General features: G+C 67.9%; 78 protein-coding genes and 12 pseudogenes (1 of these 90 running past the window's edge). 53 read left to right on the plus strand and 37 right to left on the minus strand.

The window, feature by feature from the left end; translation table 11 throughout:
• The 3 genes from CCZ36_RS34160 to CCZ36_RS34170 form a co-directional block, all read left to right on the plus strand.
• Positions 1-695 carry the 3' portion of an IS1380 family transposase gene (locus CCZ36_RS34160; RefSeq protein WP_128819330.1) on the plus strand. It extends 682 nt beyond the left edge of the window, so 695 of the gene's 1,377 nt are visible here — the last part of the coding sequence; its start codon lies beyond the left edge, outside the window; its stop codon occupies positions 693-695.
• A gap of 175 nt (positions 696-870) precedes the next feature.
• Complete coding sequence (locus tag CCZ36_RS34165; protein ID WP_128819331.1) at positions 871-1,377, plus strand: RNA polymerase sigma factor; 507 nt, start codon at positions 871-873, stop codon at positions 1,375-1,377.
• A gap of 490 nt (positions 1,378-1,867) precedes the next feature.
• Positions 1,868-2,164, plus strand: a complete 297-nt coding sequence (locus CCZ36_RS34170) for a hypothetical protein (RefSeq protein ID WP_128819332.1) — start codon at positions 1,868-1,870, stop codon at positions 2,162-2,164.
• A gap of 88 nt (positions 2,165-2,252) precedes the next feature.
• On the opposite strand, the gene CCZ36_RS34175 is transcribed toward CCZ36_RS34170, so the two are convergent.
• Together CCZ36_RS34175 and CCZ36_RS34180 are read right to left on the minus strand one after the other, a co-directional pair.
• Positions 2,253-2,759: a hypothetical protein gene (locus tag CCZ36_RS34175; RefSeq protein ID WP_128819333.1), complete on the minus strand. Its 507-nt coding sequence runs from the start codon at positions 2,757-2,759 to the stop codon at positions 2,253-2,255.
• Positions 2,756-3,208 carry a competence protein CoiA family protein gene (locus CCZ36_RS34180; protein WP_128819334.1) on the minus strand — a complete coding sequence of 151 codons (453 nt, stop codon included), beginning with the start codon at positions 3,206-3,208 and terminating at the stop codon, positions 2,756-2,758. Before CCZ36_RS34180 ends, CCZ36_RS34175 begins: the two co-directional genes overlap by 4 nt.
• 1,020 nt (positions 3,209-4,228) lie before the next feature.
• On the opposite strand from CCZ36_RS34180, the gene CCZ36_RS34185 reads away from it, so the two are divergent.
• Positions 4,229-4,453, plus strand: coding sequence for a hypothetical protein (locus CCZ36_RS34185; RefSeq protein ID WP_128819335.1), 225 nt, complete (start codon positions 4,229-4,231; stop codon positions 4,451-4,453).
• A 129-nt stretch (positions 4,454-4,582) separates the two neighbouring features.
• Here the strand turns inward: CCZ36_RS34185 and CCZ36_RS34190 are convergent, their stop codons facing one another.
• From CCZ36_RS34190 to CCZ36_RS34205, 4 genes are all read right to left on the minus strand, one after another.
• Positions 4,583-4,939: a hypothetical protein gene (locus tag CCZ36_RS34190; RefSeq protein WP_237302799.1), complete on the minus strand. Its 357-nt coding sequence runs from the start codon at positions 4,937-4,939 to the stop codon at positions 4,583-4,585.
• A 1,391-nt stretch (positions 4,940-6,330) separates the two neighbouring features.
• On the minus strand, positions 6,331-7,665 hold the full coding sequence (locus tag CCZ36_RS34195; RefSeq protein WP_128819336.1) for a UDP-glucose dehydrogenase family protein: 1,335 nt from the start codon (positions 7,663-7,665) through the stop codon (positions 6,331-6,333).
• A gap of 70 nt (positions 7,666-7,735) precedes the next feature.
• Complete coding sequence (locus tag CCZ36_RS34200; protein ID WP_128819337.1) at positions 7,736-8,170, minus strand: NUDIX domain-containing protein; 435 nt, start codon at positions 8,168-8,170, stop codon at positions 7,736-7,738.
• A 28-nt stretch (positions 8,171-8,198) separates the two neighbouring features.
• A complete protein-coding gene (locus CCZ36_RS34205; RefSeq protein ID WP_128819338.1) occupies positions 8,199-9,965 on the minus strand; it encodes an asparagine synthetase B family protein in 1,767 nt (588 codons plus the stop codon).
• A gap of 311 nt (positions 9,966-10,276) precedes the next feature.
• Here CCZ36_RS34205 and CCZ36_RS34210 point away from each other — a divergent pair, with 311 nt between their 5' ends.
• A complete protein-coding gene (locus CCZ36_RS34210; protein WP_128819339.1) occupies positions 10,277-11,668 on the plus strand; it encodes a sporulation protein in 1,392 nt (463 codons plus the stop codon).
• A gap of 162 nt (positions 11,669-11,830) precedes the next feature.
• Positions 11,831-12,638 (plus strand): IS5 family transposase gene (locus CCZ36_RS34215; RefSeq protein WP_164873592.1). Its coding sequence is split into 2 segments (ribosomal slippage): positions 11,831-12,168 and positions 12,167-12,638, totalling 810 coding nucleotides; the frame shifts between segments, so codons are not numbered across the junction.
• A 5-nt stretch (positions 12,639-12,643) separates the two neighbouring features.
• On the opposite strand, the gene CCZ36_RS34220 is transcribed toward CCZ36_RS34215, so the two are convergent.
• Entirely contained in the window at positions 12,644-13,048 is a 405-nt protein-coding gene (locus CCZ36_RS34220; RefSeq protein WP_128819340.1) for a DUF6896 domain-containing protein, read from the minus strand.
• A 308-nt stretch (positions 13,049-13,356) separates the two neighbouring features.
• On the opposite strand from CCZ36_RS34220, the pseudogene CCZ36_RS37090 reads away from it, so the two are divergent.
• The 3 genes and pseudogenes from CCZ36_RS37090 to CCZ36_RS37100 form a co-directional block, all read left to right on the plus strand.
• Positions 13,357-13,620: pseudogene (locus CCZ36_RS37090) on the plus strand (transposase); the annotation flags it as partial.
• 110 nt (positions 13,621-13,730) lie between these two features.
• Positions 13,731-13,845, plus strand: a pseudogene (locus tag CCZ36_RS37095) (IS5 family transposase); the annotation flags it as partial.
• 15 nt (positions 13,846-13,860) lie between these two features.
• A complete protein-coding gene (locus tag CCZ36_RS37100; protein WP_257791380.1) occupies positions 13,861-14,163 on the plus strand; it encodes a transposase in 303 nt (100 codons plus the stop codon).
• Between the two features lie 545 nt (positions 14,164-14,708).
• On the opposite strand, the gene CCZ36_RS34235 is transcribed toward CCZ36_RS37100, so the two are convergent.
• Entirely contained in the window at positions 14,709-15,785 is a 1,077-nt protein-coding gene (locus CCZ36_RS34235) for an oxygenase MpaB family protein (RefSeq protein ID WP_237302800.1), read from the minus strand.
• Positions 15,786-17,608: 1,823 nt separating this feature from the next.
• On the opposite strand from CCZ36_RS34235, the gene CCZ36_RS34245 reads away from it, so the two are divergent.
• Positions 17,609-19,255 (plus strand): hydroxysqualene dehydroxylase, encoded by a 1,647-nt coding sequence (locus CCZ36_RS34245; RefSeq protein WP_237302801.1) that lies wholly within the window; start codon positions 17,609-17,611, stop codon positions 19,253-19,255.
• On the opposite strand, the gene CCZ36_RS34250 is transcribed toward CCZ36_RS34245, so the two are convergent.
• The gene (locus CCZ36_RS34250; RefSeq protein ID WP_206515790.1) at positions 19,239-20,141 is read right to left on the minus strand and encodes a polyprenyl synthetase family protein; all 903 of its coding nucleotides are present in this window, start codon (positions 20,139-20,141) and stop codon (positions 19,239-19,241) included. The genes CCZ36_RS34245 and CCZ36_RS34250 overlap by 17 nt on opposite strands.
• 330 nt (positions 20,142-20,471) lie before the next feature.
• Between CCZ36_RS34250 and CCZ36_RS34255 the strand changes: the two genes are divergently transcribed.
• Positions 20,472-21,464, plus strand: a complete 993-nt coding sequence (locus CCZ36_RS34255) for a hypothetical protein (protein WP_237302802.1) — start codon at positions 20,472-20,474, stop codon at positions 21,462-21,464.
• Between the two features lie 855 nt (positions 21,465-22,319).
• Positions 22,320-22,973 carry a hypothetical protein gene (locus CCZ36_RS34260; protein WP_164873593.1) on the plus strand — a complete coding sequence of 218 codons (654 nt, stop codon included), beginning with the start codon at positions 22,320-22,322 and terminating at the stop codon, positions 22,971-22,973.
• 161 nt (positions 22,974-23,134) lie between these two features.
• On the opposite strand, the gene CCZ36_RS34265 is transcribed toward CCZ36_RS34260, so the two are convergent.
• Together CCZ36_RS34265 and CCZ36_RS34270 are read right to left on the minus strand one after the other, a co-directional pair.
• Entirely contained in the window at positions 23,135-24,127 is a 993-nt protein-coding gene (locus CCZ36_RS34265; protein ID WP_128819342.1) for a DNA polymerase Y family protein, read from the minus strand.
• Entirely contained in the window at positions 24,124-27,576 is a 3,453-nt protein-coding gene (locus tag CCZ36_RS34270; protein ID WP_128819343.1) for a DNA polymerase III subunit alpha, read from the minus strand. Before CCZ36_RS34270 ends, CCZ36_RS34265 begins: the two co-directional genes overlap by 4 nt.
• A 267-nt stretch (positions 27,577-27,843) precedes the next feature.
• Between CCZ36_RS34270 and CCZ36_RS34275 the strand changes: the two genes are divergently transcribed.
• The 5 genes from CCZ36_RS34275 (at position 27,844) to CCZ36_RS34295 (ending at position 33,904) form a co-directional block, all read left to right on the plus strand.
• Positions 27,844-28,653: a TnsA-like heteromeric transposase endonuclease subunit gene (locus tag CCZ36_RS34275; protein ID WP_237302803.1), complete on the plus strand. Its 810-nt coding sequence runs from the start codon at positions 27,844-27,846 to the stop codon at positions 28,651-28,653.
• A complete protein-coding gene (locus CCZ36_RS34280) occupies positions 28,650-30,734 on the plus strand; it encodes a DDE-type integrase/transposase/recombinase (protein ID WP_128819344.1) in 2,085 nt (694 codons plus the stop codon). The genes CCZ36_RS34275 and CCZ36_RS34280 overlap by 4 nt, the downstream gene beginning before the upstream one ends.
• On the plus strand, positions 30,731-31,900 hold the full coding sequence (locus CCZ36_RS34285; RefSeq protein WP_128819345.1) for a TniB family NTP-binding protein: 1,170 nt from the start codon (positions 30,731-30,733) through the stop codon (positions 31,898-31,900). The genes CCZ36_RS34280 and CCZ36_RS34285 overlap by 4 nt, the downstream gene beginning before the upstream one ends.
• The gene (locus CCZ36_RS34290; protein WP_107409916.1) at positions 31,897-33,381 is read left to right on the plus strand and encodes a TniQ family protein; all 1,485 of its coding nucleotides are present in this window, start codon (positions 31,897-31,899) and stop codon (positions 33,379-33,381) included. Before CCZ36_RS34285 ends, CCZ36_RS34290 begins: the two co-directional genes overlap by 4 nt.
• 70 nt (positions 33,382-33,451) lie before the next feature.
• Positions 33,452-33,904, plus strand: a complete 453-nt coding sequence (locus CCZ36_RS34295; RefSeq protein WP_107414744.1) for a hypothetical protein — start codon at positions 33,452-33,454, stop codon at positions 33,902-33,904.
• Between the two features lie 63 nt (positions 33,905-33,967).
• On the opposite strand, the gene CCZ36_RS34300 is transcribed toward CCZ36_RS34295, so the two are convergent.
• Positions 33,968-34,837 carry a hypothetical protein gene (locus CCZ36_RS34300; RefSeq protein WP_107409914.1) on the minus strand — a complete coding sequence of 290 codons (870 nt, stop codon included), beginning with the start codon at positions 34,835-34,837 and terminating at the stop codon, positions 33,968-33,970.
• A gap of 165 nt (positions 34,838-35,002) precedes the next feature.
• Here CCZ36_RS34300 and CCZ36_RS34305 point away from each other — a divergent pair.
• Positions 35,003-35,882, plus strand: a protein-coding gene (locus tag CCZ36_RS34305; protein WP_128819885.1) for an IS5 family transposase whose coding sequence is annotated in 2 segments (ribosomal slippage) — positions 35,003-35,098 and positions 35,100-35,882 — 879 coding nt in all. Because the reading frame shifts where the segments join, the coding sequence is not laid out codon by codon here.
• 14 nt (positions 35,883-35,896) lie between these two features.
• On the opposite strand, the gene CCZ36_RS34310 is transcribed toward CCZ36_RS34305, so the two are convergent.
• The gene (locus CCZ36_RS34310) at positions 35,897-36,370 is read right to left on the minus strand and encodes a hypothetical protein (protein ID WP_128819346.1); all 474 of its coding nucleotides are present in this window, start codon (positions 36,368-36,370) and stop codon (positions 35,897-35,899) included.
• Positions 36,371-37,602: 1,232 nt separating this feature from the next.
• Here CCZ36_RS34310 and CCZ36_RS34315 point away from each other — a divergent pair.
• The 6 genes from CCZ36_RS34315 to CCZ36_RS36740 all read left to right on the plus strand — a co-directional run bounded on the left by CCZ36_RS34315 (position 37,603) and on the right by CCZ36_RS36740 (position 42,051).
• Positions 37,603-38,061, plus strand: coding sequence for a hypothetical protein (locus CCZ36_RS34315; protein ID WP_128819347.1), 459 nt, complete (start codon positions 37,603-37,605; stop codon positions 38,059-38,061).
• A 392-nt stretch (positions 38,062-38,453) separates the two neighbouring features.
• Entirely contained in the window at positions 38,454-39,659 is a 1,206-nt protein-coding gene (locus CCZ36_RS34320) for an IS110 family transposase (protein WP_128819348.1), read from the plus strand.
• A gap of 78 nt (positions 39,660-39,737) precedes the next feature.
• The gene (locus CCZ36_RS34325) at positions 39,738-40,505 is read left to right on the plus strand and encodes a DUF6193 family natural product biosynthesis protein (protein ID WP_128819349.1); all 768 of its coding nucleotides are present in this window, start codon (positions 39,738-39,740) and stop codon (positions 40,503-40,505) included.
• Between the two features lie 309 nt (positions 40,506-40,814).
• A complete protein-coding gene (locus CCZ36_RS34330) occupies positions 40,815-41,189 on the plus strand; it encodes a DUF6193 family natural product biosynthesis protein (protein WP_128819350.1) in 375 nt (124 codons plus the stop codon).
• Between the two features lie 221 nt (positions 41,190-41,410).
• On the plus strand, positions 41,411-41,770 hold the full coding sequence (locus tag CCZ36_RS34335) for a hypothetical protein (protein ID WP_335755835.1): 360 nt from the start codon (positions 41,411-41,413) through the stop codon (positions 41,768-41,770).
• A complete protein-coding gene (locus CCZ36_RS36740) occupies positions 41,767-42,051 on the plus strand; it encodes a hypothetical protein (protein ID WP_335755836.1) in 285 nt (94 codons plus the stop codon). Before CCZ36_RS34335 ends, CCZ36_RS36740 begins: the two co-directional genes overlap by 4 nt.
• A 9-nt stretch (positions 42,052-42,060) precedes the next feature.
• On the opposite strand, the gene CCZ36_RS35000 is transcribed toward CCZ36_RS36740, so the two are convergent.
• The 7 genes and pseudogenes from CCZ36_RS35000 to CCZ36_RS36745 all read right to left on the minus strand — a co-directional run.
• The gene (locus CCZ36_RS35000) at positions 42,061-42,222 is read right to left on the minus strand and encodes a hypothetical protein (RefSeq protein WP_164873457.1); all 162 of its coding nucleotides are present in this window, start codon (positions 42,220-42,222) and stop codon (positions 42,061-42,063) included.
• A gap of 420 nt (positions 42,223-42,642) precedes the next feature.
• The gene (locus CCZ36_RS34340) at positions 42,643-43,377 is read right to left on the minus strand and encodes a dienelactone hydrolase family protein (protein WP_128819351.1); all 735 of its coding nucleotides are present in this window, start codon (positions 43,375-43,377) and stop codon (positions 42,643-42,645) included.
• Between the two features lie 613 nt (positions 43,378-43,990).
• Positions 43,991-44,677, minus strand: a complete 687-nt coding sequence (locus CCZ36_RS34345) for an FtsX-like permease family protein (RefSeq protein WP_128819352.1) — start codon at positions 44,675-44,677, stop codon at positions 43,991-43,993.
• Positions 44,674-46,506 (minus strand): hypothetical protein, encoded by a 1,833-nt coding sequence (locus tag CCZ36_RS34350; RefSeq protein WP_128819353.1) that lies wholly within the window; start codon positions 46,504-46,506, stop codon positions 44,674-44,676. Before CCZ36_RS34350 ends, CCZ36_RS34345 begins: the two co-directional genes overlap by 4 nt.
• Positions 46,503-47,207 (minus strand): ABC transporter ATP-binding protein, encoded by a 705-nt coding sequence (locus tag CCZ36_RS34355; protein WP_128819354.1) that lies wholly within the window; start codon positions 47,205-47,207, stop codon positions 46,503-46,505. Before CCZ36_RS34355 ends, CCZ36_RS34350 begins: the two co-directional genes overlap by 4 nt.
• A gap of 71 nt (positions 47,208-47,278) precedes the next feature.
• A complete protein-coding gene (locus CCZ36_RS34360) occupies positions 47,279-47,650 on the minus strand; it encodes a peptidase inhibitor family I36 protein (protein WP_128819355.1) in 372 nt (123 codons plus the stop codon).
• Positions 47,651-48,288: 638 nt separating this feature from the next.
• Positions 48,289-48,507: pseudogene (locus tag CCZ36_RS36745) on the minus strand (type II secretion system F family protein); the annotation flags it as partial.
• Positions 48,508-49,043: 536 nt separating this feature from the next.
• On the opposite strand from CCZ36_RS36745, the gene CCZ36_RS34380 reads away from it, so the two are divergent.
• The 3 genes and pseudogenes from CCZ36_RS34380 to CCZ36_RS34390 all read left to right on the plus strand — a co-directional run bounded on the left by CCZ36_RS34380 (position 49,044) and on the right by CCZ36_RS34390 (position 51,957).
• Positions 49,044-49,718: an HNH endonuclease family protein gene (locus tag CCZ36_RS34380; RefSeq protein ID WP_206515791.1), complete on the plus strand. Its 675-nt coding sequence runs from the start codon at positions 49,044-49,046 to the stop codon at positions 49,716-49,718.
• Between the two features lie 376 nt (positions 49,719-50,094).
• Positions 50,095-50,226 (plus strand): hypothetical protein, encoded by a 132-nt coding sequence (locus CCZ36_RS36490; protein WP_257791381.1) that lies wholly within the window; start codon positions 50,095-50,097, stop codon positions 50,224-50,226.
• Between the two features lie 859 nt (positions 50,227-51,085).
• Positions 51,086-51,957 (plus strand): annotated as a pseudogene (locus CCZ36_RS34390) (IS5 family transposase).
• Between the two features lie 22 nt (positions 51,958-51,979).
• Here the strand turns inward: CCZ36_RS34390 and CCZ36_RS36240 are convergent.
• Both CCZ36_RS36240 and CCZ36_RS36245 read right to left on the minus strand, forming a co-directional pair.
• Entirely contained in the window at positions 51,980-52,426 is a 447-nt protein-coding gene (locus tag CCZ36_RS36240; RefSeq protein ID WP_237302805.1) for a helicase associated domain-containing protein, read from the minus strand.
• A gap of 1,116 nt (positions 52,427-53,542) precedes the next feature.
• Positions 53,543-54,571 (minus strand): polymorphic toxin-type HINT domain-containing protein, encoded by a 1,029-nt coding sequence (locus tag CCZ36_RS36245; RefSeq protein WP_237302806.1) that lies wholly within the window; start codon positions 54,569-54,571, stop codon positions 53,543-53,545.
• A 559-nt stretch (positions 54,572-55,130) separates the two neighbouring features.
• On the opposite strand from CCZ36_RS36245, the pseudogene CCZ36_RS34410 reads away from it, so the two are divergent.
• Both CCZ36_RS34410 and CCZ36_RS34415 read left to right on the plus strand, forming a co-directional pair.
• Positions 55,131-55,394: pseudogene (locus tag CCZ36_RS34410) on the plus strand (IS110 family transposase); the annotation flags it as partial.
• Between the two features lie 97 nt (positions 55,395-55,491).
• Positions 55,492-55,896, plus strand: a complete 405-nt coding sequence (locus CCZ36_RS34415; RefSeq protein WP_237302807.1) for a hypothetical protein — start codon at positions 55,492-55,494, stop codon at positions 55,894-55,896.
• 9 nt (positions 55,897-55,905) lie between these two features.
• Here CCZ36_RS34415 and CCZ36_RS34420 read toward each other — a convergent pair.
• A pseudogene (locus CCZ36_RS34420) lies at positions 55,906-56,229 on the minus strand (ATP-binding protein); the annotation flags it as partial.
• A gap of 63 nt (positions 56,230-56,292) precedes the next feature.
• On the opposite strand from CCZ36_RS34420, the gene CCZ36_RS34425 reads away from it, so the two are divergent.
• Positions 56,293-57,497 (plus strand): IS3 family transposase gene (locus tag CCZ36_RS34425; RefSeq protein WP_128819361.1). Its coding sequence is split into 2 segments (ribosomal slippage): positions 56,293-56,584 and positions 56,584-57,497, totalling 1,206 coding nucleotides; the frame shifts between segments, so codons are not numbered across the junction.
• Positions 57,498-58,196: 699 nt separating this feature from the next.
• Entirely contained in the window at positions 58,197-58,397 is a 201-nt protein-coding gene (locus CCZ36_RS34440; RefSeq protein WP_128819363.1) for a hypothetical protein, read from the plus strand.
• A 248-nt stretch (positions 58,398-58,645) separates the two neighbouring features.
• On the opposite strand, the gene CCZ36_RS36250 is transcribed toward CCZ36_RS34440, so the two are convergent.
• Together CCZ36_RS36250 and CCZ36_RS36255 are read right to left on the minus strand one after the other, a co-directional pair.
• The gene (locus tag CCZ36_RS36250) at positions 58,646-59,140 is read right to left on the minus strand and encodes a hypothetical protein (protein ID WP_237302808.1); all 495 of its coding nucleotides are present in this window, start codon (positions 59,138-59,140) and stop codon (positions 58,646-58,648) included.
• A 463-nt stretch (positions 59,141-59,603) separates the two neighbouring features.
• A pseudogene (locus CCZ36_RS36255) lies at positions 59,604-59,789 on the minus strand (hypothetical protein); the annotation flags it as partial.
• A 188-nt stretch (positions 59,790-59,977) separates the two neighbouring features.
• Here CCZ36_RS36255 and CCZ36_RS34455 point away from each other — a divergent pair.
• Positions 59,978-60,448 (plus strand): hypothetical protein, encoded by a 471-nt coding sequence (locus CCZ36_RS34455; RefSeq protein ID WP_128819364.1) that lies wholly within the window; start codon positions 59,978-59,980, stop codon positions 60,446-60,448.
• A gap of 43 nt (positions 60,449-60,491) precedes the next feature.
• Here CCZ36_RS34455 and CCZ36_RS37105 read toward each other — a convergent pair whose 3' ends face one another.
• Positions 60,492-60,764, minus strand: a complete 273-nt coding sequence (locus tag CCZ36_RS37105) for a NucA/NucB deoxyribonuclease domain-containing protein (RefSeq protein ID WP_128819887.1) — start codon at positions 60,762-60,764, stop codon at positions 60,492-60,494.
• A 1,374-nt stretch (positions 60,765-62,138) separates the two neighbouring features.
• Here CCZ36_RS37105 and CCZ36_RS34465 point away from each other — a divergent pair.
• Positions 62,139-62,609: pseudogene (locus CCZ36_RS34465) on the plus strand (ATP-binding protein); the annotation flags it as partial.
• A gap of 35 nt (positions 62,610-62,644) precedes the next feature.
• Here CCZ36_RS34465 and CCZ36_RS34470 read toward each other — a convergent pair.
• The gene (locus CCZ36_RS34470; RefSeq protein WP_128819365.1) at positions 62,645-62,965 is read right to left on the minus strand and encodes a MafI family immunity protein; all 321 of its coding nucleotides are present in this window, start codon (positions 62,963-62,965) and stop codon (positions 62,645-62,647) included.
• A 31-nt stretch (positions 62,966-62,996) separates the two neighbouring features.
• Positions 62,997-64,090 (minus strand): annotated as a pseudogene (locus CCZ36_RS34475) (IS630 family transposase).
• Between the two features lie 460 nt (positions 64,091-64,550).
• Here CCZ36_RS34475 and CCZ36_RS35170 point away from each other — a divergent pair.
• The 6 genes and pseudogenes from CCZ36_RS35170 (at position 64,551) to CCZ36_RS35180 (ending at position 69,549) form a co-directional block, all read left to right on the plus strand.
• On the plus strand, positions 64,551-65,594 hold the full coding sequence (locus CCZ36_RS35170; protein ID WP_206515792.1) for a hypothetical protein: 1,044 nt from the start codon (positions 64,551-64,553) through the stop codon (positions 65,592-65,594).
• Positions 65,594-65,866 (plus strand): hypothetical protein, encoded by a 273-nt coding sequence (locus tag CCZ36_RS34485; RefSeq protein WP_128819366.1) that lies wholly within the window; start codon positions 65,594-65,596, stop codon positions 65,864-65,866. The genes CCZ36_RS35170 and CCZ36_RS34485 overlap by 1 nt, the downstream gene beginning before the upstream one ends.
• Before the next feature lie 136 nt (positions 65,867-66,002).
• Positions 66,003-66,215, plus strand: a pseudogene (locus CCZ36_RS37110) (Tn3 family transposase); the annotation flags it as partial.
• An 8-nt stretch (positions 66,216-66,223) separates the two neighbouring features.
• Positions 66,224-67,456, plus strand: coding sequence for a tyrosine-type recombinase/integrase (locus tag CCZ36_RS34495; protein ID WP_237302810.1), 1,233 nt, complete (start codon positions 66,224-66,226; stop codon positions 67,454-67,456).
• An 89-nt stretch (positions 67,457-67,545) separates the two neighbouring features.
• Positions 67,546-69,138 carry a tyrosine-type recombinase/integrase gene (locus CCZ36_RS34500; RefSeq protein ID WP_206515793.1) on the plus strand — a complete coding sequence of 531 codons (1,593 nt, stop codon included), beginning with the start codon at positions 67,546-67,548 and terminating at the stop codon, positions 69,136-69,138.
• Between the two features lie 24 nt (positions 69,139-69,162).
• Positions 69,163-69,549: a hypothetical protein gene (locus CCZ36_RS35180; protein ID WP_206515794.1), complete on the plus strand. Its 387-nt coding sequence runs from the start codon at positions 69,163-69,165 to the stop codon at positions 69,547-69,549.
• 14 nt (positions 69,550-69,563) lie between these two features.
• Here the strand turns inward: CCZ36_RS35180 and CCZ36_RS34505 are convergent, their stop codons facing one another.
• A complete protein-coding gene (locus tag CCZ36_RS34505) occupies positions 69,564-70,037 on the minus strand; it encodes a hypothetical protein (RefSeq protein WP_128819367.1) in 474 nt (157 codons plus the stop codon).
• A gap of 97 nt (positions 70,038-70,134) precedes the next feature.
• Here CCZ36_RS34505 and CCZ36_RS34510 point away from each other — a divergent pair.
• Positions 70,135-70,869, plus strand: a pseudogene (locus CCZ36_RS34510) (Tn3 family transposase); the annotation flags it as partial.
• Here the strand turns inward: CCZ36_RS34510 and CCZ36_RS37115 are convergent.
• From CCZ36_RS37115 to CCZ36_RS34525, 4 genes are all read right to left on the minus strand, one after another.
• Entirely contained in the window at positions 70,787-71,425 is a 639-nt protein-coding gene (locus CCZ36_RS37115; RefSeq protein ID WP_443069774.1) for a GNAT family N-acetyltransferase, read from the minus strand. The pseudogene CCZ36_RS34510 and the gene CCZ36_RS37115 overlap by 83 nt on opposite strands.
• Positions 71,426-71,447: 22 nt before the next feature.
• Complete coding sequence (locus tag CCZ36_RS34515; protein WP_206515827.1) at positions 71,448-73,154, minus strand: sensor histidine kinase; 1,707 nt, start codon at positions 73,152-73,154, stop codon at positions 71,448-71,450.
• A 133-nt stretch (positions 73,155-73,287) separates the two neighbouring features.
• A complete protein-coding gene (locus CCZ36_RS34520) occupies positions 73,288-74,094 on the minus strand; it encodes an ABC transporter permease (protein WP_069734995.1) in 807 nt (268 codons plus the stop codon).
• A complete protein-coding gene (locus CCZ36_RS34525) occupies positions 74,091-75,056 on the minus strand; it encodes an ABC transporter ATP-binding protein (protein WP_069734994.1) in 966 nt (321 codons plus the stop codon). Before CCZ36_RS34525 ends, CCZ36_RS34520 begins: the two co-directional genes overlap by 4 nt.
• A gap of 308 nt (positions 75,057-75,364) precedes the next feature.
• Between CCZ36_RS34525 and CCZ36_RS34530 the strand changes: the two genes are divergently transcribed.
• Together CCZ36_RS34530 and CCZ36_RS34535 are read left to right on the plus strand one after the other, a co-directional pair.
• Positions 75,365-75,985, plus strand: coding sequence for a response regulator (locus CCZ36_RS34530; protein ID WP_237302873.1), 621 nt, complete (start codon positions 75,365-75,367; stop codon positions 75,983-75,985).
• A 530-nt stretch (positions 75,986-76,515) separates the two neighbouring features.
• Positions 76,516-77,262, plus strand: a complete 747-nt coding sequence (locus CCZ36_RS34535; RefSeq protein ID WP_128819368.1) for an MBL fold metallo-hydrolase — start codon at positions 76,516-76,518, stop codon at positions 77,260-77,262.
• Between the two features lie 273 nt (positions 77,263-77,535).
• Here the strand turns inward: CCZ36_RS34535 and CCZ36_RS36265 are convergent, their stop codons facing one another.
• Together CCZ36_RS36265 and CCZ36_RS34545 are read right to left on the minus strand one after the other, a co-directional pair.
• Positions 77,536-77,967, minus strand: a complete 432-nt coding sequence (locus CCZ36_RS36265; protein ID WP_237302811.1) for a hypothetical protein — start codon at positions 77,965-77,967, stop codon at positions 77,536-77,538.
• Between the two features lie 245 nt (positions 77,968-78,212).
• The gene (locus CCZ36_RS34545) at positions 78,213-79,325 is read right to left on the minus strand and encodes a hypothetical protein (RefSeq protein ID WP_128819369.1); all 1,113 of its coding nucleotides are present in this window, start codon (positions 79,323-79,325) and stop codon (positions 78,213-78,215) included.
• 255 nt (positions 79,326-79,580) lie between these two features.
• Between CCZ36_RS34545 and CCZ36_RS34550 the strand changes: the two genes are divergently transcribed.
• From CCZ36_RS34550 to CCZ36_RS34585, 8 genes and pseudogenes are all read left to right on the plus strand, one after another.
• Positions 79,581-80,807, plus strand: a complete 1,227-nt coding sequence (locus tag CCZ36_RS34550; protein WP_128816818.1) for a hypothetical protein — start codon at positions 79,581-79,583, stop codon at positions 80,805-80,807.
• Positions 80,808-81,455: 648 nt separating this feature from the next.
• Positions 81,456-81,884, plus strand: coding sequence for a hypothetical protein (locus tag CCZ36_RS34560; protein ID WP_128816817.1), 429 nt, complete (start codon positions 81,456-81,458; stop codon positions 81,882-81,884).
• A 168-nt stretch (positions 81,885-82,052) separates the two neighbouring features.
• Positions 82,053-82,535, plus strand: coding sequence for a DUF4231 domain-containing protein (locus CCZ36_RS34565; protein WP_128816816.1), 483 nt, complete (start codon positions 82,053-82,055; stop codon positions 82,533-82,535).
• A gap of 225 nt (positions 82,536-82,760) precedes the next feature.
• Positions 82,761-82,970 (plus strand): annotated as a pseudogene (locus tag CCZ36_RS37120) (NF041680 family putative transposase); the annotation flags it as partial.
• 138 nt (positions 82,971-83,108) lie between these two features.
• Positions 83,109-83,633, plus strand: a complete 525-nt coding sequence (locus CCZ36_RS34575; protein WP_237302540.1) for a hypothetical protein — start codon at positions 83,109-83,111, stop codon at positions 83,631-83,633.
• A 315-nt stretch (positions 83,634-83,948) separates the two neighbouring features.
• Positions 83,949-84,452 (plus strand): lamin tail domain-containing protein, encoded by a 504-nt coding sequence (locus CCZ36_RS34580; protein WP_128816815.1) that lies wholly within the window; start codon positions 83,949-83,951, stop codon positions 84,450-84,452.
• A 530-nt stretch (positions 84,453-84,982) separates the two neighbouring features.
• A complete protein-coding gene (locus tag CCZ36_RS36495) occupies positions 84,983-85,108 on the plus strand; it encodes a hypothetical protein (RefSeq protein WP_256094530.1) in 126 nt (41 codons plus the stop codon).
• Between the two features lie 62 nt (positions 85,109-85,170).
• Positions 85,171-85,731 (plus strand): S1 RNA-binding domain-containing protein, encoded by a 561-nt coding sequence (locus CCZ36_RS34585; protein WP_128816814.1) that lies wholly within the window; start codon positions 85,171-85,173, stop codon positions 85,729-85,731.
• A 39-nt stretch (positions 85,732-85,770) separates the two neighbouring features.
• Here the strand turns inward: CCZ36_RS34585 and CCZ36_RS34590 are convergent, their stop codons facing one another.
• Positions 85,771-86,028 (minus strand): DUF6207 family protein, encoded by a 258-nt coding sequence (locus tag CCZ36_RS34590; protein WP_237302539.1) that lies wholly within the window; start codon positions 86,026-86,028, stop codon positions 85,771-85,773.
• A 107-nt stretch (positions 86,029-86,135) separates the two neighbouring features.
• The gene (locus tag CCZ36_RS34595) at positions 86,136-88,235 is read right to left on the minus strand and encodes a HEAT repeat domain-containing protein (protein WP_237302538.1); all 2,100 of its coding nucleotides are present in this window, start codon (positions 88,233-88,235) and stop codon (positions 86,136-86,138) included.
• Between the two features lie 490 nt (positions 88,236-88,725).
• Between CCZ36_RS34595 and CCZ36_RS34600 the strand changes: the two genes are divergently transcribed.
• From CCZ36_RS34600 to CCZ36_RS34605, 3 genes are all read left to right on the plus strand, one after another.
• Entirely contained in the window at positions 88,726-90,063 is a 1,338-nt protein-coding gene (locus CCZ36_RS34600; protein ID WP_164873595.1) for an ATP-dependent nuclease, read from the plus strand.
• Positions 89,955-90,353, plus strand: coding sequence for a hypothetical protein (locus tag CCZ36_RS37125; protein WP_443069856.1), 399 nt, complete (start codon positions 89,955-89,957; stop codon positions 90,351-90,353). Before CCZ36_RS34600 ends, CCZ36_RS37125 begins: the two co-directional genes overlap by 109 nt.
• A 26-nt stretch (positions 90,354-90,379) precedes the next feature.
• A partial coding sequence (locus tag CCZ36_RS34605) for a hypothetical protein (RefSeq protein WP_164873596.1) occupies positions 90,380-90,743 on the plus strand: 364 nt, incomplete at its 3' end.

A 90,743-nucleotide genomic window follows, 5' to 3' on the forward strand; every position in this document is an offset into this window, starting at 1 on the left:
TCCGCACCGACTCCGCGGGCGGCACCCACGACTTCGTCGCCTGGCTGACCCGGCGGGGACGGTGGCTGTCCTACTCGGTCGGCATGGTGATCACCGAGCAGGTCCACCAGCATGTGCTGAAGGTTCCGGCATCGGCCTGGACGGCGGCCGTCGAGGCGGACGGCGAGATCCGCGACGGCGCCTGGGTCGCTGAACTCACCGGCGACGTTCTGGACGGCTGGCCCAAGGGCATGAGGCTGATCGTCCGCAAGGAACGGCCCCACCCAGGGGCCCAGTTGCGGCTCACGGACGCGGACGGCATGCGGCTGACCTGCTTCGCCACCAACACCTCGGGCCGGCCGATCGCCGAGCTCGAGCTCCGTCACCGGCTGCGGGCGAGGGCCGAGGACCGCATCCGGGCCGCCCGCTCGACCGGCCTGCGCAACCTGCCCCTGCACCGCACCGCCCAGAACCGGATCTGGCTGGAGATCGTGCAGATCGCTCTCGACCTGCTGGCCTGGATGCCGATGCTCGCCCTGACCGGCAAGGCCCGTCTCTGGGAACCCCGCCGCCTGCGGCTCCGCCTGTTCACCACGTCGGGGCAGTTCGTGACCACCGGTCGTCGGCGGATCCTCCGCCTGGCCGGGCACTGGCCCTGGACCAGTCGCATCACCGCAGCCCTCGAACGGCTCGCACTCCTGCCGAACCCGGGATGAGCAGCGGACTCACCCGCCCCTACAAGAGAACCCTCCAGCCGGAGCAGTGGAACCCGGCGTCCATCCGGGACGACACTCGGGCCCTCAACCTGCCCAGCCTCAGCCCACAGCACGAAAACGGTCCACCGACTCCGTCGGCGGACCGTCACGCAAGATCGAGGCTAACGAGAAGTCCTTGCGTCGGATCGCCCGGGCGTACGCGACGGCCGAACACGAGAACCCCGTCTTCGTGGCGGCCACAGCGGGCTTGCTCGCCAAGCTGGAGAACAGCGGCCCCGTCGAGGGCAACGTGCTCACTTACATGCACAAGATCCTCAGGAATGAGGCGGGAGCGCACCGTAAGAAGATCGCGGAGCAGCAACAGCGCGTGTATCCCGTCGGAGACGACGTCCATCTCCTGGACACAGTGGACTCGGTGACCCCCGAGGACCTCGTGGCGCTCAAGGAGATCAAAGAGTCCCTGAAGGAGAAGCTGCCGCTCCTGCGCAAGGAGTTCAGCGCGCAGCAGTACAAGGTCTTCCTGCTCACGGAGGCGGAAGGCATGAACTCCTACGAGATTAGCGAGGTGCTGGGTGGCACGGTATCACCGGGGGCGGTCCGCCAGTCGTTGCTGGCGGCCCGGCAGAAGCTGAAGCGTCCCGCGGTCCGAGCGCGTCTGGGGGTCTCGCCGCTGACGGAGTAGCAGTAACCGTTCCCTCGGGCGCACGGGACGTCTCGACAGCGTTCCGTGCACGCCGAGGGTGGGTTGCTCCACCCGCCTCGGAAGGGAGAAAACGACAGATGAAATTGGAAAAGACCAAGGAACGCCACAGGCCAAGCGTGCTTTTGTGGATCAGCTCGTACGCGATCTTGCTCTGGTCCGTGATCGTGCACTTGGTCGACCGAGTTCTGCTGCTCGTGACGCCGACACCGCGAAGCACGCGGTCGGCTCATCGTTCGGTCATGACTTTGGCCGCGCTTGCCCTTGCATCCCTGTTGCCGTCTCGTGAGGGGGCGCCAGCATCACACAGGAATAACTAATCGCTCTCGTGGGCCGGGGTTCTCCTAACACAGGAGGGCTTCGGCCCACTGGTATTTCTACCGGCACACAGGGTGCGGGACTGGGCTCGGCGGAGCCCAGAGAGAAGGGGTCGTTCGTACAGCGGACGCCCCCGATTGAGGGGCCACAGCCAGTGCAGGTCACGTTCGACTTCAGCACCGTCGTATGGACGATCATGGGAATCCTCGCCGGTGTCGGCGTCTACCACTGGTCACAGCCGACCCTGCCCACCACGCCGACGGCTCAGCCCATAGGCATGACCAAGGGCGAGCGACTGGTCCTTGCGCTCACTGCTGCGGTCGCGGTGATCACCTTCGGCACCTACATCTCGCACGGTGTTGAGAAGGTCGAGGTGGACAAGCCCGTGTCGACGGTCTCGACCACGACGCCGTCGACGGTTTTGATCACGGCCTCGGAGTTGCTGAAGTAGACCGCACTCGATCGGTATCGAGGGCGGCCCCATCCGATGGTGCCCGCCTTCGACCGTTTCCGCCCCCAGTCCGGAATGGATCACGCGGTCACTCGTCGTCGGCGAGCGCCTCGGCTCTGGCCTGCCGGCGGAGTCGCTCGCTTGTAGCTCGGTGCTCCTCGAAGCGCTGGCGTCGTTCCTCCGTGGGAAAGAGCATCGGCAGCCCGAGGTCTAGGAGGAAGCTGGGGCAGGGGAGGACCAGCGGGAGCGGGTCGAAGACGGCCAGCAGGGTTCCGCTGTCATTGACGAGCGGGACGCCACTGGAGTACCGGCTATCTCCCACACTCCAGCCGACAGTCACACGGGTGAGGTACATGTCGGAGGCCTGGGAGATGGCTTGCTGGATCCCGGGCAGCTGGGCGGAGTGCCGGGCCAGGGCCGCCCGGTCCGGGTCGGCGCGCGCCGCACGTTCGGCGAACGCGGCCTCTTCCCGGGCGAACCCCCGCCACTCAGCACGTTCCCGCTCCTCCTGAGCCGCGCGCCGTCGATCTTCCTCATCTGCCAGCTTCTTGGCCTCCGCCAGTACGCACTTGGGATTGGCCCACAGCCTCGTCACGGGCCGAGCCACGTGACGCTGCGGCGTGCGTGGAGCGTGCGAGACGAACCGCCAGGCCAGGACCCTGGCCACGAACTCGGCGAGCGGTATGAACGGCTCGGGGCCCAGTGGTCACCGGTGAACCGAGCTATGGGTTCGACGGCGACCAGGTCCTGGCCCTCCCGGACCAGCCGCATGGAGGGAACGGCACCCAACCAGGGAATCCGGCTGCGGTCACTGAACCAGTAGGCCCGTACTCCGTCAGCCCCCATCCGCTCCGTACGGGCACGATTCTCGGCGGCGGTGATGCTCGCCAACTGCGCCTCCAGGGAGACACGCCGCCTGGTGGCCGTGGAGGCGAGGACGTCCGCCCGCCAACGACCGTCCGGCCCGCTCACCTCCAGCTCGGCCATCCATCCGGCCGTGCGGGCCGCCCGAGCAAGCTCCAGCTTGAGAAGGTGGTGAGCCATCGACTCCTCCGCCAGCGTGCACGTCGGAGCCCCAGGCGCATGAGCGAAGAACCGCAAGCCCAGGGCCGACTCCTTGGCGTGCATGCCGTGGCCACACTCCCGGCACTCCAGAGGGGCTGATGGCCGCACCCGGTGGATCGCACTCCAATCCCAGCCGCAGCCGAGGTCCGGCAAGGAGGCGTCCAGACGACCCCGCTCCTCGTGTACGGCAGTGAAACTCACAGCGCTCCCCAACCTGATGGCGTCGTCCGCCCATCGTCTCGGCCGGGTCTGACACTGCGGTAGGGGGCCGGTGTTGGGCTGGCCGCCGGGAGCCGAGCGCAGCGGCTTCACGATCCCCGACCAGTCCACCGGCGCGCATCAGCCGGGGCCAGGTAGGGGATGTCCGGCGACTCACCAGCTTCACGGGGCCGCCGACCTGCGGTGGGGAGCGGTCTGGGTCGGAGCTGTCGCAACCCTCTGTGCGCGGTCCGTTGTTCAGGACGGTGCAACCCGTTGTGCAGCCCCCTGCGCATCCTCCAACGCGCGCACGCGTGGAGCGGTCCAACAAGTGCAGAAACCCCCGCCGCGCTCCTCACCGGTGCCCGGGGAGGGGGAAGCCGACGAAGCCCCTTTCAGGATCCGCGGTCTGCCCGCCGGCCCCCGCGAAGAGATCGACGATCCCGAACGGTCAGGACGCTCGTGAGTCGCGACTTCATGCTTGTCGCGGCACATAGCAAATATGCATTGGCAAGTGTTTCCCAGTACAGAGCGATTTGCTGGCGTGACCCGGAAATTGATGTGTCGTTCGGTTGGGGCGGGCTCGTGCGTTCTGCGTACGCTCATGGGGCTGCCTCCCGAGCACGACTGCGGGGAGCCCTCGCATGCACCAAAGCTTTGGACGGCTGGTGCAGGCAGAGAGGACTCCCCGGCCGTGGTCGCGGTGGCTTCGTGTCCAGAGCCGAACACAGAATTCACGAGGCGTGAATGCACACCCCGACCAATCCCGACGGTACCTCCTTGCCGCCCCAAAGTTGCAGCTTGATTCACCAACCCGTTGTCCCGCCCCCCGCGCTGCCGCCCGAGGAGCCTCCTGGGCTGCTGTCGATGCGGACCGCTTTCATCCTGTTCGGCGCGCTGGTCGCCGGAGCAGTAGTGGGCGGGCTGACGTACCTCAGTGCGGGGGATCTGGCCGCGGCCGCGCTTGCCGGTCTCGCCGGAGCGGGACTCTGCATCCCCGCCCTGCACGCGCTCATCAAGAAGTGACCTGGACGGAGCCCTGGACGTACGTACGTCGAGGGCTCCGTATCGGTTCGAAGTTGGCCGACGCTTCCTCCGGTGAGACTGAGACCCCCGCGCGCGTGGGACGGTCTCACGAGTTCCATCTGTGTACCTTCAGCGTCCGCGCTTGGGCCCGGAGCGGCTCGGCGCGGGCGGCTGGTACCGGCGGTTCTGCTGCTCGATCCGGGTGGTCTGCACCTGCTGAGCCTGCTGGACTTCGGCCCGTGCCCGGGTCTCGGCGCGGTGGAGCTCCGGGTGCTGCTGTGCGATCCGCTGCCGGAGTGCCTTTTTGGTGCGGGCGTCGTCGGCGACGGCCCGGTACATGGAGGCGGCCTCCCTCGACTTCGACGCCGTGGCGTTGAAGCGGGCGATGCGCTTCTGGTCGCCGGCGTCCTTCTGCTGGGCGCGGGCGGGCACCTTGGTGTGGCGCATCTCGGCGAGCCGGGCCGCGACGGTGTCGACGTCGGGCACCCGGTGCTCGGTGACGCCGAGGATCGAGGCGTAGGGGCCCTCCCGGCGGCCCCCCGTGCCTCGGCGGCCTCCCGGTATCCGGCGGCCCGGTCGGTCTCGGCCTGCTTGGTGAGCTGGGTGTGCTCCTTGCGGGAGGTGCCCGCCATCCGCAGGGCCAGACGGCTCTTGTCGTCGGACAGGGCGAGGTGGCGATGAGCCGGGTTAGCTCCTGGTCGGTGTGGCCGCCGTACGGGCGCTGGGTCCAGGCCCGCGTCCCGGCCAGCTCTCGCTCCTCCCGCATGTCCTCCAGGCGCTGCTTCTGCTCCTTGGTGAGTTGGTACTCGCGCGGCGCGGTGGCTTCTTCCTCCCGCTGCTGGACGTGCCGTGGTGAGCGTGCGCAGGCTGCTGCGGTGCTGACGGCCCGGCTGTTTGTCGGGGACGGCGCGACGACCGCCGGGGCCGGGGCGGGCGGCTCGTGGAACAGGTCGCTCACCATGCTGTCCGGCCGGGACTGCCCGAGGAACCGGGCGTACGCGTCGACGGCGCGCTCCAGACGCTCCTTCTCCGTACGGGCGCACCGAGCCGCGCCCGTATCTTTTCCGACTCGATTACCGCGAGCGGCAGCCAGAGGTGATTCTCCTTCTTGTCCCTCGTCAGCCCGAGGTACGCGGCGAAGGCCCGTACAGCAGGGAGGTGTCGCACGCCATGCCCCGCGAGGCCGCGATGGGTCATCGCGTACCCCAACGACAGAGCCCCGCCCGTGATCTGGTCGGGCGTTAGCCACGCGGACACGTACGCGTCGTCTTGCCCACGCTCGGCGGGTCCGCCAGGTCACCTCGACCCGCCCGTCCTCGGCGATCTCGGAGACGACGGGCAGGTACCCGTTCAGCAGGTCTGGCCCCTGCCCGCGCCTCGACCTGTAGTCGTTGGCTCGGACGCGTACGGCGTCGCCCTCGGCCAGGGCGAGCCGTTCCCCGCCGGGCCGCGCTTAGGTCCGCGCGGCGCCCAGTTCGCCGGCGGCGCGCCGGATCTGCTGTGCCCCGAGGTTCAGGGCGTCGACGTCGGCGTTGCGGGCGCCGAGGACCACCAGCTCGTCCAGAAGGTCGTGGGTAATCGGGCCAGCGATCGCGGCGCAGCTCGTCCCAGACGATGAGGATCTGCGAGTGGGCCTCGTCGGCGCGCTCCGAAGGACCGCCCGCCCCGCGACGTCGCGGTTGCCTACGGCGAGAACCCCGAAACCTTCCCGGTCCGCTGCTGGCTCGCCTGGAAAGAAGCCGCCGGCCTCACCGCGGGCCCTGCCTTCCTGCCCGTCGACCAGAAGGGCAGCCTCGGCACCCGGCGGCTGGGACGACCCGACAGCTGCCGTCTCGCCATCACCCGGGCCGCCGAGCGCGCGGGCCTGGACGCGAAACTCACCGGGCACTCCGCACGCCGCGGCCGAGAGCCCGGAAGGTCCAGCCGGCTTCGCGCCAGGTATCGGCGTTGAGGGTGCCGCGGCCGTCGATGACCTTCGGGCTCGTGGCGCGGGCGGCGAGGCTGTGTGGGTCGATGTGGGAGTACTGCGGCCACTCGGTCAGGTGCAGCAGCAGGTCGGCGTCCTGAACGGCTGCGATGGAGTCGTCGAGGTAGTCGAGCTCGGGGTGGGCCTTGCGGGCGTTGTCCAGGGCCTGGGGGTCGGTGACGGTGACCGTGGCGCCGAGCTCGTGGAGTTTGTGGGCGACGGCGAGGGCGGGTGAGTCGCGGATGTCGTCGGTGTTCGGCTTGAACGCGGCTCCCCAGATGGTGATCCGCTTGCCGGCGAGGTTCCCGTCGCACTGTTCGCGGGCGAGGTCGACCATGCGTTCGCGGCGCCGGTTGTTGATGGCGTCGACCTCGCGAAGGATCGTCAGGGCCTGGTCGGCGCCGAGCTCGCCGGCCCGTGCCATGAAGCCGCGGATGTCCTTGGGGAGGCAGCCGCCGCCGAAGCCGAGGCCGGGCCGCATGCCGCGGCGGCCGATGCGGACGTCGTGGCCGAGGATATCGGCGAGGGTGGTGACGTCGGCGCCGGAGGCTTCACAGACCTCGGCGATCGCGTTGATGAAGGAGATCTTCGTGGCGAGGAAGGCGTTCGCGGACGCTTTGGCGAGCTCGGCAGTGGCCCAGTCGGTGACGATCGTCGGCGTCCCCGACTCGATGATCTTGTCGAAGCACAGCCGGAGTACGGCTTCGGCCCGGGAGTGCTCGGTCTCGAAGCCGAGGACGAGCCGGTCGGGGCGGAGGGTGTCCTCGATGGCGAACGACTCACGCAGGAACTCCGGGTTCCAGGCGACCTCGACCGCGTTCCCGGCAGGGGCGAACTCGTGGAGGATGTCGCGGACTCGGGGTGCGGTGCCGACCGGGACGGTGGACTTCACCGCGACGACGGCCGGGTTCTTCAGTCGGGGTGCGAGCTGGCGGACGGCCGCGAACAGGTGGGAGAGGTCGTAGGCGTTCTCGCCGGGCTGCTGCGGGGTGCCGACCCCGATGAAGTGCAGGTCACCGAAAGCGGCGGCCTCCGCGTAGGAGGCGGTGAACTTCAGCTTGCCGCTGGCGGTGTGCTTGGCGATGAGGTCGTCGAGGTCGCGTTCGTGGAAGGGGGCTTTGCCGGAGTTGAGGACGGCGACCTTGTCCATGTCGGAGTCCATGCCGAGAACTTCGTGGCCGAGTTCGGCCATGCAGGCGGCGTGGGTGGCGCCGAGATAGCCGCAGCCGATCATCGTGAGCTTCATGAGCGGGATTCCTTTGCGAGGTGGGGCCGCTGGCGGCCCCACCTCTGCCCCGCCCGGAAGGGCGGGGTGGTCAGGCGGGCCGGGCGGCCAGGTAGCGGTTGATCCCGTCCCGGATGAACGACGGGATCGCGCGGATTTCGAGGTCCTCGGGGGCGAGGAACTGGAGCTTGACGCCCTCCGCGAGAGACAGGGCGGTCTCGTCGCCGTCCCAGGAGGCGGCGAAGAACGTGATCAGCTGTCCGGAGCCGTGCTCGTCACGGATCTCGAAGAGTTCGGTCAGGTCCTCGACGGCCAGGCCGGCTTCCTCGTCGAGCTCGCGGACGATCGCGGCGGCCGGGTCCTCGCCGGGGTCGCAGCCCCCTCCCAGAACACTCCAGTGATCTGGCCAGGCAATGCCGGGCAGGTCGTCACGGAGGTGGAGGAGGAGTTCGCCGCGGCGGTTGGCGATGATCGCGACCGCTCCGCGGGCGGTGGCCGGGCTGTCGGCGGTGGTGTCCTGGTGCATCCGGACACCGTAGTGACGTAAGGGGCCGTTATGCCGCCGCCCTCACCGACTGGTCGTATAACCAGGCAGCTGACATGAGGGCCTGCGTCCTCGTGCGGTCGAACCGGCCGCCCGGCTTGAGGCCTCCTTCCAGTAGCGGCCGCATCGCGGCCGGGGCCTCGGAGAGGGCGGTGCGGATCTGGGCGTCCGCCCAGCCGGCGAGCTTGCCGTTCAGCCAGGACGGGACCGGGGAGGCGAAACCGAGCTTGTCCCGGCTGCCCCAGACCTCCCGCGGCAACCCGAGAGCCTTCGCGGCATCCCGGAGGATCCGCTTTCCCTCGGCCGGGTGACAGATTTTGTGCCCCTGGGGCAGCCGATAGGACAACTCGATCAAGTCGCGGGCCAGGAACGGCGACCGACGCTCGATCGCGTAGGCCGAGGCGAGCTTGTCGCTGGTCATCACCAGCGGCCGCCAGGCCGTCGCCAGATCCGCGAGGGTGAGGGCTCGGGCCAGATCCCCGTCGGCCTTCTCCATCGCGCCCTCAATGAGGTCGTGGATGCGGCCCTCGGGGTCGGGGCCGCGCAGGACCAGCCGGGTGACCGCCTCGGCAGAATCGAGGTCCTCGCCCGCCGCATGCATGAGCTTCGCAGCCAGCGGCTTGTAGGCGTCCATCCCGGCGGCCAGTACAGCGTCCGGACCGAACAGGACCAGGGCCTGGCGGACGTAGCCCATCAGGAACTCGTCCGGTCCGAGTCCGCCGACGGCAACCTTCAGCCCGAGGCCGGCGATCTTCCGGTAGGCCATGTACTCGGAGAAGGTGGATGCGTTGCCCATCGGGTAGTCCAGCGTGGACATCATGTGCGGCAGCACCTTGGTGAAGTCGATGGGATCCGGCTCGACCACCACCAGTTCAGCGCCGATGTCCCGGGCGATGGTCGCGGCGACCTTCGACTCGTCGAGGCGGTCCTGTCCGGGGTAGCGGACGGTGACGCAGACCGGCGGCCGCATCAGGTAGGCCAGCACCGAGGAGTCCAGCCCACCCGAGAGGAGAAGGGCGAAGTCGCAGGCCGGGACCCGCAGCGGAACCTGCTCGGCCAGGATCACGGAGTACTTCGCCAGGGCCTCGCGGTAGGTGCCGGTGAACGGCTGCCGGTCCTCAAGCCGCCAGTAGACATGCTGGTCAAGCGAGCCGGTGGTGATATCGAAGGTCAGCAGGGTGGCGGGAGCCAGCAGCTGGATGCCCTGGAAGGGGGTTTCGACCCCGACCGGCGTCTCGATCGCGAGGACCTCGGGCCGCAGGACCAAGGGCGCGGGCCCGTAGCCGGTCAGAGTGGTGACCTCGCTCGCGAACGCGAGCCGGCCGCCGTCCAGCCGCCAGTAGAGCGGCTTCTCGCCCAGCCGGTCCCGGGCGAGGAACAGCTTCCCTGGTCGCGGGTCATAGACGGCGAGGGCGAACATGCCATCCAGCCCGTCCAGGCAGGACGGGCCGATCTTCGCCCAGGCCCGCAGCAGGAAGTGGGAGTCACTCTCGCGGTCGCCGAGCGGGATGCCCCAGGCAGCGGCTTGCTGGCGGTAGTTATAGATCTCGCCGTTGAAGGCCAGCAGGATCCCGCTCTCACGGTCGAGGTAGGGGCCGGGCATGGCCTGCGGGTCGACGATCAGCAGCGTGTTCATGGCCACCACCGCCCACCCGTCCATCGCGGCGGCGTGCATGGTGCCGTCCGGGCCTCGGTGCGATTGCGAGGCGCCCATCGCGCCGACCGTGTGCTCGTGGCGGACGGCGTCGGCTCCGACCAGTCCTGAGATTCCGCACATCTGGTTCACCCCCGGGTGGTGCCTACGGCGGCCGCCGCCGGAAGGAGATCTGTTCCGGTTCCGGCGGCGGCCTGGACTCACATCACAGCCGCCCGGCAAAGGCAGGGGGAGGGCTCGCAGGGGGGCTCACAACTCGCAAGGACGGTTCGCGGCCGGTGGAGGAGGAATATCGTTACTGACCCAACATGCGGACCGCGTACGACTCTTCGTCCCCAGTTGAGTACGGATCTCTCGTGCCCCCAAGTGCAGACATACGTACTCAACTGCGTGTTCGAGCCGTGCGTGGTCCGGTCACCGGCAGAGGGAGAGTCGTGGCATCGACCACCCGCCGGACCCGTCCGCCCAACGCGGACCTGGCCCGGCTCATCGAAGCCAGCGGCGCGAGCCACAAGTCCCTGGCTCTGCGCGTCAACCAGCTCGCCCACGCCGCCGGGATAGAGACCGACTATTCACACACGTCCGTGGCGAACTGGTGCAAGCGGGGGATGACGCCGAAATGGCCGGTCCCCAAGCTGTTGTCGCAGGCCATCAGCGAGAGACTGGGGCGGCCCGTCAGCCTCGGCGAGATCGGTATGGGTGAGGCGGAGACAATCGACGCATCGGTGGGGTTGGATTTCCCGCGAGACCCCGCCGACGCCGTCCGCGTCGCCACTTCGTTCTGGAGCTCCGTGAACCGCCGCGACTTCCTGGCCGGATCCGGCTTCGCCGCGTCCGCCTTCACCACCCCCGTCACCCGCTGGCTCGTCACTCCCGCCGACGAGACCGCCGACCACGCCGGCGGGAAGCAGGTCGGGCGGGCCGACCTCGCCGAACTGCGTGACGCGGCCGACGACGCGAGGCGGTGGGACTCCAAATACGGCGGCGGAAACTGGAAGGCCAACTCCGTCACCGACTGCCTCGACCACCGAGCGGGCCCCTTGCTGCAGGGATCGTTCTCCGACGACATCGGCCGCGAACTCTTCAGCGTGACCGCCGAACTGTCCCGGCTCGCCGGTTGGACGGCGTTCGACGTCGGTGAGCACGATGCAGCCCAACGGCACTTCATCCAGGCCCTCCGCCTCGCCCGCGCAGGCGGCGATGTACAGCTCGGCTGCTATGTCCTGACCACCATGGCCATGCAGTCGCTGATGCGCGGATTCGCGTCCGAGGCCGTCGATATGGCCCAGGGCGCCTTCAACCGAGCCAAGGGCCAGGCCGTCCCGAGGGTGCTGGCGTTCACCAAGCTGATCGAGGCCCGCGCTCACGCCCGTGAGAACGACCCCACGGCCGCCTCACGGGCCCTGAAAGCCTCCGAGGACCTCCTGGGCCAGGCGAAGGACGACAGCGGCGACGAGCCCGCATGGATCGACTTCTATCACCACGCCCGCCTCTCCGCGGACGCCGCCGAGATCTTCCGCGACCTGAAGAACCCCAAGGCCGCCCTGACCTGGAACCAACAGGCCACCGCCATGCCGACCGGGGTATTCACGCGCTCCGTCGGCATGCGGCTTGCCATCGTCGGAACCGCCCACCTCCAGGCCAGAGACCTGGATCACGGCCTCGAGCTCGGCAACCGCAGCGTCGACATCCTCGCCCGCGTCCAATCGAGCCGGGCCAAGGACTACGTCCGCGAGTTCAACACCGCTCTCGCCCCCTGGCGGCGCGAGCCCGCCGTCCGCGAGTTCGTCCAGCGGTCCCGAAAGGAACTCGGCGTCGCCGCCTGAGTGCGAACCGCCCGCGGCCTGCCCGAACAGGTGGTGAACCAGCCGACCGCGCGCGACTACCCCTGCGCTACGGCTTCGCCAGCTGCGAGCTTACTGATCGTTTCAGAATGAGTTGAGCCGTGGGTCTTGCGCTCGACGATCTTGGTCGGCAGGGTGTCCGGCGTGCGTGCTGATCTTGTTCCGGATGACCTGTGGGAGCGGGTGGCCCCGCTGCTGCCGCCCGCCCCCGAACGGCGCCATCGCCACCCGGGGCGGCTGCGTGTTCCCGATCGAGTAGCGCTCGCCGGCGTCATCTACGTACTGCGGACCGGTGTCGCGTGGCGTGACGTCCCTGCGGAGGCAGTGGGCTGTTCAGGTGTGACGGCCTGGCGCCGACTGCGGGACTGGACCGAGGCTGGCGTCTGGCCGCGCCTGCACGCCGCCCTGTTGACCGAGCTTCGTCGCGCCAGCCTGCTGGACCTGGACGACTGCTCCGTGGACGGATCGCACGTCCGGGCGCCGAAAGGGGGACCACGTCGGACCCTCGCCCGTCGAACGGGCCCGCTCTGGCTCGAAGCACCACCTGATCGTCGACCGTCACGGAACCCCGCTCGCCGTCACGCTCACCGGTGGCAACCGGCACGACGTCACCCAGCTCCTGCCCCTGCTCGACGCCGTTCCGTCGATTCGGGGTCTGCGGGGGCGTCCCCGCCGCAAGCCCCGGCGCCTGTATGCCGACCGGGGCTACGACTTCGACAAGTACCGCCGCCTGCTGTGGAAACGCGGCATCAAGCCGATGATCGCCCGACGCGGCTTCGCTCACGGCTCCGGACTGGGCAAGGTGCGCTGGGTCGTCGAGCGTGCCTTCGCCTGGCTGCACCAGTTCAAACGGCTCCGCACCCGGTACGAACGACGCGCCGATCTCCACCAGGGCCTTCTCGAACTTGCCTGCAGCCTCATATGCCTGCGCCGCCTGCGCACCTCATCCTGAAGCGATCAGCTAGCGACACTGAACCACCCCGGTCGCACCTCGGTCAGAAGCGGCTGAAGGGACCGCACGGCGGTCCGCAGGTCCTGATCCGTGACGTCAAGAGGCTCAGGCAGGCTCAGCCCGTACCAGCGCAGCCGCCAGAGGTCGAAGATCTCGCTCCCGTCGGGTGCGAAGTCGACATCGACCTCGATGCCGTCGTCACTGACAAAGCGGCACCCGGCCCCATGAACCGAGTAGGAGTAGGTACCGACCCGCCCACTCCGGTTGATGATCCGGTGCGAACGGACCAGGCCGAGGACATCTGCGAGTCGCTCAAGCGAAGGGATCGCCGCCCTCATGGCCGCGTCAACTGCGTTCAGAGCGTCGACGTAACCAAGAACGAGCCCTCGTGCATCCCCAACCCGTTCCATACGGCGTCATCCCCCTGAGCCCGTGGTTGAAGGGGATTGTTCCATGGGCCGCCAGCATCTCCGCAGGGCGGCATTCTGAAACGATCAGTTAAAGAGCGTTTTGTGCCGGCAGGAGCGCATCATCACAATTCGGGTGATGGAACGGCTAGGGTCGGCTGAGGCTTCAGACGTCTGTTGTGGCAGGTGGGGCGGGTGACGTCTTTCGAGGGTCCGTTTCAGTCCCTTCGCTCCTGTCTGATCCCAACACGCCCCCGGTCGCGCCTGTTTGCGCCCTGTAATGGGAGAGCCGTCATCGCTACTACAGAAACATGCCTCTCAGATCGCGACCGTATCCGAGCGACTTGTCCGATGCCCGTTGGAAACTGCTGGAACCAACTCTGACAGCCTGGCGGACCGAACGAAGAGGGAAGGGCCGGGACATCGGCCGGCCGCCCGAGCACGATCTGCGCCGGATCATGGACGCCATCCTCTACGTCGACCGGACCGGGATCCCATGGAGGTATCTGCCGCACGACTTCGCTCCGTGGGAAACCGTCTACGGATACTTCGCCGCCTGGCAGAAGGACGGGGTCTTTGACCAGCTCAACGGTCTTCTGCGGGCCTGGTCCGTAAGGCTGAGGGCCGCGATGTCGAGCCCAGCGCCTGCGTTCTCGACGCCCAGAGCGTCAAGACCTCGGCCAACGTGCCGGCGGTCGGCCAGGGCAACGACGCGGGCAAGAAGATCGCGGGCCGCAAACGTCACCTAGGCGTCGACAAACTCGGCCTCCTCCTAGCCGTGCTGGTCACCGCCGCCAGCGTCTCCGACAACGCCGGTGGCATCCATCTACTCTCGGACATTGCCGCAGGCCACCCGCGCGTCACAAAGGCACCACGGTGCCCGCTTGGGCATCAATGTCGAAGTCACGCGTCGCGACCCCGCCCAGAAGGGCTTCAAGGTGATTCCGCGGCGCTGGGTCGTCGAGCGGACCTTCGGCTGGCTCATGCATCACCGTCGCCTCGCCCGCGACTACGAAACCCACCCCCACCGCTCTGAAGCCATGATCAAGGTGGCCATGATCGACCTCATGAGCCGACGACTCACCCACGAATCCACCTCGAACTGGCGCGACTCCTGAGTCAGGAGGAAGCGCCCTGAGCGGGGCAGTGCCAGTCGGCCGAGTCGATCGCGTCCTCCTCCGTGTCACTGAGGTGAAAGCAGTTTCCGTTGACCCACACCGTGACCGATTCGGGCCGATGGTCGACCTGGAATGGTTCGTCCCCCCCGCAGAGTTCCGGACCATGAGCCATCCGCTGCAGGCGAGTGGGTGACAATGACCCACGTCTGCTCTGGGAGTATCTGGTACGTGTCCGCCCAGGGCTCCACGGTCAACTCCAGCGCGGACTCACCTCCATTGCTAATCAGCAGCCGCACTGTTCCGACACTGTCCATTCCCCGCACCCCTCCTTGCCTCTACGGGCGATCCCGCACGCAGCTGCAGAGTACGGGCCCACACGACCCGATCGTCACGCACGCACGACCGCCTGAAGTCGCCCTGCCACCCGAGATATCAAACAGCCCTGCCGGGACAAAACGCTCTTTGAGCCTGCGCGAATAGCCGCAGCCGCCAAGCGCGCGATACTCCAGTGCGCTTGGCGGCTCCATTGGCCGTATGACCGGTGGTCAGCGGTTGTCGTCGAGTTCTTGGTGCATCTGGGGCTGATCGTCCTGGTCGTGGGTGAGTGCGTACTGCTCGATCTCGTTGAACGCCTTCGAGGCGACTCCCAGGAGGTCCTTGTAGGGGTTGACGCCGACGGTCCGCTGGGTGGCTCCGCCGAAGAGGCCGCCTGCCGTTCCGCTGACGAGGCCGTGGCCTGCGGCGAGCGGCTTGCCCGCGAGGTCGAGGGGGCTCTTGGGCAAACCGGCCATGTCGGCGTACTTGTCGGTGAGCGCAACGCGGGTCAGCGCGATGTAGGCGTCACTGGCGCCGGGCTTCAGGAGGTCGCGGTAGAACTTGATGGCCTGGGCGGTCATGAAGACGCCGTCGTCGGTCTTCTGCCATTCCTTGTCCCGCTCCTGGTTCCACAGCCGTTCGGCTTCGTTGGCGTCCTTGGGCAGCTGCCACTTCTCCGGCGTTCCGAGGTAGTGGTTGACGTAGTGCCAGGCGCACATGAAGCCGCGGGCGTCGTCGGCGGAGACGTCGATGCCGAGGTTCCTCATGCCCTGGAGGATTTGGGTGCTGAAGATACAGGCGGCGCCGGTGGTGTACTTCTGGGAGACCGGCTCGCCCCACTTGTCGTAGTCCCACTGGCCGCTCTGCTTGTGCAGTTGCCTGACCGAGGCGTGCACGAGGCGCACCTTCGTCACGGTGGCGGCCAGGGTCCCGTCGCGCATGGCGTTCTTGTTACCCATGTCGATGAACAGACGGGAGGACTGCGACAGCCTTCGGCCCGGTCCCTCGACACCTCCCAGCCGGCCGGTGGAGCGCAGGGTGAATGCCCCGGTGGGTGCGAGGTAGGTGCCGATGAGGCCGACGGTGCCCTGCAGCATCGAGGCGGTTCCGTGGTGGTGGCCGAAGAAGCCCTCGGCGGCCTTGACGTCTGCCTCGCTCCAGTCCGGCGGTGGGGTGGATGCCTCCCGAAGGAACTGGGCCAGTCGATCGGGAAGCCGCGACAAATCCGTGTCGGGCTTGAGCGTTCCGATCGTCCGGAAGAGGGCGTTGATCCCGTCGATTTCCCTGTTCTCGAGGAGGTCGGCCACCAGCGCATCAGCCGCAGGATCTCCGACCTTGCTCGCAGCCTCCAACTCAGCTGTAACCGTTGCCGATGTCAACGCCATAGCAATACTCCTCGGTATTCATCCAATTGACATGCAATGGGTGACCTGCGCACAGACGCACTCCCGCCCAGGGGGCGCCCCTTGGTGCTGCGCGAGAAGACCCTGGATTGCCGCTCTCGCAGAGGGAGGACCATCGTGCGGGCTGCTCGATGGGCATGAATGAGAAGGACTCGTGCGGCAAGATCACTTCACTTCGATCTTGCCGCAATCGTCGCCTCGAGTTGGTCACCCAATAGGAGTAAGGGGGCGTGCGCCCCGCGTGAATCAGGGAGTGCGCGGAGATTGCCGTTTCGGTCGGTGGTGTGTTGCGCTGCGCGCGTTATCAGGCCGCAGCCGGGTGACTGCCGGGTTGGCGAAGCCCCTTCAGCGGGTGGCGTCCATACGTCTTCTTCCAAGCCGCGGTGGCATCCTGCTTGTCAGGTTGGGCCAGTAGCAGCACGCCGTCCGCCGTGGAGAGCTCCGCGCCGGACAGGCACCGGTTCACCCCGGATAGCTGGCTCTCCTCGATCGGGTGATCATCTTCCGAAAAAGCGGTTTGGCACAAATCTGGCCCGTCAAGATCGCCCGTATGACTATCCGTCGCTGGGCCGCTGCCGCGGCCGCTATCTTTTCCGTCGCAGTCCTGACAGGGTCCGCTCAAGCCGCACCCACCGCCGCCCCCGTCCCCTCGGGGCCTGTTGTCATCACCAACGACGCCCACACCAACTACCTGGTCCCTGACGACACGGTCGGCAACGCCGGCACCTTCCTGCAGGTCTACTACCGCCACGACCATCCCTTCCCGCGCACTTTCCAGTTCGAGCAGGTGAACGGGCGTCCCGGAATCTTCCACTGGAAGAGCGCCCGAACTGGGAACTGCGCCGACGCCAAGGCCGGAGAGCCGGGGGCTCGGTGTACCTGGCTGCGTGCACGACGAACAAGTCCCAGTGGTGGGTCCTCAGGTCCACCGACGAGAGCCCTGCACGGTGGGTTCTGTCGCCCTTCCTGAACGAGGACGTTGCTGTCACCGGCTTGTTCGGGGACGACAACTACGCACCGCTGCGTGAACTGCCCAACCCCAACTCTCCAACCACTTCGCAGATGTGGCACTTCACCCGGCAGTGATTGCGTTGACCTTCGGTGCTGCGTTCCGCGTAGGGCTCCGCCCCGCCCTACGGCAGGGCCCTGCGCGGGAAGCTGGTGGCGGAGCGGCACGGTGATCAGCTGCCGGATATGAGCCGCCGGCGGCACGTGGGAATGGGTCCTGACGTCGAAGTCTCGTGACGGTCCACCGACTGAGTCGGTGGACCGACTTCGTGCTGTGGGCCGAGGCTGCACAGACCGGGGGCCCGATTGCCGTCCCGAGGTGGCAAGCCCTGCACCAGCCGAGGTGGTCGCCCTTCGCCGCGTAGCTGAGCCGCAGAAGCGAGGAGGCCGCTGTTGTGGCAGGCCCACCGCCCGGCCCGTGAGGGCGGGCAGGGCCGGCTTTCGGTCGGAACGGGGGTGCTGCCGGGGCCAGAGTCGTTGGGGCTCACCCACCGGGGCGTGGACGGTCTCTGCGTCGGCGGCGGTGATGTCGAGCAGGCCGAGCCCGGGGCCGCTGAGCCGCCGAGGCTGAGAGGGGAGGCTCGTCCGTGACGCAAAGCAGATTAATGATCTACTCGTCGTCACTGGGTGGAGAGGGCCCCGCTGTCGCTGGAGGCCCCGGTAGAGGATGTGGTGGTGCCAGTGGGGCGGGGCTCGCGAGTCGCGGTGCTGGGTGGGGCGTGGCCGGGTTGACGGCGGCGATGGAGCTGGCGGAGCGCGGCTTCGAGGTGACGGTGGTGGAGCCGGCCGGTTGGGGTGGCAAGGCGCGCAGTGCGTGGGTGGCGGGGACCGGCCGCGGCGGGCGGTTGGACCTGCCCAGTGAGCACGGGTTTAGGTTCTTCCCCGGGTTCTACCGGAGTCTGCCGGACACTTTGCGCCGTATCCCGGTCGACGGCAGCGCGGAAGGGGTGGCGGGGAATCTGCGGGAGGCGACGCAGATGCTTTCCGCGCGCTCGGGCCGGGTGGGTGAGCGGGTCACCGATGTGTCCGTGGCTGCGGGGGCTCGGACTCCGATGGAGTTCCTGCGTGCTGTCGGGCTGGAGGCGGGTGGCAGGGGGCTGACGAGCGAGGAGCTGCTGTACTTCGCGAACCGGATGCTCGTCTACATGACGAGCAGTGACGAGCGGCGGCTGGGCCAGTGGGAGTCGACCTCGTGGTGGGACTTCGCCGCGGCCGACGGCGCCTCCGAGGAGTACATCAAGGCGTGTGTGGTGGGCGCGACCCGCACCGTGGTCGCGGCACGGGCCGAGGTCTGCAGTGCGCACACGGTCGGCGGGTTCCTGGAGGCTTTCAGCTACGGGTTCCTGGGCCGGGGCGAGGAACTGCAGCCGGCGGACCGGGTCCTCAACGGCCCCACCAGCACAGCCTGGATCGACCCATGGATCCGTCATCTGGCATCCCTGGGGGTACGGCTGAAACTCGGATGGGGGGTCGAGCGTCTGGCCCTGAGCGGTCGCCGTGTCACCAAGGCCCAACTGCGAGGCCCGCACGGCCAGCGGCGGGAGCTGGAAGCTGACTGGTATGTCTGCGCGCTGCCGGTCCATCGCATCGGCGCACTGCTGGACCGCGGGCTCGCGGAGGCCGACGCCGAGCTCAAGAGCGTGACGGGCCTGCACACGGACTGGATGGTCGGCATGCAGTTCTACCTGACCCAGCCGGTGCCGGTCACCCACGGCCATGTCCTGTTCCTGGACTCTCCCTGGGCGCTCACCTCGATCAGCCAGGCCCAGTTCTGGGACGGCGACTTCCCTGCCACCTACGGCGACGGAACCGTGGCCGACTGTCTGTCGGTGGACATCTCCTCCTGGGACACCCCGGGCATCCTGTACGGCAAACCGGCCCGTGAGTGCAGCCGGGCGCAGATCGCGGCCGAGGTCTGGGCGCAGCTGTGCGACGGGCTCAACGGAGCTGGTCGAACCCGCCTGCACGAGGGGTTGCTGCACACGTGGGAGCTGGATCCGGCGGTGCGGAACCTTGACGGGCCGGGGCCGGCCGTAAACGACGAGCCGCTGCTGATCAACACCACCGGTTCCTGGGCGGCGCGCCCGCGGGCGGTGACGGCGGCGGCGAACCTGTTCATGGCCGGGGACTACGTGCGCTCCCCCGTGAATCTGGCGACGATGGAGGGCGCGAACCAGGCCGCCCGCATCGCCGTGAATGCCCTGCTGGAGGCGGCCGGTGGCGCCGGGGTTCCCGCGGCCGTGCACGCCCTGCACCAGCCCGGGGAGTTGCGCAGGCTCAAGGAGGTGGACGCCGAGCTGTTCGGTCAGGGGCGGGCTCACATCATGGACGGGCTGCCGCCGTGGAAGGTCAGTGCACGCGTCTGATCACGACCGTGCAGAGCGCTTCGAGGTCTTCGAGAGCTGAGGGTAGTGCTGTGAGGCGGTGGAGCCGGTCGCGTGCGGCTGTTGCGTGCTGGGCGGCGCGGTCGCTGGTCCAGGCCCGGCCACCCGCCTCCTCGACCAGGCGGGCGAGGTCGGCCGTATCGCTGCCGGGCTGGGCGTAGAGGCGGGCGAGTTCGTCGCCGGCCGGGGTCCCGGAGCCCAGCGCGGCGACCACGGGCACCGACATCTTGCGGTTCTTCAGATCGTTGAAGACGGGCTTTCCGGTCACTGCCGGGTCGCCCCAGATGCCAAGCAGGTCGTCCACGAGCTGGAAGGCCATGCCGAGGTCGTGCCCGAACTCTGCCCACTGGGCGCAGACGGCCGGGTCGGCGCCTCCGTAGAGGGCACCCAGGCGGCAGGCGCAGGCGAACAGTGAGGCCGTCTTGCCCGAGACCATCTCCAGGCACTCCGCCAAGGTCACCTGCGTTCGGCCTTCGAAGACCAGGTCCAGGCTCTCGCCGACGGCCAGTTGGATGAGCACGTCCACCAGGGCGGCCGACGCCTCACGAGCCACCGGCCCGTCCGGCCCGTCGGCTTCCGACAGGACGTCGAACGCGGTCAGCATCATGGCGTCTGCGGACCGGGCTGCGGACGACGGGCCGAAGACCTGCCAGGCGGCCGGCCGGTGGCGCCGCATCGTGTCACCGTCCAGAACATCGTCGTAGAGAAGCGACAGGTTGTGCACCATCTCCACGGCTGCGGCCGCTGGCACCGCCGGCCGGTCCGCACCTCCCACCGCACGCGCACACGCCAGGGTCAGGGCCGCGCGCACGTACTTACCGCCCTGCCGTGCGCCCTCCCCCGACCAGCCGAACTGATAGGCAGCCACCTCAGCAGCGGGTCCCTGAAGTGACCCCACCCACCGTCGCAGCTGCCCTTTGCAAGCATCGCCCGCGCTGCGCAATACCTCATCGACCGCGCCCACCGTCAAGCCCCCTATCGTCAGCTCCACACGAAACCATGCGCCTCTCTGCCCCGGCTGTCGGCGGGCAGGATTCCTCCAGGGGTCCATCATGGCGGGCCCGGCCGGTACATAACGTCGCCACCTCACCGGGGCCCGAGAGGCCGCGAAGGACGCCCACGACACCTTCGTGAACACCGCCGCCCACTACCTCCGCCCCGCCAGCACCCTCCCCACCACCGGACAGGAGAGCCCCCGATGATCCGTCGCCTGCGCCGCTGCGGACATGCCCCCGGAGCCATCTCCCCCGAGGACCAGGCCGTCGTCGACGAGTTCCGCGCGATGCTCACCGCCCTGCGCAACCCCGAGCCCTGGACGCCGGGCACCGGCAGCGCCCGGGACATCGCCGTACGCGTCGGCCCGTTCGTGGAACGCGCGCACACCCGCCCCGGCGACGACCACGGCCCCGACCTCATCGCCGTCACCCTGGTCCACCCTGACACCCCGCACGCGGGCGCCTACCTCCACGGCCGCCAGCTCGGCTACACCGAACACGACTGGCTACGCTGCCCGACTACGTCGATCGTCGGCTACTGGCAGCCCGGATACACGCAGCTCACCCACGCCGCCAACGGCCTGCACCTCCCCGACGACATCGGCATGGCCCCCGCCAACTACGCGCTCTACATCGAGGCCCGCAAACGCGACGACAGCCACGACGGCCACACCCTGCTCCGGCTCGGCCCGTACACCCAGCCCCGGCACGCCCAGCAGGACGGCGACCGGCTCACCGCCGCACTGAACGGACGGGAGACCACCCTCGTGCCCGGCTACCGCATCACCATGAGGTTCGGACCGCTAAACGTCAGCGACCACCAGCTGTTCACCGCCCCGCACGAGGCCGACGCCGTGTCGCTCCTGGACGCCGAGGCAGACAAGGGCTCCCCGCGCTTGCCTGCCTGCGTGGGCAGCGGGCTACTGCTCAGCGCGCAGCCACCCTGGGATCGTTCGTCGGCTTACGCCCGACAGGGCCTCAAGCCGCGAAGGCCCCACACCGCCAGCAGCGCTCTTCCGAAGCAGGCGCCGCACCTCGCTATCCGCGAAGGCGAGTCGGGACAGAGCCACCTGCCGCTGTACTCCAGCCAAAGCCAGTTCGTCCGTCGCGCTCAACGTTGGAGCCGGATGCTCCTCCTCCCACCGAAAGACGTCGTCGGCCAATTGCTCCCACTTGTACGGCTCGGGCGGAGCTGACCTCCACTTCGCGTTCCGCAGAAGCTCCTCCGGAGGTACCGCGGCCGCACGAAGGGTCTGCGGGAGAGTGAGGTCCCGCCATGCCAAAGGGAGGTGCCCCGGACGAGGCCCACCCTGGATGCCAAGATCAGCCAGGCAGTGGGCACAAGATCGGTGGAGCTGCGCCTCGTCCGTCGAGTCCTGCAAACAACGGGATGCAGGTAGTCGGCACAGCACCGGGATCCCGTACGACAAGGAGTAGGCCGCGTGCGGGGCCCGATGCCCACACGCGTCGTCATCAAGATGAGGCGTAATTCGAAGTAGCGGCTCACCCAGGAACGAAGCCTTGCGGGCGGTGCCGTCGAGCGTTTCGAACACCTCGTACTCGCATCGCCGCCGTAACGCGGTCCTCAAATGATCAACAGGGGCCGCCTGCGGCCACTCCTCAACCAACGCCGTCCACATAGGGTGGGCACCTCTTCTCGCCTGTGGCGGGAAGGGCCCCCACCTCCTGGAGGATCTAGCAGGGGGATTCCCGGGCGAGCAACTCGATGTCACCCACACGGGTTAGGCCCGTGCGCGTCCGCGATGGGCCAAGCTGCACACCGCGAACAGCGACAGCAACCTGGAAGCCAAACTCGCGGCGGTAGGCCCCAAAGTCGAGGGCCCCGCGGCGGGTGCGAAGTGCAGCGTGACCTTGTGCACCTGAGCTCGTTGTGCCGTTCGGACCGCCTGCGGCGACGGTCTCGGCTGTGCTCTCTCGGCCCGTGAACGGTGAGCAATACAAGCCCGAAGGTGCTCCGCATCCTCGCTGGACTTTGAGATCCGATTTGCTCAACGTGTCGGATCACGGGGCCGGTGCGGCTGGAGCGAGCAGTGACCAAGGGCCACGCACGGAAGAGAGAAGTACGCCGCCGTATGAAAGAAGAAGGCCAGAGCTACCAAGCCACGCTGCGTGAGCAGCTCCAGGATGGCTCGGACGCGAGCCCCGACCTGCCGAACGCGGACAGCCGCGAGGACTACATCGACGCTGTCTGGGACGCTGATCTACCTCAGATGGTCAAAGTGCTGCTTTACGAGCTCGCCTCCAGGCTGGACCTGACAGTTCCCGACTGGAGGACCAACAGCCACCACGTCCGTTTCGAGGAAGAGGAGCTGGCTCGCGCGGTCGGCCTCGACGTCGAAGCTGCGAACCTGTGCCGCGACCTCGCCCTTGAGGCGAACTGGCTGGTGGAGGTCGACGAGGAAATGGTGGAGCTCCGGGAGCCACATCAGGACTGGGACCTCTTTGCAGGCGCATTGCGGGACCACAAGGAACCAATCGTCGATCGGGTTGTCTACCGGAGTCGACTAGCGGCCTTCGACTCGGAGACCAAGCGTCTGAGGACAGATCCGATAATGTCCATCCGTCGTCTCCGCGCGGGCATGGCGGCCGTCATTGGGCACACCTTCGTGCCCAAGTGCGTCGGAGGACCATTCACTCAGGACACGGTAGGGCTGGGCTCAGGTCAGTGCTCCGATCAGCCGTAACGCTTTGGTGAGTGAGACGGGCGGAGCTGCTGGATAGCTCCGCCCGCAGCCAAGACCTGCTGAGAAAGCTGAACAGCCGCTGCCCTCACAACTTCTGTGCGCCTTGAACCTCACACAGGGCTTTGCACGCTGGCGGTCGTCTATCCGGATCGAGGGAAGGCCTATGCCACGCCAGCGATGCCCGGTCGGTAGCGGTTCGCGGCCTTGTCGAGGGCCACCTCGATGCGGCGGAGCTTGTCGTCGCGGTCGTCGAAGGTGAGCTGATGGACCGCGTCCTCGGCAGGGAGCAAGCGTTCCGCGCGGAGGGCGAGGGTGCGGATGCGGGCGCGCTGGAGGCCGAGGCCGGTGAGGAGTTCACAGGCGGTGGTGGCCAGGGCGGGGGTGTGGGCGGTCGCCTCGGGGAGGGCGCGGCTGCGAGCGGTCTGGGTCCGGTCGGCGTAGGTGACGGTGAGCGTGAGTGCCTGGGCGACCTCGTCGCTTGTGCGCAGCCGGGCGCCGAGTTCCTGGACGAGGCGGAGGATCGTGCGGTGGTGCTGTTCGGGGTCGAGTTCGTCGCGGTCGAAGCGGTGGCCGGTGCTCATGGTCTTGGGTGCGGCGCCCGGCACGACGGGTCGCGCATCGATGCCGTGCGCGAGGTCGTGGGCTTGGCGTGCGGCTCCTGTGCCGAGGATGCGCTGCAGGGTGGGGAGCTGGGTGTCGGCGATGTCGCCGACGGTGGTGACGCCATAGCGGGCCAGAGCTCGGGAGGTCTTGGGACCGATGCCTGGCAGGGCGGCGGTCGGCTTGGTGCGAAGAAAGGCGGCGATTTCGTACGGGTCGTCGCGGACCACGGTGGCGGCGCCGGGCGGGGTGATGTCGGCGGCCATGGCCGCGAGGGAGCGGGTGGGGCCGGCGCCGGCCGAGCACTGGACGCCGTGTAGTGCGAGCAGGCGCAGGCGGAGCACGGCGACAAGCCCTTCGACGTCGCGGCCCCAGTACGTGAGGGCACCGGTGAGGTCGACGTACGCGGACCAGTCAGCGGGCAAGGGCTCGACACGGGAGCTGATCCCGTCGACGACCGTGAGCAGCTGCCTGTAGAGCTCGTCGGTCCGTTCGGCGGGGTGGAAGTGGATCCGCAGAATCGCGCGCGGCCGCGGCCGGTTGGTGGTGTTCATCCCGGGCTCCCGGGGCTTCGGTGGCCGAAGCGGGTGAGGTCGGCCGACCGGGTCCCGGCGGGCTGGAGGTCGCTCCACGGGTGCAGGCGGGCCCCCGCGGTGCCGTCGGGAATCGTCCGCCCGGGCGCGGGCGTGGGCTGGGCGGGTGTGGGGGAGGGATCCTGGCCGAGGAGGTCGAGGACGGCCTGGGGCCCGTGGGTCGCGCGGGCGGTCGCGAGCTGGTCCAGGTCCCAGGCCATCTCGCCGACGACGGTGCGCCGGGGGCCGCGGGCTTCGACGGTGCCGCGAACGAGGAGCAGCCCGTGGTGGAAGACGGTGTGCGCGCAGCGTTCGTGGGAGTCCTCGAAGAACGCCAGATCGACCAATCCGCTGCCGTCTTCGAGGGTGACGAAGATGATCCTCCGGCCTGAGGCGATGGGCGGGGCCTGGGTGGAGGCGCGGACGCCGGCGACCAGGACGCGCTGCCCGGGGTGCATCGCCCGTAGGTGCTTCGCGTCGGTGGCGCCGATCTCGCGCAGGAGGCGGTGGTGGTCTTCCATGAGGTGCCGGGAGACGTCGATCTTGAGGACGCCGAGCTCGGCGTCGAGGCGTTCGCGGGCGGTCATCTCCCGTAGGCCGGACGAATTGGCGGCGTGTGGGGTGGTGGCGAGCGGCAGCTGCCCGGCCCCCGGTCGGGTTCGGGCCTGGCGGTGGAGCTCGGCTGCCTGGAGCAGTAGATCCCGGCGGGATGCCTCGCCCTTGAGCTGGTCGAGGGCGCCGACGCTGATGAGGCGCTCGACCGTGGGGAGCTTGGGGTGGGCGCGGGCGTAGAAGTCCTGCAGAGAGGTGTAGGGCTGGCCTGCGGTGATCCGGGCGACCTCGTCGTCGGAGATGCCGTGCACCGTGGCCAGGGAGATCCGCACACCCCACTCCGATCCGGTCCGCTCCACCGCGTACTGGGCTTTGGAGGCGTTGATGTCGACGGGCAGGACGGGGACGTCGTGGCGACGAGCGTCCGCGACGATGACTCGAGCCGGCCACATGCCCGGGTCGTGTTCCAGCAGCCCCGCATAGAGAGCGGCCGGGTGATGCGCCTTGAGCCATGCGGACTGCAGCGCGGGCACGGCGAACGCGACGGCGTGGGCCCGGCAGAACCCGTACGCGCCGAACGAGGAGACGACGTCCCAGACTTGGTCCAGCACCGTCGGGCTGTAGCCGCGGGCGCCCGCCTCCTGCCGGAACCACGCCTCGACCTTCGGCAGCCGCTCCTCGTTACTGAGGGCGCGGCGGGCTACTTCGCCCAGGGCGCGGTCGCAGCCGGTCATGACCGCGAGGATGTCGATGATCTGCTCGTGCCAGATCGTCACCCCGTACGTGTCCCTGAGAACCGGTTCCAGGTAGGGGTGTGGGTATGCGGGTGCGGCGCCGTGGCGGGCGGCGATGTAGAGGGCGGGCATCCCGCCCTGGACCGGACGCGGACGGAACAGCGAGATGTCCGCGATGACGTCCTGCGGGCCGCGGGGCTGGAGCCGGCCGACCAGGTCCTGCTGGCCGGGTGATTCCAGCTGGAACATCCCCACGGTGTCGGAGTTCTGGATGAGCGCGAAGGCGAACCGGTCGTCGAGCGGCACGTGGTCGGGGTTGTCGAGGTCGATGGCCTTGCCGGTCGTACGGCGGATCTCGGTGACGGCGTGCGCCATCGCCGACTGCATCCGCACCCCCAGCACGTCGAGCTTGAGCAGCCCGAGGTCCTCGACGTCCTCCTTGTCGGCCTGGAGCATCGGGTACTCGCCCCCGGGGGTGGGCTGGACAGGCAGCCGGTCCAGGAGGCTCGTGTTGGAGAGGATCACTCCGCACGGGTGCATCGCGATCCCGCGCGGCAGCGCGTCCAGGCCCTCGGCGAGCTCCCACAACGGCCCGTACCGCCCGGCCTCGGCCGCGAGCTCCCGCAGCTCCGGCAGCTCGGAGAGGGCGGAGCGGATGTCGCACGCCCGGATGTGCGGGAACGACTTCGCGATCCGGTCCACGGTGGCCGGGGCTATCCCGAGCGCGAGGCCGGTGTCCCGAAGCGCGTGCCGGGCCCGGTAGGTCTCGGGCATCCCGGTGACCGCGACCCGCTCCCGCCCGAACCGCTCGATGATCCGGTCGTAGACCTCCAGCCGGCGCGCGGACTCCACGTCGATGTCGATGTCCGGCAACGAGGAGCGGCGCTCGGACAGGAACCGCTCGAAGAGCAGGTTGTGCTCCAGCGGGTTCGCGGTGGCGACGAAGAGGCTGTGGTTGACCATGGAGCCGGCTCCGGAACCGCGGGCGGCGACCCGGATGCCCATGTCCCGCACATCTGCGACGACCTGGGCAACGGCGAGGAAGTACGGCTCGTAGTGGAGCCGGCCGATCACGCCGAGCTCGTAATCGAGCTGGTCCATCGAACGGCGGTCCCGGTCGAGACCGCGGGCGGCCATGCCGCTCTCGCACCGCTGCCGCAGCAGCCGCATCGCCCCACCCGGCCCTGCCTCTGCGCCGACCACAGACGGCTCGGGGAAGTGCGGCACCCCGAGCCCCAGGTCCCTCACCGGGTTGACCTCGCACGCCTCCGCGACGGCCACGGTGTCGGCGAGCAGCCGCACGGCCCGCGCCCGGCCGCCCCCGGCGGCGGCCGCGACCCGTTCCGCGATCTCGGTCATCGCCGCCCCGTCCTTGAGCCAGCGTTCCCCGCAGTCCAGCCGCCGCCGGTCGACGGGCCGCAGCAGCCGGGCCGCGTCCAGGACGTCCGCGACCCGGTGCTGGGACCGGTCGGCGTACCGTACGGCGTTGGTCAGCACGGCCGGAATACCAAGGCGGTCGGCGAGTGCCAGGGTGTGCGCGGCCAGGCGGACCGACCCCGGGCCGGTGCCGGACAGTCCCCAGCACACGATCTCCAACCGCAGCCCGCCACCGACGGCCTCCTGCCACGGTGCCAGGAGCTGCTCGGCGATGTCCGGGCGGCCACCGACGAGCGCCCGCAGCGGCTCCGACGCCGGACCGAGCAGCACAACCAGTCCCTCACCCGCGTACCGGCCGAGCATCTCCCACGAAGCTGCCGGCGGCGCGCCCGCGGCGAAGGCCTCGGCGTGCGCGCAGGACACGAGCCGGCACAGCCGCGCCCACCCCGTCGCGTCCTGGGCGAGGAGCGTGGCCCGGAACGGTGCCTCGGCTACGTGCGCTCCGCCGCGCACCGGGGTGCGGCGGCGGGCCTCGGCTGGGGGCACATGAGGGGCGATGCCGAGGTCGACGCCGAACAGCGGTTTCACTCCGGCGGCCGTGGCGGCCTTCGCGAAGCGCACCGTGCCGGTGACCATGTCGCGGTCGGTCAGCGCCAGCGCCCCGATCCCGCGCTCGGACGCCCGCGCGACGAGGTCCTGGGGGTGCGAGGCGCCGTAGCGGGCCGAAAACCCACTGCTGACATGCAGGTGAGGGACGCTTTCCCGCACGACACCCTCCGCCCATAACCCCCAAAGCGTTACTAATCGAACCCTTCTTCATCGATTGTATCGAACATTAATTCGAACATGCGAGTTTGAAGCGCGGGATTTCAGCCAGCCAGGTCGTTGAGACTGAGCACGATAGATGGCCCTTGAGCACGCTAGTTGGCCTCTGAGCGTGATAGGTGGCCCGCAGGGTAGTGGGTGGATCATCCTGATCACGGCTGTTTCTGCGTTCTGCGGATTTCGGCATGTTCCGCGCGGTGTGCTGGTGGCATGACGGGTACTGACCAGAGGGCCGTGTGGTCGCACTGCTGTGGGTTCGATGAGTTGGTCGTGCCGTACGCGGTGATGTGCGGGGAGGCCCTCGATCCACGCCGCGATTGGACCGCTCGCTGGACGGTGACGTGGCAGGTCGACGGAAGCGACATCGTCTGTCCCGTGCGCGATCTGGCCACCTTCCCCTGGACTCGGGCCCAGCCTGTTCGCGCGTTCTCCTGGCGCCCGGGGCAGCGGCACAGGCCCGGGCTGGCGTTTATGGGGGCGACGGGCCGCGGGCACGGCTTCGAGAGCCTGGCCGAGCGACGCGCGCTGACCGTTTTGGACTTCTGCGGCCAGGTCCGCGATGTGCTCTCGCAGCCGTTCCGCCTGCGGTTCCTCGACGGGGCCCGCCGCACACACATCCCGGACTTCCTGGTGGCCACGGCGGGGGCGACGCTGTTGATTGATGTCCGTCCGGCACACCTTGTGAAGGAGTCGGATGTGACCGTGTTCGCGGCGACCGGCCGGGTGGCGGCTTCCGCTGGCTGGCGGTACCTGGTGGTGACTGGCTGGCGAAACAACGTCGCGGACACCGTGGAGGCCCTGGCACGCGGGCGTCGCCGGCACACCGACCCGCTGGGCCTGGAAGATCAGCTCCTCGGGGCAGCGGACAGGCCCCGTCGATTCGGCGAGCTCGTCGCCGCGACGTCGTGGCCGGTACTGGCGCGGGATCACCTGCAACGGCTGCTGTGGAAGCGGCGCTTGGCCTTCGACCTGAACGGGCCGCTCGGGGATGGCACCTGGATCTACCCTGTGGGGCCATGATGGCCGACGCGGGTGACCGCACGCCGTTGGTCGAGGAGCTCACCGAGCAGGATCTGGCTCGCCTTCGCATCCGGCTAGAGCACCTCATGGAGGTCGAGACCGGATTCCGCAGTGGCAGCCGTCACTGGGCCCGACCAGATGAGCCCCGGCCAGCCTTCGACCCTGCGACCACCAACCTCGGAGAGCGCCGCTTGGCCAAGGTTGCCGAGCTCGGCGCGCTGCCGGAGACCGAGGCCGCCCGACTCGGGCTGGAGTCAGTCAGCGAACGCACCCTGAAGCGGATGGCCGCCCGCTACCGCGAGTCCGGCCTCATTGGGCTGGTCGACGGCCGGTGGACGCGGCAGGCCGGCGGCCACCCATCGGTGACGGCCGATGTGGAGGAGGCGATCCGGGCGGTGCATGAGCAGTGCCTGCGCAGGTCGCGGATCAGCATGGCCTCGCGGGAGCGGTTGATCCACCAGTACGTGCGGGAGGTTTTCCCGGACCGGCAGGTGCGGGTGCCGCACCGCACGACGCTGGCGCGGGTGTGGCGGGAGTGGTTCGGGCCCGGCGGGTCCCGCCAGCGGTACGTACGCTCGGCCGCCGCGGTCCCCGCACCGGCCGGGGTACCGGTGATCGCGTCGCGGCCGGGGCAGGTGGTGGTGCTGGACTCGACGCCTTTGCCGGTGAAGGTCCTCGACGACGTCTTCGGCACCCCGATCACCGTGCACCTGACGATCGCGCTGGACGCCTACACGCACTCGATCGTCGCGTTCCGGCTGACGCCGGTGGCGGAGTCGTCGATCGAGGTGGCGATGCTGCTGCGGGATGTGCTCTCGCCGCTGCCCATGCGTCCGGGCTGGGGCGCGACCATGGCCTGGCCGTATCCGGGGGTCCCAGCCGCGCTGGTGGCCGACTTGGCGGGCGGGCCGGTGGCCGGGCTGCCGTTCTTCACCCCGGAGGCGATCACCGTCGACCACGGGTCCGCGTTCAAGAATCACCACCTGGTCCAAGTAGCCCGCACGCTCGGCGTGGACGTGCTGCCGGCCCGGGCGATGCGGCCGACAGACAAAACCGCCTGCGAGCGGGCTTTCGCCGCGATCCAGTCCCTGCTCCTGGAACTCCTACCCGGTTGGCGCGGCATCGACGTCGCCGACCGCGGCGCCGACCCGGAAGCGGACGCGGCGTGGACGGTGGCAGAGATGGAGCACCTGCTCGCCTCGTGGATCGTCTCCGTGTGGCAAAACCGGCGCCTGGACCAGCACGCTCCGGCCTGGGACCCCTCGGGCCGGCACAGCCCGAACACCCTCTTCGCCGCCGCAGCAGCCCGCGACGGCATCGCCTTGGAGATCCCGGCGCCCGAGCTGTACTACGAGCTGCTGCCGGTGCACTTCGTGAAGATCGACGCCCGGCGTGGAGTGAAGGTTGGCGGCCTCTGGTACGGGGCCCACAGCCCGGCCCTCGACCCGTGCCGCGGTGTCCCGGCACCGCGCGGTGGGCGGCATGCCGGAAAGTGGGCAGTACGCCGCGACCCGAGGGACTGCCGCCAGGTGTTCATCGAACTAGACGGCACCTGGCATCCCTTGCCGTGGAACGGCCTGCCGCCCGAGGGGACGGTGCCCGCCTTCGGGGATGCCCGGGTCGGCGAGGTCCTCAAGGAAGCCGCCCGGTCCGGGCTTCGCCCCCGCACAGACACCGAGCTGCTGCCCGTACTGCTCGACCTGTTGGCCGAGGTCACTCCGGTCGAGGGCTGGCCCGGCCGCCCGGAGGCCAGAAAGCGGGCCGCCGTCCGGGCCCGCGAGCTCGCTCGCGCCCGTGCGGCCACGGCGGACCGCCCCGACGACCGGCCGCCGACGGCACCCGCCGCACAGTCTGCGCCGAGGCGGGAGGTCGAGGACGCGATCACGACCGACCGGCTGCGACGCCGACGGGCCGCAACGGGCGGGGCCCGGCCGGTTCCCGCAGCCCGGCTCGGTGACGGCCTGGCCGCCCGCACGCTCTACCCGACAGCCAGACCGGAGCCCCACGCGGACCTGGACAAGCTGGAGCGGCCAGACAGCGATCGCGCCGAATCGATCAAGCATGAGGGCGGTACGGCATGACCGGCGACTTGCGACGGGACGCGCTGGCCGGATGGGAGGTGTGGCGGCTGAGCAGACACTCCTTCGAGCCCGCGCCTCGCATCTCCCCGGCGCGCTGGAGGACGATGCCGGCAGCGGAGAAGGCCGCTTGGGATCTGGCCCGGGCGGCAACGCACGCGAACCTGCCCCTGTTGGGGACACCGATGAGCCAGGCTGTGGACCGGCTCCTGGCTGCGCGGATCCGACAGAACGCGTTTAAGGCCCGCCCAGCCACCAGGGCGGGGGTGATGGTGTCTGGAGGCGGCTACCAGGGCAAGACCGAGACCGTGTGCGAGATCGCCGCCGCTTTCGAGGACTCCTGGCGCGACCTGCACCGCACCAACCCCGAGACGGTGCCCGGCAGCCGCGACCTATGGGCGCCAGTCGCCTACGTGCAGACGCCCGTGACGGCGAAACCGAAAAGTACCTGCAAGGCGATCCTCGACTTCTACGGAGCCCCGACCAAGCGGATGGACCTGCCCGAGCTGATCCACCAGGTCGCCGCCTCCCTGTCGGACCATGGCACGAAGGTGCTAATCCTCGATGACATCACCCGGCTGCGCATGCACCGCGCCGACGACCAAGACACCCTGGACCTAATCCGCGCTTTCATGAGCATGCACGTCACTCTCGTCCTGGTCGGGGTGGGCATCCCCGGCTCCGGCCTCTTGCGTGAAGGCCGCGGACCGGCGGCTGCCAAGAGTGCGAACGGGTGGGAGCCCACCCAGACCGAGCGCCGCTTCGACCTTGTTGAACTCGACCGGTTCCGCTACGACACAGCCGAGCAGATCACCGCTTGGACCTCCCACCTCGCCGGCATCGAGCATCACCTGCGCCTGCTCAAGGCGCGCCCCGGCATGCTCACCGACAACACCATGCCCGGGTACCTCTACGAGCGGACCAACGGCGTCGTGGGCCTGCTGGAGCGCCTGATCGAGGACGGCTGCTCGCAGGCCATCGCCAGCGGCTCCGAACGCCTGACCCGACCCCTTTTCGATGCTCTCCCCCTGACCCTGGCAGGAACCGGCCGCGATGCCGAAGCAGGGGAGATCCCTGCCGTCCCCGCACGGTCCGGCCGCCGACCGCCCACCAGCCGACGCCGCAACACCGTCTTCGATGACCTCGGCCCCGCCGCGGACACAGCATGAACACGCCGTTGCCCAGAAGCCTGGACCCGGCACCCGGCGAACTCCTGCCGGGCTACCTCCTGCGCCTCTCCCACCGGATCGGTATTTCGCCAGGCGACCTCGCGCATCGGTGCGGCCTCATCCAGGGGAACAGGCTGCCCACGCAGCCCCTGGTCCGCCTCGACGCCGACCAGGCCCAGCAGATCGCGACCGTCTGCCGACTCGAAACGACCGAGGTTCACGGCCTCACCCTGGCTGGCCAGGCTCCCGGCTACTCCCCGCTTGGGGCCGTCTACCTCGGGCAGCGCCAAAGCCCTATGGACATGGCCAACAGCGGATGGGTGTTCACCACCTTCAGCCGCTACTGCCCCGACTGCCTCGCCGACACCGCAGACTTTCCGGGCGGCCCGGTCTGGCAGGGCTCCTGGCGGCTCCCTCACATCTTCGTCTGCTCGCGCCACAACCGTCATTTCTCCTGGCGATGTCTAGCTTGTGGGGCACCCGCCTTCTCCAACGGCTACCGGGCTGACGGAAGGTGGCGTCCGTCCCAACTGGTCCCGGGACTCCGCCTCCGCCTGCATCCGGCGCAATGCCGTCACCGCCCGGCAGGCGGATGGGAGACCGCCTGCGGCGCCCACCTCGACCACTCGCCTGCTGCCTTCACCCCGCCCACTACAGCCGCAGCACACGCCCAGCGGCGACTGGCCACAGCCACCGCTGCCGGCCCCGAAGGCGACATCAAAAGCCTCGGGCAGCCAGCCTCACCCGAGCAATTCTTCAACGACGTCCGCACTACAGTCCTGGCGATCTGCTCCACCTGGCCTGCCGCCGCCGAAGTCTTCCCTGCCTTCGAACACCTGGACGCGATCGCTGCCCACTGCCAAGCCCTGCGTAGAAGCCCCACTGAACGCCTCAGAGGTCAGAGCGATGGGTGGCTGGCCCGATCCATCGACCACCCGCCTGCCGATTCACGGCAATGCGCCGCCCTGATGAGCCTCGTCGTCCAAGTCCTCGACGACCCGGACGGTTCCGCCGCACTCACTCGTCTACTGTCCCGACTCCCGCCAGGCAGGTCCGGGCGCCTGAGAACCCTCACCCCGCACTGCTCACCCGCCATGAGCGCTGCGATAGCGGAAGCAACCCGCCTCCAGCAGGAAGCCTGCGGACCGCAGCCCCTCTTCCCTCAACCCCCCACCCACAGAGGCCGCCTCGACCCGCGCGCCATTTCAGATCCCCTCCCCAACGCCTGGGCAGCCCCGCTGGCAGGGCTGGACGGACCCGCGCGGCTTCTGCGGCGCGACGCCGCGATTCGTCTGGTCCAGATGGCCCGCGGCGGATCACGTACGAGCGCTGGCCGCTACCTCGGTATCCCGCCCGGGACCCTGCAGTCCACCACTCTACGAGTGCGCACCTGGCAGAAGCTGCCGGGCAACGCCGAGGCATACCAGGCCGCCCTGCAACACGTGGCAGAGATCATCATGGCTGCTCCCGAACATGGGTGAAGCCCCATGCCACCTGCGAGCGAGGGAAATGGAGATGCCTTCCCTTGACCGGCACAGGCAGGATCGCTCCATGTCGACCGACGTCAGCGGAATGATCGAATGCCGGCCTGGGGCCCATCTATGGAGCCCCGACGACGAAGACTCCGTCTGGGAGGTCGCCATCGATCTCTTCCTCCTCAACAGGGGCAACGCCTACGACGGCCTGGCCTGCCTCTTCGGGATCCGCAACTCCTACGGCTTTCGGCCCCTGGCGGAAGATCGTGGCTTCCCGGTCGACGCCTCGGATGGGTTGCGAGCTGAGTTCGCCGGCTACGGCGGTCCCCACGATGTGTACGGGACTACCTGGCTGACCTGGGCCGAGCTGGACACCACGGATTGGCAGGAGACCAACTCCTCAGGCACACGAACGCGCGCCTCAGCCGCAGGGGACGACACCGACTGGGGCCGGGTCTGGAGCGTCATGCGCATCCTCAGCGAAGTCCACGGGGCCGAGCACGTACGCCTCGTCGTCTGGTTCCACTGACTCGCAGCTGAGCAACCGGTTGGCCACTGAGTGTTGTAGTTGGCCGGAGTCACGTACCGACATCTACCGCCCGATCCGGCGGGCCGTGCGGGATTGTGTGCGCAAGGCAGGCAGCCGGGCGGTGCCTTCCGCTCCGGCCAGGCTTTCGCCCAAGGTCAGCAGCGAGAGGAGCCGCACCGGCCGACCGGCAGTGGCGGCGGCCTCCAGTTTGTGGTGTCCGTCGAGGAGGAAGTGGGTCAAGCCCCAGTGCACGAAGTAGTCATCTCCTCGGTCGATGGCGGGCTGGCACACGTCCAGGGTGGAGATCGCCACCACCGTGGGGACCGTTCCCTGCTCCATGAGTGCGATGTATTCCTCGACACGCTCCCGCTCGTTCCACGTCGGGGGAACCATGGGCACGACGAACTCGTAGAGGTGGGCGTCCGCGTCGACTGCGGTCTCGAAGGTCCGGTAGTACGGGGTGTGCGGGTACTCCGGAAGGCCCCAGAACTGATCGATCCCCCACGTCGTGACCTGTTCGCCGCTGAAGTAGTCGCCCTCTTTGCCGGGAATGACCAGCCGGGGTTCCACCTCCAGGAGCAGCGGAAGGTACTCGCCCTTCGGCAACAGCATGCCGAATGCATCGATCACGCCGCCGTCGTCCGGATCGTCCAGCGTTCCGGTGAGCCGTTCCTGCATGCTCTCCAGGGACAACTTCTCCCGCGCGGTCTCCAGCCGGCGGAACAGGAGCGGGCACGTGCCGCAGTAGAAGCTGAGCTCGAAGGCAGGCTCGTCGTCGACCATGAGCAAGCGGCGCCGCGGTCCGCCGCCGAGCTCCTGCAGTTCCGTATCGAAGTTCAACCGTGCCTCGGAGGCTGGGACGCCGAGACTGCGGGGGTCGCCCGTTTTGATTATCACGGGCCGACCGTACGGGACGCCGTCAACGGGCTCCATCGAGTACTGAGCGTGTATCTGGCCGGACGGGCCAACTACGACGCTCAGTCACAGAGGTGTGACTGAGCGCGATATTTGGCCCCGCGAGTTGGTCGGCAGGACTCCCGCCTAGGGCCTGTCCGGCGGATCTTGTGACTGTCGTGGCTCCAGCTCGTTGGCATGAGCATGGGGCGGGGAGATCTGACCGTTGATGAGTGGGCTCGACTGAAGCCGCATTTACCCAAGGCCGGGCAGCGAGGCGGGCGTTGGGCGAACCACCGCCAGGGTGATCAACGGGATTCTATTCCGGGACCGGACTGGGGTGCCGTGGCGGGATCTGCCTGCGCGTTTCGGTCCATGGAAGACCGTCTACGAACGGCACAGACGCTGGTCGGCGGACGGCACCTGGGACAAGATCCTGGCCGCCATCCTGGCCGATGCCGACGCGGACGGCCGCATCGACTGGTCGATGGTGAGCGTGGATTCGACCTCGTGCCGGGCTCACCAACACGCCGCCGGGGCACGCAAAGCCGCCGCGAGTGCCGGGAAAAGACCCACGCCCCTCCAGCACCGCCCCGATGAGGGACTCGGACGCTCCCGGGGCGGACTGACCTGCAAAATCCACCTGGCCGGTGAGGGAGGCCGGCGACCGCTCGCGTTCCTGCTCACGCCGGGCCAGTGGGGCGACGCTCCGCAGCTCATCCCCGTCTTGGAACGTGTCAGGGTGGCCCGCCAGGAAGGCGGACGACCCCGCACCCGGCCCGATCACCTCGGCGGCGATAAAGCATACTCATCCCGCCGAAATCGCCACTACCTGCGAAGACGCCAGATCAAGCACACCATTCCCGAGCCGAAGGACCAGAGGGCCAACCGCAAGCGCCGAGGCAGCCAAGGCGGCCGGCCTACCGGCTTCGACAAGACGATCTACAAACGCCGCAACGAAGTCGAGCGAACGATCAACGCCCTCAAGAATTCCCGGGCCGTCGCCACGAGGTACGACAAAAGGGCTTATATCTTCCACGGCACCGTCACCGTCGCAGCGATCCGACTCTGGCTCCGCCCATGATCCGCCGAGCCGGTCTAGTTATCGAACCAGACCACCAGACGGACGTTCTCGGCCCGGTGTCGCTTGGCAAGCACGGCCATGACCGACCAGACATCACCCCAGTCCTCGCCACGCACGACCTGCCGCCGCGTGAGACGGGGCTCAGCCGCGGACGGCCCCACACTTGACTCCGTGCTGTCCCAGTCAGCCTCTTCCAACTCGGCCCAACTGATCCACGACGGGCTGTGCGACTCCTCCCGTTCCCACTCGAAGGCCCGCGTTGCAGCACGTGAGGCGTCTCGCGGAAAGCCACGCTGCGCTGCAAGCGGCTCGAAGGACCGTCCGCGGACGCCGAAGAGGCAGCCAAAAGCAGCATAGGACCGGCCTTCATAGACATGATCCAGAGCAATCGCCGGGTGCCAGCGGAAGAACAGCTCGTCGTCATCGGGCTCGGAGCTGTCGATGTAGCTGTTCCTGACCTCGATGAATCCATGGATGTCCGTGCCCATGAATCCGATCATGACAGGCATGCCAGATCGCTGACCAGTAGATATCGCTACTGACGGCACGGCTCACTGGGCCCGCACAGCCAACTCAACCTTTGATTCGCCGGACAGGCCCTAGGGCGATGCCGAAGTCGGCCTCTACGCTCCGGCGCTAGGGCCAGTGATCTCGGGTTTGGCTGCTCGTGCTGCGGGACCCTCCATCCTGAGCTCCCGACCTCCACGAGCGGCCCCGTATCGCCCATCCCGGGACGCCGGCCAGCTGAGGACCTGGGACGAGCTGCGCACGACGGACTGGTAGGAGACCAACTCCTCAGGCACACGAACGCGCGCGTCAGTCGCAGGCGACGACACCGACTGGGGTCGCGTCTGGAGCGTCATGCGCATCCTCAGCGAAGTCCACGGAGCCGAATGGGCCGACCGTACGGGACGCCGTCAACGGGCTCCATCGAGTACTGAGCGTGTATCTGGCCGGACGGGCCAACTACGACGCTCAGTCACAATCGTCTTGTGGCTGAGCGCGATAGTTGGCCATTGAGTGCTTCAGTTGACCGCTCCGTGCTCAACCGCCGATCTCAGGACGTGCCTGCCGGGCCGTGCGGCATGATGGCGACCATGCGTAGGAGGATGGGCGGGGGGCTCCGTCGATTGTGGCCATGGGGCGGACGCGACGAGTTGGCGCTCGCCGAGATCGAGGCCGAGATCACCGCCTTGGGTGAGGCTCTGGACGTCCATGCCTTCAGCCCCGGCCAGCCCGGCGCGACCGATGAGATGCGGGCCGAGCTTGCACGTGCTCTCGACGCATACGACCAGGCTAAGCGGGACGTCGCCCGCGACCGGATGCGGGCTGACACACTCCCTGTCCTGCACACACTGGACGAGGGCAGGCACGCGCTGGCTTGTCTGGATGCCCTGATCGCCGGCCGACCGCTACCGGAGCGCATGCCGCTGTGCTTTTTCGACGCCCGGCACGGCCGGGCCGCCCGGCTGGTCAGCTGGGCGCCTCACGGGGGTACCGCCCGCAACATCGCCGTATGTGCAGCGGACGCGGTCCACCTGACTGAGAACGCGAGCCCGGGCACTCCGCGACAGCCGGTCCCGGGCTGCAGAGTCCAGACCCAGCCGCGCGGGCCGAGCACCGCCCGACGACGCCGACGGGTGTCCCCCAGCAGGTCAGCGGGAAGGGAGGCAGCGAGCAGACCCATCAGCTGAGCATGCCGTCATACCGCCCCGCCGTAATGGTCTTCTCGACCGGAGGCAAGGCACAGGTCCGCCTACGCTTCGAGAGCGGCAGAAAGATACGTTCCTCACGCCAGTACCTGCTGTCCGGCGACGGCACCCCCATCACCGCCCGCATTCCGCTGCCGGACGGGACAAAGTCAGTCGCCTTCCGCGTGCTTGCCGCTGGTGAACAGGAGGCATGGACGGCGACCGCGGCGCCACTGCGAGAAGTCCCGCGCTTCCACGACGAGACCAATGGGACCGGATCGGATGTCGTGCACTACCGAGGGGAGCCGGGCCCGGGCGTCCTGCACTACGCGGGGCCGGGCCCGATCCAGCTGGAGATGCTGGACGACCGCCTCGCCTACTGGGTGACGGTGGTTGAGGTCCGCGCCGGGGACCATACGTTCCAGTGGCTGGGCCGCGGTTACTACCAGGTGCGCTCGGCCGGAGCGTGGCGCCTGTCCACTGCGTGACGAAGCACGGACCTCGGTCCACTGCTTGAATCGCCCGTCGCCCGGCCATCTGTGACGCTCAGAGTGGCCAACTGAAGCGCTCCTTACCGTGTTGGCGGGTTGATTCCGGTCCTTCGTACGATCGGGAGACCCAGGGGCCTGGGTGTGGCTTTGAAGCGCTCCTTACCGTGTTGGCGGGTTGATTCCGGTCCTTCGTACGATCGGGAGACCCAGGGGCCTGGGTGTGGCTTTGAAGCGCTCATGCCGTGGTTGTGGCTTTGACTGATTGGCCGCCCAGTGCCCCGCGACGACACGGCCACTCATTGGGATAAGCGAACAGAGATCGCTTCGTAAGGACACGTCGGCATGGTCGTCTGCAGGGACCAGTCAACCGATCGACGAGGGAGGCTCGGGTGCCCGAGCTCTGGGCGGGGACGGATGCCGGCAAGACCGCGCATCACTGCACGGTGATCGACACGGAGGGGACGAAGGTGCTCTCGCGCCGGGTGCCCAACAACGAGCCCGAGCTGTTGGAGCTGATAGGCGACGTCCTCGCCCTGGCGGAGGACAGCCCGGTGACCTGGGCAGTCGACCTGAACGCCGGCGGCGGGGCTCTGTTGATCGCTCTCCTGACCAGCCATGATCAGCGGCTGCTTTACATTCCAGGCAGGACAGTCCACCACGCCTCCCGTGGTTACCGCGGAGACGGCAAGACTGATGCGAAGGACGCGTACGTCATCGCCGACCAGGCACGGATGCGCCGGGACCTGCAGCCCTTGCAGGAGTGGGACGAGATCGCCGTGGACTTGAAGATCCTCACCGCCCGCCGCTATGACCTCGCCGCCGACCGCACCCGCGCCATCAACCGGATGCGAGCCCAGCTCCTGGAGTACTTCCCCGCTCTGGAACGGGCCTTCGACTACGCCGCCTCCAAATCCGCACTCGTCCTCCTGACCGGCTACCAGACACCGGCCGGCCTGCGCCGGGTCGGCACGAGCCGACTCGCGGCTTGGCTGAAGAACCGCAAAGTCCGTGGCGCCCAAGGCATGGCCGATGCGGCCGTCACCGCGGCGCAGGCCCAGCACACCTCCGTGGCCGGGGAGAGAACTGCCGCTGCCGTGGTCCACGCCCTGGCCAGGGCCGTGCTCGCTCTGGACGAAGAGATCGCTGGCATCGACGCGCAGATCGCGGTCCGTTTCCGAGAGCACCGCCATGCCGAAGTGGTCCTCAGCATGCCGGGCATGGGCCCGTTGCTGGGGGCGGAGTTCATCGCCTGCACCGGCGGCGACATGGATGCCTTCGGAAGCTCGGGGCGACTTGCCGGGGTCGCTGGCCTCGCTCCGGTCCCACGGGACTCGGGTCGCGTCAGCGCCAACATGCGCCGACCACACCGTTACCACCGCCGGCTCCTGCGCGTCTTCTACCTCTCCGCCCAGATCGCCGCCCGCTTCTGCCCCACCTCGAAGGCCTTCTACGACCGCAAACGAGCCGAGGGCAAGAGCCACAAACAGGCGATCCTCGCCCTCGCCCGCCGCCGTCTTGATGTTTTGTGGGCCCTCATCCGCGACCAACGGCTCTGGACAGTTCAACCACCCCTTCCAGAACCGGTCGGCGCATGACTGTCCCGGCTGGGGAATGGGATCGGAACGAGGGCGGCAGTACGCGAGCACGTTGCAGCTACGGCACAATCGGAGGTTGTGGCCAAGCATCCTGATCCAGTCGTTCTTTATCCCGACATCGCGACCCGAGGCAGCCTCGGCGTGGCGCTCCAAGCTGTGGCGGAAGAGGGCGGCTTCTCCGTCCCCGTGGCCGCCTCGACTTCCGATCCGTTGGGCTATGCGACGGTCGAGAGCACGCTGCCGCATCGCAGGGCTCTGCTTGTGAGCGCGTGGGCGATCAAGCGACGGTGGTCGATTCGTGGTGAAGAGTCGTCCCAGGGCATGGCACTCATCGAAGGTGACACGGAGGATCTGGCGGAGGTCGCCAGGGCCGCGCAGGCGTGGCACGGCGGGCTGGCTTTGAGCGACATTCGCCAGGCCGCGCCGTTCGTGCACCTGACCGGCCGCTTCGACGTTCCCGACCACGACCCCGTGCGCCTGACCGCATCCGAGTGGCAGCACCTACGCACCGAGGCAAGCGAACGGGATTGGCCCGAGTATCACGCGCTCATCGAGGCGGCGTATGCCGAGCCGGCACTGCGGAGCCTCTACCCTTTCACCAGCCACTGGACGCTGCGCTTCTCGACCACCACCCGCCCGTACTTGTCCCTCGTCGGGCCGTGCCTGCTCGCGCATAAGGCCGACCGGTACACGGTCAGCAGGGGTTTCACAGGCAGTGGCCTCATCGCACAAGCCACCACGGCGCAGGAGGCAGTGGCGGCAGCCGTGCGCGAGTTTCCCTCCGGCCTTGGGCCTGTCACGTCCGGGGCAGTTCGCGCCGAGGATCGGCGTGAACTCAGTTCATGAGCTCCGTAGCCGTCGCCAACAGTTGATGGAGCAGCCGAGCGCGACAAAACTCAATGGACGTCATCGAGGATCTCCCGGCCGATCGGTCCGCACGTTTGACAACGACGATTGGGAATCAGTCACACCCGTCTCACTGGACCTTGACCGATCTCAGACATCGAAGAGGGAGCCGAGTGGCTCGCCCTCATGTCCCACGACGAGAGACGCTTCGGCTGACCGGCCCTCGGGAGAGCTCCGCGAGCCGGGCTCGGAGTTCGGCCGTCGAGGTGTCGAGTTGTCCTGGCCGGGTGCGGACGTCATGATCGCGGGATGGCTGAGGAGACGGTGGTCGAGAAGACCTGGCGGGGGATACTGGAGAGGCGTCCCGGGGCGCGACGGGGGGAGCCCGCGGTCATAGAGGCCGCCTACGCCGAACCGCGGTTGCGGGCCTTGTTCCCCTTTCCGAGTCACGGAGCGCTCTCCTTCCACCGGAACACGCAGGACCCGTGGAGCAACGACCTGCCGTTCATCGTGGGTGACGCGGAATCGTGCATCGTGTACGCGCCGCTGGGCGTGCCGCAGCGTGTCCTGGGAGAGTCACTCACACCGCAGGAGGCGGCTGCGTTGGTAGTGGCCCACCTGCCCTCTGACTGTGGCCCCGCCTTCGACGGACCGTGGCCGCCACCGGAGAACTCCATCGACTGAACCACCAGCAGGCGGCGACCTCGTCGCACGCGCTCACCATCAGCCGTGGTCCTCCCATTCTTCCTGGCAATGCGCGGAGGCGGCGGGGGAGGTGTACGGGCCGATCGCTGCTGCCCCCGCCGGGCCAGGAAAGGCCCGGCTGCGACCGGAAGTGGAGCGGGCCCAGCAGGTCGTGGAAGAGATCATCACCGCAGGAACCGGATACGGACCCAGGACTGAAAATGCCCCGCATCAGCGAAGACGCCAAGAGCCGCAACGAGGCGGCGATCCGGGCCGCAATGGACCGGCTGCTGGCGGGCGACCTGCCGCCCGACGGCAAGAGCGACCTCAAGACTCTCGCCGCCGAGGCCGGGGTGAGCCGGACCGCGTTCTATCCGAAGAAGGACCGCGACGGATCCGCCCGGCCCGGCCCCTACCAGCACCTTGCCGAGGAGTTCGAGCGACGGCTCCGCGCTTTCCAGGAGGCCGGTGAGGTCGCCGACCCGCGGGTTGCCCAGATCGAACGGCTCAAGACGCAGGTCGCCGAACTGAAGGACCGGGTCGCCCGCCGTGATGCGGAGCTGGCCGAGCTCGCCGCATGACGCTGGCCCTCTCCCGGCTGGCCGCCCAGCACGACGAGATCACACGTCTGCGTGAGCAAGCTGAGAACGCAGGGAACGTCCGCCGCCTGCCAGCCTCTCGCAACGGCACTGCCCCTTTCGGTCGTGCAGTTGAGACGGATTCGGCACCGGTGTCCGCACCGCCCGCAAACATGATGACGAACGTGTTGAAGCAACAGCAGCAGGAGGCGACGATGGCAAGGATCTGGGTTCCCACTCAACCCGTGGGCGGTGACAGTCAGGAGATCATTCTGCCGATGTGATCACCAGCGTCAGTCGAAATCCGCGAACAGCAGTGCCAGCTCCAGCCGGGATTCGTAGATCACCAGAGCCTGCTCCGTCGCTGCCCAGAAGGACCCCGAGTAGTGCTTCTGGCCCAAGTGCCAGCGAAACGTGCGCCAGGGGGCCGCGTCGAAGAGGTCGCTCAGCGACACCTCGCTGAAGGCACACTCCGCGAACGCGCTGCCGTCTACGCGCCTCGCGCGTAACGTTGCTGACGAAACAACACTTCCCACGGCCACGAGCACTTCGCCCCCTGGTACCGCCCTTCAACCGCCACGACCACGGTGACTCCAGGCCGTGACCGCTGTCTCAACGACAACTACGAGGTAACCCGAAAGAGTGAATGTGCTGACCGGCTGTCCTGTCGCACTGAGGCTGTCAGATGGTGGGCCGTTGACGAGCTGGGATGCCAGGTCGTTCGCGACCGCGGAGGCTCGGGGTTCTCAAGTGACCTGGCTTTTACGGAAGTCTCATTCGAGATAGAGGCGGGCCACGGCCTGGAGACATCGGTGTGGCCCGCCATGCCGTCTGCTGGTCGCGGCCGCTTCAGGCTTGATTTCCGGGCTGGAGCCTCAGCTGTTGGCCAGGGTGCGGTCTAGAAGGGGGAGCAGGCGATCCCAGTGGCGCTCCAGCCCGGAGGCGCTAAAAGCGTCGGTGTCGGACATGGTGAAGCCGTGGATGGTGCCGGGGTAGATCTCGGAGGTGTAGCCGACACCTGCCGCATCCAGAGCCTGGTTGAGCTCGCCGAGAGCCTCAGGTGTCACGTCACCTTCGGCGTGGCCGAGGTGGACCTGAGCGGTGAGCTTGGAGAAGAGATTGGCCCCATCGGCACCCACGGGGCCGTGGAACGCGGCGACGGCCGCCACCTGGTCAGGGTGGGCCGCGGCGGTGTGCATCGCGTAGAGGCCGCCTATGCAGTAGCCGGTCACCGCAACCGGTCCCGCGCCAACCTCGGGCTGAGTGGTGAGGAACCTGAGGTAGGCGTCGGCGTCGCTCAGGACACGTTCGGCGGTGTGCGCCTCAATCAGGGGCATCAGCTGGGCGAAGACCGCGGGCCGGACCTCTTCTCCGATGTAATCGGGAAGCTCGACCAGCGGTGCCGGGCCGTGCCGGTAGAAGGAGTTGGGGACGAGCACGTAGTAGCCGTGCCCGGCGAGTTCGCGGGCCATCTCCCGCAGCACGGGCCGGATGCCGAAGCCGTCCGCGTACATCAGCACCCCTGGGTGCCGCTCACCACCGTCGGGGAAGGCGGCGAAAGCGTCGGCCTGGCCGTCCGCGGTGGGAATCCGCAGCGTCTTGGTGGGCATCAATACTCCTGTCGTGGTTGATGTGCAGAGCCTGTGATCAACACGACAGAGGCGGAGCCCGCGCAGCAGCGCAAGAGCCTCGATCAAACAGCGGGCCCAAACCGGCCCGTACGGCGCTCAGAAGAGCACCGGGTCACCGATCCGTGTGTGGCGCAAGGCCGTCCCGGTATTCATGCCGCACAGCGTAGCCCACCGGCTACGAGCCGACGCCAGCACTCCAGCCCGAGCGGATGTCTCGATTGGATGAGAACCGACACGCGCCGCATGCGACGCCGTGAGAATCCGACAGCTTCAGTACGACAGGACGCCGGCGCTTCCACGCGGCTTGTCCAATTGGGCATCTGCTAGACACTGCGGTCCGGAATTGGACACCGAAACGCGGAACCTACAACGTGCTCGCCCTTCGGTCGGACATCCGAGCTCTGACCTGGCTATCTAGTGTTGTCAACTGAACTAGCAGGTCAGTGCACCAACGTGTCTCAAGGCAAGTCAGGCAAGTTCACGCAGGGCCGGAGGGGCCAGTGGTGTTGGGCCGCCGGGACCTGCCTCGACGGTAGGCACGAAGTCGGCGAGGCAGGAGGCTGCCGGCGGCCACCCACGGCGAAGGAATTGGTCATACTTCGGTGCGATTCAGGGTGTTGCCGATCTGTCGTGGTGCGGCGAGTGCTCCGTAGGCCGCACCGAGAACGAGCGTCAGTGCCAGAACGGCGCATACGGCTGTCCAGTCCATGACCACGGGTACACCGGCAGGCCAGTTTCGTGCGGCGGTCAGGCCCCAGCCTGCTGTGATGCCGAGAAGTGCCGCGAGGCAAGCGATCGTGAGCGACTGCCAGACGACGATCCGGCGCAGGGTGCGTGGGGACAGGCCGATGCGGTGCAAGCGTACGAGGTCGGGGCGGAGTTCCGTGGCGGAGGCGGTAACGGTCATGCCGAGGACGGTTACCACGGCGGCCAGTGCGAGCCCGAGCAGGAGATACCAGAGGGAGGGCGGTGTGACTTCTGGGCCTGTTTCGATGCGGAGGTCCGATTGGACGACGTCGACCGGTTCGAGGGCCTTGACGAGCCGCTCCTCGACATCGGGTGGAAGTTGGGCGGGTGAGGCAATGATCGAGTAGTCGACGATGCTAGCGCCGAGAGACCGGGCGGTCTTGCTGGTGACGTAGGCGGCGGCGCGGGTGAGGGTGGTGGCGTCGACAGGGTCGGAGAGGATGGCGCCTTGGACGTCGCGGCGGGTGTCGGATTGATCGGCGCTGGTGGGAAGGGCATTGGGCCTGGAGAGAGTCACCTGGTCGCCCTTCATGTACTCGGGGGCCAGGACCAGGATGCGGCCGTCGCGAAGTGCCTTTTCCTCCCGAGCCGACCACGTCCGGCCGGTGAGGGCTTTGAACGTCTGCTTGTCGTCGACGACTCCGATGGTCTGTGTCCTGCTGGCGAACTCTCCGCCTGCCTGCCAGGCGACGCTCCATGGTGGTGTGAGCGCGGGGGTAGTGCTGGCTTTGAGGAGTCGTTCGTCGACTGGGTAGGCACCCGGACGATCGGGGTTCCGTCGGGGAACGCGGTGGCGAGGGCCTGTTCGACGGCGCTGGGGCTACTGCCCGCGAACAGCAGGGCTTCGACTTGGTTGAGATGGCGGCTGCCGACATAGGTGGCGCGTCCCTGGGCGGTGACGCTGGAGAGAGTTCCGAGGATGCCGACTGTGAGCGCGAGGGCGACGGATCCGACCACGATCGCGGACACCGGCCGGCGCGGGTCGCGGGCGAATGCGCGCAGGGCGATTCGGGCGCTGAGATTGAGGTCGGCGACGCGGGCCAGGCCGCGCAACACATCTGCGATGCGGGTGAGGGCAGCTGCGGCGAGGGACACGATGGCCGTGACGGCTGCGACGGCTGCGATCGCCTCATCGTCTTGGAAGGTTACCGCGGTGGCTACACCCAGGGCGGCGAGGCCGCACAGTGCCGGGGCCCACAAGCGTGCCCGCTTGCTGCCGTTCGGGGTGGTGCGGGCTCGCTCGCGGGCGGGGAGTCCGGCTGGATGGCGTGACGTCAGGACGGCCGCCGCGGCGGCCACGGCGATGGACAGCAGGACCATGGCAAGGCCACCGGTCAGGAGCGGGTCGTAGGGGGCTGTGTCCTTGTCGGTGAAGCGCGGCAGTACGGGGCGGGCGGCGAGGGCGAGCAGGCTGCCGGTGAGCCAGCCGGTGGGAACGGCGATCATGCCGGCCGACACGGCGCCGGAGACAGCTGCGTAGCGCAGGTCACGGTCGGGAACGCCGAGGCCGGCGAGGATGGCGAACTCGGCACGGGTACGGCGCATCCGCAGGGCGAACGCGCCGGCGGCGATGACTCCGAGGACGGTGATGCCGGGGGCGAGAAGCAGAGCGGGTTCGCGCTCGATCATCGTGCGGGAGTCGGCGATACCTGATCGGGTTTCGAGCTGCATGCCCTTCTCGCCGATGAGGCTTTGCGCGGTATCCATCTGCGCTGCGTCACCGGCGAGGAGGAGGCCGTAGCCGGCGGGCAGGGCGTTGGTGGTGTCGCTGCCGGTCCTGGGCCAGGCCCGCAGTTGCCCGGGGGCGGCCAGGTAGTCGTAGGCGGCATGGGCCTGTGGACTCTCGACCAGGCCGACGACCCGGGTCGGCGCGTCGCGCTTCCACCGGTAGGGCAGACTGCTGCCCAACCGCAGGCCGTAGGCGCCGGCCAAGGCCCGGCTGACGGCGATCTCCCCATGGGCCGAGGGGAACCGCCCCTCCAGCAGCCGGTATCGGCCGTGCATCAGCGGGGAGGACCAGTCGGTGTCGTTGTAGCGCACGGCTACCGTGCGCTCTCCTGTCCACACGGGGAACTCGACGGTGTCGTCGATGGCGAGTGCGGCGATCCCCGGCACTCGTTGCCGCAGCTCTTCCGCGAGCTTGTCCCTGTCGGCAGGATCGGACTGTGTCACGAACCCGTCGGCACGGCCCATGACGTTGGTCGCGCGCTGTTCTGCCGAGGGTGCGACCGAGGCGAACAGCCCGGCGGCGAGGGTGGCGAGCAGTACGGGCAGAGCCAGCAGTACTAGGAGCCCGAGCCGTCTGGCGCCGCGGCCGCCGACGGTGCGGCTGCCGATCAGATGCACGTATCTCGGGTTCACGCCATGTCTCCCGCGGCGGTGTCGAAGGAGAGCAGTGTGCCGTCGTGGAGGACGGCGATGTGGTCGGCGTGAGTGAGGTTGGCGGGGTTGTGGGTGCTGAGGACGACGGTGACGCCCTCGTCACGGAGCTGGGCGAGCACACCCATGATTTCCGCGCCTGTCTTGGAATCAAGCGATCCCGTGGGTTCATCCGCCAGAACGAGAGTTCGGCTTCCCACGATGGCGCGGGCGATCGCGGCGCGCTGCTGCTGGCCTCCCGAGACCTCAGCGGGGAAGCGTTGTTCCAGTCCCTCCAGGCCGACGCGGGCCATCGCCTCGCGTGCCGCCGTGGTCGCGTCGCCGCGGGCGGTGCCGGTGGCTTCGAGTGGCAGGCGGACGTTCTCGATCAGGGTGAGGTCGGCGAGGAGGCTGAAGTCCTGGTGGACGAAGCCGATCTTGCCCAGTCGCAGCGCGGCCAGCTCGGTCGGAGTGCACGCGTGGACCTGGTGTCCCAATACTCCCAGGGTGCCGGAATCGACTCGCTCCAGCCCCGCGAACAGATGGAGCAGAGTGCTCTTTCCGGAACCACTCGGGCCGGTCAGCGCGGTCAGCGTCCCGGCGGGCAGGGACAGCGAGACATCGCGCAGCGCGGTCACGGTCTGCCTTCCCATCGGGAACGACTTGCCGACCCCCGTGGCGACGATCGCCGCGTTCTCGCTCATCTGAATCCTCTCTCGCACGAGTGGGGCGGCCGGTTACCGGCCGCCCCACGGGTCACCTCACTCGCCTGCTGTCAGCACGCGGTGCGGCTGGTGTACTTCTTCGTCGAGCTCGCTTCGTCGGAGTCCTGGAAGCTGAAGCTGCGGTTGCTGGTGTTGTTGTGCATGCACACCCGCCGGCCCACGTAGTTCGCGTCCGTCCACCAGGCGGAATCGTAGGTGTAGTTGCTGTAGTAGGAGTCGGCGTTGTCGTTGAAGCCGCGCGAGCTCAGGTGGGATATCGCGGTGGTGCTGTTGGTCAGGCTGACCTGACCGCCTCTGTAATCGTCGTCCCGGTACAGGCAGACCCAGCCCGACTCGCAGCCCGCCGGGGCGGCGGTTGCCGTGCCGACCCCTCCGACGATCATGGCGGCGGCGAACAGGCCGAACGTCAGCTTCTTGCGCATTGCGTAATCACTCCTTCGATGACTGTGCAGGAAGTCCTGCGCACAACGTGGAAGGAGGCGGCAAAGCGCTTGGATGCCACAGCAACCGCCCCCGGCCGGTTGTCGTTCGGAGCAGAACCTACGTGGCTACTGATCACGAAGTGAAGAGCTGGCGCTTATCCGGTCACCGTGGCATCGAGATTGGCTCGAACGAATTGTGCGGGACCGTCGGACTCTCCTCGGCAGCAGACCTCGACGTATAGTCAGATTTCAGCAGCCCACACCCCGTGACCTCCATCACAGCGGAAAGCTCGTAAAGGAACACGATGGCTCGTCGTAACGCGACACCGCCCCGAGTCTCAGCCTTCCCGTAAAGCAACACGACCTGCGTGGGACACAGTGAGTGCCGCGATACCGGAGGTGGTCATCCCCCGATCGGACCGTCCGAGCCGACCCGCCCACCACGCGGACCACCTCGCCCGCCGGTCCGGCGCCCCCGCGAACAGCCGCCCCCGGCGCAGAGCGCCGACGGCGCGGTCCCAGAACTTCGTTTCCGGGAGCCCGAACGGAACACCCGCGATTGACAGCGAAAGTGAATGACCGGCAGAGCAACCCGACGGCGTCCGTTGGCAACCGTCGGCCACGGACCGCGCACAGCCTCACCGGCCCGGACCGCCGGTCGCGAGCAGGTCGCCGGCCAGGCCGATGATCACCGGCGCCACCCCGACCGCCAGGAAGGCGGGGAGGAAGCAGAGGCCGACCGGCGCGGTGATCAACACTCCAGCCCGTTGCGCCCGCGCCACCGCGGCGGCGGCTCGCTCGGCGCGTATCGACGCGGCCAGCCTGGCGATGGGATCGGCCGCCGGAGCCCCCGTCGCGGTCAAGAAGCCCGGCGGGACCTGGAAGACGGGCGGGGGCTGGAAGCGCGCGAACCGGGTGGGCAGTCACGTGGAGACGTCCTGGGGGAGGGACGGGCACACCGGCCCGAAGTACCCGCGCAACACCCGCACCTGCGTCGAGTTCCGGGGCCTGACCACGAAGGCATGCGTCACGCTCAAGTGATCCGCTGGGCTGTGTCCTCTCTCCTGCCCATGTTCCTGGTGAGGGCAGGGCGGCGGCTGCGGATCCCGCTGACGGCATGTTCCTGTGACCGGCGGCCCCGACCGTACGCGGGGATAGGGTCTGGGGCAGACCGCGCCGTATGGGTGTGCGGGACAGGCCCGGGTCTCCTGGAGTACGGCTCGGGCCCCTGGTGCCGGTGGCTGCCCTGCCGCCGGCACCGGGCCCGCCCCACGGCCCTCGTCGGGACGGCGAGCCTGGCGGAGCGTTTCTCCGGTGAAGTCCTTCCCCCAGGCGGGTGAGCACCAGGCGCAGGGCCTCACCGGAGACGGGGTGCGGCCGGTAGAACGCCGTGGTGATCAAGAACCTTGTGCGCGGCTTCGGTGCGCTCTCCCTTGCCCTTGTTCCCCTTTTCTCCGCTCCTGCCGCGCACGCGGCTGCCCCGGTGGCGGAGGTGACGACGCTGGCGGACGCGGTCGGTCTGGTGAAGGTGACCGAGGAGGACCGCACCGGCTACACCCGCAGCAAGTTCAAGCACTGGAACAGCGGCGTCGACAAGTCCGACGGCTGCAACACCCGCAACGAGGTCCTGCTGGCCGAGGCGGTCGTGGCGCCGACGGTCGAGGCCGGCTGCAAGCTGACCGGCGGCACGTGGGTGTCGTACTACGACGGCCAGGAGGTCACGAGCGCCGGCTCGCTGGACATCGACCACATGGTGCCGCTCGCGGAAGCTTGGGACTCGGGGGCGTCCGGGTGGTCGGCGGCGCGGCGGGAGGCGTACGCGAACGACCAGGGCGCGGACGTCTCCCTCGTCGCGGTAACCGCCCGCACCAACCGGCAGAAGTCCGACCAGGACCCGGCGGACTGGATGCCGCCGTCCCCGGAGGCGCAGTGCCGGTACGTGGGGGAGTGGGTGGCCACCAAGCTCCGCTGGGACCTCACCGCAGACGACCGGGAACTCGAAGCGCTGAAGGCCTACTCCGAGGGGCCGTGCGAGGACACCATCGTCCGCTACACACCGGCCGCCTGATCGTCTGACCGCGCGTCGGCTGACGCGTGCCCGGTCGGGGGTTCTTCGGCCGGGCACGTCTGGTGTCGTGCGGGCGGTACCAGGCTGTTTGATCACGTCGCATCAGGGTCGACGAGCACCAGCGCACCGCCGAGCCCCTGCCCCGTAAGGCCGTCGAGTCGGCCGGCTACTCCGCCCAGTCCTTCGGACTGGAGGGCGGAGGCCAGGCGATCACCGAGACCGAGGTCGACGCCCGCGACGAGGACAGCACCGTCACCACGAAGAAGAAGGCGGGTTACTGGCGCAGTCGCCTGCCTGACTTCAGTTCCGGCTCGCCGCCGCCGAGAGCGAGCAGTCCAAGGGCACCACGCTGGAGCTGTACGCCCGCGCCGGAACCGTGAGCACGGCGACCAAGGTCAAGTACAGATCACCCGACATGCTCGACGAGGACGTTGGCGCCGAGGTGGTTGCGATCCTCGCCGAGACCGGGGTGGGCGCTCCCGACCCGGTCGGGACATATCCACTGTGATCGCGGCTCATTCGGCTCGGAAGATAATCCGGAGCAGTCGCTCAGCGGTGGCTCGCATGCGGGGGTCTGGATGAGACAAGGCGACGAGGAGGAGTGCTGTCAGTGCACCACTGAAGGCGTCCAATGATTCGGTCATGTCCCGGAACGTATTTGATAGCAGGCCGGGAGCGCGGACCCAGGAGATGCATCAAGTCGCCCCCCGGTCAGCATCTGTGACTGTGCGTTATTTATCCAGCTCAAGAGACCGCACGATCGATCAATGCCAGAAATGCCCCTTTCGATAATTGGCTTGTACTGGCCCCTGATTGGTGCAGATTTCGGGCGGGGGTGCGCCGGCTGGTGCGCGGTGCGGTGAGAACGTGGGCCAGGACGACGGCGGCCTGACGCCCGCCCCTGACCCACGGCCCGGTGTGCCGGATTTGATCGACGGCCCAGTCCCCGAGCCGCCGCCAGGGTTGCAGGCGGCCGGTGAGGTAGCCCGCGGTGAGGGCCGACGCGATCACGAGGACGTCCGTCGGGTGCATCGGTATCCCCGAGTCGTAGGTGAGGGTCCGGGCCGGGGGATCGGCGGGTGGCTCGGTCCGCGCCCCCGGGCGGTGGGCCTGGGGGCGCGGGACGATGGGGTCATGGATGGGGTCTCAGATCGTTTTCACCTTGGATGCCCGTGTATCCACCGGTTCTTGGAGTGCGGAACTGCGGTGCTGGTGTGGTTGCGGTCTGTTGGCCGGGTGAGGTGACGGCAGGGGCGGGAGGCGGTCCGTTCCTGTCTCTTCCCAGGATGTCCAGTCCTTGACGGTGTGCTTCCGTCGCTGTTGCCGTGCGCCTGGGCGCACTCGGTCCGGAGCGGTACGCCAGGAGCATGCCTACGCGACGTCCGTACCCGAGTGATCTGTCCGATGCCCGCTGGGAGCTGATCGAGCCGGTTCTTGCCGCCTGGCGGTTCGAACGCCGGGGCAGGGCCCTGGACTTCGGCCGGCCACCCGAGCACGACCTGCGCGACATCATGGACGCGATCTTGTATGTGGACCGCACCGGCGTGCAGTGGCGCTACCTTCCGCACGACTTCCCGCCCTGGAACACGGTCTACGGATACTTCGCGAAGTGGCAGCAAGAAGGCGTGTTCGCCCAGCTCAACGGCCTGCTCAGGCAACTGTTGCGGCAGAAGGAAGGACGGGACACCGAACCGTCGGCCTGCGTGATCGACGCGCAGAGCGTCAAGACCTCCACCAGCGTCCCCGCCTCCGGCCAGGGCGTCGACGCCGGGAAGAAGATCGTCGGACGGAAGCGGAGCATCGTCGTCGACACCATCGGCCTCCTGCTCGCGGTGCTGGTCACCGCGGCGAGCGTGCAGGACTCCGTGGCCGCCGGCACCCAACTCCTCGACCAGGTCTCCGCCGAACACCCCGCCATCCGCAAGGTCTGGGTCGATGGCGGCTACCGCCGGCACCTCGTGGAACACGCAGCCACACTCGGGATCGACGTGGAGATCACCGCCCGCACCCCGGAACCAGGGGCTTCACCCCCATTCCGAAGCGATGGGCGGTCGAGCGGACCTACGGCTGGCTCATGCTCCACCGCCGCCTGGCCCGTGACTACGAGACCCTGCCCACACGCTCCGAAGCCATGATCCACCTCGCCATGACCGACCTCATGGCCCGCCGCCTCACCGGCGAAGCCACCATCTCCTGGCGCGACCCGACACCACAGACCAAACAGCAGATCCCGGGATAAAACACTGGGAGAAAACGACCTCTCAGGCCGTGGCCCAGTTGACGCCGAGCGCGGCGAGTTGCTCGCGCTCGGCGCTCAGCTTGGCGCGCCTGCTGCGGGTGTTGCTCACCCAGGTGCCTAGCCGAACCGGTCCGTGAGGCGTCTCTTCAACGTGGGCTCGGGGGACGACGACCCGGCCCTCCCGCGCGGCGTACTGGGTGAGCGCGGCAATACCCCGCTCGAACGCCCCGGCCTTCCCGGCCGCCGTCGTGGCGGCGGGAGCGGTGTCGGTCCGGCGCTGGAGCCCGAGGGCCTCCAGGCGTTCGCGCTGCTCGGGCAGGAGGGAGTCCCAGACGGCGGGGTCGGTCTGCCGGGTGGTCCAGGTGCCGACGTCGACCCCGTTCACGGTGACGCCGGGCAGGACGTCGGCCGGGCCCTGCTCTTCGGCCAGGAGGACGCGGGCGGCGGCGTAGTGGCGCTGCCAGTCCACCGGCCACCCCGTGGGGTTCCACTCCGGGTCGATCGCTTCCAGGGCGCGGCGCCGTTCGTCGGCGCGTTCGGGGTCGGTGCCGAGCCCGCCGGGGCGGCGCAGGTTGCTGACCCACTGCCCCAGCGCTACCCCGTCCCAGACCGTGTTCTGTTCCTGTGTCCCCGCTTGTGCGGTGCTGCGGGAGCAGGCCGGGTGCTCGGTCGTGATGTCCGAGGACGTCGTCCAGGAGCAGCCCGACCGGGCGCTGGAGTACCGGCTCCGGGAGGAGGGCGGCGCCGCGCTGCTGTGAATGGGCAGCGGCCTCGCCTCGGTCGGGCTGACCGAGGGCGCGGTCCTCGATGAGGAGGGCAAGGAGGCGGCCCGGCACTTCTCCCGTTTTTGATCATGACCGAACCGGTCGTGATCAAAAACGCCTCACCTGCTGATTTGTGCTCTCCGCGCGAGCGGAGGTGAGCCGAAGAACTACCCCGACACTCTGACGAGCGTGGCGTGCTCTCCGCGCGAGCGGAGGTGAGCCGGCCGCCGAGAAGGCCCGCCGCGCCTGGGCCGAGTGCTCTCCGCGCGAGCGGAGGTGAGCCGCCAAGCCCTCGCTGAACTCCGGGCCGAAGCGGCCGCCCAGCAGCGGGTCTGACCGAGCATCCCCGCGCCCCGGAGCTCTCGTCCGGGGCGCGGCGCTCACTCCCGTGGATCTCTATTTCATTTATCTGGAAGAGGAAGGAGGCTACCTTTTCGAAATCATGGAAATCCCACCCATTGCGAGTGAGAAGACGCGGGCCAGAGCCTTCCGGACAAGTGAATCTTGGTCAATTCGCTCTAGCGATTTGTATCTCGCCGGAACAAGATCGATCGTCGCAACTCCACCAGCATCCCCGTCATCCACGGTTGAGAACAGGAGGAGGCACCGGTAAGCACGCACAACTCCGGCCCTCTCTTCACGCATGAACGACTGCAGAAGTACGCTACCTGGCTTCACCTGGCTTCTGAGTGCATCTGTCGAGGTCCAGCGAGTGGCCAACCCTCGCTCTTCCGCCTCTAGCTGGATTTCAAGCAGTGCATCGAAGCTGATCTGGCAGATGCGGAAGTCGGGGTCAGTCGTACGCATCAGAGACATGGAGATTAGTCCTCACCCAAGACGTCGATTCGGATTGGCGTATTCGGACTGATACGCCCACTTTTGATTCTCTTCTGGAGTTCATCCCAGCGATGATGTCCCCCAAGGATGGTGCCTCCGCGAGAGACAGCTATGCCGTCCCCTTCTGCGGCCTTGTTGATTGTGTCCAGAAGGTCTTGGTCACTCAATTCCTCGTGATACCACTGTGATGCAGGATCCCGAGTCGACTGTCCGGGAGTGTACTTCTGAGCGACATCACCAGCGGTTTCGTGCCGAGTCGCCCACCCGCACCCTCCGGAATTGTGAACGAGGACTGGTGTGGATCGCGCGAGCACGTAGTACGTGTGCAGGTCAGCGACTGTCAGATTGTATGCCGGTTGGAGTTCTTCCCAGCGACGAATCTGAGTGATCTTTACAGGGGTGCCGTCTGGCGCGCGCAGGTAGTCGCCCGATCTGAGCTGTCCCGCGTTGGTCCAACTTTGCGCTGTAACGTTCCAGAAGGGGTGGTTGTCGGTGGCAGTTAGCTCCCCCGCCTCCTGGGCACCGTCGAGAGTGATACCTGTAAACTCTCGATCATCCGGCGTGTAGATCGTGGCAACAACTCGACGGGGACCCGAATCGCCCGAGAGTGGATCGGTGGAATAGACGACGTCCCCCCTCCTCACCTGCTCAATAGGCAGACGAGTTCCGTCAGCCATCAGCACGGGCGTGCCCGCAGGGAAGCTGTGCTTCGGGCTGCAGGGGTTCCGCTTGAAGAGGTTATTGATCGACTCGAAGACCTTGCCAACTGCTCCGCCATACTTCTCCGACCATCGCAGCCCCTTCATCGGAGCCGCAGCCCAGCCTGCAATCGGGAGCATGGATCCACAGGAGAGGAGAGCATCCTTCCACGCGTCTTTATCGCCGATGCCGAACTTATTGAGCCCGGATTCCACTCCGTAGGCAATGCAGTTTGCGGCGTCGAAAGGCTCCCCGATTCCCGGAAAGAGACCAATAATGTCCAACCTGAGGTGAATGAAGTCCTTGAGGCTCATGCCGGGGGGAATACCGTCGCCGCCGATGAGTCCTTGGAGCAGGGCAAGAGCTACAGAAGATCCGCCCGCGTCGGCGTCCTGATGGAGCGTGGCCTTGTGCTCTGTCCGACTTTGACTCTGAAGGGCCTTCTGCTCCGCCTTATAGCGCTCTGTCTGGTAGCGGTCAACCGTGGACCGGTATTTTGCATAGGCGTCGGTGGCGCTCTGGCCAGCATTGAGGGCGGACTGCCGACTCTGCTCCGCTGCCTGGAAGGCGCTCGCAGCATACCCTTGGGCGGCGCGATAGCTGGCCTCGGGTTTTGGCAGCAGCTGCTGAAGCGCTCGCGGAGCGAGCCGAGCTACTTGCCTTGTCAGCGGCCTATTTCGCTCTATCGGCGTGGCCTTCGGCCTCAGTTGCGTATTCGGTGGCCTTCTTGGCGTGGCCTGCAGCGAGGTCTGCGTGGCCCTGGGCCTTTTCGGCGGACTCGGCCGCGTCATGGGCGGACTGGTAAGCGCGGGCGGCGGTCGCGCTGGCGATCGCGATGATGCTCTGGATCTGCTCGACGTGTGAGGCGTTGACCTCCGCGAGCTGTTCGCGAAACTCCAGGCCAAGCACGGAACAGTGCTCGTCGTGGTCGACCAGCCGGCCTCGATCGGCGCCCTGCCACTGGCGGTCGCCCGCGACATGGGCTGTCCCGTCGCCTACCTGCCCGGCCTGACGATGCGGCGGATCGCCGACCTCTACCCCGGCGAGGCGAAGACGGACGCGAAGCACGCGTTCATCATCGCCGACACCGCCCGCGCGATGCCCCACACGCTGCGGGCGATCGACGGCGAGGACGAGTGTCGGCGTACTTGCCTATGTGCAGAGGTGCGTACGGATGAACGTGCAGAGCAAGTAGCCGCCCCCTGCGCTCATCGCCATGCGAGAGGATGGGGCGGTGGACCTTCGTTACTTCAATCAGACCGGCTGGACCGCGATCTTCAATGGCACCGAGACCGAGATCGGCCGCATGGTGCGGGTAGAGGCATGGGACCCGGCAACTGGAACGGCGCTTGTAGTCGACCCGAAGCGAGGCGCCATGCGTCCCGTCACGGACTACGAGGACTTCTCCCACCTTGAGAGGGCCGACCAGGTCGTAGCCGCAGTTCCTGGTGGCGGGTGGCGGGCCCACTGGAAAGACGAGGGCCCGGGGAACACCCCGCTCACAGAACAGGTACTCGCGTGGCTGATTACCTCGCAGGGCCGGGCAACGGCCATCACGATGGACGCTCACGGGCATGTTGACGATGCCGACAGTGCCGACGCCTTCATCCCGCCGGGCGAGGAGCTGGGCCAGGATTGAACTCCCGGATCAGGCGACTTCCGTCTCGCGCTCGATGGCCTTGAGGCGGTTCTTCAGCCGGTAACTGGGGCCGTTGATGGCGACGACTTCGCAGTGGTGCAGGAGGCGGTCGAGGATGGCGGTGGCGAGGACTTCGTCGCCGAAGACCTGGCCCCATTCGCTGAAGGTCTTGTTCGAGGTCAGGATGATTGAGCCCTTTTCGTAGCGCTTGGAGATGACCTGGAAGACCAGGTTCGCCTCGGCGCGTTCGAGGGGCTGGTATCCGACTTCATCGACCACGAGAACGCTCGGCCGCAGGTAGGAGCCCAGTTTGCTGGTCAGACGTCCGGCGGGCCTTGACCCCTGATGTTGGACACACGAGACACTGGATCCTGAGGATCTGAGAACGGACATCTCGTGGTCATGAAGAACTACCCGCCGGAGTTCAAGGCGGACGCGGTTGCGCTGTACGAGTCGCGGCCCGAAGCGACGATCAGGTCGGTCGCCGCCGATCTGGGGATCAACCCGGAGACCCTGCGGAACTGGGTGAGGGCAGCCGGGGTGAGCCGTCCCCGGGGACGCCGGACGCAGGAACCGTCCCAGCCGCCGGCTCCGCTGGAGGCGGAGAACGCCGCCCTGCGGAAGAAGATCCGCGAGCTGGAGGAGGAACGCGAGATCCTGCGCAAAGCGGCGAAGTATTTCGCCGGGGAGACGCGCTGGTGAACCGCTTCCAGTGTGTCGCCGACCTCCAGCGCCGTTATGGCGTGAAGCGGCTCTGCAGCATCCTCGGCGTCAGCCGCTCGAGCTTCTACTACTGGCGGCGGACAGCCGCGGACCGGGCTGCCCGGCAGGCGGCCGACGCGAGGCTGGCCGCCCGGATACGGGCGGTGCACCAGGAATCGGATGGCACCTACGGGGCTCCGAGGATCACCGCCGAACTCCGCGAGACGAGCGGTGAGACGGTCAATCACAAGCGTGTCGCCCGGATCATGCGGGCGTCCGGGATCGAAGGGGTCCGGTTGCGCCGCCGGCACCGCACCACCGTCCCCGATCCGGCCGGGGCCAAGGCTCCGGACCTGATCGGCCGCGACTTCACGGCGGGCGAGCCGAACACGAAGTACGTCGGCGACATCACTTACCTGCCTATCGAGGGCGGGAAGTTCTGCTATCTGGCGACCGTCATCGACCTCGCCTCGCGCCGTCTGGCCGGCTGGGCGATCGCTGACCACATGCGTGCGGACCTGGTGACCGATGCCCTGGCCGCGGCGATCCGCACCCGCGGCAGCCTCGCCGGATCGATCATGCACACCGACCACGGAGCCCAGTACACGAGCAGGGCCTTCGCCGAAGCCTGCAGGTCAGCAGGGGTTCGGCGCAGCATGAGCGCGGTCGGGTCCAGCGCGGACAACGCACTCGCCGAGTCCTTCAACGCGACCTTCAAACGCGAGACACTCCAAGGCCGGAAAGGGGGGCCTGACGAGCGCGAGGCCCGACTCGACGCCTTCCGATGGCTCCACCGCTACAACACCCGCCGCCGACACTCCCACCTCGGACAACGATCACCGATCGCCTTCGAGAACGCCCTCCACCGCACACCAACTACGCTGGCACAAGCCGCATAACCCGTGTTCAGGATTCGGGGTCAAGGCCCGCCCACCGGCGCCTCGCCCGCGACTACGAGACCAGCCCGGCCCACTCCGAGAGCATGATCCGCTGGGCGATGATCGGCGTCATAGTCCGTCGACTCACCCGAGGCCGGCCCGCTCAGCGACCGGGCCCACGACCCCTTTGCCTCTTGTCATGACGCCAGCCCTACCGCTTCTGGGCTCTGTATCGCTTGAGGAGAGCGGTAAGCCTCGCCGGATTGGCCTCGCCGTTCAGTTCAGCAGTGAGGTCGTCGGGGCAGAGCTCGTATAGGTCGCCCCACCACCGGCGCCCTCGGTTGTCCCAGATGCGTTACCCGCCAGGCACGCCTCTGGCCACATAGCGACGCCTACTCACGAAGCCCCCGCTGAGAGCAAGGCCCACGCCAGTAACCCATTTCCCCTCCTCACGCTCCACTGCCTGCAGGCTACGGCAGATCTCAAACGCTCTCTGAGCTGGAGCGTGGCGGTGAGGTACGGCTTGTCCGGGTCGCCTCCCGCACGGTAGACGGAGACGGTGAGGCCGTTGGCCTTCTGCAAGGGGCCCTCCTTCGGTACGCGCCGACCAGGGTGTCGGCGAGAGGTACACGGTGCCCGCTGGGCGCCGGTTATGTCTCGGGCCGAGATACCGTGCGGGCATGCGCCGCCATGAGGTGCGGTGCACACAGAGGGGGATTGGTGGACGGAGAACTGATTACGGCCATCACCGCGGTGTTCGTGAGCGTGGTGGGCATGGTCTACGCCGGCTCACAGGCGCGGACAGCGAAGGCCGCTGCGCGGTCGGCTGAGACGCAGGTCGAGTTGATGCGTCGGCAGATCGAGGGGGAGGAGAAGGCTCGGTTCGAGGGGAGCGGTCCGACATTCGGTGCACGTCCGTAGCCCGGGTGTCGTAAAACTCAGATCGACGTACACCTCGTGCGTCGCCCCCTGCGTCGATTCCCCCACATCAACCTGATCCTCCCGCTGGTACTCCCAGGGCGAGTCGGAATCGCGTGCACCGCGCATCCCCTCTACCCCGGTGCCCGACGCGCAGATCGCAAGAGAACCGAGCCTCGGCCCCGATTCCTGCCGGAGGCTGAGAACTGCCCGGGGCACGTTCGCGTTTGACTCATCGACAACTGCACTGCTCACGGAGGTCCTGGTCTGCACCAGCGGTGCGGGGGAGCGGTGGGATCGCGCGGTCGGTGCCCGTGCTGAACTTGCTCCTGCCAGGCGACGGCCTCGGTATACAGGGCTCTGACGGCTGTCAGACGATGAGGCCGCGGCCGGCGGACGTTCGGCTCGTAGACGGCGAGGAGAACAGCCTCGGTGCGGTCCGGGCTATTCATGCCGCGGGCCTTCATTGCCTTCTTGGACTCGACGACGGAGTGGCCGCCGGCGTTGTTCCCGAGGTTGGGTGTGGTGAGCTGGATGCCGGCTTCGCGGTCGACGCGCAGGCGGAGGCGGCCTGAGCCGGTGGAGGGGTCGGGCTGCAGGAGCGCGCGGGTGGCGAGCCACATCTCGTCGCGCTTCCGCCAGGGGCGCATGGGGGCGCCGGGGTCGTCGCGGTCGGGGGACTCGGAGACCATGACGCCGATGATCTCGCTGCTGTGCTTGCCGTTCTCGCCCCAGACTTCGAGCATGCCGACGGCTCCGTGACCCAAGCCGTTCTTGTCGATCTTGACGTGGACCTTGGCGGTGGAGCCGAGGGCCTGGGCCAGGCGCTCGGCGGCTGGATCTCTTCGAGGATCTCCTTCGCGACCCGCACCTGGTTGTCGTTGGCGGCGCCGCTGGAGTGGTTGCGGTGTTCAATCGCGTCTCCGACGGTCCGGTAGATCGTGAACTCGTCGCCGCCGTCGGCTGCGACGTCGACGCCGAGGCGGACCCATCCGGGGCCGGTGGGGTCCTCGTTCTGCTGGGCGTCCTCGACCCAGGTGACCGGAATGACCTTGCCGCCGCCGCCCTTGGGGAAGCGGGCGTAGACCTTCGCCTCGACGTAGGGGCGGTCCTCGCCGTACTCGCGGATCGTGCGGTCCACCCAGTCCCTGTCCGGCAGGTGGAGGGCGAGGGAGTGCTTCGGCACCCCCCGGCAGGACGCGGTCGGAGTCACCCTGTCGGAAGCACGCGACGCGCTGACGCGCTGTGCGGAAAGGTGTGCAGCGAGATCGCGTTCCGGTTTCTGCTGCACGGCTTCGAGGCGTTCGATTCGGTGCCGGTCTCAATGATGGTGTCGTTGAACGTAAGCCGGTCGACCATCGCCGCGCAGAGCCTGGGGCCCGTGAACGTCTTTGTCCGCCAAGTGGGGCTGGCTGCGAGGATAGGGATCGGCCGCCGCTGCGGTTGCGGTGCCTGTGAGCCGTGCAGCAAGCCAGTCTGATCGGTCAGCGCTGATCGTGAGTCGGCGGTCGGTATTCCACGATGTGCTGGCGGCCACCAAGGTAGGGTGCTTGCGGCGGTAGCGGGAGATACGGGAGTTCTCTGTGGCCGAACTGGTGGCGCGCGAGGAAGTTCGGGTGTCCGTGGAGTTCCATGCGTTCGCCCTGCAGGAAGAGGACGACATGGAGGTCTCCGCCCCCTTCCCCGAGGAGCGGGCAGAAGCGCCGGGGGCAGGCTTCCTGACCGTTTACGACAAGCGGCTCGATTTCGAAAGCGCTGGGCATACCCACGAGGCAGCTCTGACAGCCGAGGTCTGGAGCAGTGAACCGTCCGTGCCAGGCGGCGTCCGCTGGGAAGCTCAGGGCGAAGCAGAGATCTTTTCAACCACGGGAATCCTCTCGATCGAGACGATGTCCGGGGTCGGCGAAGGCCGTGTGGAACTCGGGCGGCCCAACTCGCTGTGGAAGGTCCGCGCCGTCTGTTCGGGCCGGGCCGAGGCTGCCCGGCTTGCGGCGGTAGACGTGCCCGTCGGGGTGGAGCGGTACCTGGTGCAGTTCTGGCCGGCCGGCACCTGAGGGCCTGTGGGCAGAACGTTGGGCTCTGCCCACAGGGCGTGTCTCAGGAGATCGAGATGACGTAGGCGTCGATGTCATCCCCGCTGCTGAACCCGTCCAGGATGCGGTTCCGGTCCATGAATATTTTCAGGATGCTTCCGCCGGCGCCGTTGTCAGCTTTGGGCAGGGGCCTGGCGGAGAAGTTGTCCTTGGGCTTCGTCTGGTCGTACTTGCTTTGAGCTGCGCCTTCGTAGGTGCTGGCGAAGGGGTACTCGTCGCATTCCCGCGAGACTCCGGGAACGCTTGTGGCGTAGTCGGCCCCCAGTACTTGACACAGGTGGCAATGGCCGCGCGGCGATTGGCCTTCACGCGGTCACCGTCGTGCTGAAGCCGGTGCAGCGTGTGCTTCAGGTCGAACCCGGGTACCGCCTTGCTGGCATTCACGGGCTTGGTGTCGCCGGGCTTGGTGTGGGCGTCCCGCAGGTGCTGGGCCACTGCTCGCTCGGAGGCCCCGGATTGGGAGCTGTAGGGCAGGGTCGCCACAAGCGGCAGGGCCGCACCGCCCTTCTTCTTGGGGTTTCCGCCGCCGGTCTTGTTGAAGAGGTAGGAGGCGGTGTCCCAGCGGCCCGCGAGGAAACCAACGCTGACGCGACCAGTGTTGGGCGAGGTGTACGGCGAGGGGAAGGTGAGCTTCACGAAGGGCTCGTACGCCATCTGCACCACGTCGTCCGTGCCGGTGCCCTGCCCGGGCTCGATCAGCATCGTGTGGGTGTACTCGGGCTTGGCCTTCAGCGCGTCAAAGGTCTGCGTGGGCGGCACCTGCCCGCCGTACTTCTTCGCTGCTTGCTTCGGCCATGTGGTCACGTCGCCGTCCGTGTCGATCTTGAGGCCGCTCGTCCGGGTGGTGCCGGTCTTCACGAAGTCCGTGAAGAGGTACTGGATTCGAATCGTGCGGTCGTTCTTCTTCGGAACCGTTTCGATCACCCACAGCGTGAACGAGCTCTGACCCACAGGCCGACCGCGCTGCATCCAGGTCTGTACGAACTGGGTTCCCGTGCACATCGCGTACCGGGACTTGACCGCGAAAAGTCTGCCGCCCTGAAGTCCGGCCTTGCATTCGGCCTTAGTCATCGTCCGGGGCGGTTCCGGATAGGTTGCCGCGAACGGTACTCTGCCAGCCATCTTGGCCGAAAGGAACGAGGGCGTGGACGCCTTCGGAAGGCCGGAACGGGCGGGGGCGATGGCCTCACGCGGCAGCTTGCCCGCCGCAGTCTCCCGGGCCGGCATCACGGACTTCCCCTTGCTGCCCTGCTGAGCCTGCAACGAACTGAGCGACGGGATCGGTATACCTGCGGGAAGTGTGGAGGAGACCACCTCGGAACTGCCCGTGTCGGCTGCTGCGGACGGCAAGCCGACGGACAGTATGGCCGCGGTCGCTAACGCGATCCAAGCACGTCCGCGCCATACGCGGTAATGAAGCATCTTCGGCATGAACAACCTCCTTGAGGTACGCCGGTATCGGAACCAGCGCGGGGTTTCCACACCTATCGCGCATTCGTACCCTCGGACAGCTGCCGACCTGAACTACCCGGACATTTGACCTAATGCGATCGGTCGGGGCGCAACTTTCTGCGCCAGAAGGCGGTTCATTCTCTGAGCCCCTGGCAGGCTTCCAGGCGAGGCGGCCGCGTTCATGAGGGCGTCCCACGTCATCGCCGTCGAGGGGCCGGAGGAGGTAGCCGACTGTGCGGTAGCGCCCGCGGACCGGCTCGACCACCATGGCCGGCTGCGGGTGGTCGCAACCTCGACGGTCCGCCACACCGTCACCTACGAGAACCGTCTGGTCCTGCTCAACAAGCACGTGATCAGCGCCCGTCGCGGCCTGATCGTCTCCGGCCCCGCCGGCACCGGCAAGACCATCGCCATCACCCAGCTCGGACAGGCACACGAGATCCTCGACCAGGCCCGCCACCCGCACGCCACCGACCGGATCCCAGTCGTCTACACCACCGTCCCGCCTGCCGCGACCGCTCGCATGGTTGCAGCCGAGTTCGCCCGCTTCCTCGGCCTCCCAGTCCGCCGCAGCTCCAACATCACCGACATCATCGAGGCCGTCGTCGGCGTCTGCACCGACACCCGCACCGGGTTGATCCTGGTCGATGAGCTGCACAATATCTCCCTAGTGCTGTGACCGGGAAGGTGCGCCGGGTTGGCGGGTCACTCCTGCTCGGAGGCAGGGGCGAGGTGACGGCGGCAGAAGTCGGCGGATGTGAGGTGGGGCGTGCGGAGCGCGTCGCTGTAGAGCCGCATCTCACGGGCTGCCCGGTCCAGGTGCCGCCAGAAACTGAGGGGCAAGTCGAGGTCGTCACCGAGATCGACCAGGCAGTCGAAGGCGAGTCCCAGCTCGTTGTGCTCCAAGAACTCCAACGTTGCTGAGAGATCGATGTCCGGCAGGCCCGTGAGGTGGGCCCGGGCGGAGTCGAGGTGGCCACGGGTCTGCTTCCAGCTGGCCTGAAGGGCTTCACGATCAACGGTCATGGCGCCAGTGTTGCCGGTGCAGTCAGTAGGGTCACGCGACTTTCATCGGGCGTCCGCCCCAGCGAATGCCCTTCTCGCTGCGGATGCGAGCGCGTTCTCGTCGTTGGGCGGCCAGGACGTCGGGGTGGCGGGCGTTCTGGTTGCGCCAACGCAGGTAGGCGTGCAGGTTCCGCGTCTGGACGATGTGATTGGGGTGGTTCGAGTTGGCGAGGGTGAACTGCCGCAGCGGCCCGAAGTGCGCCTCGATCGGGTTTGCCCAGGAGGCGTAGGTCGGGGTGAAACACAGCTCGACCTTGTTGCGAGCGGCCCAGCTGAGAGGTTGTCGAGGATCACGTAGATCGGGGCGCCGTCAGGGCAGGCAGCACGGATCGTCCGCAGGGCGGCCCAGGTGTGGTCGATGCCCTTGCGCTTGCGGTTGATGCCCCAGAGCTGGTCGTCGCCGACGGAGTAGCAGCCGTGGAAGTAGGTGATTCCGTGGGTTCGGCGATAGGTCGCCGGCAGACGGTCGGGGCGGTTCTCCATGGCCCAGCAGGAGCCAGCGGTCGGTCGGATACCGAGTGGACCGAACTCGTCGAAGGCGAAGGTGCGGTCGGGCCGCTGGTTGATCGCGTACTCGATCCGGGCGAGTTTGGCGTCGAAGCCCGGATCCGGGGACTCCTTCCAGGCTTTTGTGCGCTGAAAGGAGATCCCGCGGCGGGCCAACAAGCACCGCAAGGTCTCCCTGCCGATCCGGACAGGCCGGGTGATGTTCCCGCTGAGGTGATCGGCGAGCTTACGGATGGACCAGCGGGTGAAGGGCTTACCAAGCACGGTCGGCCGGGTGATGGCCGTCTGGACGACGAAGTCCTCGTCGTCACGATCGAGGAGACGGGGACGGCCTACCGCCCATCGAGGGTCCAAGCCGGCAAGCCCGATCTCGTTGAACTTATGGATCACGTCGCGGACGGTGTCCTTGTCAGCCTGGACCAGCCGGGCTATGACCGGGACCCTGCTCCCGCCAGCCGAGGCCAGTAGCATCATCGCCCGCCGGAACCTCACTGAACTGGTACCGCCCCGCCGGACAATGTGCTGGAGTTTTTGGCCCTCCTGCTCGGTCAGCCCGCGGACCCGGACCGGTTGCGCCATCCCGCCTCCCGCTGGTCCGGGGAAGCATTGCCAACCAGCACAACGAGCAACACGGCGAACCTTCCCGGTCACAGCACTAGATGACATCTGGTCGGGCGGACTGACACCAACGACGCGCGCCAGGACTGCCGGACGGTTCACAACCTCACGGCCTGCACGGACGCTTTCGCCGCAGGTGGCAGTCCGACTGATAACCCGGAGCAGGTGTCAACAAACTCGACCTTCCAGTGTCAGGTAGCACGAAAACGTGCACGCGTCTGCCCAGGTCAGCCTGCGGCGCCGGTGTCATGTAGCTCGAAAAGTCACACCTGCGAGTTCCACCGTTCCCGGACGGCGCTGTCGGTGGGGGCGTCTAGGTTGATCCGCAAGATCGCTGGCGGATGTCGTCGGTATACGGAACGCTTGTAGGAGGCTCGCCGTGCGGTGGTGGGACAGAAAGCCCGGGCAGAGGGCCCAATGGATGCTGGAACCCTTGGTGGGGGTGGGGCCGTTGGCCTTCGGAATGAACCCCGACGAGGTGGCATCCGCCCTGGACGGAGCGATTGCCCATGTCTCGCAAGGGCTGGGCCAAGGCACGGGCTGGGGCCACTACACGGACCGGGGCGTGACCGCGGTCTACGGCAAGGACAACAACCTGGTCGCCGTAGCGGTCGACGCGATGGACGGGCCGCTGGTGCGCCTGGGAGACATCGACCTCATAGCCCGGCCGCCATCCCAAGTACGTGCGGAGCTTCAGCAGCTCGCCCTCCGGGAGAACGTCTCTGTGCACCTGAACTGGAGCGGCGATCCTGAGATCGAGGCGTGGGGGATCTCCATGGGCGCGGCGCAGGAGCAGGGACGGACGGCCGACGGTCCCGAGAGGTATGTGCAGCGGTTGGACACGATGGTCACCGAGGCTCTGCTGGTTGGCCCCGAGCTCGCGAAGAACCCGTTCGAGTCCGAGCCGGTCAGCCAATGGCGCGACGTCCGCGACGAGCCGCCTCACCCGGGGACATGGCCCGTCCGGGCTGAGCAGGAACGGCAGCGCTGGGACTGGACACCGCTGCAGAGCGTCGGTCCGCTCAGGTTCGGCATGAAGCCACAGGAAGTGGCTGCTGCTCTGGGCGAGGAACCGACGACCCGTCATGGCCGGTACTCCTTCGGGGCACCGTGGGAAGGCCTGGGCCAGTGGATCCTGACCGAGGACCGCTTCGACCACACGGGGGTGAGCGCCCACTACGCCAGCGGCTTCAGCTGGCCCCCCGCTCTCGGCGCCGTCACCATTGACGGGCGGACCGGCCCGCAGGTCGAGTTCGCGGGCATCCAGCTGATCGGCAGGACCGTTACCGCCGTGGACACCGCCCTGACCCACCACGTCGAGGAGCGCGATCTCGGCCTGGTGATCGGCTGTGGAGGCGATCTCGGGGTCGACGGCCTCAACATGTTCGTACGGTCCACCCGTGCCGGAGACCTCCTGGTGAGTGGGGCCCGGTTCTGCCAGGAAGAATGGGAGGACCACGGCTGATGGTGAGCGCGGGCGATGAGGTCGCCGCCTGCTGGCGGGACGACCCGCAGCAGGCCGTCGCCGTGGTGCGCGAGCTGACGGTAGGCGGCGAGCTCGCGGTCGACGAGGTCCTCGACGCGGCGGTCGACGCCATGGTGGTGTGCGGGCTGCTGGCCCTGGCCAAGGCCCGTACCGCGGCCACGGTCGACCCGAGCACGGCGGCCGAGCAGTGGCTGACCGCCGTACCCTATTTCGCGCTCGCGGTGGCCCTGGCCAGCGCCGACCTCGAGTGAGTGAACTGTCGTCTCCGCCCGTGACGGCGGGGGCCGCCGGGCCGGTTGGGCGGGGCATGAACCCGACGAATGATCACCACCGCCGTCGCCCTGGCCGCAGCTCTGGTCCCGGCCGCGGTGCGGGCCTACGTCGACACCCGGGCCCGTCATCAACGCCGCGCCCTCGCCGAAGTACTTCGCGAAGAAGAAGGGCATCACCTGGCTGAACACGATCAATGACCAGGTGATCGGCATCGGGCAGATGGTGGTGCCCGGCACCCCGCGTGACTCCCTGTTCATCCTGGACGCGCTCTTGAACCTGGACGGTGGGGTGAAGCCGGAGATGGTCGCCACCGACAACGCGAGCTATTTAGTTACATGGACACCTTGCCCCTCGTTGAAGGTCGGGGGCGGCCGTCCAGGCTGTCGGGTGAGGCGGCTCAGGGAGTGTCTGTGCGAGTACAGCAGCGGCGGCAGGAGGACGGCTCGACGCTGGTTGAACTGCTCGACAAGGACGGGACGCCGGTCGAGGTCGTCGCCGGATTCCTGCGGTTTCTTGGCGCGCGGGACTGCTCGCCGAACACGCTGATCGCGTACGCCTACGACCTTCGGCACCTGTGGCGCTTCTTCGCGACCAGGGACCTGACCTGGGAGCGGTTCGGGCCAGCGGACGCGATCGCGTTGCTCGAATACCTGCGGTCGGTGCCGTCCCGCCGCCCGCGTCGGCGGATGACCCTGTCCGTGGTGACGATGGCCGCTGACGGTCCGGCGACCAAGCTCGCGGGCAGCACGGTGAACCGGATTCTGGCCGCGGTGTCCTTTTTCTACGAGTACGCGATCTTGTCTGGGCTGCTGGAGCGGGCCAACCCCATCGAGAAGCGTCCGGACCCTGCACTTCTGCACGTCTCCGAGCGGCATCGCCCGTTCATGGGACGGGCCAGCCGCCAGCGCCCGGTCCGCCGGGCCGTGCGCGTCAAGACCGTCCAGCGGGTGCCGCGGCCGCTGGACGACGGCCAGGTCGAGTTGCTGCTCGGTCAGCTTCGCGGGTTGCGGGACCGGGCGATCGTGTTGCTGATGCTCCACGGCGGGCTGCGCCCCGGCGAAGTGCTCGGCCTGCACCTGAACGACCTGGCCTACGGACGGCGGCGCGTCGTGGTCCGGCATCGCGACGACCATCCCAAGGGCGTCCGGTCGAAGTCCCGGGTCGAGCGGGTCGTCGACCTGCACGAGACCGCGACTCTGGCGGCGGTCAGTGCCTACGTGATGAACGAACGCCCCGACGACGCCGAGAGCCGGCTGGTGTTCCTGATCGGTGGCCGTGGAATCAGACGCTTGGAGGCGCTGGGCTACGACGGCCTGGTGCGGATGCTCTCCCGGGCCTGCACCCGGGCCTGCATCCGTGAGCCCTGGGTGACGCCCCACGCGCTGCGTCATACGCACGCGACCGCGATGTGGGAGGGCGGCATGCGCGAACTGACCTTGCAAAAGCGCCTCGGTCACGCCTCGCCCGAGTCCACGCGTCTTTACACCCGGGTCTCCGATCCGGCAGTCGTCGCCGACTACCACCGGGCCCTGGACGCGCTGGGCAAGCCGGCGGAGGGACGTTCATGAGGGGCGTCTTGGCTTCGACCGCCGCGCTGGTCGCCGCGCCGGAGCCGGTCCGTCGTCAGCGCCCCCGGCACTGTCCCGAGGGGCAGTAGGTGGGGGTCGTCCGCGGCCAGACCAGCTTCAATCGCCAGTACCTCAACGCGAAACTGCGCTACTACCGCGACTTCCGGACCCGGTGGCCGGACCTGGAAGCCTGGTTCGCCGAACCCCTGGTGGAACGGGCGGGCCGACTGCCAGGGGAGCCTTTCCACCGTCCGTCGTTCCCCACCTCCCACCGGGCCCGGACCTACCTGACCTATCTGGGCCTGCACGGGTACGCGACATTCGACTACCGGTGGATGTTCGCCGTCGGCCAGCTGCGCGTTCACGACCAGGCCGCCCTGCTGGGAATCGATCCGGGCACCATGACACTGGTCGAGGAAGCCGTCGCGCTCGGCTACAACCGGCTGTCCGCGAAGCAGGCCATGCACTGGTCGGTGGCCCGGATCGCGTTGCGCAACGGTCTGACCGACGTCGCCGACATCACCGGCGATCACGTGGCCGAGGTCCTGGAAGCCATCCGTCTGTTCCCTGAGGACCCGGAGTTCGCGTCCTTCTACCCGTCGGCGCAACAGCTCTACGAGGGCCCGGCAAAGAGCTGGATCACGCATCTGCACCAGCTTGAGGTGGTGCTCTTCCACCGCGGCCAGGTCGCCAAGCAGCCACGCAAGCTCATGCCGTCGTGGAAACCACCGCTGGCGCTTCCTCCCCGGATGCTGGCCGTCGCACAGAAGTGGCTGGCGGCCCGCAAACTGACCGACGCTCCCTCGACAGTGGACAAGCTGGAGCTCGCAGTGCGCACCTTCTGCCGGTGGCTTGAGGCCAACCACCCCGGTATCACGACGTTCGCCGACGTCACACGCAACCACTGCCTGGGCTGGATCGGGCACATCGCCGAAGCGCCGACCGAGAAGACCGGCAAGCCGCTCGGTGTCATGTCACGGATTCAGCGGATCTCCGGGCTGTCGCAGTTCTTCCGGGACACCGCGCTCTGGCAGTACCCGGACGTGCCCGGCCAGACCCTCATCGGCGCCGGTGACGCACCGAAATTCCCGCTGAAAGTGCCCCGTTTCATCCCCGACGACGAACTCGACCAGTTGATGCCGGCCATCGACGCGATCGCCTGCCCGTTCCAACGCGCCGCACTGCTCGTGGCCCGCTGGTCCGGCGCCCGACGCACCGAGATCCAACGTCTGCCCATGGACTGTCTGGACCGCTACCCCGACGGCACCGCACGACTGCGTCTCTCCGGTCGCAAGACCTACAAAGAACGCATCGTCCCCCTGCACGAGGACGCCGCAACAGCCCTGCAGCACGCCATCGACCTGCGCCGGAACGCACCCGAGAGACCGTTCACCGACGAACGCAGCGGGGAGGAGATCCGCTACCTGTTCATGAGCCATGGCAAGCTCCTGTCAACCTTCTACCTGTTCGAGACGCCGATCCAGGACGCCTGCAAAGCTGCCGGACTGGTCCGCCCGGGCGGTCGCGCTGGCACCGGACGTGGCACCGTCTCGGCCCACCGGTTTCGGCACACCGTCGGCACCCAGCTCGCTGAGCGCGGCGCGAAGCTCCACACCATCATGAAGGTGCTCGGCCACACCTCCGTCAGCATGGCCCTGGTCTATGCGCAGATCAGCGACTAGGAAGTACTGCGCGACTACAAGGCCGTGCTCGGCCCCGGCGCCACGATCGCCGGGCCGGCCGCCGACGAACTGCGCAACGGCTCGCTGCCGGACACCGCGGGCGACTGCCTCACGACGAACTTCTTCAAGACCGAACTCGAACTCGGCCGCTGCCTCCGGCTCCCCGCCGAAGGCCCCTGTGAATGCGACCTCTACCTGACCTGCGCGAAGTTCGTCACCACGCCCGAGTACGCACCACGTCTGCGGGCCCGACGCGAAGTCGAGCAGACTCTCGCTCTCGACGCCGCCCAACGCGGCTGGGAGCGCGAGGTCGAACGACACCGCTGCACCAGCGACCGCATCGACAAGCTTCTCGCGGACCTCGGTCAACCAGCCCATCCGGGAGAGGGAGCCGAGAGCACCGGCCCGTGACTGCTACCTGGGGGTTATCGGACCGGTCCTTGCTCATCGACCAGCACCGTGGGCGGAGACAAGAACACGTCTGCTTTCACCGGTCCGTAAGCGATGTTGAAGGTGTCGAGCCAGTACGACCAGCCCCGCACTCCCGCCGCGCTGCTGAAACGGTAGTTGAGCTGCCAGCGGACCCACTGTCCGGGAACAAGCCGTACGGCCGGGGGCCGTCGTGGCCGAGGAGGTATGGCAAAGAGGGGCTGAACCCGGGGAAGGACTCGCAACCGACCCTTGTCTTCGCGGAGCTGGACGTCGACCTTGCGCAGGTCTTCCTGGCCGTCGAAGGGGTCGAAGCCGTCGCTCTCATGCATGCGGACCACGTGCGCGACCGTGGGCGACAGAGGCGGGACGCGAAAGCCGACCGGGACGGCGTTCCTGCGAGCCGCGGCCTCCCCTCCACGAGACTCCTTCGTCCAGGACGTCCGTATCCATTGAACGGTGACCTCCACAACGCTCCCCCATGCCACCTCGTCGAGAGCTTCACCTTATGTCCGCACGACCTGACAACACATCGGAGGAAGATCAACTTGAACTGTCCACATAAACAGCGACATGGTGTTTGGCATCTTCAAGATGCTCGGTTACCGGTTCTCCCCCCGTTTCAAGGACTTGGAGGACCAGCGGTTCTGGAAGGCCCAGATGCCCGGCGCCGAGGCGGCGGGCGGGTACAGGCCCCTGGAGGCCATCGCCCGCAACAAGGTGAACGTGAAGAAGGTGATCACGCACTGGCCGGACATGCTGCGGGTAGCCGGCTCCCTGGTCACCAACCAGGTCAGGGCATACGACCTGCTGCGGATGTTCGGCCGCGAGGGCCACCCGACCCCGCTGGGACAGGCGTTCGCCGAGTACGGGCGGATCGCCAAGACCCTGCACCTGCTCGCCGTCGTCGACCCCATGGACGACACCTACCGGCGCCAGATGCACAAGCAGCTCACCGTCCAGGAGTCCCGCCACAAGCTGGCCCGCGAGATCTGCCACGGCAAGAAGGGCACCATCCACCAGGCATACCGGGACGGAATGGAAGATCAGCTGGGCCCGCTGGGTCTCGTTCTGAACGCCGTGGTGCTCTGGACGACCAGGTACATCGACGCCGCGGTCGCCCAGCTCCGCGCCGAGGGGCACGAGATCCGGGACGAGGACGTGGCCCGGCTTTCCCCGCTCAAGCACAAGAATCTGAACGTCCTGGGCCGCTACAGCTTCACCGCCTCCCAGCCGGTCGACGGCCTGCGCCCGCTGCGCGACCCGGAAGCCGTCGACCTCGACGACGATGACGACGAGTGAGGTGAATGCGGACCGCTCCGTCCGCCTCCTCGATGTGGTACTCAGGAGACACGGAAGTCGGGGCAGCCCAGAATGCGCACGAACTTGGTGGAGTCCAGCGGGTAGGGGATGGTTTTCCCGAGGCCGTGGAACCCGATGCGTCGGTAAAAGGCCCTGGCGCGGCAATTATCCTCGCGTACCCCCAGGGTGAGCCAGGTGTAATCGGTGTGCTCGCGTGCGAAGTCGACTGCCGCTTCCTCAGCGCCCGCGCCGGACCGTCCGGACCGCGGTGCGCCGGGGCAACACAGACGGCGTGCACGTGTGCGGTGTCGGGGATGCCGTCCAGGGGTGCGACCCCGGCGGTTCCGGCCCAGGAGCCGGTCTCGTCGATGGCCACGAACAGTGCGTCGTCGGCTGCGGCCCTTTCTGCCTGCTTCCGCCACGTGCGGTCGAAGAGCGCGACAGCGTCGGCGGGACGGACACCGAAGGCGTAGGGCGAGTTCAGCAGGGACTCAAGTCGTATCGCTCGCAGCTCGCGCCACCCCTCCGCCGTGATCCGGCGTATGACGTACTTCATTTTCTCGCTCTGTTCGGGGCGGTCAGGGGCGGCGTGCGGGCACGATGTCCTTCGTCAGAAGCGTGTTGCCGGACCAGCAGAGCCGGTAAAGGTCCACTTCATCCAACAGGTCGCGGCCGGAACGATAGAACTCGCAACGTGTGCCGGGTGGTCGGGATGCGGAACGGGCCTGGTCGGACGGGTAGGGATAGGCGCGGGCCGGCAGGAGAGGGGCGAGTTCGGCGCGCGGCCGGCCGGTGGTCAACTCCTCGAACCGGGAGGGCGGCAGCACGCTCGTGGTGAGTTGCCAGGCCAGGTAGAAGGCGGATGGTACGAAGAAGACAGCTGCGACGACAGGTGCCACGAGGGCGACGGCGGAGCGGCGACGGGCGTCGCTCCGTACGGAGGCGAGCCGCTTGGCGGACTCCGGTACAACGGTGCCCGGTGCTGTGTCTGTTTCCGGGCCCGGGTCCGGGTGGGGAGCGGATTCGGACGTGAACGCGGGCCCACGGGTCCCGGCCGGCGTTCCATCGGCCGATCCCGGTTCCGGCGCCGGCGTCCCGCGACGGGCGATGGCAGTGGCCTGATGCGGGAAGACGGCGGTGACGTGGAACCCGCCTTCGCCGGGCCCGGCCCGCATCGAGCCGCCGAGAACCGTCACCCGCTCCCGAAGCCCCGTCAGCCCCCGGCCGCCGACGCCGCTTGCCAAGCTCTCACCCGGCTGCGACGGTCCGCCGCCCGGTGGAGCGGCGTTCACGACGCTCACGCCGGTACGGTCGGGCTCATGGGTGATCCGCACCCTGATCGAACAGTCCGGTGCATGTTTCACCGCGTTGGTAAGGGCCTCCTGCACCACCCGGTGCATCCCGCGTTCGACAAGGGGGGACATCTCGGGCACCGCCCCGCGCCGCTCCCATTGCACTGGCACCCCGGAAGCGGCCGCCCGTGAGAGGAGATCCTCGACGGTGCCGTTGACGGGCAGCACCGCATCCTTGTCCGTGCCGGGCGGGTCGTGCAGGACGGCGACGGTCTCCCGCAGTTGCTCCACCGCGTCCGCGATCGTCCTGCGCAGCTCGACGAGGTCGGCGCGGTCGCGGTCGGTGAGGTCGGGCGAGAGTTCCAGGGCCCCGGCCCGCAGGGCGACCAGACTCAGGGCGTGGCCGAGGGAATCGTGCATGTCGGCCGCGATGTCCGCGCGCTCTGTCAACCGCGCCCGCTCCGCGACCAGATGCTGGCGCTCTTCCAGGCTCCGGGCCAGCCGCCAGCCCTCCCTCACGAGTTCCCGCCGGCCACGCCAGTGCCGTCCGGCCAGCCAGGGCAGCAGAAGGGCTGCGGGCAGCACGGTCATCGCGTAGAACCACCATACGGGAGGCGTTCGCAGCACCGCGCACGTCGCGAGATCGACCGCTGCGCACCCGACGAGCACCAGGAGCGGGCGCCACGCCGCAGCGACCCGGGCACCAAGCAGACAGCTCACGGCGACCAGCGACAGGACGTGGGCGTTGCCGGGAGTCGCGGAGTCGGACAGGCCCCACACGCACAGCCCGTTGACCAGCACGACGGCGGCCCCCGGCCGGCGGCGGGACCACGGCACCGCCACCGCCAGCACGGCCAATGGGAGAAACAGATCCAGAACCAGCGACGCCGAACCCGCGTCCCAGAACCCGAAGCCGGTGGCGGCGGCGAGCGCACCCCACAGAGCCACGTCGCCGCACACGGGCCTGGCTGAGGTGATGCGCGTGTGCAGCATGGCGCGTCGGCCGTCCTTCCGCTCGATGTCCTCACCTGTCAGGGGCGATTCTGTGGGACGAACCCGGACGCCCGACGCGGGGGGGGGGGGGGGGGGGTAAACGGTGAGGGCGTTCGGCCGGTTGCGCCGCTGTTCAGGCGTCACGCCGTCGCAGCACCAAGAGACCGGCCCCCTGGGCGATAACTGCCCACACCATCAGGATCAGCAAGCTCACGACATCCGGGAATGGGGCTTTGCCATCACCCAGCATGAAATAACCACCCACGGTTTGCGGCATGTACTTGTTGATGGCCAGCAGCACCGGGCCCCCCAGTCCGACCAGCATGCTGGGCAGCGCGGAGATCACGAAGAAGATCATGGCCACGGAGCCCGCCGCCGTCCGCAGAGCGAACGACACCCCCACCGTCATCACACAGACGAGGGCGGAATAGACGCCCATGGCAACGGTTTGGTACACCACCTTTGACAGCTCGAAGCTGGCGTGCCCCTGGAAGGGCCCCCAGGCCAGGGCGATGCCCAGCACAGCCCATCCCACTGCGGTGACGAAGCCCACCAAGGCGCTCAGTAGCGCCTTGGCCAGCTGCACACGGAGTCTGACCGGCACCCACAGCAGCGAGGTGCGCATGCTGCTCGTGGAGTACTCGCTCGTCACCATCGTCATCGCAAGAATCACCAGGGCGAACTGGGTGAGGATAACCGAGGACGCCGAGGCGTTGCCGACCGGCTGGATCGGCTTGTCGTTGATCCGAGCGATCGATCCGTAGTAAAAGGTGAAGATCGCAGTCACGATCAGGCCAACCAGCAGGCAGACGTAAGGCGTGCGGATGGTCCAGAGTTTGGTCCACTCCGAGGTGAACGCGCCGACGAATCCGCCACCGGTGTGGCCGGAGACCATGCGCCCACAGCGGCCGTCGCTCACGTCAGCCGACATGGCGCTCATGCTCCCGCTCCCTGCGTCTCCTTGGTATTCGTGCCACCGAACGCAGGGGCGCCCGTTTCGTACTCCATGCTCTGCGCGGTCAGTTCCATATAGACCTGTTCCAGCGAAGCGGAGACGGTCCGCAGTTCGTGCAGCCGTAGCCCCAGCCGGTAGGCCAAGTCGCCCATCTGCTCGACACTGCGGCCCTTCACGACAAGCTCGTCGGCCGCGGGCGACTCCACGTTCACGTCGCCGTCCTTCCGGAGATGGTCGATCAGCGTGCGCAGGTCTGCCACATCCGGGGTGCGCATCCGCACCGACGACAGCGAGCTGCTGGCCAACAGGTCGGCCATCGGCGTGTCGGCCAGGAGCTTGCCCCGTCCGATAATGACCAGCTGGTCGGCGGTCAGCTGCATCTCACTCATCAAATGACTGGACAGGAAGACCGTCCGGCCCTCTGCGGCCAGGGACCGCACGAGTTCACGCACCCAGCGGACACCGTCGGGGTCGAGGCCGTTGACCGGCTCGTCGAAGATGAGTACCTGTGGGTCGCCGAGCAGTGCTCCCGCCACGCCCAGCCGCTGGTACATACCGAGGGAGAACGCCCCAGCGGAGCGCCGCGCCACCTTCGCCAGGCCGACCGTCTCCAACACCTCGTCCACCCGGCGCAGCGGAATGCCGTTGCTACGCGCCTGCGCCACCAGGTGGCTGCGTGCGGAACGGGCCGGGTGCAGCGCCTTGGCGTCCAGAAGCGCCCCGACCTCGCGGATCGGGTGGCGCATCGAGGAGTACTGCTTGCCATCGATGAGCGCCTCACCCCCGGACGGATGGTCAAGGCCGAGAATCATGCGCATCGTGGTCGACTTTCCGGCACCGTTGGGCCCCAGAAAGCCGGTCACTTGCCCACTCTTGATGTCAAGGCTCAGACCGTCCACGGCGATGGTCTCGCCGTAACGCTTGGTCAGTTCTCGAAGGGTGATCACGGAGCTCCTTCGTGTCGGTCGTCGAACGCGGAAGCCGACGGCGGTGCGCACCGACCGACGCATAGTGCGCAACGCTGGGCGGCCACCGCGTTTCCTGTACGAGAGCGACGCTAGAAGCCCGCGGCGCCGGCGCCCATTGGTCGAACGGCAGCAGCGTCCTGCCCTTCGTCATGGGTGTGCCCGGACTCGGGACTGAATCTGTGGAGCCCGCCCTTCGCACGGCTGTGCGCCGGGCTTAGGCTCGCAGCGTGGAAAAGACAACACCGGGCAGTCGGCCTGTCCGGGTCCTGGTGGCCGACGACGAGGCGATGGTCCGGGCGGGGGTGCTGGCCATCCTCGCCCGGGACGCGCACGTTGAGGTGGTCGCCGAGGCAAGCGACGGGCACGAGGCCCTCGCGCTCAGCCGCCTGCACCGGCCGGACGTGGTCTTGCTGGACATCCAGATGCCTGGCCTGGACGGGCTGACGGCAGCGGCGAGGCTCCACCGGGAATCGACAGCGATCGGTGTGATCATGCTGACGACCTTCGGCCAGGACGAGTACGTCACCCGTGCCCTGGAAGAGGGCGCCGACGGTTTCCTGCTGAAGGCGGACGACCCGAGAGAACTCCTCAACGGGGTACGGGCGGTGGGAGCCGGCGGGGCCTACCTGTCCCCGCGGGTCGCCGGCCGGGTCATCGCCGGGCTGCGCGCCCACCGGGCGGCGCACCCTCACCGCTCACTGGAGCGGCTCACCGAACGGGAGCGCGAGGTGCTCGCCGGACTCGGGACGGGACTGTCCAACGCGGAGATCGCGAGTCGGCTGCACCTCGTCGAGGGCACGGTGAAGGCACACGTCAGCGCGGTCTTTGCGAAGCTGGGCGCACGCAACCGGGTGGAGGCGGCCATCTCCGCGTACGAGGCAGGCCTGGTCCCGTCGGGCCCCCGCTGACCAGGGGCCGGCACCCCGGTACAGAGTGATCGTGTCCCATCAAGCAACGTTGGCCCTGTCAACGACGGCGTACAAGCGCCGGTCGTCGGGGTGGCGGTTTCGCCAGATGATGCAGCGGCGGGTCATGCCGCCCCACGCCTCGTGGCCGGCGTGATCGGTGCCGCCGAGGGCAAAGTCGCGAGCTGAGCTTCGATGCGCTCGGGACACTGGTTGCGAGGGTAGAGAGTTCCGGACCCCGCACTTCACCACCGTGGACATCGGCCCCGCCCACGAGTTCGGCCACGGAATGGTCGCCGTTGCCCGCCGCAAGGTCGAGCGGATGCGGATGTCGGAGTGGCAGTTGTCCCGTCTCAGATGATCTGGTCCGAGGCCGTAGTCGTGACCTGCGACGACCAGATCGTTTGAGACGAGTGGCGAGCCGAAATCTCAACTGATCTGGCCTGTGGCGGGTGGATGTCGCCCTGAGTCCTAATCCGTCTGGTCCGCCGTGGCGGAACCCGAGAGAGCGGCAGCTGGCACACTTGCGCGACATGAGCGACTGGTACGAGCAGTTGGAGCTGGGCAGTGATCTGGTTCGGATCTCGGAACCCCGCGTCGGCCCGCTGCTGTCAGCAAAGCTGTGGTGGCTGCATGGAACCGACCGCGACATCGTCGTCGATGCCGGGCTTGGCGTCGTTGCCCTGCGTGGGGAGATCCCACGCATGTTCGAACGTGACCCGCTGGTAGTTCTCACCCACGCGCACCTGGACCACGTTGGCGGGGCTCACGAGTTCCGTGAGCGGGCCGGCCACCCTGCCGAAGCCGCAACCCTGGCCGAGGGTGTCCCTGCCAGTCTGTACGGTGCCGAGCTCTACGAGAAGCTGGGCATTGACGCTGGGGATGAGCCTGTCCCGGACCTACTGATCAAGAGTCTTCCGTATCCCGAGTACGACCCGCGGACATATCGGGTTCCAGCGGTGACACTGAGCCGCCAGCTCGACGACGGGGACCGAATCGATCTGGGCAGCCGTACGCTGACGGTCCTTCACCTACCGGGCCACTCGCCGGGAAGCATCGCCCTGCTGGAGGAGCGTACCGGGGTGCTGTTCTCCGGCGATGCGGTGTACGACGGCTACCTCATCGACGACCTCCCCGACTCCGACATGCCTGCCTACCGGCGCAGTATGGAACGCCTCGCGCAGTTGGACGTGTCCGTCGTGCATCCGGGCCACGGGCGCAGCTTCGACCAGACGCGGCTTCGTGAACTTGCCGGTGACTACCTGCGCGGCAAGCCGTGACGGAGCCCGACGCTGGATATGAGCTGGCTCCCGCCAGGGCTGGCTACGAATCAGTCACCTGACGATCAGTCGCCCTGCACCTCTCGGCGACCATAATCTGCGAGCAGTCCCGGCGGACCAGATCACCTGAGAAGCCCTGACGAATCGGACCAGATCATCTGCGACAGGGGCCAGATCATCCGAGACGGGACACCTGACCACGAAGGCGTGCGTCACGCTCAAGTGATGTCCTGTGTCATCGAACCTTGAGCGCGTGTCACCGAAGATTGATCTCTATCGGTGCCCCTCCCAGCCCATGTCCTTGGCCACATCTTCCTGGGCCGCGGCAATCTCTTCCTCGGTCGACTCGGTAATGCCCACCTCCTCCAAGCGCGCCAGCAGGTCTGCGAGGGCCTGCTTCTGAGCCGGGTGCGTGATCGGTACGGCGTTCAGGTCGGTGCTCATCAGCCAGTCGAACAGCACGATGGCGTCGGCACGCCACAGGCTGAGATCGACGCTTGGGGCTGACCCCCACGGGAATCCAGTTTCCATGCGGGCATCGTGCCAGGTCAGCGGCGTGCAGATCATCTCTATCCGCTCGGCCCGCACCGGCGGCCCTGGAAAAGGCAGCCCCGGTACGGGCCTCTGACCAGCGCGATCAATCTTCGGTGACACAAACGCGTGTCCATCAAAGTTCGATGGCACGCGCTCAAGGTTCAGTGACACAGGACAGCGGTGCGGCTTGCCTCCTGGCCTGGGGATTGGCACTCAAATTCGAACAAGATTCTAAAAGGGGTATGGACCGGCACCCCTTCCCCGACGACCTGATCGATGCCCAACGGGCATGGCACGCCATGGCTTTGTCCACGAGAACGGACAGCAGATGTTCACCACTTCGGGAGGCACCACTACCTGGTGCTGTTCGATTGCGTACCTCCGGAGCGTGAGTACCGGCGTCGTCTGGCAGTCGGCTAGAAGAGACCGGCTTGCATGTGGTGCGTGAGGTTGTCGAGGGTCTCGCGCAGCCATGGGCTGCGGACCGCTGGCAATCGGACCAGGGTGTGCTGGAAGGTTCCCGGGTCGGCTCGGAACAGGTGGTGGGGGCGTGGTGGGGGCGGGTCGTCGCGCAGTACGCCGTCGGGCATGGTTCCCGAGGTGGGGAGGTAGAGGTGTGGTTCGGGGAAGGCCATCCACATCCATATCCCGAACGGCAGTGGCACCGGGCGTGCAGATGCGTTCGGTCCGGCCGGGCTCCAGAGTTCCCCCGTCTGCGGGTGGGTCGGCACGAGGATCATGTCGGCGTCCGGGCCGAGGGCGGACAGCCCCGGACCGGCCAGGACGGCGCGTCGCGCTGACTGGTCCGCGGGCAGCAGAGCGTCGAGGGCGCGTTGGAACACTTCCGCGATCAGCCCGGGCGGGACTGTCACCGGTCGGCCGTCGGAAGCTACCAGGAGGTGGGCCAGGGCCCGGCCTGCTGCCGCTTCCCACCGTGGGCTCCAGGACCACCAGTGGTCCAACCCGAGGAGCGAGCTCCACCTGCTGATCGGCTCCATCGGGGGCGTGGCTACTTCCTCGTCCAGCAGTTCCTCCCAGGAGAGGATTGCGGTGTCGGAGTCGGTGTCGTCGACGGGGAGGCGGTGCACGGCGTCCGGCGCGAGCCAGACCGCCTGCCAGAGTGAGCAGTCGTCGATCCGGCTCGCCACCGGCAGGCCGCACGCCTCACAGGCCATGTTCGGGCCGTCACCCCAGTCGAGGCCGCAGCAGTAGCCGCCGGCTTCGTGCGGGACGAGCACGGTGCCGCGGGTATCCCCGGGGGCGATGACGACGGCGCCGGGTGCGCTGTCGGACAGTGCGTAGAGCGGAGCGTAGATGCCGCGGGCCGCCGCCTCGTCCGGGTCAATCTCCTCCCACCTCCGCCACGGCGCCCCCCAGGGCTCCGGTTCCACGGCGAATGTGCCCGACTCCATGAGCACCGGGAGCTGGATCCCGTTCCCGTACTTCTGATGGGCATGGGCCGGCAGCGCGACCGGGGACAGCGGGATCGTCAGCTCGGCGCCACATCCCGCACACACGAAAACGAACAAATGTCCTCCGCGAAGAAAGAGGGGGCATCGTCGCAACTATGTGGCGGACCATCCAACCGGTTTTCAATCTGAGGCGCGGGACTGTGCACCGCCACGGTGTGTAAGGCCACCGTTCGAATCCCCGACGTGCCAGGTGCCTCCCGAAGTGGTGAACATCTGCTGTCGGTTCTCGTGAACAAAGCCATGGGCGCCGTCTGTCAGACCCTCCCCGTACCGTTACAAGTCCTACTCGTAGCGGCCGCGGGGAGCACCTCAGTGGACGACGACCTCCAGATCGACAACGACGAAGACCTCTACCGCAACCCGGTCTACTACGAACCGGCCGCCCGTAACCTCGACCTCCAGGCCGACGACCTCGGCGTTCCGAACGGCCAAGGCCTCCTCGACGTGCTCATCGGGCAGCGGAAGCGCGTCCCCGTCGATAAGCGTGGGCTGATCTGCCCCGACTGCCGGGACCTTCGCAGCCGGCGCGTCCCCATGTACCTCGTCGAACGCGACGGCCTGTGGTTCGCCTCCCACTACCGCAAGCCCGGAGACAAGCCCATCAGCCACGAGTCCGACGAGCACCTCGCCCGCAAGGAACGCGTCGCGAAGGACTCCGAGGACCACGGCTTCCCCGCCGACATCGAGGCCCAGACCTCCGACGGGCACGCGCGCCTCGACGTACGCATCACCGGCGCCAACGGAATCGTCCTGGGCTACGAACCGCAGCTGAGCGCCCAGACCGCCCGCGGGATGCGCGCCCGCGAGAGGTTCCGGCGCAACGGGGGCATCCAGTCCGTGTGGGACTTCGCCGACCTCGACCACAGCGGCATCGGACGTGTCCCCTACGTCCGCACCCCCGACCTTCCCGCCTCCGTCATCCGCGTACGGAAAAACCCCATCGAGATCCGCGAGGGCAACTTCGTCGTGGAAGAGGGCCACTGCACTCCAAGTGGCGCGCTCGATAGGTGCCCCAACAAGCCCTACGACTCCAAAAACCCCACCGCAACCGGGTACTGCGGGGACTGGCACCGCGTTCTCGTCCCCGCCCACCAGTCCAGCTCATACGCCGTGAACCGCGGCTCCCTTACTCTGACCCAGTTCATTGTGGAGGCCGCGGCCGGCGAGCGAGTCCCGTTCCAACGAGACGGCCATTACGGATGGCTTCCTGTACAGCAGTGGCAGAACTACCTCGAGGCGAACGGACCCGACCCGGAGGAGAAGAAGCGACAGGCGCCGTCTGTACGTCGCGGCGACCGGCACGACAGGTGTACCGAGGACCGCCCGGCGTCAGAAGTGCGGTCCGAGCCGAAGCAGAGACGCGGCAGCCGGTCCATCGTCCTCGAGTCCCGACCTGCCGAAGCCGAGGAGGCCAGGGTGCCGGTGGACGCGGCGGGGAAACCGATCCCGCTGTGCTGCTTCTGCGGCGACCCCGCCAGCCTTCCAGGCCCCGAGGGGCTTCCCGAGCACTTTTCGTGCCGCAGGAAACAGGAGCCCTGACCTGAGGCCCCCGCCCACTCAACGGGCGGGGGCTGCTCTACGCCCAGAGGGACACGACGTTCGCGACCGACCCCACCAGCACCCCAGCCGCCGTGAGCAGCGCCGGCCACTTCAACGAGTGCACCACCAGCTCGAGCGCCGCCAACTGAGCATTCTCTTCGAAGTACGTCAGGTTCCCCCAGTTCCCTGAAGGAGCCCGGATCGCGGTACGCCGAGCCGACTTCTCCTCCTCAGGTACGTCTGGGTCAGTGAGAACCGCCTCAAGCTTTGCCAGGTCGGCCTTCAGGGACGGTCTTGAGGGCGCCCCAGTACACCCCGAGGATGGACAGCACGACGCCGATCACTGTCAGCGCGATGGAGAGTATGAACATCGCCGCACTGTATGCCGACGCTCTGACAACACTGTGAGCCGTTTCAGGCCGCTACCGTTCTCGCGCCACCGCGTGCCCAGGGAGCCCCTATGCGGCACGATGTCGTTGTGCCGAGGCTCGACGTCCCCTCCGCGGTCACCCGAGCACTCCGGCGGCGATGAAAGAGGGGCAGGGGAGCCGGTCGTCGTCGCCGGCACGGGCCTCGACGGAGTGAACCGGCCCCGCTGCCCGTGACGGTGGGGGTCGCCGAGACGGTTGAGCGATCATGAACCGACCGATGATCTTCTCTGCCGCTCTGGCCGCCATGCTGGTTCCCGTGGCCGCTGTTCCCGCCGCGTCGGCCGAGCCGCTGGCCGTGCGGGCGTACGTCGACACCCGGGTGCGTGACTGCGCGGGGTCCGGCTCCGGCTGCCGCCCCGGGGTCGTGGTCCACCACTGGTACCGCCGTGGCGTCCAGGCCCGTGGGGTGGGCTGGGTCTATGCCTCGCGGGAGGGTGTCCGGTCCGGTACGGCCCGCTGGTTGGTCAAGAAGCCCGGCGGCACCTGGAAGACCGGCGGGACCTGGAAGCGCGCGGCGAGGGTGGGCAGCTTTGTGGAGGCGTCCTGGGGCCGGGACGGGCACACCGGCCCGAAGTACCCGCGCAACACTCGCATCTGCGTGGAGTTTCGGGGCCTGACCACGAAGGCGTGCGTCACGCTCAAGTGACCCCTGTCCTGTGCCACCCAACTTTGATCGCTTGTTAATGAAGCCTGATCGCCCCACTTGTCCCCATGGCCTGGTGGCTATCGAACGGCGATGCTGGGGAACCGCGCAGTCGCACGGCTACCTCTGCCAGGGCGAACTGCGATTTGACAACGGATCTTTGGGGGATCAGTGCAGCCGGACAGCGGACCAGGTATCGGCCTCAGCCCGGGGGAGACAGCTGCCCTCCTGCTGAACAGGATCCGGCAGGGCAACGACTACGCCCGCGGTAAGAAACAGCGGTTCCGTCGAAGCGCTTCGGTAACCAAGATGGTCACGCTTGCGCTGTCCGCCGCTTCCACCATCATTCTGGGCCTGCAGAGTCTCAACATGTGGGCCAGTCTGGCTTTTGCCCTTGTGGCCCTGGGGACGTTGCTGGGGGCCGTCGAACCGTTCTTCAACTGGCGCTCGCGATGGGTGCTGATGGAGGAAACGCAGTACCGGTTCCAGCGGCTTGCCGATGACCTCGAGTATCTCGTGGCATCGACGGCACCCGAAGAACTCACCTATGCTCAACTTGGTCAAATTTTCGATAGATATCAAATTATTTGGGATGACCTGAGTCGCGCTTGGTTGGAGCATCGCCGGGAGCCGGCGCAGTCGACCAACGGTTAGTTCGAAACGGTGGCGGCGACCCACGTACCTCGACGTACGGGTGGACGGGTCCTGTGAAGGTCAGAAATTTCCGACCTGTCTTTTCGGAGGTCGGCAAGCTCTCCAGGCACCTACGGGCGATCGCTGGGGACTTGCGCTGAGGCTGATGGGGGCCGGGCCTGGCGCCGCGCCGGTCCCGCCAGGGTTGTGGGACAGGCCTTATGGCGATTGCTGTGATTCCCGCCGCTCCGGCTCGCGCGGCCGCTGGCCACCGGTCTCCGGCGGCCGTGGGAGAAGCCGGCCCCTGCTGAACAGGCTCACGTCTGCCCGGGTCCGCAGGAACCTGTGTACGGGGACCGGCTCCCCGACCAGTGCACCGAAACCGTCTCGTCCTGGGCCTGGCCGCCGGGTTCGAAGAACCACCGCCCAGCCACCCGTCACGACGTGGCAGAGTCCTGGCCACCGGCGAGAATGCAGCCGCCCCGCCCATCACAAGAAGGGCACCAAAATCCCGGCGCAGTGAGGAGCGGCAGACTTGACGGCCTGGGTCATGTGCAGCGGGCACGAGGCCGATGAATTTCACGGGGTACGTCGGTGGATCTCAGCTCAGCGATCATCGCTGTCGCAGGCGTCGCAGGAACCCTGGGAGGGGCGCTCCTCACCCAGCGCGGCTCCCAGCGGGCGAAGCGCCTGGAGATAGAACTCGTTCGAGACCATGAGGAGGCCCGCGAGGCCCGTTCGCTGCGACGCACCTGCTATGCGGAACTCAACCGGGATGCCCGGCAGTTCAACACCGCACTCAACCGCCACCTGCACGTCATGCGAGAACGCGGCGTGGAGGAGGCCAACAGCGACGCACTCGAGGAAGCGAAGAACGCGCACCGCGATCGATACTCCGAAGCACAGATGATCGCCCCCGAAGAAGTACTCAGGCGAGCGAGCGTCGTCAACCAGGCCCTGAACAAGGTCTACGGTCAGGTCAAGCGTCTCGAACGCGGGGCCCCCGAACCAGGCGAAACGATGGAGACCGCGGCCCAGGCCCAGTACGAGGTCTGGGAGATGCTCCGGACTATGAGAACCGCTATGCGCCACGACCTCGGTATCTCGCAAGAGGATTGAGAGCTGGTGTCGGCGTCCCGTCCCTATCTCCTGCAGGGATCAAGTAGGCCACCAGCTCCAGCAGAGGGCGGCGACGACCTGCCTGCAGTCCGGGTCTGAAGACAGTGCTGTCCTGTGCTGCCCGAAAACAGCAGTGACGTCCGCGGGCCCTGTTCCCCAGGCGCCGCGCAGCCTCATCGCCGCTTGCGGCGTCACGTGCCGTCGTTTGTCCGGCAAGCGGTGCACACGGTTTCCTGCCCGTTTCTTCACCAAGGAGTCACAGGTCTCGATAGTCTCCCTGGACGCTCTATTCGCACCATTGAGGGGGGATTCCTCATGCATGTCCGTCATGCCCTGACCGCTGCCGCTACCGCTGCTTCGGTCCTCGCTCTCGGCCTCGCGGCCGCCGCCCCGGCCCAGGCTGCCGAGTACTCCTCGGCCCTGAAGATCAGGGGTGTCCAGTACGACGCTCCCGGCTCCGACTCCAACAGGTGCTCGGGCGGTAACACGAAGCACGAGTACCTGACGATCAAGAACTACTCGCGGACCACGACCGTGAACCTCAAGGGCTACGTCGTCAAGGACGCCGCCGGCAACAAGTTCACCTTCCCGGCGACCCACAGGCTGCAGCCCGGCGACTACATCAAGCTCCGGGGCAACCACGGCACCGATTCCGACGCCAAGAACGTCGTCTACCGGCAGAACTGCAACTTCATCTGGAACAACGACAAGGACACCATCTACCTGTACAAGCCCTCCGGCGCCCGCGCGGACGTCCACTCGTACACCAAGAAGTCCAACGACCGCGACGGCAACGGCTACATCACCTACCACGGATAGCGAACGCGGGCGCCGACGGCTGTCTAGTGGTCGGCGCCCATGCCTGCGGGCGAAGCGATTCCGCAGAGGCCGCCTCAGGACCAGTGAGACCGGCTCCAGAGCGTCCTCGCCGACCTGGCCGAGGCCGAGCGGACTCGGGGCGTCGGGAGTTCTTGGAGGCCTTCCTGTTCTCCTGCGGCCTGGTCGACGAGGAACCCGAGGGATCAGGTGAGCCGCAGCCTGACCAGCCGGAGGTGCCCGGCTGCAGGCTGTGGGGATCGCTGCGGCGGGACGGCCTGGTGTGGTCATGCTGACACTGGTGGCCCAGGATCGACAGCTGGTCGCTCGGTGAACCGTACGACCGTCGCGGCGGTGCCGGCTGACGGCACCCGGACACCGTGATCGCTGTTGGAGGGGACTACGGGAACGGTATCGAGGTGGACTTCGTCGACGGGCGTCAGCACAGTGTTCGTGCCTGCTGACAAAGATCTCCAGGGTGACGGCATGTGAGACTGCACCGACCGCACCACCCAGCAGCGAGGACTATGGCCATGAGCGGCATCTACGACGACGGAGCAACGTACGGGCCGGACCCAGACGCCCAGCCTCCGCAGGAGGCTCCGGCCGACCCGATCTACGACGACGGAGCCCAGTACGGGCCCAGCGCCGAGCAGTAGCCTCACGACGCGATGCCCCGGCGGACATTGCTGGCACGTGACGTCGCGTGCCAGAATTTTGTATGGATTGGCAGTCCGAGAGCCCGGAACTATGGGCGTTCCTGAAGACCCTGCACCGCGGCGACATCCTGGCCGGCACCGTCGCGGCGATCGAACGGTTCGGGGTCTTCGTGGCCCTGGACGACGGGCCCGACCATCCCACCCTGCCCGGCGTCGGGTTCATCGGTATACCCGAACTCTCCTGGCGGCACTTCAACGATCCCGCAGATGTTGTTCAGGTAGGGCAGCGCGTCTCGTGCGAGTTCCTGGGCGCTGACACCCACAACGCTGAGGCCAGACTGTCTTTGAAGGCACTGCTGCCCGACCCGCTCCAGGCGTTCGCCGCCCGCGCGGTGGCGGGCCAGGAGTTCCGGGGGACAGTTGAGAAGGTGGTTCCCATCGGCGTCTTCGTCGAACTCGGAGATGGGATGGTCGGGTTGGTTCCCTTCATAGAGATCGACGGCCGCCCCGCGGCGAGTCCGGCACAAGACTTCGCGATCGGCGAAAAGATCACCGTCATCGTGCGGGAAGTCGATCTGCCAACCCGCCGGATCTTCCTGTCCAGGCCAAAGAGCGGTCAGTAGACAGAGACCGCACGTTCACGTGGGCGCGGACAGCCACGCTCACACATCCTGATCCCCGGTGCGGCGGATATCGGCGTACACCCGGCTCGTCACACCGGCCCGGCCCGGCACTCGCCGTACAGGGGCCAGGCCCGAGGTCGCCCAGCGCTCCTCCAACTGGGCTACCACCAGCCGAAGCGTGTCCTCGTTCGCCGCAGTGATGTCCAGCACCACCAGGCCGGGCTCGCTGATGTGCTGCCCGCTGATCTCCTTCATGCCGTCCCTGACGTCCAGCCGGTGAGCACGGTTCGCGCCCATCTGACCCTTCACCCATCCGGCGGACGCGGTGCGCGGCTCGGATGCCAGGGCAGTAGGCCCCGTCGGCAGGCGAAGGGGCGCTGCCAACGTTTCCCGCAGGGGGCTGCTCAGAGGCGGGACGTGACGGAGCGGCAGGCCGCCAGCAGGTTTTCGTCGTTGGGGATGTCGCGGAAGCGGCCGCTGCGGCGCAGGAGCGTGAGCTCTTCCCGGACCCGGGGGAGGGCCGGCCGGGCGGCCGTCCCCATGCGGCTCAGGCAGGCCAGGACATGATTGGACGTCGAGTCGTTCTCCGCCCACGCTGCCAGGAGCGTTTCCACGACGGCGGGCGCCTCGGCGTCGCCGCCGATATCCCACAGGGCGGCCGCGGCGTAGACCCGGGTCCACTCGTAGCCCGCTGTCAGCATCTTCCGCAGACGCGGCAGGGCCGGCGCGGCAGCCGACCCGATCCGCCCCAGGACGGCGGCTGCCTCGTCGTCCGCGTGAGTGTCAAGAAGCTCAACCAGCCTCGGCACGACGCCGGCCGCGTCGCCCTCAAGTTCCCACAGTGCCGCCGTCGCGGCCGCCCGGACGGTGACGTCCTGCGCGTCGGCCAGAGGGCGGACCACATCCAGGGCGAAGGCGGCTTTAGGGCCGAAGGAGGCGAGGGCCTTGAGGGCGGAGGCGGCCGTATGCCACTGCTCCTCACGCATGGCCGCGGCTACGGCACTGGCCAGCACCGGTGCAGACCCGGGGTCACCCAGCTCTCTCAGGGCGGACACCAGAGCGTTGGCGCTCATCGACTGCGACGCATCCGAGAAGTCCACCTCCGCCAGGAGCTTCGACAGCCTCGGCGTCAGGTCACCGGCCGCCTCACCCAGGTGACCGGCCACCTGCACAGCACGCCAGGCGTCGGCGCCCCCGTCCAGCGCCTCCAGCACACAGTCCAGCGCCCGCAGATCCCCCAGAGATGCCAGAGCTCTGACAGCTTCCTGGTGAGCGCGCCGTACCAGCCGCTCCCGGGCCGCCCACACGCCCGGCCCGTGTTCCGCACGGGCCGCCTCGACGTAGCCGGCGAGGGCCTCCCGGGCCGGCTCGCTCACCGGCACGAGCGCCCCAAGAGCCTCCGCCGCCGCAGCCGAGGTATACGGGTCCCCGGGGTCCAGACACCCCGCGATCAGCACCACCAGACCGGAGTGATCCCCACGCCACTGGCCGATCAGCTCCGTCGCCATGCGGATCGCGTCGTAACGCACCCCAGGGTCCGCACTGCACAACTGCCCGGTGAGCACAGCGGTGCGCTCCAGCACACGATCGTCCAACACCGTGTGAAACGCCTCCAGCAGGGAGGTCGTCGGCGCGTGAACCCGGCCGTGCCGCTCCAGATCCTCGAACGCCGCGGCCACCTGCGGCGGCACACCCGGGGAAGGCGTCGCGCCAGCGGCCACATCCAGCTCCACCTCGGCCCGGCAGGGCGCATCGTCATCCCCGCCGGTCTCCTCCGGAGCGATCTCCCGGATCAGACCGACCGCCGCCGGCACCACAGCGTCACCGAGCTCCCCCGGAGCGCACCGGACCCTTTGCACGAGAGCAGCGAGCCGCACCTCGGGCACTTCTGCCGTGTCACCGGCCAGAGCGTCCAGCCAGCCGACGGCCGCACCGTGCACGGCCGCATCCCGCAGCGCCACCGTAGCCACCGCCCTCACAACGAACAGCCGCTGCACCATGCCGCTCCCGGGAAGCAGACTGCGCAGGACCTCCAACGCGCGTGCACTGTCGGCGAGGAAGAGGCCCAGGCACTCGATCGCGGGCCGCCGTACCTCCTCATCCGGGTCCATCACCCAGCGGACGAACACCTCGGCACGCTCACCTATCACCGCCAACGCGTCCACATGGGCTCTGGACTCGGTGCCGTCCGGCGTGAAGTACACCCCTTCGGGATCCATATCCAGGCACTCCTGCCCGATGCTGAGCAGCAACTCGATAACCGAGCCCCGGTCAGGAGTCGCGGGACTGTCGGCCATCTCGAACAGGAACGGCAGGCTGGCCGCCGTGCACGGATAGACATCCCCCTGATGGTGCGCCGCACTGTAGAAGCCGCTGAACGCCTCGTCCCGTACACCGGGGTCCGCCGAAGCCATGCCCTTCAGCCAGCCCGGAACATCGCTCGCCGGACCATAGGCGTGGCCCATGGACTCCCAGCCGCCGCCGTCAATTTCGTTGATCATCATGCGGGGCACTATGCCGAAGGGCACTGACACCACCCCGACGTCGCGCCCTGGGCGGAACACTGGGAGGGGCGAACACCCTCACATGCCAGCAGGGTCAGGTCTTCTCTCCTTGCCGGAGCTCGAACAGGTCCTCAAGGAATGGAACGACAACTGGGGCCGCGCCATGCCCTTTACACCCTCACGAGCGATCTGGGAGGCGAGCGGAGAATCCTTTGGACGCCGATCCAGGACGACCTCCGAGAGGATGAGCGGCTCTACAACCTCATCGCCTCCGGCATCGGATGGACTGAGACCCCCGCGGCCTGACGGCCGGCCCTGCCGGACTCAGCGGCTCCGATCTCCGTCCCGGCCGGTGGCCGGGACGGAGATCGGAGAAGATCACCTATCAGGCGGTATGGAAGGCCACCGGACACCGGGAAACCGCCCACCCAGGCGGGACTGCCCTGTAATGATGAATCACCACATCGCACCAGATGGCCAAAGGGGTCGCATGGGCCTGCACATTTCGCGGATCGAGATACGTAACTTCCGCAACTTCCGGCACCTCGTCATCGACGACTTCCCCGCCCACGCCGTGATCGTCGGCGAGAACGGCGTCGGCAAGTCGAACCTGCTGGAAGCGATCCGGCTGGTACTCGACCCGTCCATCTCCGACGCGCGGCGCATGCTGCGCGAAGAGGACATCTGGGAAGGGCACCCCGCAGGCCTCGCCGGCGGAGCCGATGTGACCATCGTCGTCGAGCTGCGCGGCTTTGACGACGACGCTGACGCCAAGAGCATCCTGTCCAGCGCCACGGTCGACTTCGACCCCTACGTAGCCCGGCTGACCTACCGCTTTGCCCCGCGAACCGAGATAGCAACCGCCGACGGCTCCCAGGTGCAGCCCACCGGCCGGCCGCTGACCGCGAAGGACTACGACGTCGTCGTCTTCGCCGGTGACCGCGAGACCAACGACGTGCGGGCCATCCGCCGCGAGGTGGCCCTGCGCGTCCTGCCCGCCCTTCGCGACGCCGAAGGGGATCTGCAGAACTGGCGGCGCAGCCCGATGCGGGATCTCCTCGAACGGCTTCCCCTAGACCCGGCGAACTTGGAAGCCACCGCCTCGGCGATCGCCACCGCCGTCGACCAGCTCACCAAGGACGCCAACGTCGCCAAGCTGGAGGGACACCTGACGGACCGGCTGGGAGACATGTTCGGGCCGCGCATGGCTCCCCAGCCCACCCTCGGCTTCGCCTCCTCTAAGCCGGACGAACTGATCCGCGCCGTACGTCTGTTCTTCGATACCGCCCGCCGCAGGAGCATCTCCGACACCAGCCTGGGCAGCGCCAACGTCATCTACCTCGGCCTGCTCCTCGAAGCCCTCAGCCAGCAGCGACTCGACGAAGAGTTCATCGCCACGCTCGTCGCCGTGGAAGAACCGAGGCCCACCTCCACGTCACCCTCCAGCGGCACCTCTTCCGGTACCTGCTGCGCACCGGGCCTTCGCTCATCCTCACCACCCACAGCCCGCACATCGCCGCCGTCGCCCCGGTCCGCTCCTTCATCGTGCTGCGCGCCACGGGTAACGGCACGACCGGAGCCACCACGGCAGCCATTCCCGTCAGTGACAAGGAAGCCGCAGACCTGGAGCGCTACCTCGACGTCAGCCGTGCCGAGGTCCTCTTCGCCTCCGCCGTGGTGCTGGTCGAAGGACTGGCCGAGCTGTACATCCTCCCCGCCCTGGCCGAAGCTGCCGGGTTCGACCTCGACGCCTACGGCACCGTGGTGGCCAGCGCCCACGGCACCGACTTCAAGCCCTACCGGGCGCTCCTCGGCCCGAAGGGCCTAGACACTCCCCATGTGGTCGTCACCGACGGAGACGCCACCCTCGACAAGCGCGGGGTGCGGGAAGCCGGCCTCAAGCGGGGCGCGAAACTCAACCCGGAGCCGTCCCGCAGCAAGGCACTCCTGGAGCAGATCGCCCTCCTTCCGGAAACCGATGCCGCCGACTACCGAACGACCCGCGATCCCCTCGCCTCAGAACTCCAGGCCACGGCATCTACATCGGCGCCCAGACGCTGGAGACCGACCTGTGCTCCCTGTTCGGCGAGGAGATCATCCAGGCCTTCGAGGAGCTGAACACCAACACCACCGCGCGAGACGACGTGAGCCGCGGGGTCGCCAACGAACAGAACACGACCGTCGACCCCGTCCTGCGGAAGAAGATGCTCAAGCGGATCGGCGCCCTCAGCAAGGTCGCTTCGCACAGCGCCTCGCCGCACATATCGCACACCGACCTGCAAGGACGCATCCGAGACGCAACCCAGACCCCCTGGAACCTCCCCCTCGACGAGCAGGCCCTGCGCCGCCTGGGCACGGCCTCCTACATCTTCCTGGCCATGGAACACATCAGCCGCGCGGCCCGCGGAACGTCACTGTTCCCCGCCCCACGACGCCGTTCGCCAAACGGGCAGCCAGCGATGCAGGTCAGTGACATCCTGCTCGCGGAGCTCGACAGCCTGCATCCCA

This window comes from Streptomyces sp. S063 (genome assembly GCF_002832675.1).
In the GTDB taxonomy this organism is placed as follows: Bacteria; Actinomycetota; Actinomycetes; order Streptomycetales; family Streptomycetaceae; genus Streptomyces; species Streptomyces sindenensis.

Excerpts from the sequence above, each read along its gene's own strand:
- CCZ36_RS34180 (WP_128819334.1), bottom strand. The coding sequence starts at position 3,208 with ATGGCTCACCACCTTCTCAAGCTGGAGCTTGCTCGGGCGGCCCGCACG.
- CCZ36_RS34195 (WP_128819336.1), bottom strand. The coding sequence starts at position 7,665 with ATGAAGCTCACGATGATCGGCTGCGGCTATCTCGGCGCCACCCACGCC.
- CCZ36_RS34200 (WP_128819337.1), bottom strand. The coding sequence starts at position 8,170 with ATGCACCAGGACACCACCGCCGACAGCCCGGCCACCGCCCGCGGAGCG.
- CCZ36_RS34205 (WP_128819338.1), bottom strand. The coding sequence starts at position 9,965 with ATGTGCGGAATCTCAGGACTGGTCGGAGCCGACGCCGTCCGCCACGAG.
- CCZ36_RS34220 (WP_128819340.1), bottom strand. The coding sequence starts at position 13,048 with ATGGAACGGGTTGGGGATGCACGAGGGCTCGTTCTTGGTTACGTCGAC.
- CCZ36_RS34255 (WP_237302802.1), top strand. The coding sequence starts at position 20,472 with ATGATCCGTCGCCTGCGCCGCTGCGGACATGCCCCCGGAGCCATCTCC.
- CCZ36_RS34265 (WP_128819342.1), bottom strand. The coding sequence starts at position 24,127 with ATGAACACCACCAACCGGCCGCGGCCGCGCGCGATTCTGCGGATCCAC.
- CCZ36_RS34275 (WP_237302803.1), top strand. The coding sequence starts at position 27,844 with ATGACGGGTACTGACCAGAGGGCCGTGTGGTCGCACTGCTGTGGGTTC.
- CCZ36_RS34280 (WP_128819344.1), top strand. The coding sequence starts at position 28,650 with ATGATGGCCGACGCGGGTGACCGCACGCCGTTGGTCGAGGAGCTCACC.
- CCZ36_RS34285 (WP_128819345.1), top strand. The coding sequence starts at position 30,731 with ATGACCGGCGACTTGCGACGGGACGCGCTGGCCGGATGGGAGGTGTGG.
- CCZ36_RS34290 (WP_107409916.1), top strand. The coding sequence starts at position 31,897 with ATGAACACGCCGTTGCCCAGAAGCCTGGACCCGGCACCCGGCGAACTC.
- CCZ36_RS34295 (WP_107414744.1), top strand. The coding sequence starts at position 33,452 with ATGTCGACCGACGTCAGCGGAATGATCGAATGCCGGCCTGGGGCCCAT.
- CCZ36_RS34300 (WP_107409914.1), bottom strand. The coding sequence starts at position 34,837 with ATGGAGCCCGTTGACGGCGTCCCGTACGGTCGGCCCGTGATAATCAAA.
- CCZ36_RS34310 (WP_128819346.1), bottom strand. The coding sequence starts at position 36,370 with ATGGGCACGGACATCCATGGATTCATCGAGGTCAGGAACAGCTACATC.
- CCZ36_RS34315 (WP_128819347.1), top strand. The coding sequence starts at position 37,603 with ATGGTCTTCTCGACCGGAGGCAAGGCACAGGTCCGCCTACGCTTCGAG.
- CCZ36_RS34330 (WP_128819350.1), top strand. The coding sequence starts at position 40,815 with ATGGCTGAGGAGACGGTGGTCGAGAAGACCTGGCGGGGGATACTGGAG.
- CCZ36_RS34335 (WP_335755835.1), top strand. The coding sequence starts at position 41,411 with ATGCCCCGCATCAGCGAAGACGCCAAGAGCCGCAACGAGGCGGCGATC.
- CCZ36_RS36740 (WP_335755836.1), top strand. The coding sequence starts at position 41,767 with ATGACGCTGGCCCTCTCCCGGCTGGCCGCCCAGCACGACGAGATCACA.
- CCZ36_RS34340 (WP_128819351.1), bottom strand. The coding sequence starts at position 43,377 with ATGCCCACCAAGACGCTGCGGATTCCCACCGCGGACGGCCAGGCCGAC.
- CCZ36_RS34345 (WP_128819352.1), bottom strand. The coding sequence starts at position 44,677 with ATGAAGGGCGACCAGGTGACTCTCTCCAGGCCCAATGCCCTTCCCACC.
- CCZ36_RS34355 (WP_128819354.1), bottom strand. The coding sequence starts at position 47,207 with ATGAGCGAGAACGCGGCGATCGTCGCCACGGGGGTCGGCAAGTCGTTC.
- CCZ36_RS34360 (WP_128819355.1), bottom strand. The coding sequence starts at position 47,650 with ATGCGCAAGAAGCTGACGTTCGGCCTGTTCGCCGCCGCCATGATCGTC.
- CCZ36_RS36245 (WP_237302806.1), bottom strand. The coding sequence starts at position 54,571 with ATGAGCCTCAAGGACTTCATTCACCTCAGGTTGGACATTATTGGTCTC.
- CCZ36_RS36250 (WP_237302808.1), bottom strand. The coding sequence starts at position 59,140 with ATGCTCGAAGTCTGGGGCGAGAACGGCAAGCACAGCAGCGAGATCATC.
- CCZ36_RS34470 (WP_128819365.1), bottom strand. The coding sequence starts at position 62,965 with ATGACCGTTGATCGTGAAGCCCTTCAGGCCAGCTGGAAGCAGACCCGT.
- CCZ36_RS35170 (WP_206515792.1), top strand. The coding sequence starts at position 64,551 with ATGCTGGAACCCTTGGTGGGGGTGGGGCCGTTGGCCTTCGGAATGAAC.
- CCZ36_RS34485 (WP_128819366.1), top strand. The coding sequence starts at position 65,594 with ATGGTGAGCGCGGGCGATGAGGTCGCCGCCTGCTGGCGGGACGACCCG.
- CCZ36_RS34495 (WP_237302810.1), top strand. The coding sequence starts at position 66,224 with ATGGACACCTTGCCCCTCGTTGAAGGTCGGGGGCGGCCGTCCAGGCTG.
- CCZ36_RS37115 (WP_443069774.1), bottom strand. The coding sequence starts at position 71,425 with ATGAAGTACGTCATACGCCGGATCACGGCGGAGGGGTGGCGCGAGCTG.
- CCZ36_RS34515 (WP_206515827.1), bottom strand. The coding sequence starts at position 73,154 with ATGCTGCACACGCGCATCACCTCAGCCAGGCCCGTGTGCGGCGACGTG.
- CCZ36_RS34520 (WP_069734995.1), bottom strand. The coding sequence starts at position 74,094 with ATGAGCGCCATGTCGGCTGACGTGAGCGACGGCCGCTGTGGGCGCATG.
- CCZ36_RS34530 (WP_237302873.1), top strand. The coding sequence starts at position 75,365 with ATGGTCCGGGCGGGGGTGCTGGCCATCCTCGCCCGGGACGCGCACGTT.
- CCZ36_RS34535 (WP_128819368.1), top strand. The coding sequence starts at position 76,516 with ATGAGCGACTGGTACGAGCAGTTGGAGCTGGGCAGTGATCTGGTTCGG.
- CCZ36_RS34560 (WP_128816817.1), top strand. The coding sequence starts at position 81,456 with ATGATCTTCTCTGCCGCTCTGGCCGCCATGCTGGTTCCCGTGGCCGCT.
- CCZ36_RS34580 (WP_128816815.1), top strand. The coding sequence starts at position 83,949 with ATGCATGTCCGTCATGCCCTGACCGCTGCCGCTACCGCTGCTTCGGTC.
- CCZ36_RS36495 (WP_256094530.1), top strand. The coding sequence starts at position 84,983 with ATGAGCGGCATCTACGACGACGGAGCAACGTACGGGCCGGACCCAGAC.
- CCZ36_RS34585 (WP_128816814.1), top strand. The coding sequence starts at position 85,171 with ATGGATTGGCAGTCCGAGAGCCCGGAACTATGGGCGTTCCTGAAGACC.
- CCZ36_RS34590 (WP_237302539.1), bottom strand. The coding sequence starts at position 86,028 with ATGGGCGCGAACCGTGCTCACCGGCTGGACGTCAGGGACGGCATGAAG.
- CCZ36_RS34595 (WP_237302538.1), bottom strand. The coding sequence starts at position 88,235 with ATGATGATCAACGAAATTGACGGCGGCGGCTGGGAGTCCATGGGCCAC.
- CCZ36_RS34600 (WP_164873595.1), top strand. The coding sequence starts at position 88,726 with ATGGGCCTGCACATTTCGCGGATCGAGATACGTAACTTCCGCAACTTC.